This is a genomic window from Flavobacterium weaverense, from assembly GCF_003688495.1.
Classification (GTDB): domain Bacteria; phylum Bacteroidota; class Bacteroidia; order Flavobacteriales; family Flavobacteriaceae; genus Flavobacterium; species Flavobacterium weaverense.
In genome coordinates this window covers 115343-230685 of the sequence record NZ_REFH01000011.1, presented here as the reverse complement: position 1 = coordinate 230685, position 115343 = coordinate 115343, and the positions used below count along the sequence as shown (strand labels likewise).

Genomic DNA, 115343 nt, shown 5'->3' with positions numbered 1-115343 from the left:
AAGTAAATCTGATCTTGTAATACCGGGACCACCTTTACGCGGAATTTTTTCGCCTTCGGCAACGTCAATTACAAATATGGTCACATCTGCAAGGTCTGGAGAAAATGTAGCAGAGAGATTATCGCCACCACTTTCGATTAAAATTAATTCGATATCTGGAAAACGAGATACTAATTCGTCCACCGCTTCAAGGTTCATACTAGCATCTTCGCGTATCGCAGTGTGCGGGCAACCTCCAGTTTCAACACCAATTATTTTTTCTTTAGGTAACAAACTATTTTTGACCATATACTCGGCATCTTCTTTTGTGTAGATGTCGTTCGTGATAACGCCCATGTTGTAATCATTAAGCATTTTACGGCTTAAACGTTCTAATAAAGCCGTTTTACCAGACCCTACTGGACCTGCAACACCTATTTTAACATATTTTCTTGTTTCCATTTTTTTTATTTTTTTATGACATGTATAATCTTGAGTAGAGTCTTTCGTGTTGCATACACCGAATATCAAAAGCGATATTACACAGCCCTACAAGTTCTCTATCAATTGTTATTGTTTCTTTTGCTAATTGTTTAATTAAAGGTTGTAATTCAAAAAGGATATCTTGTCCGTCTAATTGACCAAGCGGAACTAGTTTTACTGAATTGGTAATCATTCCAATCGCTGCGTTGTAATAAAATGCAAATAAGGCTTCGGCCAACGGAATTTCGAGCAATTGTGCATACATCCCAAAAGCAATGCAATAATGTGCAGTCGCTTCTTTTGTATTAATCGCATTTTCATAATCGGTTATAATTTCAAATGCTTTTTGTCTGCGGAAAATTTTAATTAATCGAATCCCTAATTTCTGACTCGCTTCTCTTATTTCTCTTGGACTTTTTAAAGCGCTACATTCCTGATCCAGTTTAATAATTGTTGGTAGATCTCCAGCTGCAGTTGCTTCATAGGCTAATTTCATAAAGCAAGCATCGTTGTATTTTATGTTGTACGTCAACATATTAGTCACAAATAACTTTGCCGAATCTCTACTGTTGACATTCTCATCCTGAATATAGGTTTCTAGTCCATTAGAGTGAGAGTAGCCACCAATAGGTAATGTTGGATCAGCCAAATGCAATAAACTTCCTAAATAGGTGATGGTGTTTTCCATATTATTCATTTGATGAAGCGATATTTAAAATTTTGGTAAACAAAGAACTGCTGCCATGACCATGTGGTGCTACATTTGATTTCAATACATGCAACAACTGAAGCTCTTGTTTCTCCGGTTTATAGCCACTGGCTTCTAACCATCGAAACATGGGCATTTCAAAAGGCATCATAATTTTATCGTCTTGGATAAAAAGAGGTAAATGCTTATTGCCAATTTCGTAGCAGATAGTTCCCATTTCAAGCAGTGATACAGGAATCATTACAATAGCTTCACAAGGTTTGATATGCACTAATACTACTTTTTTGTCATCTTGGTATAAAATGTCATCTTGATGTAAACGCTGTCCTTCCTGAGTAAACTTAATTGCGATTTCCATACCTGAATTAGTATGTCTGCGCTGGATTCTTTTAGTAGCTTCAAACCATTCTATTTCTAGAATATCAACCACAAGACCATCACAAGCGTTTGTCGCTTTGTTTCCTACTATTTGGTGTATAATCATTATATTTTCTTTTTAAGAGAGAAGTTTTTAGACACACCAATACCTAACGTTGACCCATTTACCCCGGCTACAAGCGTACGATCACTTGTTTTGTTAAGGTCGTCTCCTTTAGTTTGTTGAAAAGATAATTCACAAAACTTAGCTTTTAGTGCCCATCCGTTTCCTAGTAAAACGCTCGCAATAGGATATATTCTAGTTAGATAACCGTTATAACCATAACCAGTAGGGAGGTTCATATTGCTATTTCCCCATACATAATGCGCATCTACCTGTGCGATAATTACAAAGTGATCACCTATTTTCCATGAATCACTATAAAAAGGACCTACTTCATATTTAGTGCTAGTCAAGTTGCCTAAACCGTTTTTCTCTTTATCAAAGGCAACATTCATTCCTGCTACGACGTGATCGTTAAAGAAATAGCCAAGTCCAAGTGGGTTTGCACCAAAACTGCTGCCGTTATTATTATTTTCTTTATAGTTTAAGGAACCGTATGCCATTAAGGAGCCTTTTTGAGCATACGTATTAGAAAAAGTTAGGCACATAGTGATAAAAGTTAGCGCTACAATACTTTTTAATTTATTCATAAGTTTTATTTTATATTGTTTTTGAAGAAATTTTTGAATCTCACTAGGACAACCGAAGCTGTCCCGTGAAATTCAAAAATGTTACTCTCTAAAATAAGTAATAAAGTTGAGCTAATGGAAGCGTATCAACTGGCGGACAAGTAATTTTCTCTCCTTCAATCGTTACGGTATAGTTCTCAGGATTAACAATGATTTCTGGCGTAGCATCATTATGAATCATATCTTTTTTACCAATATTTCTACAGTTAGAAACCGCTAAAAGGGTTTTTTCTAAACCGTATTCTGTTGCAATATCATTGTCAATAGCTGCTTGAGACACAAATGTAAAAGCGGTTCTTGTTAAAGCTTTTCCATAACCACCAAACATATTACGCATAATAATAGGCTGCGGAGTAGGAATTGAAGCATTAGCATCTCCCATTTTACTAGCTGCAATAAAACCACCTTTGATAATCATTTCTGGTTTTACACCAAATAAAGCTGGTTTCCAAATCACTAAATCAGCAATTTTTCCTACCTCAATAGATCCAACGTAATTTGAGATTCCGTGGGCAATTGCAGGATTAATCGTGTATTTAGAAATATATCTTTTAGCACGATAATTATCATTTTGATTTGCTTCATCTTCTGCTAAGTGGCCTTTTTGTTTTCTCATTTTATCAGCAGTTTGCCAAGTACGAGTGATTACTTCACCCACACGACCCATCGCTTGAGAATCGGAACTCATTATGCTAAAGACACCCATATCTTGAAGAACATCTTCAGCTGCTATAGTTTCTGGACGAATACGAGAATCAGCAAAAGCAACATCTTCAGGAATTTTTGGACTTAAATGGTGACAAACCATCAACATGTCTAAGTGCTCATCAATAGTATTTGTAGTATATGGACGGGTAGGGTTTGTAGAAGCAGGCAAAACATTTGGATACATTGCTGCTTTGATAATGTCAGGAGCGTGTCCACCACCAGCACCTTCAGTGTGAAACGTATGGATAACACGCCCAGCAATAGCGTTCATAGTATCTTCAAGAAAACCAGCTTCGTTTAAAGTATCCGTATGTATAGCAACTTGCACGTCATATTTGTCTGCAACATTTAGAGATGCATTAATAACCGCTGGAGTTGCGCCCCAATCTTCGTGAATTTTCACTCCTAGAGCACCAGCTTCAATTTGCTCAGCGATAGGTCCTTCCGTAGCTACATTTCCTTTTCCAAAAAAACCCATATTCATAGGGAAAGCTTCTGCTGCTTGCAGCATCGTTTTGATATTGTGTTTTCCTGGCGAAACAGTAGTAGCATTTGTACCATCTGCAGGGCCCGTTCCTCCACCAATCATGGTAGTAACGCCACTATATAAAGCCGTTTCTACTTGTGTAGGACTAATAAAATGTATATGTGTATCAATACCACCAGCTGTAATAATGTAACCATGTCCTCCATGAACTTCAGTAGAAGCCCCTATAATCATTCCTGGTGTGATGTTATCTGTAATATCTGGATTTCCAGCGCGACCAACCCCTATTATTTTACCATCTTTGATACCTATATCTGCTTTTACAATACCCCAGTGATCAATAATAATAGCTCCTGTAATTACAAAATCAAGTACCCCTTCATGGCGTAAAGCTGTTGAAGATTGACACATTCCATCTCTTACTGTTTTTCCTCCACCAAACTTGGCTTCATCACCATAAGAACAAAAATCTTTTTCAATTTCGATGATAATATCAGTGTCACCAAGGCGTACTTTATCGCCAACTGTTGGTCCAAAAATACTTGTATAATTTTTTCTTGTTACTTTTAAGCTCATGATTTAACGTTTTTAAAGTGACCTAATTCTAGTTTTTCTAGCGCTGCTGCCTTATTTTGTGGAGAGTTATCCCCATTAACCAAGTCGTTATGACCAAAAAGGCGTTGTGCACCTGCGAATGTGGTCAATTCTACTTCCTTTTCTTCACCTGGCTCAAAACGAACTGCCGTACTAGCAATGATATTCAATCGCATTCCGAACGCTTTTTCTCTATCTAATGACATTTTTCTGTTTACTTCAAAAAAATGAAAATGAGAACCTACTTGAATAGGGCGATCTCCCGTATTGGTAACTTTTATTTTTATCGTTTCGCGACCTTCATTACAAATGATATCGCTGTCTTTTAAGAATATTTCTCCTGGAATCATACTATTTTTTTAGAAAATTAACGGATTGGATCATGAACGGTTACTAGTTTTGTTCCATCAGGAAATGTCGCTTCGATTTGAATATCGTGGATCATTTCTGGAACACCTGGCATCACATCTTCTCTACGAAGAAGTGTAGCGCCATATTGCATTAATTCGGCTACTGTTTTTCCATCACGAGCACGCTCTAATAATTCGCTGCTAATCAGGGCAATCGATTCTGGATAATTTAATTTTAAGCCACGGGCTTTTCTTTTTTGAGCTAATTCGCCTGCCGTATGCAGCATCAGCTTCTCAATTTCTCTAGGTGTTAAGTGCATAATTTAATAATTTAAGGATGTAATATGTTGTTTAATTTGAACACTAATTTGGGTTGTGTTTACAAGATTTTTTTTATTGATTAAATATTTGATTTACTCCATTTCAGGGCTAATACATATACTGTTGTTTAAATAATTTCCTTTTTAAATACTGACGTTTAATGTTTTACAAAATGAAGTTTGAATTATTTTGATTTGAATTATTTTTTTAAATTGGATTCTGAAATCGAATAATCTGATACTAAGTGCCAAAGACGTTATCCCAGTAAAGGAAAAATTTAGTGTAAATGGGTAACACGAATAGATTTTTATTTTAAAAAAAGCACAGAGAGGGATTTGCATTAGATGCAAAAAGAAATACTAAAAGGGAGTTGCGTTTTTGGATACAATTTCAATTATAATATCGCAATAGTGATTGTACCAGAAAGCAATCATCTTATTGTAGTCGAATATTTTTTATTTGAAAAAAAATGCCTTTAACACAGCCAAATAGTAGTGAAAAAACTAGAAGTGTATTTGTAAATTATGGAAAAGGATGTATCTAGGAATGTTCCTCACGGGAATCATGTTTCCTAACATGAAGTGTTTACTGTCAAGTCTTGCTGCAAGAGTATCCAAAAAGATACTGCTACTTAAGTTTGCATTCAGTAAGAAATTTGACTTTAAATGTATTAAACCTAGTGAGTCCTCTTCTTTTACATTTTCAGTTACTACTGAATCCGTTTCGGTAGAATCAAGAAAGGGACTTATATGCAAAACAGTGTAATAAGTTGTATCTATGTTGACAATTTCACTAGGACTATTTCCATTATTGTTTTTTGCAATACATTGATTAGGATATAAAAATCCCAATACGAGCGCAAATGGTAACATTAAACGGAAAATTATTTTCATTTTTTGGGTCTTGATAAAAGATTCAGCTCTTTTAACGATGTCAAAGTTATAGTAAAGTAAATAAGTCTGATTAGCACAAATCTTGAATTTTCTGTCATAAAACGGTACTTGTTTTTAGCGTAAAAATATAGCTGTTAAAAAAATCTAAAAATAATATAAGCGCGTATGTCATAAAATTTTAACTAAAATGGAACGACTTAAAGGACTGTTATAAAGGTAGTTATTTAGTTAAAAAGAAATTTAAAAATCGAAAAATCTTAGTTTTGTTTGAAAATTTATGAAAGTATTGCAACAAGCTAGGTGTTTTTTACTTTAGTTTTGGCGCCGAATAAATCGAGTATTTTATTTTATAATGAAAATACAATAGAATAACCCGCCTTATAAACATTCTAAAATTTATTAAAAATGAGTTCAATTAACGTTAATTCAGTACTAGCAAGAAATTCGGAAAATGCTCCAAAAAGTATTGGTCCTTATTCACAAACTGTAGCTTTCTCGCATTACAACAATCTTTCCGCTCAACTACCAATTGATGCTAAAACGGGACAATTAGTTTCAGGTGGCATTAAGGAACAAGCCGAGCAATGTTTTAACAATATTAAAGCAATTGTCCAGAGCATTGATCATCAAATGAGTGATGTGGTTCGAATTTCAGTATTCGTAACCAATATCAAAGATGTAGATGCTGTAGATGCTGTTTTTAAAACATTTTTTTCTACGTACGTTCCTACAAGAACTACAGTTGCCGTTGCCGCTTTGCCTATGAATGCATTAGTACAAGTTGAGGCACTTGTCTCGCACGGTGAGGGTACGATTCCTAACGCTCCACAATCAGGAGATCTTATTAAACTCACAAATAATACAGCAAATGCACCCGTGAATACGCTTTCTGCACAGGCTGTAGCTTTTTCTCATTATAACAATCTTTCAGCGCAATTGCCTATCGATCCTAAATCGGGGAGAGTTGTAGCTGGCGGTGTAAAAGAGCAAACAGCACAATGTTTAAAAAATATTAAGTCAATTTTAGAAAGTATTGATGTTCCTTTTGATGATATTGTCAAAATTAATATTTTCCTTAAAAATTTATCTGATATTGAAGCAGTTAATCAAGTATATTCGACATTTTTTCCAGATTCAGCAATCGCTAGAGCCGTAGCTTATGTCCCAGCACGAACAACAATTGCCGCATCAGCTTTGCTAATGGATGCTTTAGTACAAATTGAAGCTGTTGTTTCCCATGGTGATGGAACTCCTCCGCAAGCTGTAGAACACCGACACGGAATTGTAATTTGGGCAAAAAACACTGAAAACGCTCCAAAATGCAATCTATCTACACAAACAGTGGCGTTTTCTCATTACAATCATCTTTCAGCTCAATTACCTTTAAACCTTGATTTAGAATTAGTATCAGGCGGTGCAAAAGAGCAGGCTGAACAGTGCTTGAAAAACATTAAGGCAATCCTCCAGAGTATCGATCATGTAATGGAAGATGTAGTTAAAGTTAATATTTTTCTTAAAGACATTGAAGATATCACTGCGGTAGATGAAGCATACAAAATATTCTTCCCAGAAGGTATTCCTGCAAGAAGAACAGTTGGTGTTTCAGAATTACCTCACGATGCTTTAATTCAAATCGATGTAGTTGTAGCAAATGCAGAAGGAACAGCTCCAAAAGTGTAATAGAGATTTGGCAGAAAATAAAGTACAAACAAAAGTTTTTTGTAAAAAATCAAGAATGAGTTGTAAATCGAACGATTCTGCCACTTTAAAAAATGTCTCAACTAAAAATTGAGACATTTTTTTTGCAAAAAGCGGTTGTCAGAAGTTCCTAAACACTAAGTCTAGGTACAAATATATTTTTTTGCTTAAACATGTAATTTTATGCTTTAAAATCAATCCTTAAATCGTAGATTTTTAGCTATGTAATAGAATATGTAACTCACTGAAAAAAATAATAAGAATGAAATAACTAGAATATAAAATTGAACTAAGAGGGCAAACAAAGACGCTTTTTAGCGAATTAAAATTAGTGGTTTAAATATTCAATGTAAAAGATTATTTTGAATGTCTAATTAAGTGATACTCACTTTTTTTTTGGCGATGGATTCGGTAGTATTGTTTTTTGGGTGAATTTATAAAAAGAACAATATTGATCGATATTAAGAAGAACACTAATTCCAATTTTTTATACAAAGTGTAATATATATCCAATTAGTGAACCGCCAATAACTATAAAAGCACTATTAATTTTTCGGTAATTAAACGTTATAATTAAACTAAGTATTGCAATTAGAATTGTTTTCCAATCTATAATAGTTTCCTTTCCCATTTCTAAACAAATAGAAATAATAATTGCGATTGAAGCAACATTTACTGCGTCTAAAAAGGAAGCAAACACATTAGAATTACGCATTTTTTTTACTAATGGATTTAATAAAGCTACAAAAATAAATGATGGTAAAAATATGGCAATTGTTGAAATTAAAGCTCCAGATAAATCGTTAATCTGATAACCAATAAAAGTTACTGATGAAAAAACTGGTCCTGGTGTAAATTGTCCTACAGCAATTGCATCAATTAATTGTGTCCTTGTCAAAAGTCCTGTAGCAACTAATTCTGCATCAAGAAATGCAAAAAGAACGTAACCGCTTCCGTATAAAATTGCTCCAATTTTTAAAAAAACTAAAAATAAATTGAAGTTGGTTACAGAGATGAGGTTGGTGTTTGAAAATTGAAAAAGAGTTAGAGGAATATAAACGCTTATACTTTTATTTGTATTATTTTTTAAAAAATAAAGAACCAACGCAATTATTCCAGCACCAAACATTAACATTATTTCATTATATTTTAAAAGAGAAAGTAATAGCACTAAAACACCTATAAGTGCTAGTTGAACTGATTTTAATGATTTTTTTGCCAATGGAAAAATGGCAGATAGAATTATAGCTATAATGGCGGGTTTTATACCATATAAAAAAGGTTTTATTTCCGGGATTTGTCCATAATCTTTATACAACCAAGCAAAAAATAAGGTGATTAGTACAGCCGGAAAAATAAAACAAAATCCAGCAACAATTAATCCTTTCCAACCTCCTTTTTCATGACCAATATGAATAGCCATTTCTGTACTATTAGGACCTGGTATCAAATTTGTAGCTCCGATTAAGTCAAGAAAATGTTGTTCAGTAAGCCATTTTTTTTTAACAACTACTTCGTCTTGCATCATTGCTATGTGTGCCGCTGGACCACCAAAACCAATAATACCAAGTTTTAAAAATAATTTTGCAATTTCTTTTAAATTATTCTTTTCTTCCATTGTGATTTAATTTCTTATCAAGCGACCATTTTCCTGCACCTTCAATTAATAGAAAAATACCTCCGAGCAGCATTGCCCAATCTGTTCTACTGCCGTGAAGCATTGCCCATAATCCATCGCTTTTTAAAACAGCGGTTTTTGTTGTTGCGATAGCAACAATCATAATTGTAATTATGGGGATAGTTGCTAAACGAGTAAAAAGTCCAATTAGGATTAATACACCGCAAAAAATTTCAAAAAAACCCACAAAACTTCCTAAAAATTCGGGGAATGGTAAACCAATTTTAACAAACCTTCCTACTCCTAATGTATTAGGAAATAAAAATTTTTGAATTCCTTCTGAAAAAAATACTGTTCCAACCATTAAACGGATTAAAATAGTTGTTTTAGACTCATCTGTAGTCATTGATTTTTTAAGCATAATTAATTTTTTATTTGAAAATCTTGATTGGAGAAAGGTGGCGTCTTAGGAATTATTATCACATTATATTCGTGATTTGTAGCTTGATGACAAGCATTACAAGAGTTAGTGAGACTGATATAGTTTTTTTGAAACATTCCTTTGTTCTTTTTTAAAATAGCATTATTCAAACTATCCATAGCTAAATTTAGCATTCCAATTGATTTGGTTTCAGTTCTGTCAGAACAGTATTTTTGAATTCCTTCCAAATTTTCTTTAATTTCATTCATTTCAAAATCAGCTAATTTCCAATTTTTGTGCTCTCCAGCAAACCATAGTTTAGCGTGATGAATTTGAATATTTCCCATAAATTCGCCAAATCCAGGTTTATAGCTTTCAGAAAGTTTATTCTCCAAACTGTCAATTTGAGTTTGTAAATTTTCAGATTTTTCAGATTTTTGACCACAACCCAACATAGTTAATGTAAGCAGTATAATTACGGTTTTTCGCATCTTTTTTTTTGTAAAAATAAACAACAAACAAATAACTTTGTGGTTTATTTGAAAAATGAATGGTTTTTACTGGATCGTTGAACGAAAAACACTTGGAGGCTTACTCGCGTATCTTTTAAAATATTTTGTAAAATGGGAGTTATCCTTAAAGTCTAAAGAATATGAAATTTCAGTAATTGTTAGGTCGGTATAAAGTAATAGACGTTTAGCTTCACTAATTATAAATTCAGAAATTACCTCAGAGGCTGACTGGTTGTTTTCTCTTCTACAAACGGCATTAAGATTTTGGGGAGTAGTATTAAGCAAATTTGCATAGTAGGCTACTTTATTTACCAATTTTTTCTGTAGACCAAGAAGTTCTCTGAATTGTTCAAAGAGGTTGTCTTTATGGGGTACTATTAAATTTTCTGGTTTTTCTGATTGAAGTAACTTGGCTAATAAAGCTTTTGTTAAACCCTCTATTATTGCATCGTTTTTACTTTCTTGATATTCTCTACATAGAAGTTCAAATAATTGTTCAATAGTCTTTTTTTCATTTGGGTATAGACAAGTGTATGCGCTTATTTTAGAAATTAATTGCTTTATTTCTTTGTCTAAGCTGTTATCAATAAATTCTTTTTTAATGATGATTACAAAACCAGATGGTTCAGATTCAATATTCCAAAAATGGACTTGTTCTTTACGTACAATAAAAATAATTGGAGGTGTTATTGTAAATTCTTGAGTGTCTATAGTATGATTTCCTTTTCCACTTGTAAGATATATAATTTCAAAATAGTTATTGTGTTTGTGAGGCGAAGTTTTGCGTATGTTTTTTCTAAATGGGGAAATTTTAATATTGTCAACTGGTTTTGTTTTATCTTTTATTTCAAGTTTCGAGTTCATTTTATTTTTTATGAATTTACTACTATAAACCTTCCTTATTTTAGGTTTAGTTTTTCAAATTAGATTGGTAATTACTATCCTTAATGATTAATATAAAAAAGTAAAAGTAATATTTTTTATAGCATCGTCTGCAGATTTCGTAGTAGCTTCCATTTGATTGAATATACAATTGTATCTCATTTCTAAAGTTATCGGAAATGCATACTTAATATGATTTTGTCACAATGGTCTAAGAGATCTTATATAATCGAGACTGGTCGTTTGATACTGAATATAAACCATTTGGATAATAGAGAGTTTTGTTTGACTAAATTGTTATTAGTAGCTTAGCACTAGTTTATATTTCATAAGTTAATCTAAGTATTAACGTGCGTCAGAAGTAATTTTATAATGTAAAATTCTATCCTTTTAATAATGAAAAAAAAGCTGTCCAATAATACTGGACAGCTCTTATTATTACTTGAACTGTTGAATTCCTGATTTCAACCATTGTTCGTATTGATCAACATCTGGCATATATCCGACGGCTTTGTTTAAGCTATTTTCATCGGTATCTAATATTATATAATACGGCTGCGCATTTGCTTTATAACGAGTAATTGGATATGCAAATAAAACCTGCAGTATAAGTTAAGCTACATTTTTGTAATTAATTTGATTGTTAAATTCTTCAATAGTTGCATAATTCAAAGCAGAGTGTCTCCTTTTTCTGTTGTACCAAATTTCAATGTATTCAAAGATTTCTAGTTTCATTTGTTCTTTAGAAATCAGTTTGTTCCCATAAATCAATTCGGTTTTCAAAGATTTGAAGAAGCTTTCCGCCACAGCATTATCCCAGCAATTTTCTTTACGACTCATACTGCGGGTTATTTTTTTATAGGAATCAAGAACATTTACAAACTTTTTACTAGCATATTGGACACCTCGGTCAGAATGAAAAATCAAACCTTCATCGATATCTCGGTTTTTAACCGCCATTTTCCATGCTCCAAGCGTAGTTTCTTCTGTACTCATTGCGTCACTCAAACTCCAACCAATAATTTTTCTGTCGTATAAATCCATAATAGTGGTCAGGTATACAAACCCCTCTTTAGTTTGGATATAAGTAATATCCGAAACCCAAACTTTTGAAGGCATTTTTACAATAAACTCTCTATTTAATACATTTTCGACAACTAAATAATTATGATTTGAGTTGGTTGTAACTTTGAACTTTTTGCTTAATTTGCTTCTTAAGCCAAGTTCCTTCATATATTTTGCAACTGTAATTCGTGAAACTTTATAACCTAAATACCGTAATTCCAATGTTATTCTAGGACTTCCATATCTTTGTTTCGCTGCAAAATAAATCAATGTTATCTGTTCTTTTATGATAATTTTTAGTTGTCGTCTTGCTGTAATTACTTGTTTCTTCCATCGGTAATAACTTCCACTACTCACTTGTAGAACTTTGCACATTTTTTCAATCGGAAATACTTGTTCATTGTTTTTAATGAAACTATAAATCATCGACCGCTCTTGGAAAAAATGCCGATTGCTTTTTTTAATATATCACGTTCTAACTCGGCATCTTTGAGTCTTTTCTCCAGTTCGTGGATTTTTTCTTGCTCGGGAGTGAGTTTTAAATTTCCTTTCCCAGGAAAACTTCCTTCTCCAAACTCCTCGTACTCTTTGCGCCATTTATACAACTGTGGAGCTGTGACTCCTAACTCTCTGGCGAGTTCCGATACATTTGTTCTCTCATAACTCAATTGAACGGCTTTTTCTTTAAAAGCTTTGTCATAAATTTTGCGGACTTCTTTCATAGGCTAAAATTAAGATTATTTCTTAACTTTATGTGATGGCTAAGTTAGCATGTCCACTATTTTAAAAAATTACCAATAGCAATTATATCATGCGTTAAGACAAAAAGAGAAACGAGCAAATTGCTTCACAAATTCATTTTATAGGGCAGTTTTAAAATCTTTAAAAATTTATCTGTTTTAATAGTTTTCGCACGCTTACAGCCTATGATAAGTAAAGTTTCATGATAAAACTTTCTTGAACTGTTTTACAACGGGTTTCTTTTAAATAACTGTTAAGTAGCATCGCTTATTAATTCTCAATTATAACAAAATGTTATATGTCACTTACTACTTGACTGTCAATTATTGCTTTTGATGTAAAATAGCCTAACAAAGTATACTCACGAATAGTAGTCAAAAATTTATACAAATGATAAGTTGCTTTTAACTCTTCTGATACATTCTGATTACCTAACATTTCAAAAATTATTTTTTGTTCTTTATGTGAAATATCAAAATAAGTTTTAATCATTAATGAATAATCTTCCCTATTTCCTTCCGTTGAAATCTTATCAGTAATTTTTTCAAATTTTTTTCTAAATTCTTCAATACCCAATCTAATTTCTTTCTGATTTACTTCTCTTAATACATATTTGCACATTTTATCAACGAATTGAGAGACATTGAGCTCTTTAGCTCCTATACTCGATGAAATAGGAAGTATAATATCTACTAATGATTCAACAATGTACATGTCAGCTGCATCAAAGAATTCACCCTTTATTTTTTTTTGATCAGTACTACATGCATTAAAAAGACTCAAAACTGTTGATCCTGAAACTACCAAACCTAATAACAACGCTATGTTCTTGACAGCTATTCTTCTATCCATATTTAAAAATTACTTTTCCTTAATTGCTTAACAGCGTGATCTACTGCTCTTGCCGTTAAAGCCATATAAGTTAAAGAGGGATTTTGAGTCCCTGATGAAGTCATGCAGGCGCCATCCGTTACATAGACATTTTTTACTGCATGAATTTGATTGAATTTATTCAATACAGAAGTACTAGGATTGTACCCCATTCTAGCTGTTCCCATTTCATGTATTGCATGTCCTAAATAGAAATCTGTGTCAAAACCTTTTACGTTTACAAATCCTGCTTCATTTAACATCTGAATGGCTTCTTTTTGTATATCTTTCCGCATTTCGACTTCATTTTCTTTAAAATCAGCATCAAAAGTAACTGTTGGCAGCCCCCATTGATCTTTTTTACTGTAATCAAGCGTCATTTTATTATCATGATACGGTAAACACTCGCCAAATCCAGTAAGTCCAATACTCCATGGTCCAGGTTTTAAAAGACGATCCTTCAATTCTTTTCCATAACTCATTTCTTTTATAGCGTCGCGCCAGTCTTTTCTACTTGCACTTCCTTGAAACGAATAGCCTCTCAAAAAACTCGATCTATTATTCTTTCCTTCTAGATTTGTAAATCGTGGAATATGAAAACTAGCTGGTCGATTATCGATATAAGGTACATTTTCAAAATTAGAGGTTGTGCCCGTAGCACCAACTCTAAATTGATGATCCATTAAATTATGACCTAATTCTCCACTATCATTACCCATTCCATTAGGAAACCTATCTGATTTAGAGTTTAATAATATACTTGTCGTGCCTATTGTAGAAGCACAGCAGAAAATTACTTTGGCGGAAAATATTAGTATTTCATGAGTTTGCTCATCAATGATCTTTACACCTGATGCCTTTTTACTTGAAGCATCATAAAGGATCTCACATACTATAGAGTGAGGTCTTAAAACAAGATTACCTGTCCGATCTGCAGCAGGTAAAGTCGAAGAATTGCTACTAAAATACCCACCTAAAGGGCAGCCACGAGAGCATTTGTTTCTATAAGCGCAATTTATTCTACCAATATGATTTGATTCTCCAGTCAGATTAGCGAATCTACCAATTGTTAAATATCTATTTTTATATTTCTTAGCAATTTGATTTTGAAAATATTTTTCGACTTCATTTAATTCCATTGCCGTTGAAAAGTATCCGTCTGGTAAATGCGGTAATCCCAAATTCTCACCAGAAACTCCAATAAACTTCTCCACTTTTGTGTACCAAGGAGCAATATCTTTATAGCGAATTGGCCAATCAATAGCGACATTTTCTTTTTTATTAGCCTCAAAATCCAAATCACTCATTCTTAAGGCTTGTCTACCCCAAGTAAGTGAGCGGCCCCCAACATGATATCCCCTTATCCAATCAAATCTTTTATTTTCATTATAGGGGTGGTCTATATCGTTAACAAACCAATGTTTTGTGGTTTCTTTAGTGACAAAACCGGTTCGGCTTTGTGTTTTTTGCTTAGCTGTATCATTAGCGGAAGTTTTTCCACGATATTCAAAATCCCAAATATCCTTATTTGCAGTTGGATAATCACCATGGTTAACGATTCTACCTCGTTCCAAAACCAAAGTTTTAAGTCCACTTTCACATAATTCTTTCGCCGCCCAGCCTCCTGAAATTCCCGTACCAATTACAATAGCATCATATATCATTTTCAATTGAAAAATATTTAGTAAACATTAGAAATAAATAAATCTTTCACTTTCGAAATCAGCCTAGCAAATATATTAAAATATCAATAATTTACTAATTAAATTATAATTTTAATAAGACTTTCATTTTTACCAGCTTAAAAATTAAAAATGAGGTGGTTAAAGTCTAAAAATAGCGATATTTATCTCTAAATAGTCTTGGATGCCGTGTATAAACAATAACACCGTAAATATTACTAAAAATAATAGAGTCATCATAAAAAATGACTATAATATAACATAATTACCGTTTTTTAACAATAATTATAAAAATAAATTTTAATTGTATTTGTTGTTATTGTTTTTTTTACTAATATTGCTTAATCGTTAAAGCAAAATGAAAAATAAAACATCTTTAAAAGATATAGCCAATGCTGTTGGTGTTTCAATTACACTGGTTTCTTATGTACTTAATGGAAAGGGAGAAAAAAATAGAGTTTCAAAAAATACTGCTAAAAAAATAATCGACGTAGCTAAGAAACTTAATTATTATCCTAATCTCAGTGCGCGTAGTCTAGTAACAAATAAAACAAGAACAATCGGCTTAATTGTAGCTGATATAGCTAACCCGTTTTTCGGGAGCTTAGCAAGATTTATTGAAGATGCAGCATTCTCTAAGGATTATACAGTTATATTTTGCTCTTCTGATGAAAATGTAAATAAATTTGACAGAATTTTAAATTTTTTAACAACTAGACAGGTCGATGGTTTTATAATTGCAGCTCCTGAAGGCTCTGGCGATTTTATAAAAAAATTAGAACGCTTAAAAATTCCGATGGTTTTAATTGATAGATATTTTAAAGAGTTGAAAACAAATTTTGTAGGTATTGACAATTTTCAATCTTCACTTTTAGCCACTAACCATTTGATAAATAATAATTGTAAAAAAATTGGAACTATTTTATATCTGTCTAAGCTTGATCATTATGGAGATAGATATGATGGTTATGTTGAAGCCTTGAATAGAGCGGGATTGATGAATAAAATAGAGCTTGTTAAAAGAATTAACTATGGAAATTTAAATAGAGAAATGGCATTAGCCATCAAAGAGCTCATTAGTTTAAATGTAGATGCAATTTACTTTCATACAAATATATTAGCACAAGAGGGTTTAAAACAAATGATTATTTTAGATAAAAATATTTTACACAAAATAAAGGTGGTTGCATTTGATCAAAATCCAGCTTTCAATTTTTTAGACACTTTTGTTCCATATGTATTGCAGCCGGTAGCAGAAATGGCTAATCAAGCATTGACCATTCTATGTGACCAAATCGATGAGGGTAAAGATTTTAAACTTTTTAAAACTTGTTTACAAACAGAATTAATCACAAAAAGTGCAGACCAATTTGATATTTAAAACTAATTTTTTTTGCAGCTGCTTAAACCTTTAAGTTATTCCATTATTAGATCTTAAAAATAAAATTAACCAACAAATTATAATAGTATGTATGCGAACAATTTAAAGAAACAAGAAAAGAAATTTTCAAACAAAAAACTATTTAGTTTTTTCCTGTTCAGTTTAACATTCCTTACAGGGGTTCATGCTCAAAACACAATTACTGGAAAGGTAACTGAAGTTTCGAGTGTAATGGGCTTACCTGGTGTAAGTGTTTTGATAAAGGATTCTAAAACAAGCGTTACTACTGATTTTGAGGGGAACTATATCATTCAAGTTCCTTCTACCGAATCAATACTGATTTTTAGTTATATCGGATTTAGAAGTGTGGAAGTTACTGTGGGTAGTCAGACTAAAATCGATGCCGTCTTAAGTGAGGACATAAGCAAATTAGACGAAATCATTGTTGTAGGTTATGGAACACAGAGTAAAAGAAATGTTACTGGTGCAATTTCTTCTGTAAATATGGATGCAGCTAATAAGAATTTACCAAATATTAGTGTGACACAATCATTGACAGGTGTATCCGGCGTGCAATTTATTGGTGATGGACGTCCTGGCCAAGCGGGTAGTATATTAATTAGGGGCCAGAATTCGTTGAGCGGTGATAATGAACCATTAATTGTTTTAGATGGTATTATCTTCAATGGAAATCTTAATGCAATCAATCCTCAGGATATAGAGACTATTGATGTTTTAAAGGATGCTAGCTCTGCTGCCATATACGGATCTCGCGCTGCGAATGGAGTGATTTTAATTACATCCAAAAAAGGAAGTACTTCAAAACCGTCTGTCAACGTAAATGTTTTTACAGGAATCTCTGAGCCCTCTAACGTAATTAAAAATTTAGGTCCTGAAGAATATGTGGAAAGAAAATTGGAATGGAGAAAACAAATGGGTTTAGAGGCCGATAGAAATAAGATAGGACAATATTTATCTGCAACTGAATCTCAGAATTATTTAAATGGAAAGACTACTGATGCTTGGGATTTAATCTTGAAATCAGGTTTTACACGCTCAATTGATTTGAATATTTCTGGTAGAACAGAGTTGGTTAATTATTATCTTTCATCATCCTTTAGTGATGACAAAGGGCTAATTTTAAACGATCAAGAAAAACGTTATACTTTTCGATCTAATTTAGAATTTAAATTAGCTGATTGGATAAAAGTAGGTGTAAATGCCATGTTCTCGCAAAGAGATGGATCAGGTAGGGCAGCTTTATTAAAAAATGCATATTGGGGTAGTCCTTACGGAACATATTTCAATGAGGATGGTTCACCAACTCAATATCCAGTTTTATCCGAGCAAGCCAATGTTAATCCTTTATGGGAATCTAATTTAACTTCTAATGAGGATATTTCTGATAATTTATTTAGTAATTTTTACACAGAATTAAATTCTAAATTATTTGGAGGTACAATTTCCTATAGACTTAATTTCTCCCCTAATCTAAGATGGGATCATGAATATAATTATGTTAGACAAGACTTAAATATTAATTTCAATAATACCAATGCTGAAAAATTTAATAGAAGCAGCTACGATTGGTTGTTCGAAAATATTGTTACTTACAAAAAGAAATTTGGATCTGAACATAATTTTGACTTGACATTGCTTTACAGTCGTACTCACACAGATTATGAAACAACTACTGCACGGGCAGATCAATTAAGTGTTGATGGCCTTGGATATAATAATTTAAGCTTAGGATCCATCCTCACAAACAACTCATACGCAGAAGAAACGGAAGGTATTTCTTATATGAGTCGTTTGAATTATCAGTTTAAAAATCGGTATTTATTTACTCTAACTGCTAGAAGAGATGGTAGCTCTGTCTTCTCAACCAATAATAAATACACCGTTTTTCCATCCGCAGCTTTTGCTTGGATTCTCTCTGATGAGTCCTTTTTTAAAGAAAACTCTACTATTAATCTATTAAAGGTAAGATTATCTTATGGAGCTGTTGGAAACCAAGCAATTTCTCCTTATCAATCTTTAAGCCTTTCTGATACTAAGCGATATGTTTTTGGTGATGGCGGAATTAGCAACATTGGTGTAGTAACATCATCATTAGGTAATAATGATTTGAAATGGGAAACAACTTATACGGCAAATGCCGCTTTGGACTTTAAAATGTTTAATAGTAGAATTGGTGGAACTGTAGAATTATATAATAGTAAGACAGAAGATTTACTCGTGAGAAGAAGTATACCAGTAATGGGCGGTTACAAAAGTATATTAACAAATATCGGAGAAGTAAATAATAAGGGGATAGAAGTATTACTGAATACTACAAATATAAAAACCGATAAATTTGAATGGAGCAGCAGTTTAAATTTCTCATATAATAGTAATAAAATAGTTAAATTATTTGGTACTGATTTGAATAATGATGGTAAAGAGGATGACAGTGTTGCTAATAGTTGGTTCATTGGAAAACCTATTAATTCTTTTTACGATTATAAATTTAATGGTATATATCAAGAGGGTGATCAAGATATTCCTAATGGCTCAAAACCTGGTTTTGTTCGTGTAAAAGATATAAATGGTGATGGTAAAATTACTCCTGATGACAGAACTGTTGTAGGATCTGGAAACAATCCTGAATATGTGTTAGGTCTGAGAAACCAATTCCGCTATGGAAATCTTTCATTATCAATTTTTGTAAACTCTTTATTAGGCTGGGAGGCTCCTTTCAATTTATTTAAACCAGGTTCTGTTGATAGGGCGTTTAACACGCTAGATGCAGGATATTGGACACCTGAAAACCGTTCTAACAGTCGACCGGGTCTTACCTATACAGATCCATTGAAAACAAATTTCTACCAAAGTCGTAATTTTTTCAGAATTAGAGATGTTTCTTTAGGATATGAATTTGATAAGGAATCAATACAGAAAATTAAGCTTTCAAGTCTGAGGTTATCGATAAGTGCCAAAAATCTATACACTTTTACAAATTGGCTAGGATCGGATCCAGAAAATGGCACTGGTAGCAAAACTGACGCAATAGATGATAATAACGCATATCCGATGCCAAGAACAATTGCTTTAGGATTGAACATAGGTTTTTAATCAAAATTAACAAACATTAAAAAATAAAATTATGATAACTTTTAAAGCATATTTTAATTACAGAAGAATTTGGATCATATCACCTTTATTAATCTTAGGCTATTTTTCTTCCTGCTCAGATGATAATTTGTTAGAAGAAACTCCTTTGTCATCAGTAAATGACAAGGCTGTTTTAAGTTCTAAGGCTGGCTTTGAAGCATATATTACGGGACTTTTATATAGCGCAAGAGAAGAAATTATACAAGATGATACAAACTATTATGATACAAATTTTGCAGGTACCGATGTGGCTGATTCACCAGGTTTAGAATTTCAAGCTTATAAAAACTGGTCATCTTATCTGACACCAATCGCAGATCCAATAAAGATCAACTGGGAGTGGGCTTATACAAAAATGATTGCCCAGGCAAATACTATCATTATTTATGCTGAAAAGCCAGAGTTAAAGGGTATATGGAAAAATGAAGAAGAAAAGAACGCAATAATTGCTGAAGCTAGATTTTTTAGGGCTTACACATACAATTTTTTAGCTAATCTTTATGGAGGTGTACCAATTGTCGATAAAGTAGAAAGTAGTCCAAAATTTGACTACGTTAGAGCAAGTAGAGAAGAGGTTTATGAATTTGCTAAAAATGATTTAATATTTGCCTCTAAATGGCTTCCCAAAACTGTAAATAAGACTAACGAAGGTAGAATTGTAAAAGCAGCCGCAGATCATTTGTTAACCGAAGTTTATCTGGGACTTAAGCAATATCAAAATGCTATTAATAGTGCTTCTGATGTTATTGATTCAGGTTTGTATCAATTAATGACTAAGCGCTTTGGGGTGAATATGGGCCAACCTGGTGATGTCTATTCAGATCTTTTTACTACCGGAAATCTAAATAGAAGTTCTGGTAATTTAGAATCTATTTATGTTTGGCAGTTTGAATCATTCACTAAAGGAGGAGGAGGTACAAGAGATGGTAACCGATCTATCCGTAATATGGCTCCTTTTCAGGTTAGAATCAAAGATCCAAATGGTTTAACCCAAATAACAACCAATGAACTAAACCGTGGTGTAGGGAGGATAAGGGGTACTAATTATTTAATATATGACATTTGGAAACAGGCTGGTGCAGATATTAGAAATTCTAAGTATAATTTTAGAAGAGAATTTTTTTATAATAATCCAAGCTCAAAATATTTTGGACAGCCGATTTTACCTGTAAATATTGCTGAAGATTCACTCCGAAATTTATATCCTTATCCGAGAAAAGTAGAAGGTACGCCTTGGGAAGGAAAGAATAATAATGGGATGACAGAAGAAGACGTTTACGTGTTTAGGTTGAGCGAAACCTATCTTTTACGTGCTGAAGCGAATTTTTTAAGTGGAAGTTTTCAAAAAGCAGCTGATGATATTAATTTAATCAGACAACGATCTAATGCATCTCTAATTTCATCTAGCGATGTCTCTTTGGACTACATTTTAGATGAGCGTGCTAGAGAATTAATGTATGAAGAAAGAAGGCGTAAAACATTAACTCGGATGGGTGTTCTAGTTGAGCGTGTTCGCAAATATGGCTTACTAGAAATTACTAGAAGTACAGTTCAAGATCATCATGGACTTTGGCCTATACCTCAAGAAGCTATTGATGCAAATTTTGGAGCAATATTAAAACAGAACCCAGGGTATTAAAATACATTACAACTGTTTATCTATGAAGTGTATTAATAATTGTATTTTTTATTTTTAGATAAAATAAGTAATCCACCTTTTATTTTACCTCTAATTCAGGTTTTTTAAACCAATTTTTTGATTCAAACTTCTAATCACTAATAATTATAATCCTTTCTTAACTTTTGAAGTTTAATAATTAATTAAATAATTTAATTTATGAAAAAAATCTTTTTTAATTTGTTTATGATCATAATATTAATCAATTGTAAAATTGGTTTTGCACAAACAAATGGTTTTTCTATCCAGCATAATGTAGTTTTTTCAGAAAAAGGAAAATATGCTGCGTGGCCAGCCAATCATGGTATTTGGACTTGGAACAATGAAATATTGATTGGCTTTGTCGAGGCCTCATTTAAAGCTTCAAATAAAGGTTTACATACATATGATATATCAACGTCAAGAAATAAATATGCAAGAAGTCTAAATGGAGGAATTACTTGGAAGATTACGGATGCGTTCGATATTGGTCAGAAGGCATGGGGTTACGATAATAATATCTCCAGTAAAAGAGCTGTGAAGCCTACTGTAATGAAAGAAGCGATGAGCGATTTCACTGATCCTAATTTTCTATTAACTTTCCTAAGGCATAATAATAATGAAGGGCCGACTCATTTTTATTATTCCAATGACAAAGGAGAATCTTGGAAAGGTGCTTTTACGTTTCCAGATTTAGGAATTTCAGGAATTGCAAATCGAACGGATTATATTATAGATGATAAAAAGACGATAACACTTTTTGTTACTACAGCTAAATCAAATAGTAAAGAAGGCAGAGTTGCTATGGTTAGAACAATCGATGGTGGAATAAATTGGTCACTGATATCATGGATAACTGAAGAACACGCAGGGTTTGACATAATGCCTTCTTCTTTAAGGCTTTCTAAAGATGAATTGTTTACTACTATTAGAACCCGTACAGAAGATAAAATAGATTTAATATCTAGCTATCGATCTAAGGACAATGGTAAAAGTTGGATAAGACTCAAAGATCCAGTTCCTTATACTGGAAGTGCTGGTTCTCCTCCAGCTTTAGTCAAGCTTAAAGATGGTAGGTTAGCATTAGGTTATATTTATCGAAGTCAATATGGCTCAAGAGTCCATGTAAGATTTAGTAATGATGAAGGTCAAACATGGGAAGATGAAATTACACTTAGAAGTGGTGATGGTGCGAATAGAGATGTGGGTTATCCTAAGATTACACAAAGAGAAGATGGGAAATTGGTAATATTATATTATTGGAATAATGCTTTAATTAATATTGCTGAGCCATATAGGTATATTGCTGCAACAATTTTTGATCCATCAGAATTTAAATGAGATAATTGGGAAGAGTTGAGAACGATGTTGTAGAAATCAATATCAAGTAGAGAAGATTCTATAATTTACTACATTAAATGACAAAAATTTATCAGATAAAGGGTGGAAACTTGATTAAGTTTTATTAGAAGAGCGATTCACTTATTTCTTTTCAAAATTATGTCGAAAAATATGATTGGGACTCTAATTGTAACTATTGCTGGATTTTTATTATTCTTTGGGTAAGTACTTTTGTAATTTGAGTAGGATAAAACTCTACAAAGATTTATTTATCTACTTGAACATCTTATTTACATTTAGCATTGTCTTTATAAGCAGATTTTTAATTTATGTTTTTTAATATAATACAACACATTTTCAAAATGAGTTAATAATTTTTCTTTTGTATTAATAGCTATTTATGATTTACAATATAAACTCAAACAAAACCAATTTAATTGAATTATCTCAGATTAAAGATTTTAACTTAATAATTAAAAGTGAAGGACGGTTAAATCTTGAAGATGAAATTTATTAACGAATATTTTAAAACTAAATTATTAAAAATGAAAAAGATTATTTTAATACTAATTGTAATACTGACAATAAGCGCATGTAAAACGCAAAAAGCTGTCAATACTGACTGGATCGTGCTATTTGACGGAACTACTACTGCAGGATGGCGTGGATATAATGGTAAAACCCTACCGCCAGGATGGGTTATTGAGGATAAAACATTAACTTTTAAAACAGATTTGGGATTAGAACAAGACTATGTTGGAGGTAAAGATATTATTTATGGTGCCGAAGAATTTGACAATTTTGAGTTATACATAGAATGGAAATTACCTAAAGGCGGAAATAGTGGAATATTTTATCATGTGAAAGAGGGTTTTAAAAATCCTCCACAGGTTTCTCCTGAATATCAACTTATTGATGATGAAAATTATGCTAGTATGCATGATTTATCCAAGTATAACAGAAGCTTAGGATATACTGAAAAAGTGAACGAATTAAAACCATTACAGCAAACAGGTTCTGATTATGCAATGCATCCTGCAAATCCTTCACAAAAAGTATTAAACCCTGTAGGAGAGTGGAATTCTTCAAAAATAGTTTTTACTCCTGAAAAAGTAGAACATTGGCTAAATGGGAAACTACTTTTATCTTTTGTGCCTTGGGATGATGCGTGGAATGAAAAAAAGAACTCTGACAAATGGAAAAATAGTCCTGATTATGGAAAGTTTAAAACTGGATTCATAGGTCTTCAAGATCATTCTAGTCCTATTTGGTTTAGAAACATTAAGATTAAAAAACTTTAAAAAGTATAATCATGAAAAAAAGAGATTTTATTAAAATCAGCAGTTTAAGTGCAATAGGATTGATATTGTCACCCTCTGCACTCATTTTTAAGGCAAATGCTAACGGAATAAACGGAAAATATACTACGCTTAAGAGATTGAGAACAGCCCACATAGGTGTAGGTAATATGGGTTTTGAAGATCTAAAAGCAATTTCTTCACATGCAATGGTAGACGTTGTTGCACTTTGTGATGTAGATTCTAATTATCTGGCAAAAGCTAAAGAGTTACATCCTAATGCAAAAGTTTATTCAGATTATAGAAAGATGTATGCAGAAATAGGTAATGATATTGATGCAGTAATAATTTCTACGCCTGACCATACTCATGCTCCAGCTTCTATTATGGCAATGAATATGGACAAACCTGTATTTTGTCAAAAACCTTTAACACATCATGTCATGGAGGCTAGAGCTATGAGTAATTTGGCAAAAGAAAAGAATTTGATCACTCAGATGGGAATACAAGTTCATTCCTTTTACGATTATAAATTAGCCACCTTATTAATTCAATCAGGAATTATCGGTAAGGTTCATACTGTAAGAGCATGGTCTCCAAAAAATTGGGGTTATGATGGTGTGCAACCTATTGGAAGTGATCCTATTCCAGATAGTTTAGATTGGAATTTATGGTTAGGCACATCAACTGAGAGACCCTACAAAAAAGACTATTATCATCCAGGAGATTGGAGAAAAGTATTGGATTATGGGTGTGGAACTTTAGGCGATATGGGTGTTCATATTTTTGACACACCTTATAATGCCTTGGAGCTTGATGTACCGCGAACTATTGTTAATGAATGTAGAAAGCCTAATGGTTTTGGATTTCCAGAACATAACATTGTGACTTATGAATTTCCACAAACAAAGTATACTACTAAAACTTTGAAATGGGTATGGTATGATGGAGCGGGAGCTCCTAAACACCATAAAGATTTACTTTTACCAGGTGGAAAGAAAATGCACCAAAAAGAAGATAAGGGTGTAACTATAGAGGATAAAATGTCACTTAAAACAAAAAGCGTTGATGAAGGTACACTTCCAGAGCAAGGCGCTATGTTTATCGGTGAAAAAGGACGTTTACTTTTACCACATTTTATGCAGTTACCAAGAAAAATTGTGAATAATAAATATGTTGATATATCTGAAGAGATTACTCTTGTAGAAAAAGCTAATAATTTGGGTGTGCCTATTCGTGATTATAAATCTGAAGGTCCAAAGCATTATCATCAATTTGTAGATGCGTGTTTGGGAACAGATGTGTGCAGTGCACCTTTTTCGTATGCTTCCCGATTAACAGAAACTATATTATTAGGTGTTATTGCTGGCCGTTTCCCCAATAGAAAATTACATTGGAATAGTGAAACAGCTAAATTTTTAGAAACTGAAGCTAATAAATATTTAGATGCTGAATATAGATCTTTTTAGGGTTTCCATTCTGCCTAGTGTTATTTATAAATCTTGAGCGGAAAATTGATGTTTTAAAATAGACTTTCTTATACAATTTAATAATTTTTATATGAGCAATACATTTCATTTACCCTTAAAGGGTATAGTTCCACCTATGGTGACTCCTTTAACTTTCGACAGTAAACTAGATTCGAAGGGTTTAAATTCGATTTTAGAACATCTTATAAGAGGGGGTGTTCATGGGATATTTATTTTAGGTACAACTGGAGAATCTGCCAGTTTAAGTGTAGATTTTAAAAATATATTGATTGAGGAATCTCTAAGAATTGTTGATGGTCGCGTTCCTGTTTTAGTTGGAATCACTGATTCTTCAACAGAGACCTCTCGGCATTTAGCAAATGAAGCTAATAAATATGGTGCAAATGCTTTAGTGTCAGCCCCACCCTTTTATTTTAATCTGTCCCAATGTGAATTAATAGATTATTATAACAGTTTAGCGGATAAATTACCGCTGCCTATGTTTCTATATAACATGCCTTCACATACACAAATTTCCTTTGAAGTGGATACTGTTCTTAAATTATCTAAACATCCAAAGATAATTGGTCTTAAAGACAGTTCTGGAAATGCACCATATTTTAAAAAATTATTATACTCTGTTAGGAAAGATTCAAGTTTTATATTATTCACGGGACCTGAAGAGATTTTGGCAGAATCCGTTTTGATGGGTGGAGATGGAGGTGTTCCGGGAGGTGCAAATCTATTTCCAGAGTTGTATGTAGAATTGTATGATGCTGCTATTAAAAAGGATTTTTCGCGTATTATTCCTTTACATAATTTGATTATGGAAATTAGTACAAATTTATATTCTATTGATTCAAATCAATCTAGTTATCTCAAGGGTTTAAAAGCTGCTCTTTCATGTTTAAATATATGTGCTGCTAATTTGGTTTCACCTTTAACTACATTTAAGAATAGTGAAAGGGATTTAATAGCTAAAAGATTAGAAATAATTCAACATAATTTGTCTGAAATAATTTGAAATTAAATCTGATAAATATTAAATAATTTTTTATGGATTTAAATGTTATTGATTTTTATGTTTTTATAGTTTACATGCTCGGAATTGTACTCTTTGGAGTATCTTTTTCACTTAGAAAAAGAACTCCTGAGGAGTATACAACTGGAGGTGGAAGATTGCCAGCTTGGGCTATTGGAATGTCTATTTTTGCAACTTTTGTAAGTAGTATCAGTTTTTTAGCACTACCTGGGAACGCATATCTTTCGAACTGGAATGGTTTTGTATTTAGTTTATCTATACCAATCGCAGCTATTATTGCTGTCATTTATTTTGTGCCCCTCTACAGAAATATGAAAAGCGAATCTGCATATTTTTATTTAGAGCAACGTTTTGGATTATGGGCTAGAATATATGCATCAATATTTTACTTATTAACTCAATTGGCTAGGATGGGTACTATCCTTTATCTATTAGCGCTTCCACTTAATGTGCTTTTCGGTTGGAGCATCCCATTAGTGATCTTGATTACGGGTTTATGCGTAGTTGTATATTCGATGTTTGGCGGTATAGAGGCAGTAGTTTGGACTGATGCAATTCAAGGTATAATCCTTGTAATTGGAGCATTGGTTTGTCTGAGCGTTATATTTTTAAGTATGCCTGATGGGCCACAACAGGTTTTTACAATTGCTAATGAGGCTAATAAATTTAGTTTTGGAAGTTTTGATTTCAATTTTATTGAATCTACTTTCTGGCTTATTTTAATTTATGGGTTATTTATAAATATGCAGAATTTTGGTATCGATCAGAGCTATATTCAGAGATATTTAAGTGCAAAATCATTAAAAGATGCTCAAAAGTCTACACTTTTAGGTAGTTTACTATACATTCCTGTATCACTTCTATTTTTTTTAATAGGAACTGCGCTTTATTCTTACTATACAGCAATGCCCGATTTGCTACCTATGGAACTTCATAAAGCTGAAAATGCAGATAAAGTTTTTCCTTATTTTATTGTAACAGCACTTCCTACTGGATTAACGGGATTACTAATAGCATCAATATTTGCAGCCGGTATGAGTACTATTTCAACAAGTATTAATAGTTCTGCAACAGTAATTCTCTCTGACCATTATAAAAGATATATCCAAAAAGCACCTACACAGAAAACCGCACTGCGCGTCCTTTACATTTCATCATTTATTATGGGTGCTTTGGGAATATTAATTGGGTTAGCTTTAAATGGAGTTGAAAGTGCTCTTGAAGCATGGTGGGCTTTAGCATCAATTTTTAGTGGTGGTATTCTTGGACTATTTTTACTTGGATTTATTTCTCATAAAGTTAAGACCACAGCTGCAGCAATTGGAGTTTTATGTGGATTATTAATAATATCATGGATGAGTCTCTCTCCTTTAATTTTCTATGGCTCATGGATCGGCTATAGCAGTCCATTTCACAAAAATCTTACTATAGTATTAGGTACTGTAACGGTTTTGTTTACAGGATTTATACTTTCTTTTATCTTAGATAAAAAAAATATCAATGATAAGGTTTTGTAGGAATTATGGTTAAAATAGATAGTGGATTGTGATCTAATTTCTTAAATGTGAGTGCCATGAAATGGCAGTCGTTAATATAACCCCAATTGAATTAACTTACAATAAAACTATAAAAATTATATTATATGAATACAAAATATGATTACCCAAAAATAGGTATCCGTCCAATAATTGATGGTAGATTAGGCGGTGTTCGCGAATCTTTGGAAGAAATAACTATGAAACTTGCTCAAGCTGTTGCGGATTTATACACATTAGAATTAAAATATCCAAATGGCGAACCTGTACAATACGTGATTGCTGATACCTGTATAGGTGGTGTAAAAGAGGCTAGCGATTGCGCTAAGAAATTTAGGGCAAATAATGTAGGCATTTCAATTTCTGTAACACCATGTTGGTGCTACGGCACTGAAACAATGGATATGGATCCACATCTTCCAAAGGCAATTTGGGGCTTTAACGGTACAGAAAGGCCTGGTGCGGTTTATCTTGCCGCTACATTAGCAGCCCATAATCAGAAAGGATTACCTGCATTTGGTATATATGGAAGAGACGTTCAAGACTTAGATAATATGACTATATCTGAAGATGTAAAACAAAAACTTTTAGTATTTGCAAAAGCAGGAATGGCAGTAGCTATTATGAGAGATAAATCATATCTTTCTATAGGTAGTGTATCTATGGGAATTGTAGGTTCAAATGTAGATTCAAATTTTTTTCAGGAATATTTAGGAATGCGTAATGAATATGTTGATTCTACTGAAATACTTCGTAGAGTAGAGCAAGATATTTATGACTCTGAGGAATATATTATAGCTTTAAACTGGACAAAAAAATATTGTTATGAAGGAAAAGATTTTAATGAGGAAAGTCTTCAGATTAGTCGTGAGCAAAAGGATAAAGATTGGGAATTTGTAGTTAAGATGACCTTAATAATTCGAGATTTAATGATAGGTAATTCTAAATTAAAAGAGAAAGGTTTTGGAGAAGAATCATATGGACATAATGCACTAATAAGTGGGTTTCAAGGTCAGCGTCAATGGACTGATTTTTTACCTAATGGTGATTTTGCCGAAGCTATTCTTAATTCATCTTTTGATTGGAATGGAAAACGAAACCCTTTTATGGTTGCAACAGAAAATGACTCGCTTAATGCTGTATCGATGTTGTTTAATTATTTATTGACAAATAGTGCACAAATATTTGCTGATGTACGAACCTATTGGAGTCCTGAAGCAGTTGAAAGAGTTACTGGTTGGAAACCAGATGGAGATTCACAATTTGGATTTTTACATTTAAGCAACTCTGGGTCGTGCACTTTGGATGGAACGGGACAACAAGAAAAAGAAGGTGAACCAATAATGAAGCCGTTTTGGGATATAAATGAAGAAGAAGTCATCAAGTGCTTAGAGTCTACCACATGGTATCCAGCAAATCGAGGTTATTTTCGTGGAGGAGGTTATTCTTCGCAGTATTTAACTCGAGGCGGAATGCCTGTTACTATGTGTAGAATTAATATTATTAAAGGGTTAGGTCCTGTCTTGCAAATTGCAGAAGGTAAAACTATTACACTCCCTGAAAATGTACATAAAATATTAGATGAACGTACTGATAAAACGTGGCCTACTACTTGGTTTGTTCCTAAGCTTAATAATACCAAGTCCTTTAGGGATGTTTATGCTGTTATGAGTCACTGGGGTTCTAATCATGGAGCAATTAGTTACGGTCATATAGGTCATGAACTAATTGCATTAGCTTCCATTCTTCGCATTCCTGTTTCTATGCACAATGTTGAAGAAGAGCGAATTTTTCGCCCTTCAGCTTGGAATGGCTTTGGCAATGATAGTGAAGGTTCAGATTATAGAGCTTGTAATACTTACGGGCCTTTATACAAATAATATTGATAACTAATTATTTATTAAAAAATAGCTTCTGGAGCAAAATAAACTTACTAATATGAGCAACAATTGGGTTATAGGAGTGGATTTTGGTACCGCTGCAGTTAGAGGATTATTAATTGATACTAGTGATGGTAAGGAACTATATAGTACAGAAGCATCTTATTCTAGATGGGAAAAAGGTCTTTACTGTGACCCTATAAATAATTCTTATCGTCAACATCCTAGAGATTACATTGAAGCATTAATCTTAATTCTAAGCGAAATTTCAAAATATTGTGGGAAGGAAATGATCTATAATATTAAGGCAATTTCGGTGGACACTACTGGATCCACTCCAGGTCCTGTAGATGAAAGTGGTTTACCATTAGCATTACGAGATGAGTTTGCTAATAATCCTAATGCTATGTTTTATTTATGGAAAGATCATAGTAGTAAAAAGGAATCAGATGAGATTAACATTTTAAATGCTAAAAACAGCCATGATTATTTGAAATATTCAGGAGGTAGTTATTCATCAGAGTGGTTTTGGGCTAAACTGATTCATGCCTTTCGATCCGATGAAAAGGTACGTATGGCAACCGCAAATTGGGTTGAACATTGTGACTGGATTCCCTTCTTATTAACTGGTGGGATAAATCATAAAGAAATAAAAAGAGGGAGTTGCGCAGCGGGTCATAAAGGGTTATGGTCTGAAGATGTTAATCCAAAGAAGCTATTAGAGTTTATGCAGCAAATTGAGCCAAAGCTTAAAAAATTTCAAGATCCACTTTATACTCAAGTGTATCCTGCTACATATGCCGCTGGAAAACTAAATATTGAATGGGCCAATAAATTTGGTTTACATACTGATATTTTAGTTGGAATTGGTTCTTTAGATGCACATGCTGGAGCAATAGGTGGTGAAATATCAAAAAATAAACTGATAAAAGTGATGGGAACATCTACCTGCGATATGATGGTGGCAGTAAATGAGGAACTCAGTAAAATTTTCATTAAGGGTATTAGTGGACAAGCAAATGATTCTATAATTCCTGGTATGATAGGTCTTGAAGCGGGTCAATCAGCATTTGGAGATGCTTTTGATTGGTTTGCAAAAATTATAACTAAGCCTACAAAAGACATTATAAGAAACTGTGATTTTATAAATTCTGATAAAAAAACTAAATTAATTAAAACTATTGAGAATGAAATATTTAAAGAGTTAGAGAAAGGTGTTGCTAAAATTAAGTTAGAGACAAGCTCACCGCAAGCACTTGATTGGCTCAATGGCAGACGCACCCCAGATAATAATCCTGATGTAATGGCATCATTTTTTAACCTTCAGCTTTCAACAGATGTATTCCAATTATATCTGGCATTAATTGAATCTACTTGTTTTGGCGCACGCAGGATAGTGGAAACATTTAATAATCAAGGATTAAAAATTGATGGTGTTATAGGTCTTGGAGGTATTTCTCATAAATCATCTTTTATTATGCAATTTATGGCAGATAGTTTAGGAATCCCTATAAAAATTCACGCATCATTAAATACGTGCGCATTAGGAGCTGCTATGTATGGTGCAGTAGTGGCGGGAATTCATTCTACAGTTGTTGATAGTCAGTTGGCAATGGGTTCTGGCTTTATACACACTTATTATCCGCAAGATACCCGAGCAGCCCTTTTAGAAAAGCGCTACCAAAAGTATTTAATTAGAGGAAGTTTTGAGGAGCAAGCTAATTTGAGTTAAAAAGTAAATTATACTATGATATAAAAATTTATAATATATACTGTTATGTTCTTATAAACATAATAATGATATGCTCTACCATTGTTATTTAATTATCAGTTAACTAAATTTATTATGTTCGGATTTCAAGTTACCACTTTTACATAATCGTTTTTTTAATTTTATAATATTAAGAAAATAAATTTATATGTTTCCTTAAGGTACAAATCTATGCGACTTCATTTATTACTATTCATTTTGCATGTGATCGAATCGACTACAATAGTTACACTGATAAAGATGTTTTAAACTTCACTATAGACCTTTTACATTATAAAAAGGAAAAAGAAATAAAAGCAGATGACAATGATATAGAAATTATCATTGATATCTCTTTAAAATTTTGCAATGACCTACTTCAAATTAACGGTCGTTAAAATGAAATTTGCACTAAATTATTTTCGGTGCGAATTTCAGCAATATATTGACTCAACTCAGTACGTTATTAACGTTCATTTTTCAAAGTTCAGTTTAAATTACTTTTAACGTTAAAATGTACTTTTAATAGTATTTGCTGTATTGAATATTATATAAGTCTCGATTTAATTTTTATTTCAATTTCAGAACTTTTTATTTGAGTTTTATTAATAATATAATGGTTCTTGCTTTAAGAATATTAATATTATATATACCATTTTATTAAATAGTATAATTGTATTTTAAAAGTAATATTCTTTTTAATCAAAAAGAAACGACTGCCCTATTATAAGGCAAAGTTTGATTAGTAAAAAAGTAAATCATTTAGTAAGTACATGAAAAATTAGCTCTTTATAAAGAAGTCTTCATCTGCTCAACAGCTGTCAGTATTTCTTTGGATAGAATTTTTGAGTTAGCTTCAGCGTTCTCATCATCATATCTTAGGTATTTCCAAGTATTTTTAGTGAAACTATCTTTAATTGCGAGTAAGTAAGAACTGCCTTTAATTCTTACTTTATTTGCATCCAATTTTTCAATTATGTTGTCTTTCATTTTTGCGTAAGTCAACATTTCTAGCAAACTAGAATCTGCTGCTTCCATTATCATACTTTGATTGTATTTGCTCAGACAAATTGAGCTTTTTGATAAAGTTTTGACTGGTGTCATCTTAAGATTTAACGGAACTTGTTCATAAATCATTTTTATACCCATACCTGATAACATACCTTTTGCCATTGTACTCATCTGAGCTTTTGGAACTACAGTAAACAGTTGCGGATAGGTCATGTTGAGCACATCATCAATCTTCATTTCAGAAGTGTATTTAATTATCGTTTGAAAATCACGCTTAATAATTTCCTGATCTTGTGCAGAAAGTGTGCTCGCAGAGAAAATTAAAAAAAGAAGGAATAGGTTTTTCATAATTATAATTAATGTTTAAGTCAATATTATTTACTTACTTAATTAAAGCAGAGATGACGCGTGTTTTAAGAAGATAGTTTGATGTTGATCAAATATAATCAACAATTAGCACTTACGGATTAAATAAATCTAAATAGTTTATCAGTTTTAACTCTAAAATTCTATTATTATTTACAATCTTTGATTCTAAATAATAATAGAATTTATGTATGTATTATTAACTCCTCAAGATAGTTACTTTGTAGAATACTTAATTGGCACATTAGTTTTATCCAGTTCAATTTACGAAGCCATGATTTTTGAAGATTTAGATACTGCTCAAAAGTTTAAAGAAATGCTTTTAATTACTTGTGAGCTTCAAACAAGTGTAAGCACATTTATTAGATAAATTATTACTTACTATGGCAATATTCGGTTATGCAAGGGTCTCAACTTTAGATCAAAAATTAGATGCTCAAAATGATGCGCTTAAAAAATATGGCTGTGATAAAATATTTGTAGAGAAGGCTTCTGGCAAAAATTTAGAACGTCCACAATTAACTAAACTTTTGGAAGGGTTAAGAGAGAAAGACATTGTAGTAATATATAAATTGGACAGGCTGGGTAGATCCCTAAAAGATTTGATAGAGATAGTTAATTTATTAGCTTCTAAAAATGTTGATTTTATAAGTATATCAGATGGAATAGACACTTCTACAGCGATAGGAAAGTTAATGTTCCATTTGGTAGGAGCATTTGCAGAATTCGAAAGGAATTTAATCTCTGAAAGGACTATCGCTGGACTTGCAAGCGCTAGAGCTAGAGGTAGAATTGGTGGAAAACCAAAAGGTATGTCAGTTGAATCACAAAAAAAAGCGATACGTGCAAAAGCACTATATGATGAGAAGCAGCTGTTAGTTGAGGAAATTTGTAAAGTGCTTGAGATTAAAAGTAAAACTACCTTTTATAAATATTTGAAATTTGAAACAGCTCGTCTAGAAGAGTTGAAAAAAATCACTTAAATTTCATGGTAGATTATTAAAATTGGTCTATTATCGTATAGATTTTGAATATATTAGCTTTTTAATATTGTACGACTTTAGTCGTACATATACAACAACTATTTGCTGTATATGTATTACTTTGTTAAACATATAAGTAAGTTGTGTGCAAGCTAACCCGAAATCCACAGAAAATCAGTAAAATGAAAGATAAAACGTTTTTAATATTATTGATTGTAAGCATATTATTTAGCTGTGCTCCGTTTTCTAAAAAGGTGGTAATTGATAATCAAATAGTTCTTAAAAAAGAATCGGTTAGTAAGTTAAATGGAACTTATGAAGTTGGAAGTATAAAAGCAATTCGAAAATTTGAAAATTTACAACCTCGCCTAATTGAAAATGATTCATTGAATAGTTTTTCTTTATTTGAAAATTTAAAGGAAACAAACCAAGAATTAAGAGAAGATATAAAGAATAATATTAAGAATTACCAAGTTAAAATCTATATTGAGAATGACAATACGATATCATTTAGTCTGCTGAAAAATGATATAAAAATTGATAGCATTAAAATGAATTACAAAATCCGTAAAGATGGTTTCATATATTTAAAAAATAAAAATTTTAGAACTGAATGGGTTCCAGTACTATGCGGAAACTTTGAAGTTGACAGAACAAAAATTGGAATTAATAATGATGATAATTTAATTATAAGTAATTCATACTTCATTTATGGAGCCATTTTAGTCATAATTGGAGATACGAGAAAATCAAACTTTTCAAGTGAATACAAACGAAAAATATAGCCAGCACACAACCCACGTTTCAAGCAATTGCCGATTTTCGGTAACGGGAAATTGCAGTTTCACGAAGAAAGTTTATCTTGGCAGAGAAAACTCAGTCCGCTTTCATCGGCAACTTCTTGAAGCGCGATAACGTTCGTGCTAAAACACGCCACAGCTCATATACAACAACGTAACCTCCCGCACAGGTTAAAATTAATCATATAATTATTTAAAATACTAAAAAACAATATTGCTAATAACTTCGTATTTTATGTTTAAAGCAGATAATATTATTATAAAAACAGCAAACTCAATTGACTTAGAAGGGATTGTTAAACTTCAATCTGAAAATCAAAAGTCCAAAGGAGGAACTTTATCAAGCGAATTGAATATAAATCAAATTGAAGAAATGATGAAAGATATGCCTCAAATTGTAGCTTATATAAATCAAGAAATAGTTGGTTTTCTTTTAACAACATCACAAGCTGTTCATCAAAAAAGGAATGTTCCAATTGTTGATGAAATGTTTAAGTCTTATCAAGGTAATATTGACTCATATATTTATGGCCCTGTCTGCGTTAGTAAAACACAACGTGGAAAAGGCGTTGCTCAACTTATGTTTAAAGAACTTTTACTTCAAGAACCAAATCGGGAAGGAATTCTATTTATTGAAAGTAACAATGAAGCTTCTTTAAAAGCGCACATAAAAATGGGAATTAAAAAAGTTGGCAATTTTAACTTTAAGAATAAAGACTTTAATGTGTTTACATATTAATTTTCGCCAAGTGCACGTAAAAGTGGCTACACGTATTTTTAATATCTAATTGATATAATTTTAAAAGTTTTTTCTGTATTTTCCAATTTCAGTATTGCAATGTCACCTACTTTTTTATCTATCATAATTTTTGCTACAGGAGAGTTAAATGCTATTTTCCCTTTTGCAATATTTGCCTCATCTACTCCTACAATTTTATAGTTATTAATTTGAGGATCTAAGTCTACGCTAAAGAAGACTTCAGCTCCAAAACAAACCTTGCTTTTTGGCTGCTTTGAAGGAATAACTATTTTAGCTGTTGAAATTCGATTTGAAAGCAGATTTAATTTAGCGTTAATAAAATTAATAGTTATACGCTTTTCATTTTCATCTGGAATAAAAAGATTATCGCGCTCGTATATCATATTATCGCGTTCAAGCAATAACTCTTGATATCCAATGTCTGTTACGTAGTTAACTAAACCTGATGGTAAATCAGCACGTGGTGGAACTATTGATAATTCCTCTTGGTCGCTTTCCCTGACAAATCCTCTACTCATAGCCCTTTATTGATCGCCGTTAGGCAGTTTATAACTAATTTAGTAAATTGAGATGGTTTTAAAAAATTTCACAAGAATCTTATTTTTTTTATAATAAGGGATCTTGAAGCTAACTACTTTGTATAAGATTAATCAAGCCGAAAGATATTAGAATACAGCAGGCAGGTCCTGAAATAATTTTAAATTTTAATTTGCTGCATTCAAGACAAGGTCAAATCACTTTAGCTAGGCGCACATTCTAAATAATACCACTAAACAAGAATTAAATTCTATAGGAAATTACTCTTCTGAAAGCTTCGTTAACTGTTTTATCATAGTATCTGCTTAGAAATTAATTTCAACCCTTTTCAGTCTAATATCAAATGTCTTTAATCACAATTTATATTGTTATACTTTAATAATAAAAATAATCTCATTGCAATGCAATGGTCATGCTTCAGTTGCACATCGTCTAGATTTTTTACTACTAACGATATTATGTTCTATTAGTTAAATAAATAAATATTTAACAAATTATTATTTAAATCAATGTATATCTTTGAGGCCGCTAAAGTGTCTTGTAATTGCAAATTATTTGGTTTTGGCTAATCATATTGTGATTACAAAGATGCTTTTAGCAATATTATTTTAATAAAAAATTTCCAAGTTTATTAATGTCATCTAGTAAAAGTAATTAGGGGATAACTTGTGGCTTTATGATTATTAAAATTTTAGACAAACTTGTAGAAGATATTTTTAACAGCTAACATGTAAATGACAAAAATAAATAAACCAGTATTGAAAGAATTTAAACGCAAGAACAAGGTTGTTGCAATTATGATTACTGCAGTAATAAATGGATTAATTATCGCAATTGCATATTCTTTACTAGGTTACTATTACTTATTTTTAGATGTTTTATTTTTTTGTTTAGCGATGAGCCTGAATATTTTTCTTTTTAAAAGAAATCTCATAAAGGATCCTGGTCTATTTACTACTATAATCTCTACGATTACAATTTCGCTAGGAGTTATGCTACAAGGTTTAAGTGCTGGTGGCCTAATGTTTTTCTTTGTTTTTTATATTGCTTTTGGTTTCATAGTCGATACTTCCAGGCCATACAAAAAGAAGCTTATTTTTTATTATGCTCTTTCCACGGTAGCTTTTATTTTATGCGTCTTATTTGTGCCTTGGATTAGCGAATTTGAAGTTATTTCAGAAAGGCAGTACAAAGTTTTATTCCTAGTTAATTCTTTTTCTACATTACTATTCTCACTTGCTTTTTCTTACCGTGGAATTTCTTTATCAAGGAATAATGTAATTGCAATAATGTCTCAAAAAACTACAGTTGAAGAATTAAATAAAGATTTAATTTTAAATTCAGAAAAATTAAAAAAGCAATCTGAAATTCTTGAAAATGTAAATAGAATGTTGCAAATTCAAACGGATGAGTTACAAGTTCAAAGCGAGAAGTTAAACCTAAAATCGGAGGAATTAAAAATTAAATCTGAAGCTATCTTAGATGTTAATGCTGAATTGAGATTACAAAAGCAGAGAGCAGATGATGCTAATGATGCTAAGGGAGTATTTCTTGCTACAATGAGTCATGAAATAAGGACACCTATGAATGGAATTATAGGCATGAGCAATTTGCTGTCAGAAACTAAGCTTACAGAAGAACAAATTGAATATGTTCAAATAATCAATACTAGTGGAGACGCGTTACTCTCCGTAATCAATGATATTTTAGATTATTCTAAAATTGAGTCAGGCAAGCTTGAAATAGAACACTATGATTTTGATTTAAAGAAGGGGATTGAAGACGTTTTAGATTTATTTGCAATTCAAGCTTTTGAGAAAAATCTTAATTTGGTTTATGATATAGATGCAGATATTAGCAGAGTGATTAAAATAGACGGTTTGAGATTAAGACAAATATTGATCAATTTAATTGGTAATGCCGTAAAATTTACTCACGGGGGAGTAATATTTATAAAAGTTATAGCAGGAAAAAGTTTAAAAGATAACAAAGTTTTATTGTTTGAAATTATTGACAGTGGAATAGGAATTGAAGAACGAGAGATTAAACATCTATTTAATCCATTTCATCAATTAGATTCTTCTACGACTAGAAAATATGGTGGTTCTGGATTAGGTTTAGCAATTAGCAAATCATTGATAAAGCTATTAGGTGGTAAAATAAGTGTAGAAAGTAAAATAAATATTGGTAGTAAGTTTAGCTTTAGTATATTAACGAAGTGTGATAATGTAGTGGAAAATTATGATTATGCTAGTAAGGTAATGCCAAGGCAAGTACTTATTATTAGTGGAAATGAGTTATTGTCAGATACTCTTAAAAAATGGTTAGAAAAAGTAAACATTAAATCTGAGATAATTAAGTTCGCTAATTATGGTATAGATCAATTGATAATTAGTTCTTCAAATGATATAATTTTGATAGATCATGAAATAATTTCAGATATTGAGTATCAATTTTTAAGCAAAATTAGAGAGCAAAATAAAACAATTCCCCTTTTAGTAGCTGCCTACCCACAGACAAATTTTTCAGAAGAAGAAATTTCAACTTTTGCAGCAGTTATATCTAAGCCCATTAAGCAAGACCGACTATATAATTTGCTAAGTTCCTTAATGGAAAACAAAAAGTTGAAACCAAATAAATTTGTACCTTCTTATACCACAGATTTTGCTATTCAATTTCCCCTTAATATATTATTGGTTGAAGACAATTTAATTAATCAGAAGCTTGCATTAAAAGTCTTAAATAAATTAGGATACATGCCAGGCGTAGCACATAATGGTAAAATTGCTTTGGATATGTGTAAACAGCACGAGTACGATGTAATATTGATGGACGTGTTAATGCCTGAAATGGATGGTTTGCAAGCAACAAGGCAAATAAGGAGGTCTCTATTAAAACAACCATACATTGTTGCTTTAACAGCTAATGCAATGCCTGAGGATAAGCAAGAATGTTTAAACTCAGGAATGAATGATTATTTGTCAAAACCATTTAAGGTAGAAGATTTAATCAAAATATTAAGAACCGACATTAAGGGTTCTATTACACAGGATAATTAATTTATTTTACCTAGTTTTTTTGTAGTCCTATAAGATGTCTTTCGTTATTTCGAAAAAATAAATTCTTCTCTTTGCACTGGAGCTTCGCTACAAATTTTATTAAATTCTTCTACCGAAGCAAATTTTAACTGTTCTACAATTTTATATTCATAAAAAACAGTAAAGGAATTCTCTTTAAAGACCCAAGGCTCTAATGATATGATCTTTTCATCTTTATAAAAAACCTGATTTATATCTCCATCGGGACTTTCAGATACTTCCATTTTTCTACCTTCAGGTTGAATTTTATCCAAGCAAATTAGCAAAGAAAATGCATCGCACCATTCAACTAATCTATATAAACGTTCCGAATACTTTTTATCAATGTTAAGGTGCTTTAGTATTTGTTTGCGATTAGTTTCTTGTTCCTTTAGAAATGAATTTAGCTTAGAATCATTTTCCTCATTAATGCCACCAAAAATAAAATTTAAATGCATAGAGGTTAATAGAGCGTTTAACTGGCATTTTGAAGTAGCTAGCTCCATAACGTTTAAATATTGTTTTAGTTCAGTCTTACTTGAATTATCGCTTACTAAAAAATTTCTAGGTGCTCCAGCGTCAGTTAGATTTTTATTTTCTAAAGTTTCTGCAACACCATCATCGTGTTCCGCTATTGCGATAAGTGTTGGAACAATTACATCATTAGGTAATTTAATGTCATATTGGTACGCAATCATAGCAGCTAGGAGTCCATGAGAGCGTTGCGTAATAATTTTCCAACCTTTGTTATGTGATGCTACAATCATACTCGCATGCAATTATTGTTAATTATTAAAATATACTTTCTTAATTTTGTGAACTATATATGAGGAAGGTAAGTTACTACTTATTTCCACAAGAATGTATTAGTAGATAGAAAACTTAAAATTTTCAACAGAATCTAAATTTAATTTAATATGCACAAACTATCGTGTTTTAAGTGCAATATGAAAAGCTCTACATAATTTTGAAAAATATGAGAAGTTTAAATAAAGAGATTTTTAGTATCATAAATATAAATTGAAGTCAACAATTTAAAAGCATCTAGAACATAGGTGAGAGGGGATGCTTTTACAAATGTGTTTGGATGCCAGCAAAAACAAATAAAACGTAAACTAATAATTTCATGCCTCTTACATTTTGGAAGATATTTTGAATGATGAAAAGACTTACAGAAATTGAGCAGACATTTATTTACTCTTTTTATAAACTATTATAGGAATTTAACTTTGAATAATAATTAGTAAGTTCCAACTATTAGCTTTCACTAATATACCAAAGAAAAACAGATTGTAAATTTCTTTATTTCATTAAAAATTTATAACAAACTAAAGTTTTAAAGTTACTCCGTTGATAATATGTTTTTAATAATTTTTTTCATTTTTTACTCTGCGATCTCTTTATATTTTTATTACACTATATTATAAGTTTAATAAAAAAAATGATATTTTAAACAGTAAGTATATCAAACACAAACTTTTTCAAATCTTAAGCAGATAAATAAATATTTTTTAATCGTACCGCTTTAATGCAGTTAATAGATATACGTCATCGTAAAAAAAAAATAATTTGAGGATCCATTTTGATGTTATGAAAGAGGATTTCTGAAAAGTAATTTTTGGACATTTTTTTGCTTACTATATTGACAATTAGTATTTTTAAGTACTAAAATCAATGATTATGTAGCCAATTTTCTAACATAATTCTGTTCATCAGCAAGAACTTTACATTAAATTTATATGATTTAATTTTAGGAAATCATTCAGCGAGTTTAATTTATTAAGTAGTTGAAAAGTTAGAAATATCTAAAATTATATCAAAATATAACGGTGGCGAAAGATCCAATTATTATCCTAAAATGTTACTTAAAATACTATTCTATGTTTATTTAAACAATACTTATTCATGTAGAAAAATAGCCAAAGCTGTAGAGCAAGATATTTATTTTATGTGGCTTTTATGTGGTTTACAACATTATTTCAGAACAGGTAATGATTTTAGAGGGCAAAAGGCAAAAGATAATGTTGAAAAATTATTTAATTATATGGCGGTAATGATGGTTGATGTAGAATTGTTAGTTTGGAGAAGCAATTTATAGATAGGACCAAAATAGAAGCGAATGCACATAAATTCAGTTTTGTTTGGAAAATATGAGTTGAAAAATAAAAAGGATAGACTTCAGTCAAAAATAGATATTGTTTTAGCAGAAATTGGTTAAACAATCGAAACAGACCTTGTACATACCGACAATCACAACCACAAGAAAATTGATAGTCAGAAATTAGAAGAAAACATTCAAGCGATAAATAAAAATTCAAAGACAGAATTTTTAAACAAACAGCAAAAAAAAGTTGTTCAGAAACTAGAAAATGAATAACTCCCAAAATTAGGACTTTTACTTAATGCACACAAAATAGACGTGCTTTATGGATTAATAGATGAACCATTGTTAATGAGTGTAAAACTCTACTTGCTAGAATTGCTAAATGACAGTGAAACAGAAATATATCATTTTGGTTATGCCCCGGATCAAACATCTGACGGGCAAGATGATTTACTATATGAAGGAACGTGGTTTCGAAAAATTGTAAATGAGAAATAAGTAGGCGCTGATATGGATTATGATTCTGAATCGATTAAAAAAGCTTTCTATAATTTGGTTTCAAGTTCCCAGCCAGACTGGTGTTCAATCATGGCTGATGCTGGTGAAGAAATTACTGAAATAACGATAGAATTGCAGTGTAGGGTGGTGTTTTGGTAACTATTAAGTTTACTACACAAGGAAATGCAAACTGGTGTAACAAAGCTTGCTGTAGACATTTTTGCTCATCTTCTGGATGTAAAATAACTGGCATTCTCTTTTTAATTTTGTGTATTTCTGCCATCAATGAATTTGTTTCTGTGGTGATAATTGTGTAAGAATTACGAATTTCGCCTGTAGTAATGTCTTTCCAGTGGGAATAAAGTCATGCAAAAGCAAAGATGTCTTCATTACCAATTCCTATTTCATACTTGACTTTATTTTTTCCTTTGCAAACCAACCACTACCACTCATAAAACCCATTTGCAATAACTAGATATCTTTGGTTGGTAGCATCTCTAAAAGATGGTTTATCGTAAATAGTTTCAATTTTTGCAGTCAAGGTCATCGCATTGATCTGATCGTCTTTTGCCCAAAGAAGTATAATACCCCAGTTATAATGTTCAATTATTACTGGTTTTTCATTGGTAATAACAGGTGTTTTTGGAAAATCAAAACCATTAATGTGTTCGTGAGAATCAAAATCTTTTTTGTCCCTTATCTCTGCATTAAAACGTCCTTCAATTTGCATGGCTATTTTTGACTGTATAGTGTGGAAGCACATTTCTCCAATTTTTTTTGTATTGTACAGTTATTGTTTTTAGTTTATAGGCGTATATTGTTTAGCTAAGATTTTTGGGGAACTGTATCACCTAGAATAAATATTTAACACGTAATAATTTTAAATGTTACAGGAATAATTTTGTTGTAATTTTCATTTGGGTAACGTCATTTTATCAATTGATTTAGGAATTGTTGGTAATTAATTCTGCGAAATGTTTTCAATGATTTTGAAATTAAACTAAAGAAATATTCTTTGTCTTAACTATGATATTCAATTAGTTAAATTAATCTTTTTTACCTCATTCAATTCATTTTTCAATTCCAGACACCTATACTAAAGCTTACATATTTTTTGAGAAGTCCATTTTTAATAATTTTTGTATCAGTATTTTATATTTCGATAGTGCATTAACATCCCAGACTTAAAAGAATGTTTCAAAGCATTGATTTATGTAATGGATAGAAAATAATTTCATTAGTAAAAACCTCTTTCCTATCCAATTTTATTCATCTCTTTATTATCACTTTTATAATGTTTTAGGACGTGAATAATTACTGTTTTATAATATTAATAACAATAGACTCATAAATTATAAAAATTAGCAGGGTAATAATTTTAGCTAAATCTATATTCTAGCTAAATTATTGAAATTGTGAAACTTAAAATTATGTGAAAATTTATTTTATTTTTTGTTTTGATATTTAAAATTAGATTTTACCTTTGTTCTTATTTAAACTAAATAAAAATAACAAAATGAAATTTATTATATTACTATTTACAGTTTTTAGTACTACACTTAGTTTTTCCCAAAATTTAATTGTGAAGGGAACGGTTACAGATGATAAAAACAATCCAATAAAGGGAGCAAATGTTGTTGTGAAAGGGTTACAAAATCAAACATTTACAGATATTAGAGGAGAATATGAGTTAACAATTGAGAACGAAAACAATTCAATTATAGTTTTTAGTCACATTGGTTTTAATACTCAGAGCCTAAAAGTCAACAGAGCAAATAAAACGACAATTATCCTGAATATACGTCTCGAACCAAGCTTTGGTCAATTAGATGAAGTAATTATTTCTTCTAGTAGAAATTCAGAGTATTTATCTGAAATACCAGCTTCAATAACTGTTGTAAGTGCTAAAAAAATAGCACAATTAACTCAAAACACTACAAATATTACTGATGTGCTAGAGGCTACTGTTCCTGGTTTAGCAGTGAGTACAGGAACATTCTCAAATTGGGGACAGACATTAAGGGGTAGGTCGTTACTTACTATGGTCGATGGAATTCCGCAATCTACCCCATTAAGAAATGGGCAGTTAGAAATTAAGTCTTTTCATCCCAATGATTTAAAGAGAGTTGAAGTAATTAAAGGTGCTACTTCGATTTTTGGAAATGGAGGAGATGGAGGTTTTATCAATTATATCACTAAAGTTCCTAACTCTGTAAAAAAATTGGAAGGAACTACTAATATATGGGGGACAAGTAATCTTGCTAAGTCTAAAGATGCTTTAGGGTATGGAATTCATCAATCTTTTACGGGAAGTATAGATAAACTAGGTTATTATGTTAGTGGAAGTTTTGAACAAACTGCTAATAAGTATGACGCAAAGGGGAGACCTTTATTACCTACATACGCATTAGATAATACCAAAATATATAGTGTTTTTGGTAAAATGATATATCAAATTGACACACGTCAAAGTATAACCTTGAATGGTAATATATTTAAATCAGCTCAAAAAAGTCCTTTTATTCCAGTTGCAGGGAGTATAGTTGTGAATAATAAAGAAGGAGATTTTACAGTAAACGCTGGTTATGGTATTGAAGGTTCAATTGCAGGGGAGAAGCCAACGGGAACTAGATTGATAAATTCTCGTTTGCAATATAGATACGATGGTATTTTTAACGGCTCTACTAACTTTGAAACCGATGTGTACTATCAAAATACGGAAAATATATTCTTTTATTCTGATAAGTTTGAAAATGGCGGACAATCTGCTATCAACTCAGAAAAATTTGGAATAAGACCTAATTTTGTTTCTAAAATAAATACAGGAAATGACAAATTAGCGCTGTCAGCTACTTATGGTATTGACTTACTTAGAGACAGAACGAATCAAGGTTTGCTTGATGGAAGATTATGGGTGCCTAATACAGTATTGTGGAGTTCCGCTTACTATGCACAAACCAGCCTGAAAATTGAAAAGGATTGGGTGCTTAAAGCAGGATTTAGATACGACAATATGAATATCGACATCGCAGATTACAGTACGTTACCATATTCTCCTAAAAGTGATGGCAATTTTAGTTCATCAGTATTTGTAACAGGAGGTAAATTAAAGTTTAACAATGCTTCGTATAACTTAGGGGCAAGATATATTGCAATTAAAGAGTTTACACCTTATATAAGTTATTCTCAAGGGTTCTCAGTAGCTGATTTAGGATCTGTATTAAGATCTGCTACTGTTGATAATATAAATAAAATTAAATTGGAGCCATCCGTAACTAATAATTATGAGTTTGGATTTATTTCTAATTTGAGCAGGTTTAGATTAGAAGCTGTTGGTTACTTTAGCACATCTAACTTGGGAACTAGTTTAGTATTAAATAATGAAACTAATAATTTCGTTCCTTCGTCAAAACCACAAAAGATTTTTGGAGGCGAATTCTCTATCGATTACCAGATTATTACGGGCAAGTTATTTGTAGGTACTTCTTATTCTTATGTTGAAGGAGTAAAGTATGATAATAAAACTAAGACTTCATTAAGCTTTCTAGGAGGAGATGTTATCTCTGCCCCTAAGTGGACTGCCTATGCTACATGGGAACCTACTGAAAAAATAAGTACTACAATACGAATGGTAAATTTAGGTGATAGAGATCGATTTGATCCTTTTTTAAATAGTAAAAACGCATGGGAGTTCAATCATACTGAAGTTCCAGTAAAAGGATATACTACTGTTAATCTATCTATTTCTTACCAAATTAATTCGAAAATTACTACTTCATTAGGAATAAACAATCTATTTAATGAGTACTATTTACCAGCAAGATCTCAATGGTCTGCACCATTAAAGACATTTATAACGGCAGGTGAGGGAGCAAATGCTAAATTAAGTTTGGCTTACAGCTTTTAACTAGTAACTCATCTTATTGTAAAATTTTGAGCCCAATGTACTAGCTACATTGGGTTTTATAAAAATTTAAATTTTTGAAAAAAACAATAAAAATCATAAAATTCGTCCATTTATGGTTAGGATTAACTTGTGGACTTTTAGTTTCTATATCGGGAATAACAGGTGCATTGTATGTATGGCAACCTGAAATAATAAGAGCTTTAGACTCTGACCTATTGCTTGTAACTGATGGTAAATTACCTGCAGAAAATGTAATTTTAAGTACCGCTAATAAAATAGTAAAACAGCATAAAAACCCACAATATATGTTCTTGCCGTATAGGGAGCAACAAACCATTTCTGTTATCAATAAAGAAGGAATAACTCAGTATTACCATCCAGAAACAGCAGAATTATTAGGAGCTAAAACAAAAACTATAATTTTTTTCGAAGACCTTTTAAATATACATCGCAGTTTAGGTATTCCAATTATAGGAAAGTATATTGTAGGCACAAGTTCAATTGTTTTTTTCTTGTTTTTGTTGAGTTCAGGAGTTTTTCTTTGGTGGAGGACCTATAGTAATAAATTAAAAAAAGGGCTTTACATAAAATGGAAAGCCAAAAAGAAAAGACTGAATTACGATATTCATAAGACTGTAGGAATATTATTTTTTATTCCTTTAAGTATTATTGCGTTCACAGGAGGCTATTTTACCTATCATCAGTTGTATAAGAGCGGGTTTAGTATTTTGGACACTGCAGATATTACTTCGCCTAAAATAGGAGAAACTTTTACTGTAGATATGGCTTTAGCGGAAACAAGCAGTTCGTACTATTTAAGAGCCGTTTACTTTCCAACCAATGATAGCAATAATTTTAAATATCGTTATGTAAATCACCGAGAAATGACTTCTGGGCTAAGAAAAACAAAAGAGATCACAACCAATGAGAATAATATAATTACTAGTTTTTCTGATCACAATTCAGACTTGCTTAGTGAGAAAATCACTGCACAAATGTATGTGTTTCACTTAGGCGAAATCGCTGGCTTTTTAGGAAGATTTTTAATTTTTTTATGTGGGTTTGTTCCTTTAATTTTATTTATTACGGGACTTAGATTTTATTTTTCAAGTAAGAAATTAAAGAGGTGTTGATTCAATAATAGTTTACTCGTTGTCGAAAACTGAACACTCTGTTTTCTAAGGGGGATGAAAAAGTATTTGAGCGATCTATATATGAGATATCTAAATAATTTTTCCACACCGGGATTAATATCATTAATTAAGTTTTTAGGGGGAAGTTGTAGGTTGCTTCCTCATTCTCCGAATTGTTCTTGGACATTTAAATTATAAACTTTGATAGTTCAGGAATTTCTTGTTGAATCGTAGTAGTGATCTTTATGATGTTTTGTTCTAATTGTTTTTTAGTTTTCATAATGTCATTTGTGTATTATGATTATACTTGTTTAATACATTAAAATTTATGCGGCGCTAAAGTTGATCGTCACTTCAAGTCAGCTACCGTTAAATTTTGTTTTTTTTATTAGTTTATAAATAGGTGTAATTAAATTTTTTCATATTCAGCAAAAATGGTATTCGTATAATATTTGATCATTAAAAGGAATCTTTGGAGAGATTAAAAACCTTACAACATCTATTAAATGTTTATGATACTTAAGGTAACTTTATTATTAAAATTTGTTTATTTGTAATTTATAAAAAAACTCTACCAAGTGAATCTGTCTACAAATTCTTTTAGGTTGCTTTACTAAACGGTAAGCCCATTCTAAATTATTTTTAACCCACCACTTTGGTGCTCTTTGTACTGCTCCGACAAAGACGTCAAAACTTCCACCCAATCCCTGGTATACTGCTTGATGTTCTTTCTGCATTTCGTGCATTAATAATTCTTGTTGAGGGGTACCCATTGCCACAAAAACAACATCAGGTTTCTTTGTTTTTATATCATTAATTAATTTTTTTTTTTCAATTTCACTTTTAACAAAACCATTGCGATAATTAGAAATCGTAATATTTGGATAAACTATATTAAGTTTGGTCACCACTTTCTCAATAATCTCTTGGCTGCTACCAACTAAATAAAAGGTTTTCTCCTTGTGGTATTGGTGAATTATGTCCAGCCACAATTCACAACCTGGAATTTTCACCACGTTTTTCATTTTCATTTTTTTCAATGCCCAAACTGCTCCAATTCCATCGGGATATCCAATATTCTGGTTAATAATCGTTTTCAATTCCTTTTTAGCATTTAGTATTTTTTCGGCATTGATTGCAATAAGCATTTTCTTTTCCTGAAAAGCAAAATCAATTAATTCTTTACGAAAAGTAGGGGCATAGGTTGTAATATCATTTAACTTTTTATAGTTCATGTTTGTTATATTTTATTATAGATAGTTTGTTTTTTAATACCTATTTAATTTGATGAATAGTTTCATGTATGTGTAAAGTCAGGTAAAATGAGATTAATATTTTCCTAGTTGTGGTAATCGAATTGGTTTTTAGTAGGTTTAGTTTGTTATACTATTAGCCAAAGTCCAATGAGTTAAAAAAGCCCCCCGATTACTATAGACAAAATCCCAATTGATATCCAGATGTTATTTTTCACATTATTCATTGTTTTAGGTCTTTGTATCCTCTTAAATTATTTTTAGTAATGTAAGTAGGAAATATATTTGTTTGACTTCTAGTAATTAAATAACCTACAAAGCCTCCTACCGTGTTCAAAATAACATCGTCAATATCGGCCACACCAATATTAAATAGGTACTGAATAAATTCTATAAAAACACTTGTAAAAAGGACTATGGACAAGAATTTTTTTAAGACATATTGTTTATTGAATAGCTGCTTTAGTGCAAATGAGAAGGGCATTAATAGCACAATATTTCCAAATAACTCTATTAAGAAAGAAAGTAACTTAACGGATTCATAACTATCAGGGTCTTTAAAAAAATAAATAACTTTATGAAAAGGGATCCAATTAATTATACCTTTAAAATCAGTATTTATGCGTTCACTTAAAAAAAAAACTATATAGAATAGCACAGTTAAATAAAGCGTAGCGAGATAAAATTTAATTTTTTGGGACATTATAAACAGATATTAAGTAAAATGAAATTATAGTTAAGTATTCAATTGCAGTAAATTGATTTAGAAAGTCAATGCCAGTTATGATCAATTATTTTGCAAAAGGTTGTATTAAAACTAAAGAAGTAGTAATATCTAACTCAATATTTTCAGCAACTTTGCTCGCCATAAATCTTTTTTTAGCATAGCAATGATTAAAGTTTGCTATCTTCCGGGTTAACTGTGAATCAAGAAGATATTTTTCTACTTCAATTGCGAAGTCATTTGGATCAAAACTAGTCACTAAAGCGCCCATCAAATGCTGTTTAAAAAAATCATTCAATCCGCCAAGAGGCCTTGTGATAATTGGCATCCCAAATGCCATTGCTTCTAGCACAGATGTTGGCATTCCTTCACTATAAGAAGGTAAAATATATAATTCAGACTTTTTAAATTCATTAGCGATTTGTTCTCCAAATAGTTCACCTTTAAAAGAAACATTACTTAATTTTAATTGTAATACATATTCTTTTACCTCTTTCATGTCGGTACCATCACCAACAATTACTAAATTTAGCTGTGGAAATTTTTTTTGAATGATAGCAAAAGAATTAAGCACAATAAATATTCCTTTAGTTCTTATTATTCTTGCAAGAAAAAGTATTGAACTTATTTTTCCTGTTCTTGATTCTATCTTGAAATTTGATAAAAGATTATCGCTAACTTTTGTTGTTGTAATTTTTATATTGGTTTTGATTCCTATTTCCAACAATTGTTTTTTGAAACTGGAAGCAAGAACATATATGAGTAAAGATTTGTTATAAGTTAAATTAAAAAGAAAAGAGTTCTTTTTTAATTTAACAGCACAGAGTTCATCCCAACCATGAAAAAAAGTCACTACTTCAACTCTTAGTGTTTTTGCTATTAATAAATATATACCATCTCTAATTAGTTGATATGATCTTAAGGATGGATTAACGATTACTATATCTGGTCTGTTAAAAATAAGTTTAAAAATATAACTAAGAAGATCAAATCCAAAAGTGACTATTGCTGGTAGTTTTTTCCTCTTACCATAGAAATGATATTTAACATCATGTGTCCAGTGTTCATTTAGTCCCAAATAATGATTAGCGACGCCTCCAATTAATTTAAATGATGGGGTAAGAATAATTATTTTTTTTTGTTTCATATTTGATAAGTTAAATAGAGAGCTAGTTTATTTTTCAAAGACGAATATTATTCGCTACCCTTTGAAGGAAGTGTTTTTCTAAATGTCACCCCCAATACCCACATAAAGGATAGAGATATAGCGCCAATCATTGATGAGACAAACGAATAAGTATAATAATCCAATAAAATAATAATAATGATTAATAAACTTGTTAAATAGAGTATTGTATCACGTTTTTTAAATTTTATTATATTTTTTCTTAGTAATGTGACAAATAAGCTGATAAAGAAAAGAGTGTAAAAGACTACTCCAAGGAAGCCTACTTGTAATAGCATTTGCAAAAATCCGGTTCTAGCTCCATAACCTACTCCATATTTACTTTCAGTAATTTCATCTGAGGTTTTACCGTTGGTATATTCATTGTATTCGGATTTTACTAATTGTCCAGCTCCAAAACCAAAAAGCATTTTTTCACTATTCTGAGAAATTAATAAATTAGTCAAGTAAGCAGGTGCTTCAGATCTGCCAATAAACCCTCTTCCTTGTTTTTCACCAGCTGTATATTCCTGAGAATAATTAATAATAAATTCATAATCAAAACTACCCCCAACTTGATTCTCAGGATTTAAGGAAGGCATGATTCTAGCAGAAGTATATACTATTAAAAAAACTAAAAGGAGCGAGGTAGCAATTTTTTTACCGATATTGATAGTGCTTTTTTTTACTTTTAGATTTATTAAATAAATTGCAATAAAATAGATCAAAGGAAAATAGAAGATGGTTGCCCTTTTTCCACCTGTTAGTGAAAAAATAAAAAAGCCGACTATGCCCAATAAATATTTTTTTTCTGATTTGAGCAAATAGCTCACGATGCAATAAGAAGCGCCAAACAATGCGAAAATAATAGTAACACTACCTCCTTGATTTATTATAGTGCCTATAAATTCTTCTGCAATGTTGCCTAGAACAGCAACTTTAATCATTGCAGAAAAAATTTGAGATACAAATAAACAGAAAACTAATTTGGTTAATAAACGTTCCTCTTTTTTAGTAAATAGAGTATTAGTTAAGGCATAAAAGAAAAAAAATATTGGCAAGAAGTCTCGATAAAACAGGATTAGTTGGATGAATTTCAAGCTGTTTAAAAGGTATGAAAAAAGAGCTATAATTATAAATCCTACTACTATTATTATTGACGGAAAATGGAATCTTTTATTCTCAGGAATAATAAAAGTTCTTATAAATATAAAGCCTACTAATGCTTCCATGATTAATCTTGTATAGGTCGTCGAGAATCCAAATAATTCTAATGTTCCGCCTGAAAATGATATGATAAATAAAATACCATATACAAAAACCTTAGAATCCAATGAATTTTTAAAAAACCAATATATAACTGGCAACACTGACAGGTAGCATAGTATGATCTCGGGATGAGAAATGATATTAAAATGGCCTTCTTTCATAAATTAGGATTTTATTATAACACTCTCTTGTAGTCGAGAGTTATTTTTTTTGGATAAAACATTAAAAAACCAATCCAAAATGAAATATCTAATAGACCTTGCAGAATTAATCTTTTGAAAAAATATATTAGTTTATTTTTAGAACCTTTCTCTTTTTTAGTGTGCATAAATACTCTGGACGTGAGAACAATAAAAAATATAGCACCCACCAAGAGTATTCTATATTCGCTAATTATAGATAAAGCAAAAACTAGTAATAAGATAGCACTATATTCTGATCTAATAATTTTTTTTAGCTCTACAGTATTAAGAAAGTACTCCCTAAACATTAGTCCAGGATAAAGTCCATAGCCATTCCATAACATACTCCACATTCTACTTTCATCTCGATAATCGATGGTATGATGTACTGTAATATGATGCGGAAGTCTAATTATTTTTATTTTTTTATTTCCTAATCTCATTGACAAATCAAAATCTTCATTAATTTTAAATTTTGTATTCATACCTTGGACTAGAGACCAAACTTCTCTTTCTATTAAAAATATTCCACCTGTAAATTTTAATTCCATATTAGAATTAGGGAGGTGTTTGTTATAGGTTCTTGGAAAGACACCTAAGAGAACATCATTTGCATCATAAATACAATCGTTTAGATGGCCTGTCAGACATTTACTGATAAGATTTTTTTCACTATCAAGCGCATAATTTAAGAATTGTTGGTCAAGCTCCATGTCGCCGTCTACAAAAAAGAGAATATTACCCGTAGATTCTATGGCTCCAATATTCCTAGCTACTGCAGCATTTTTTTTACCTGTAACTAAATATATTTCTATATTTTTAAAAGCAAGCGCTCTTTTTATACTATCATCCGATGAATAAGAGTCTACATATATGACCTCAAACTGTATGTCTTTATAGTTGTTGATAAGAATCTCAATACTATCCAGGCATTTCGTTAATCTCCAACTTTCATTTTTACCTATTATAATTATACTTATCATACTAAAAAAATATTACTTATTTAAATTTACTCTCAAAAAACTTGTAGACTTCTCTCTCTCTTCTTTGAGAATAGTATTTACTAACGGCCAGTTTATTTGATCGAATATTAATTCATCTGTAATATCATTTAAGTCAGTTATAAGCCTATTCTCCAGCCCAAACAATTTCAGTAGCGAGTAAAATCTAGCGACTCCTCTCTCCTTATTTCCTATTGCAATAAAGGGTTTGTTGAATAATATAGAGAATACACAACCGTGAAAAGAATCAGTTATTACAAACTTTGCGTCCTCAAAGCCTTTTAACCATTTTGTAACACTTGGTAAAATGCAATCTTGAATATTTTTATAACTATCTCTTTTTAATTTGTTTTTAGCCATCACAGTAAACGAAATTAAATCGAGTTTTCCCTCCACTTTCGATATTAAGACATCTTTCTCTTTGGAGCTATCTAGAATGTAAAGCATTAGGGTGCCTAGATTATTAGGTTCATTTTCAGCCTTTATTAATTTAGTGTAAGTGTCTACTTCTATCAGCATCGTTGGATCAATATTATGGACCGCTTCAATGTCAAAATGTTCTTTGCATAACTGAACTCCAGATTTCTCTCTGACCGAAACAGCATCGAATTTATGGATTAGTTTTTTACACAATAGCGTATCTTTGCTATTAAATTCCCATTCTGATACCCCAAATGATGCGGCGTAAGATATTTTTTTTACAACTGATGAATCTTCAACAAAGTCTAAAAAATAATTCAATATGTTTGGAGAATATTTAGGTCTCCATACTTGATCACTCCCAACCAGATAACCGTCGAAATTTAGACTCTTTAGTTTTCGCATTACTTTATCACTATTAATAGGTAAGGTGATAGGATTGATATAAGTTTGCTTAAAATAAGTTGTGTTTTCATTAATAATATTTTCTTCAATTAAACTGGGTTGAAAAATTGAATTCGGACGATTTAAAATTTTTCTTGTAATTAAAAATCTTTTAACGTTTAAAAGAATGGTTCTTACAAGAGATGATTTTTTGTACTCTCTATTTATGATCCATGCATCATGGCCTAAACTTTTAAGTACGGATTGCATGGCGTAGGCCTGTAGAAGGCCACCATAATTATTAAGTAAAGGTTGTGTAAGTATTCCTATTTTCATTTTTTAAGTAATTTAAATTTTTTATTTATCGAAGAAATATTACTTGCTATGAACTCTTTTTCTTCTTTTTTTAGTCCAAAGAAATATATTATGGTTAGTGTTGTTGAAAATAAAATTAGATTAAGGAAAATAAAATTATTGAAGTTGTTTTCCGAGTAATTATTTAATAAAAGCAAAATAGTCAGAGGACCAATTGATATAAAAAAAATTGGTAGAAGGAGATCTTTAGTGAATCTAACTTTCGGAATTTTGAGAATTGGACTAATAATAGCGATTCGGGCAAACAATGAAGTAATGCTTAATGCTATATAAACATAAAAAGTCGTTTGAGGCGGATATCCAAACTTCAAAAAAACGTAGGAAATAGGAACGATTAGTAATAATAAGCCTCCCACCACACTTTGGTATAACTTAATTTTACCTGTAGCTTGTACTCCTGTCATTAAAGTGCCAGAGATTGAATTTATTAAAGTATTAATTATAATTAATCTGCAAAATACAGTAGTATAATCTGGAACTTTACCTAGCCACCAATGAACAATTTGTGGAGTACTTAGAATGAGTGGGAGACTTATTAACAGCATTAAATAATAAGATAGTCTTGCACCGGTAAAAACAAGTTTAATCATGTAATCATAATTTTCCGCCGCATAAGATTTAATGATCTGAGGATTCATAGCGGTTTGAAAATTTATTAGAAAACTGCTCAACGCATAATTTACTTGATAAGCAATACCTTTAGCGGCGTTAACCATTGGTCCAAAAAAGATATTCAATAGTATATCAATTCCTGAATTGAAGCCAACCGAAGCGATATTACCCCATAAGTTCCAGGATGAATAAGATAACAATGTTTTAAAAAGACACTTATCCCAAGTAAATATGTAACAACAGTCTTTAATATTTCTTTTGGTATACTGTCCATAAATAATTCTTATTATAAATGACACGGAGAATATTAAAATTGCATAAAGTTGTAATTTATCATAGCCAAAAGCTTCTAAAATAAATACTGCTATTAACTTTAAAACCACCTCAAAAACACTTATTAATGCAAAAACATTCATTTTTTCATATGTAATGATCGCAGCATTGTATGGTACACTTATTATGTTAACAATAAATGTAAGTATAGAAAACTGATAGACCCAATTAGCTGCAACTAATCTTTCGGAAGGGATTTTCAGACTATTATTTAACACCCATAATCCGATAGTTTCGCTAATAATTAATATTAGTACTGCAATAATTATGTGAATATTGACGCTCATACTAAAGACCATCTTTATTTTTTGGGTGTTTTTAGCTCCTAGTTCATAGGATAAAAACCTTTGTGTTGCGGACGACATTGAAGAGTTTAAGAAAGAAAGGGAAGTAACCACCCCAGCAACTAAATTATAGATACCATAATCTATTACACCTAAAACATTAAGAATAATTCTCGAGGTGTATAATGTGACAAGCATTAATACTATCATTCGTGTAAACAACATGAACGTATTTTTAGCTATTCTTTGATTATTTGTTTTATTCATTCTTTCAGTTTAAAACACTTGTTAAGGGAAATGCAGTTATCAACTCAAAAAAATAATGTAAGTTTTATTACATAATGTTGAGGAACCCTACTAAATTTCGTTTGTGACACCAGTTGTAATGTTTTAATTTCTCGGATTAATCAATGACCTTAAAAATCTCCTTAAGACTTCTCCTTTTTGACAAAGTAATCCTAAATTCATTTTGAGCTACTCCAACAGGTATCATGCATATTATTTTCTCAGATTGTGGAAGAGTGACATAGTTTTGTAATAGTTTTTCATCACGAATAAGTTTGCCCCAATTTGCAGGACAATTTGCAATTTTATAAAAATGTAATGCATATAAGAGATTCATTAAAAAAATCCCTCCATCAATATAAAATTGATTGCGTTCACCGACAGTATAAAAGTAATTTCTATCAGATGTAACAATTAGCAATTGCACTACATTTTCTGAATATCCTGTAAAACCACCTTGAATTTTTAATATTTCGTCAATTTTAGATTTATTTTCTATCAGATATACTTTTGATGCCTGTCTATTACATACTGAAGGAGCATTTGAAGCAAGAGATATTGCTTTCTCAATTAAGTTTCTTTCGATTTTTGCACCGGTATAATTCCTAACACTCTTTCTAGACCAAGAAAAACTCTCAAAATCTTCATTGTTTTTTTTATAGAATTCAGATCTATTATACTCCACTACGCTGTTAAAAAGTGATTTGTTTTTATATCCTATTAACGATTTATAAAAATCATATTGTTCTTGGGTATAAAACTCGCTGATATTTGTTTTTAGATCTTCATGGACTTCATAGTACTGACACATGACCCTATATGCGACCTCTATCTGGCTAGAAGCGATTGTACTAATAATTTGTTTGTCTGAAAGTAAACTATGTAGTTTAATTACTCTGTGTTTAGCAAATTGTGGCTTAATTTTTTTAAATAAAAAGCCTTTTTCTATGCTGTGATACGCTAATATTATTAGAGCCTCTTTGTTCTTAAAATTATTAGCTCTAAAAACCGTAGAATATCTCATAAATAATTTTAAATCTTCTTTGAAGTTTAATAACAATAATCTTAAATTTATAAGGTAATATATATTATGTATCCCTAATATTTTTTTCGAAATCTGTTTTATCATGTGTTTTTGATATTTTATTATTTTAAATCTTGAAGATATAATACATCTCTTTGAATTGACAGATTTGTAAAAACGTAATAAAACTATTTACTCGTTTAATGATCCACAAAAATCCAATATGATTTTGTCGCTAGCAATTTCTAAATTTTTAAATTCTTTGTGATTTACTAGGAAAACAATTATATCAGCAGATGAAGCAGCTTCTATATAATTTGATAGTTTAAAGACTTTATGTTCACTGATATTTGGTTCAACAATGAAATATTCGCCGTTATTATCATTGTGGAGTATTTTTTGAGCAATATATTTCGCTGGAGATTCTCTTAGATCATCAATATTTGGTTTAAAAGCTAAGCCCATTAAAGCAATGCTAGGTTTTTTTCCGTATTTTAACTCATAAGCAAGTTTGGCCGTTTGAACTTTTTCTGCACACCAAAAAGATTTATAATTATTTACCTCTCTGGCAGCACTTATTATTTTTGATTCTAAAGGATAATCAGCAGCAATAAAATAAGGATCAACTGCAATGCAATGTCCTCCAACACCGCAGCCAGGTTGTAAAATAGTTACTCTTGGATGTTTATTCGCTAGATTAATCAATTCCCAAGTGTTAATTCCTGCTTTATCACAAATTAGGGAAAGCTCGTTTGCAAATGCGATTTGAACATCTCGTGATGAGTTCTCAACTAACTTACACATTTCGGCAGTTTTAGCATTAGTGTGATGTAGCTTTCCTTTGACAAACCTTGCGTAGAACTGAGCTGCTATTAGTGTAGATTTTTCATCTATTCCGCCAATAACTCTGTCATTATGTACTAATTCATGCATAACATTCCCTGGTAAAACTCGTTCTGGACAGTAAGCAATGTGTAGTAGATCTTTTAATTCTGGACGTTCACTATAAATTAAATTTTTTATTTTTTCAGTAGTCCCAATTGGTGAAGTTGATTCTATAATAAATAGATCTCCTTCTTTCAATATGGGGATTACTCCCATAGTAGCGGCTTCTACAAATGAAATATCTGGTTCGTTTTTTCCTTTAAAAGGCGTGGGTACAACAATTAAATAGTTCTTTGCAATAATTGGTGTTGTTGCTGCTTTAAGATAACCCATTTTTACAGCATTTGCTACTGCAACATCTAATTCAGGTTCTATAATATGTATTTGACCTTTATTTATTGTATCAACAACGGTTTGGTTAATATCTACTCCGTGAACTTGGATGTTGTTCGACGCTATTAAAGCTGCGGTAGGTAAACCAATATAACCTAAACCTATCATTACTACTTCTGACTGTGTCATTGCTATTTTATCTGTTTTATTTTTCTTTTCTTTTAACACGTTTAGAGTTAATAGTTTTATTCTTATTTACGAAAATGGTTCTCGATGTATTTTTGTCCTATTTCATTATATAATAGATAGTCCTCCAGACGTTTTTTTTTTTTTGATACGTACATATCCATCATCGGCTGATGACTTTATTTAGTTCTGTAGTTCTGAGATGAAATTTACAATACGCTCGCAAGCGTATCCATCACCATAAGGATTATGCAACTGACTCATGCTTTGTAAACGTTCTGGATTGTTTAAAAGACTTAAGGCTTCGGTAACAATCGTTTCTGTGTCAGTGCCTACTAATAGAACCGTCCCTGCTTCAACGGCTTCTGGCCTTTCGGTCGTATCTCTCATTACTAAAACTGGTTTACCTAAACTTAGCGCCTCTTCTTGAACGCCTCCGCTGTCGGTTATAATAAGCTTAGCTCGATTCATCGTCCAAATAAAATCTTGATAGGCTAGTGGGGCTATTAACAAAATATTTGTCACTTCTGATAAAATTAATCGGACAGGTTCTTGTACTTTAGGGTTAAGGTGAACAGGGTAAATAATAAAACGTCCTTTGTTGTCTTTTGCAATTTTTTTTAAGGCGTCGCAAATTCTAATAAAGCCTTCTCCATGATTCTCACGACGGTGACCCGTAACTAAGATGATCTCGCTGTTTCCAATTGTTTTTGAAATAGATTTTATTAATGTGCTGGGATTGTTATTCACTTTATCTACGCTTTGTAACAAGGCGTCAATAACAGTGTTTCCTGTCACTAAAATTCTTTCTTCAGGAATGTTTTCAATACGCAAATTTTCTTTCGATGTACTTGTAGGTGCAAAATGATAATCAGATATACGCCCCGTTATCTGTCGATTCATTTCTTCTGGGAATGGGGAGTTTTTATCGAATGTCCTTAAGCCAGCTTCGACATGACAGACTTTAATTCCGCTATAATATGCAGCAATACTAGCAGCCATTGAGGTAGTAGTGTCTCCATGAACAAATACAAAATCTGGCTTAAAATCATCAAGGACAGGTTTCATATTGGTAATGATTTTTGCTGTTAAATCGAACAGATTTTGATTTGTCTTCATTAGATCTAAATCGTAATCTGGAATTACCTCAAAAAAATCTAAAACCTGGTCCAACATTTCTCTATGTTGAGCCGTGACGCATATTTTTGTCTCGAAAATATTAGTATGTTTCTTAAACTCTTTAATTAGAGGCGCCATTTTTATAGCTTCTGGTCTTGTGCCAAATACAATTAGTATTTTCTTCATTTAAATTGAAAATTAATTTGTGGTTTTAGTAGTGTTTTCTTTTGTTTTTTAACAAAAAAGCGACCCTATTTAGATCATTAAAAATATTCCTTACTACAACTTCACCAGACCTATTATATTAAAGGAAGCTCTGCATTATAAATTGACTTTATTGATAAATCGTAATTAGTACCCCTATCTGATCCATGTTTACGGTAATACATTTAGTTTCCATTTTTTTAATTTCAACTTTTTTATCCTCAAAACCTTGAGGGGTAAGAATGTATTGCAGTGTACAATTTGTAACTTTTATGGCGCGATACTTATTTTATAATCCATAGTGCTATTGAATAAATTCATTATCAGATATTACCTCTGATTTTCCAAAAACTTTATTTAGATTTTCATAATCTACAATTTCCAAAAACATAGGATTTAATTAATAGTAACACCCTTTATTTTCCATGTCAAACCATTTTCTAATTTCAGAGAGCTGAACGCATAAGGTATATAGGATTCAAAATCCATTTTTATAACGATAGTGGCTTTTTTCTCTTGCTGAGGCTTATAATAGGTAGAACAGCAGGGCATTATTAAGTAATTTTTGTAAGCAAAACTATGTTAATGGTTTTCTAACTTCTAAAAACTTTTGCGGCATTAATTAAACGTTGACTTTTGCATTTAATCGGCAGTTTAAGGTTAATAAGTGAAATTTAATTTTCGTTAATACGCTATTGCGTATGTTTACTATTTTTTTTTAACATTTTAAAGCATTTATAAACCTATACATACCACTTATTACTTATAATAATAAAGTGTAATTAAATCAATATAATTTCGCCTTTTAACCCATTTTAAAACATAGAAGTGCTAGAAATTGTAAAGTATTTATCAGAAAATTTTAAGCAAGATTATTGGATTTTAATAACTTTTCTTCTTTCTTTGAGTTCAAGTTTTGTGATATTCCCAGTCATTATATCGTTATGCTATCAAAAGAAATTAATGGTTGATGCAAATGAGAGGAGTTCACATTCGCGAAAAACTCCTACTTTAGGAGGTGTGGGTATTTTTATAGGAGTTACTTTAGCTTTGTCGCTATATGGGTCGATATACCAAAATGAAATATTTCCTGCCTTAATAGGTTCGCTAATCATGTTGTTCTTCTTGGGAATTAAAGACGACATCCTTGTTTTATCAGCTAGAACTAAATTCACAGGCCAATTAATAGCTTCTCTTTTCATAATATTTGTCACGGAGCTTAGAATTGATAGTTTTCATGGAATGTTTACTATAAACTCCATTGGATATCTTTCTTCTGTCTTAGTTACTCTTTTTACTTTTTTAGTAATTATTAATGCCTACAATCTCGTCGATGGGATTGATGGTTTGGCAGGTGTGATTGCGATAATTTTTTCAATTGTTTCAGGGATTATTTTCTATGCGCTTGGGGAAATATACCTAGCTACAGTTTCATTTTCTTTAGTTGCTGCCTTGCTTTCGTTCTTATATTATAATTTTTCTAATAAAAGAAAGATTTTTATGGGAGATACTGGATCGTTGATTGTTGGTTTTCTGATCGCATATCTTAGTATATCCTTATTGTCATTTTCAAATTCCCCTTTCTTTAATGGTTCAGTAATAATCTCTCCTATCATTATAATTTCACTCTTTTTTTATCCTTTACTGGATACACTACGAATTTTCATGATTCGAGTTTTCGTGTTAAAAAAGAGCCCTTTTTTAGCGGATAAAAACCACATTCATCACCGCTTTCTAAGTCTAGGGTTTAACCATTGGCAAATATCTTTATACGTAGGAATGGCTACATTTTTATTGGTTTTCGTGTCCTTTTTAATAACGGATTTATCAGTAAATGTCCAACTATTGATAGTAGTCATTACTGGATTATTTATTTTCATAATCCCCCATATTATATCTATAAAAGAAATGAGAATTCGATTAATTAAGGTGTTTACTTTTTTTATACTTCTGTATATAGGACAAAGTGTTTTTGTTTCCTGTACGACCAAGAAAGATGTTTTGTATTTCCAATCTCCTGATAAAATAGAGTTTATTTCTCATTTGCCTATGGATCAAAAAATTGAGACGAATGACATAATTTCCGTTAGAATTAGTTCACTAGATATAGAATCATCTAGAGTTTATAACGCAGACCTTTTACAGAGTACTACTAGTACCCCTACTACATCTGAAGGTATAAAATTGAAAGGGTTTCTTGTAAATAATGAGGGGAATATTACTTTGCCAGTTTTAGGAGTTATTGCCGTAACTGATAAGTCTACAAGTGATTTAGAGTCATATTTGAGCACTAAATTAATTAATGAGGGGCATTTGAAAAATCCTAATGTAGTTGTTTGGAACTTGAATTCAAAAGTAACAATTTTGGGAGAAGTTAAGGTTCCAGGAACATATTCGTTTTTAGAAAAAAATCTTACGCTTCTGCAGGCCTTAGGTTTGGCTGGTGATTTAACAATAAATGGTAAGCGAAATGATGTACTATTAATCCGCCAAGAAAACGGAGTTAAAAACATCATTCATATTGACCTGACTTCGACTAAATGGTTTGATTCAGAGGCTTATTTTATTAAGCAAAATGATGTCATAATTGTAAACCCAAATTACTCTAAAATTAAATCTGGTGGAATAATAGGGAATACAGGAACAGTAGTTTCTTTAATCTCATTGTTATTAACAACTTATTTACTACTTAAAAAATAATCATGCCAAAAAATAACCTTAATGATCAAACAAACTTTAAATCAGAGCTTTTTAAATATATGTTTTATTGGAAGCTATTCATATTAACAATAATTTTATCTTTTATAGTATGTTTTTTTTATATAAAATATAAGAACCCTGTCTTTCTTACAGTTTCGAAGATAAAAATAGTAGGAGATGATAAAAGTTTAAAACTACCCAGTGATTTTTTATCCTTAATGGGGAGTAATTCAAAGATAAACCTAGAGAATGAAATAGAAGTTTTAAACTCAAAGCGTTTATTTGAGCCTATTATTAGAGAGCTAAATTTAACTACTAGGTATTTTTCTGAGGGAAAATTTAGAAATACGGAGCTGTGGAATACAAGTATAAGAGTAAGTTCTTTGGCTAATAACGATTCTATTTTTGAGACTTTTTCATTTAAGATTACGACTGATATAGATGGATATCTAATTAATACTAATGGAAAGAATATCTTTCTAAAGGGTAATGACGTAAAAGCGATAGTTGAAGGTCATGAACTTTTAATTGAATCGAAACTTGGCTCTGATAGCGGGGCAGAAAGTACTGAATATATTATTGTAATTTCATGTTTTCGAAGTGAACTGGAAAGCTCGATGAAGAAATTAAATGTAGAGGCTGTTGGGAAAGAGAGTGAAGTATTATCTGTTTCTATTAAAGATGTAAATACCAACAAATCGGAAGCATTTATTAATAAAATTATTGAAAATTTTAATCAAGATGGGATTAATGATAAACAATTAGTTTCTAAAAAAACAGTTGAATTTATTGATTCAAGATTTAAATTTTTGACTCACGAACTTGATAGTATTGAAACTCAGAAAAAAGAGTATAAGCGCTCGAATAATTTAACTTTCATAGAAGCTGACACTAAAGTAAATGTGGAAACAAAAGCTTCTTCCAGTGAAGGTGTTTTTAAGGTAGAGACGCAAATTGCCTTGTCTAATTTACTAAAAGATGCATTAAATAGTAAAACTAGGTTTTCTATATTGCCTGCCAATATAGGCTTAGATAATCTGATTTTAAATAGTTTAATTAATGATTTTAACACTTTAGTATTACAAAGGGATAAATTATTAAAAACTGCCGGAGAGGAGAACCCTAGTATGAAATACGTAGAGTCTCAAATTATAACTTTAAAAGATAATATTAATCAATCGATTAAAACTTATAGTCAACAATTAAATGTAGCTCTATTACAAGAAAAAAATAATTACAGGGAATCTAATGGTTTGGTGGCGAATTTACCTATGAATGAAAAGGTTCTTAGAGGAATTGAAAGACAGCAACAAATAAAAGAGAACCTATATTTAATTTTATTACAAAAAAGAGAAGAATCAGCAATTTCTTATGCAGTTACGGCTCCTTCAGTAAAAATAATTGATTATGCTAGTTCAGGTATAAGTCCTATAGCACCAAAAAAGAGTGTTTTATATTTAGCAGCATTAGTGGCAGGCTTATTTATTCCATTTGCTTTTTTGTATATTTATTTTCTTTTTGATACAAGGATTAAATATATAGACCAAATAAAGGTTTTAAGTCCTAAAGTGCCAATTATTGCAGAAATTCCATTTTTCGAAGGATTTAATGTGTTTAAAGATAAGAACGACAGGTCAATTCATGCTGAGGTCTTCAGAACATTAACATCGAATGTTAATTTTTCGCTTCCGTTAAAAAAAGATGATGGGCTAGGAAATGTTGTTTTAGTTACTTCATCGATAATGGGTGAAGGCAAAACTTTTATTGCTAGCAATTTAGCATTAGCACTTTCAAGTTATGATAAAAAGGTTTTATTGGTAGAGGCAGATATGCGAAAACCTAAAATTGGTTATGCTTTACAAATGGAAAGCTCCGAAAAAGGATTATCGAGTTACTTAAGTGATGTGAATATTAACTGGAGAGATTTGATTGTTAAGAAGGGAGTCTCTAGTGCACCTTTAAAGGTACTTTTTGCTGGTATAATCCCTCCTAATCCCTCTTATTTATTTTCAAATGGACGCCTAGATAGTTTAATTGATGAGGCTAAGAGTGAATTTGACTATATTATTGTCGACTCTGCGCCCACAATTTATGTAAATGACACCTTTTTAATTTCACCCTTGGTTGACCTATCGATTTATGTAACACGGTTTAATTATACAGAAAGAGAGCTTTTGAAGTATTCTAAAAAGATAAATAAAGATAGTAAATTACCGAATATGGTTTATGTTTTGAATGGAATACAAAACAAGTCTAATTTTAGATATAAGTATAATTACGGATATGGGTATGGCTATAGTGAAATTGAAAAAGACAGCAGTTTTAAGCAATTTTATAACGATCCGTTAAAATACATAAGTAAATATATTGAAGTTAAATAGCTTTTTTTTGAGCTTCTAATTTAAAGTAAATCTATTTTGGACTTCAAATTCTATATAATAAGGACCATAGAGATTGGTTTTTTTAGATACCTGAATTAATAATTATAAATTATGTAAACGGATTACAGCTATCCAGATAATACGTAATTTTATAGGGATAATATTAATAATTTGCAATAAAAACTTCAGACTTAAAGAGGGTATATTTTCATAAAAAAACAGCTCCAACACTTATTTTGTTGATGGCAAAATGATGAGCTAAATTTATATTTCGTAATAAATGTTTCAAATTTCGCTAGGGAAGTTATTTTTAAATTGTGTTGGTTTAGTCTGGAATAATCTTGTTAAGGAATTCCTTAGTAATGGGTTTTACTTGGAAGAAAGCAACATTTAGTTCTTTACGTGCGCGGGAGATGTCTAAGTCATCTATAGTCGATGAAATTATAAATACTTGACATTTTTTTTTTACAGTGGAAGATAATTTGTTGTATTCGTCCAAAAAATCAAATCCAGACATTAAAGGCATGTATATATCTACAAAAATTATCTGTGGTAATAGTTGGATCTTTTCCTGATGATCCCGTAGGTATTTCAATGCTTCTTTTCCCGAGGAATATTCTAAGACTTTTTTCCCGAAATTATTTTTAATAATTATGCGGGATGAAATATAGAGATCTGTACTGTTGTCATCAATGATCATCACTCTTTCAAATTTTGATTGTAATTGGTCTATCATGATTTTTTTTATTAGTTTAAACGGAAGCGAAAATGGTAACTGCTTTTTCGTTGCATTTTATTTTTTTTAAGATTTAAATGTTACAATAGATACTAGTTTTCAATAATACAGCCCAAATTAATTGAATATGTGTAGTAGACTTTACTTATTAATTATTAGGGTAGTTGACTAAACTAAATATTAATTTTTTATAAGAAAGAATGTAAGCCTTTTATATCTATTACTCCTTAAGTTTTATAAATTTGTTAAAATCTTCTTGTCGTCTTTTAGCGACTGGTAATGTAATTCCATTTGTAAACTCGCAAAAATATCCGTCTTTTTTTGAAATTTTTGTGATTTGGCGAAGATTAATGATATAAGAATGATGAATTCTAAAAAAGTAATTATTGTCAAGTACGGCACTGTACTCTCCTAGATTTCTACTTGACATTATTTTTTTTCCACCTATAAGATAAAAAGTGGTATATCTTCCCTCTGCTTTGCAAAAAATAATTTCTGACATATGAATCAACTCAATTTTATCTAATGATGCAACCGCGACATAGTTATTAGTTTGGTTTTGTGCATTTATAACGTTGATATTGTTTATTTTTTCATCTTGATAACTGTGTTCCATTTTAATTCTTTTTATTACTTTATATAAAGCTAAAATAATGTTGTTGAACTCTATTGGTTTTAAAATAAAATCAATAGCATTATGTTTAAAAGCTTTCACAGCATAATGTTCGTGTTCCGATATAAAGACTAATTTCGGAGTGTTAAACTCTAGTTGATCTAGCATTTCAAAAAAAGAATCATCTTTAAATATTACGTCTAAGAAAATGACATCAGGTTTTTTTAATTTAATCAAATTTATTCCCTCGATTATTGTAGTAGTATACCCAATTATTTTCATAATCATAAAGTTTTCTTCAATAAACTTTTCTAAAAGTCTTAAAGTATCTTTATTTTCGTTTATAACTAAGGCATTTATTTGGATCATATTTTTGCGTTGATTATTTTTTGACTACATACAAGGCTGAAGTCGTAGAAGATTTATTCAATACTACTTAGAAACTCTTTTGTAATAATTTTTACCTGGAAAGCAACTACATTTGAATCATCGTTCGCTCGTTTCATATCATTATCGTCAATAGATGAGGAAACAATATAGACTTTACAATGCTTTTTTAGTACTGATGATAATTTATCATATTCTTCCATAAATTCGAATCCTGACATTATAGGCATATATATGTCTACAAAAATTATTTGAGGTAATTCATTAATATCATTCTGGTTTTCCTTTAAATACTGCAAAGCTTTAATGGGTGATGTGTACTGGTCAATTTCCTGTCCAAAATTATATTTAGTGATAATTCGGGAAGTTAAATAAATGTCAATAGTATTGTCGTCAATAAGCAATACTCTTTTAAATTTTGATTTTAACATATTTTAAAATTTTTAAGATTCATTTTGAAAGTTGTACCAGCTTTTGGCTGCGATAAGATGTTAATGGAGCCTTCTAATTTTTCGATTGTATCTTTTACTATGTATAAGCCAATTCCAGAGCCTTCTGACTTACTAGATATTCTAAAAAACATATCAAATATTTTTTCTTGATGTTGTAACGGAATTCCTATTCCATTATCAGCTATTTCTAATTGCAGCACTTGTTCGTTTACAATAGCTTTCACTTTAATAAACCTTTCTGTACCGCTCATTTTGTGATACTTAATAGCATTTGAAATTAGGTTTTCCACTATCGTATTAAATCGTAACTTATCAGTGCTGAAGGGGGACAGCTCTTGCACGTCAATTTCAAAATGAATACCATTTGCTTGCTTCATATTCTGAAGGCAATCAACAATATTCAAAATGGTTTTTTTGACTGATATGGTCTCAATATCTAGCTCCGTTCTATTATTTTGTGAGTAGCTTAAAATCTTTTTGATAAATTCATCTAATCTTTCAATGCTATTCTTGATCATCTGAATATGTTTTAGAGTAGCAGGATCTTCACTTTCATCTTCGATTATTGAAACAATTCCTTGTACTGAAGTTAAGGGGCTTCGTAAATCATGTGAAATACTGTATACAAAACGGTCTAATTCTTTGTTTGTCTTGAGAAGCTCAATGTTAGTCAGAATTAACTCTTCGGCTCGTTTTTCTTTTTCACAATTTTGATAAGCAAGTTCTTTATTGGCAATATTTAATTCAGCAGCTCTTTTTACTTTCTCTAGGTTTTGAAAAGAGAGCTCCATATTATGTTCTTCTAATGCCTTTTGTATTGCTTTACTTTCAGTGATATCGGTTAGCAAATTTACAGCGCCAGTCACTTTACCTGATTGATCAATATACGGAACGGCATGGGGAAGGACATATCTTCTGTCGCCATTTTCACGTTCGATAATGATTTCCTTTCCGGTCATTGTTTTACCTTCTCTCAACACAACTGCTATTGGGTACATTTCTAAAGGGATTTCTTGACCATCGGTACTTAGAGCCTTCCATGAACCACACCATGAGTCTATTCCTATTTGTGGCTCTCTGCCCCATAAAATAGCCGCTGCCTTATTAAAGAGTGTTATTTTTCCGTCCACATCGCAAGAGTAGGCCGCAACAGGTAATTCTTTTATCAGTTGTCGGTATAGTTTTTCACTTTCTTCAATTTTCATGCGTGACAATAACTGTTCGGTAACATCTATCGCAAATACAAATATACCATCAATTTTTCCGTAGGCATCTCTGTGGGGCTGGTAGATAAAATTCATATATCTGTCGGCAAGTAATCCTTTACCATGAAAGTCTAACTGCACTAACATTTCGTTAGCGATGAACGGTATGCCTGTATTGTAAACGTCGTCTAATAGCTTAATAAAGCCTTGGTTCTTTAGCTCTGGCAATACTTCTATTATTGACTTACCAATAACGTTCTTTTTATTGATGAATTTTAAATACAATGGATTTGTAAGTTCATGTATGTGGTTAGGCCCCTTTAAAATTCCCATACATGCTGGCGACAAATTATACATGTCTAAAAATCTATCCCTTTCTACTTTATAGGCTTTCTTTAATTTTTTTTTCTCCGATATATCCTTGATTGTACAGTAGAGTAATTTCTCATCATCATCCCATTGTACACTCCACAGCATGTTAACAATACTTCCATCTTTATGATTAATTCGGTTTTCGAATATAGTCACAGGGGTGCCATTCGTTATGTCTTCATAAGTATTATTAGTAATTTTATGATCTTCAATATATATAAAATGGATATACTTTTCACCAATTAATTCGTGGGGTTCATATCCCCATAAACTTTTACTAGCAGCGCTTACGTTTACAAACCTTTTCTCTTCATCAATGGAGCATATTAAGTCCAAAGATGAATCCATTATTTTATTGAGGCCATTTAGAGATTCTTGCATCAGGATATTACTTGCGGCTAATTCCTGTTGGTCCTTTTTATATTCTGTTAAATCTTTGATTGTAATGGAAGTCATATCACGGCCCCATACATCTTTAAATACTACTGTGGTTATTTCGCCTGGAAACGACGTACCATCTTTTCGTTTAAAGTTGAGTTCACCTTTTGCAAGTCCTCTGAGATCACGCTCTTCTATAAGTACTGGTAAATAAGGATCGTTAGGATCTACAAGACCTAATCTTCCCGTTTTATAAATTTCCTCTTCAGTCATTTTAAAGATTTGACATGCGGCAGGATTAGCTTCAAGTATTGGGCCATCCTTTAGCGTAAGAAAAATTGCGTCTCGACTGTTCTCGGTTAAGCTACTGTATTTTGCTTTTTCCTTAAGATATTTTTCTTCTTGATTAGAGAAAATATTAAAATTTACAGTCGCAGTTTTGGTTAATGCTTTGGAAATTTTTTGAGTTAAAGAAGATATGTTTTGTCTTAATATAATATCGGAAACCCCTTTTTTTATAAGTTCTATACAGTTTTCTACCTCAATATGATCTGCAATAAGAATTAAAGGAGTTGAAGAATACCAGTTACGACTTATTTTGAGTGCTTCCTTTCCATTATTACCCAATAAAGAATACCCAGAGAATATGATGTCAGGATTGTAATTACTTAGACCATTTTCAAAGTGATTTAATAATTTGATATTTTTAGCTGTATAGTTAAATCCGTCACGATCTAATTCACGGAATATAAAATTTATATCGATAGTAGGGCATTCTAAAATTAATATTTTAGTCATCATATAATTTATGAGTCTTTTGTAAATTGTGATTTTAAATTGAATCTAACAGGAATCTTTTAAATCAATTGGTTTACGTTCAATGTAATTCATTTTATTGTTCCTAGCGTGGGGTATTACTATCTAGAATAGTATGTACATTAATGTAGTGTGTATTAGTAATCAAAATGCCTTATTAAAATTAATTTAAGACGAAGTGAAATTACGTTAAATTTTTAACTCTACTAAGTAAAAAGTAATAACTAGATAGTTTTTAAGGTTAAATGGGTTTAAAGGAGGATATGCGTTAGAAGTTTAATTAAAGATTGAGTGGTTCGTAATTTACAAAAGATCTCTGACTCAAATAAAAATCTATCCTCGAAAGGTACTTCTTTATTATTTTAGAGCTAAGTAAAAGAAAGAAAAAACACTTAAAATAAAAGGTTAAAATGATTATTCTAGGATTTGTCGTATACAATAGTAACATTTATCTATAGAATTTAAAATTAAATAGTTAATCAATATTAAAAATCTTTGCTATCTAAAGTCTGTCACTCTTCAAGCTATTTATTTTAGACTTAGGTTTACTTTTAGTGATATATATGTGGAAGGAATATTAAAAAGGCTATGAGTTTAGGTTGATTATTCAACAATCTACCGTTGGGAATATAAGTTTGCGCTATTTATTACGTCACGGATGAAGAAAAGGAAATGTTGTGTAGGTATGAGCTAGAGAATTGACGAAACTTATAAAAGTGAATGGATTCTGATATTATTTATATAGTGCATTTGATAAATCAAGTAATACATTTGATCTTCTTTTAACCAGATGCTGACAGAGAATAAGTATCCAGCACTTTACAATCAAAGCAATCAATATGAAAAGCAAACTTAAAGTAATAAATATTGATAAAAGTGGCTAAAATTTTGGAGCTATCAGTGTTTATAGAAAACGCTCATCCTTGAAGATCAAGATTTAACATTGTACGTACCTGAACAATATATCTGAGCAGGATCATAGCTTCAGAAAGTTGCGAATACAAAATGCTTTAGATTTTAAAAGTTTTGAATTTGATAGAATAATTCAAAGAGGAATGGCACTTATATTGATTTAGAATCAAATGGTTGGGTCATTGTAGCGGTGTTTATATTATTTTATAAATTGACCGCATTATTTTTATCTTTCTGATCTCTTTTATCTTGCAGATGCAAGACAGCCACTCTAAAAGATTGTATCCTTCTTACATTTAACATAAAAAAAGGGGCTATAAAGCCCCTTCGTCAGTAAATGAATAATAGCTCTCTGGAGTAATGATTAAATGATCTAGTAATTGGATATCAAGAAGCTTACTGGCTGCTTTAACTTTCGCAGTAATTTGCTTGTCAGCTTCTGAGGCGATTAGTTTACCTGAGGGATGGTTGTGAATCATAATGATCCCAGTGGCATTTGCTTTTAGAGCTGCGGCAAATATCAATCTTACATCCACTACGGTTCCAGTGATACCTCCTGATGATATTTCATAAGCACCTAGTACTTTATTACTGTTGTTTAATAGTAAGATTTTAAATTCCTCAAAGAATTCAATTGTATTGGGATTCCAAATCTGTAGTGCAATTTCATACGCAGATTTAGAGGATGTGATTAGAGGACGTTCTGCTGCTTTTACTTTTGATTTGTAATACAGTTGGATTTCTGAAACAGTACCCCAATTTGGATTTTTAGCATGATTTTCCATGATTTCTATAATTAAAGATTAATAATGGAACTCGAAAGGTCATGGGCGAGCGAGTGCAAAAAGCAACGCAATAAAGGGAGGGGAACCCGAGTATTTATGGGGGAATTTTTTGCTAGCGAACTGAAGCCCATTACCTAACTTTGTTATAATATTTGTCGAAGGTTAGTCTCTTAGAATTGGAACTATTTTGCTCAAATGTCTTTAATTTAAATTCCATTTTACGATCAGCTCTGATTGAAAGGTTATTAACAATAACAGTATGGTTTTAATGATATGATCTAAAGGTTAAGTAATAGATGTAGTAATTATTCGTTCTCACAAACAGTATTGGAAATGAAGTGGTCAGTCTCATTATTTTTCATAAAACACCTTTGATAAACTTTATGATTTACTTGCATACACTTTATAAATATCACTAAAACTGGGTATTGCTAAAAACCTTTAATCAACGTTTATTTACAATTGAACTAAGAAAGAAAATAAAGTCTCTTAAAACTTACTGGTTTAACTGAGCTTTATTGGTCAATTATACTATCTTAGAACTCTAAAATAAACATGAAGTAATACGATTAATGGCAGCTGAACAAAAACAAAAATTAGAACAACAACTCTGGAACATTGCAAATACCCTACGTGGCAAAATGGACGCTGATGATTTTAGAGATTACATATTAGGTTTCATTTTCTACAAGTACTTGAGTACTAAAATGGATCTATACGCTAACCAAATACTACAACCAGACGGATTGACTTTTCAAGATGTTATTGGGCATCCTGATGAAGCGCTGTTGATGCAAGAAGTTAAACAGTTAGCTATCGACAAACTTGGCTTCTCATTAGAACCAACAGAGCTGTTTTCGGAATTGGCTAAAAGAGGAAATGCTGGCGGAAAGAACAACTTCATCTTGGGAGATCTAGCCAAAGTACTCACGCACATCGAGCAAAGTACGATGGGATCAGAAAGTGAAGAAGATTTTGGAAACTTGTTTTCTGACTTAGATCTAACTTCTCATAAATTAGGAAAATCAGAGAGTGATAAAAACGAATTAATTGTAAAGGTGCTGACGCATCTTGATGAAATTGATTTCGATTTAGAGAATACAGACAGCGATGTACTTGGTGATGCTTACGAATACCTTATTGGGCAGTTTGCTAGTGGCGCAGGAAAGAAAGCTGGTGAATTTTACACGCCTCAACAAGTAAGCAGCATTTTGGCGCAACTGGTAACCGTAGGCAAAGACAAACTAAAGAGTGTATATGATCCTACTTGCGGGTCTGGTTCGCTATTGTTACGTGTTGCCAAAGAAGTCAAAGACGTTAGTGCTTTTTACGGGCAGGAGATGAACCCTACGACCTACAATCTTTGTCGTATGAACATGATCATGCACGACGTACACTACAAGCGTTTTGACATCAAGAATGAAGACACCTTAGAGCGACCACAACACATTGACCAGCGTTTTGAAGCCATTGTAGCTAATCCTCCTTTCTCGGCTAACTGGAGCGCTAGTCCTTTGTTTATGACAGATGAGCGTTTCTCGGCTTATGGTAAACTAGCACCTAGTAGTAAGGCCGATTTTGCTTTTGTACAACACATGGTGCATCAATTGGCAGATAACGGAACAATGGCGATTGTTTTGCCTCACGGTGTTTTGTTTCGTGGTGGTGCCGAAGGTCACATTCGTAAATACTTAATCGAAGACAAAAACTATCTGGATGCCGTGATTGGTTTGCCAGCGAATATCTTTTACGGAACCTCGATTCCAACTTGTATTTTGGTATTGAAAAAAAAACGCCAAAACCCGAAAGATGTTTTGTTTATTGATGCCAGCCAACATTTTGACAAAGTAAAAACCCAAAATGTACTGTTAGACGAACATATTTCTAAAATTATCTCCACGTACAGCAACCGAACCGAAGAAGACAAATACAGCAAAATTGCGACCCTTGATTTCATTGCTTCACAAGATTACAACTTGAATATTCCTCGTTATGTAGATACTTTTGAAGCCGAAGAAAGCATTGATATTAATGCTATTGCAAAGGAACTTAAAGCCGTTGACCAACATATTAGTGCAACCGATAAAACAATTGCTTCTTTTTGTGCTGAATTGAATATTGTAACTCCTTTTTAATATGGAAAGTCAAATATTATTGTACCAAACGGAAGATGGTGAAACTAAAATTCAAACTCGCCTCGAAAATGAAACGGTTTGGCTTACACAAGCGCAAATGGCAGAACTTTTTAGAAAAGACAGGACTGTAATTACAAAGCACATAAACAATATTTTTTCTGAAAATGAATTGAACGAAAAAAGCAATGTGCAAAATTTGCACATTGCAAATTCTGATAAACCCGTAAAATTTTTCAAGCTCGATGTTATTAAGGATTACTTAACAACTGCGTTTAATAAAAATTAAATATGGCAAAAAACAAAACCATTAATGTACAAGGCTTAGAAATAACAATTCTAAAATTTGAAAATCAAGATTACATTTCTCTAACAAATATGTTAGAGGCTAAAGATGGCGATTTTTTTATTTCAGATTGGTTGCGAAATAGAAATACAGTAGAGTTTTTAGGAATTTGGGAAAGCATATATAATCCTAATTTTAATTATGGCGAATTTGCCATAATTAAAAGTCAAGCAGGTTTAAATAATTATAAATTAAGTGTAAAAGAATGGGTAGCAAAAACCAATGCAATTGGTTTGAAAGCTACAGCAGGAAGGTATGGAGGTACTTATGCGCATAAAGATTTAGCCTTCGAGTTTGGAATGTGGATTAGTGCCGAATTCAAAATTTACCTAATCAAAGAATTCCAAAGACTTAAAGAAGATGAAAACGACCGATTAAATCTTACTTGGAACTTAAATAGAACGCTTTCTAAAATAAATTACCGCATTCATACCGATGCTATAAAACAGACTATTATCCCTGAAAATATCACCAAAGAACAAGCTCATTTTATTTATGCCAACGAAGCCGACGTATTAAATGTAGCCTTGTTTGGTAAAACAGCCAAGCAATGGAGAGCAGAAAATCCAACTGCCGATGGTAACATTAGAGACCAAGCTACTATTGAACAATTATTGGTTTTGGCAAATATAGAAAGTATGAATGCCGAATTTATAAGAATGGAAATTTCTCAAAGCGACCGCCTTTTAAAACTGAATCAAATAGCCATCAACCAACTCCAATCGTTGACCACAAACCCTAACATCCAAAAACTAAATTAACCATGGAAAATCGACAACCACAATTGCGCTTCCCTGAGTTTTCAACTACACTGGATAATTTTAAATTAGATGATGTTGTAACCTTTAAATCAGGAGGTACACCTTCAAAAGAAAATGAGTCATATTGGAATGGCGATATTCCATGGATTAGCGCCACTTCAATGCAGGGCAAATATTATTCGAAATCAGATAGAACTCTTACAGAAGAAGGCTTGAAAAAAGGTTCTAAATTAGCCTTAAAAGGTAGTTTACTCCTTTTAGTTCGAGGAAGTATGCTTTTTAATAAAATTCCAATTGGAATAACACAAAGAGATGTAGCATTTAATCAAGATTTGAAATCACTTATAGTAAACGATAAGTCAAATACTGAATATTTATATCAATGGTTTTCTTCACAAGAAAATTTAATTTTAGATAAAGTTGTGGGAACGGGAATAGGTGCTGGTAAATTAGATACCGAAGATATGAAAAATCTAAAACTAAATCTTCCCTCCCTTCCCGAACAAACCAAAATAGCTACATTCCTAACGGCAGTAGATGAAAAGTTAACTGCCTTAAAACAAAAGAAAACCCTTTTAGAGCAATACAAAAAAGGCGTGATGCAGCAAATTTTCTCGCAAGAACTCCGCTTTAAAGACGATAATGGAAATGATTTTTCGGATTGGGAAAAGAAAAAGTTGGGTGAGATTTCAAGAATTACGACAGGTTCTTCAAATAGGATTGATTCAAATCTAGATGGGGAGTTTACATTTTTTGATAGGTCACAAGATATTAGGTCTAGTAATAGATTTTTATTCGATACAGAAGCCATTATTGTTCCAGGTGAAGGTCAAGAATTCATTCCTAAATATTTTATTGGAAAATTTGATTTGCATCAAAGAACTTATGCAGTAATGAATTTTAAAAATCAAAACGGGAAGTTTCTATTTTATTCAATAAGTTATAATTCTAATCACTTGAATTCTCATGCGGTCGGCTCAACAGTAAAATCTTTAAGATTACCAATGTTTGAAAAGATGCCAGTCAATTTACCTATTCTTGAAGAACAAATCAAAATTGCGAATTTTCTATCGGCAATCGATGAAAAAATCAATCAATGTCAAGGACAAATAGAAAAAACGCAGGTTTGGAAAAAAGGATTGTTACAACAACTGTTTGTGTAATACTAATTGTTAATACGGTTATAAATAATAAACCTATAAGTTGATTAAATGAAAATAGATACTATATTTGTACCGTCATTATTTGCTTTCCGCTACGCTGGAGAAGTAGACAATGAGTATGATCGGCTAATGGATCATTGGACAGATGTTAGCTATCTTAGAAAATATGCAAAAGACAATGCCGTAGCAAACATCAATCAATTTGTAAAAGACAGACTAAAAGATGCGGAACAAATACAAGATGTATTAGAAGAAATCACAATAAATAATCAACCTTTAGAATTTTATTTTAGAACACTTTTTGATACAGAATCAGGGATTAAGATACTTTCTTTACAAAAAGGAAAAATTATAAAAAATGGAATTAGAATCTATGCCATTAAAATTGACACCAATTGTTTTGTCATTACAGGTGGCGCCATAAAGATGACGCAAACTATGCAAGATCATCCTGATTCAAATAATGAATTAACAAAAATTAAGACAGCAAAAGAATATTTACAGCAGCACTCCATATTTGATACTGATTCTTTTTACGAACTTATAAACGAATAAAAATGAGTAATATAGAAAAATTAACCGCATTTGTTTCTTCAAAAAACACCAATACAGTTGCCAAAAATAAAGATAGAATTAAAAATAGAGCGATGTTGAGAGAGTCTCAAAATATTGCTTTAAAAGTTCTGGATCGTTTGGACGATTTACATTGGACTCAAAAAAAATTGGCGGAAAAGTTAGAAGTAAGTCCGCAGCAAGTGACCAAAATAGTAAAAGGCCAAGAAAATCTCACCTTGGAAACTCAAATAAAACTTCAAAACATTTTAAAAATTCCAATTTTAGCCTCGTATTATGATACTATTCAAGAAAAAAATAGCGCGGAAATCGTAAAAACGACAACTGAAAGGTACTTTGCTCCAAAAGCAAAATTTAAACTAGCCGATAAAATTTTGCTGGCTAAAAAAGAATTTAAAATGGAGTACAACCCTATTTCTGAAAAGTATAACTATTTCGAACAAACTGCATAATGGAAAATGAATCTATCGGCTTTGCTTTAGCAGCAATTAAAACGGAACAATTTGCTTTATTTGAAGAGAAATATTCATCAAAAAAGGAATTGAATATTACAACCTCATTAGAATTTAAAATTAATGAGGAGCAAAAGTTAATTGGTGTTTTTGCTACTTTCACTTTTGAACAGTCAAAAAAAACATTTATTAAAATACAAGTAAGCTGTCATTTTAATATTGAACCCAATACTTGGACATCATTTCTAAAAGACAACAATGTGGTTTTTCCTAAAAACTTCATTTGTCATTTAACCATGTTAACTATCGGAACTTCTCGAGGGATTTTACATGCTAAAACAGAAGGTACAGAATTTAATAAATTTATTCTTCCTACTATCAATGTCAACCAGTTGGTTGATAAAGATGCTGAATTTAATCTAAGTACTTAGAAATGGTATTTGAGCAATTATTTATATAAAATTATGGCGCATCAATCCGAAGCACAATTAGAGAACAACTTAATCCAGCAATTAATTGGCTTAGGCTATGCATCTGTAAAAATCCAAGATGGAGATGCTTTGGTGGCAAACCTAAAAAGCCAACTAGAACTTTTTAATAAAACCAGCTTTAGCAATAAAGAGTTTGATGCCGTATTGAATCATCTAGCCAAAGGCAATGTATTCGAAAAAGCCAAAACCCTACGCGATCGTTTTCAATTGTCAAAGGAAGATGGTACTTCCTTTTATGTTCAGTTTTTTAATAGTGAAGATTGGAATGCTAATTTGTATCAGGTAACCAACCAAATTAGTCTGGAAGGAAGCTACAAGAACCGCTTTGATGTCACACTTTTAGTCAATGGTCTGCCTTTGGTGCAAATAGAACTCAAACGTTCGGGTATTGAAATCAAAGAAGCCTTTAACCAAATCAATCGTTATCAACTTCATTCGTTCTGGAGCAATCACGGTTTGTTTCAATACGTGCAATTGTTTGTCATTACTAATGGTGGAAATACCAAATATTTAGCCAACAACAAACTGCAATCAGTCAAACAAACCTTCTTTTGGGCTGATGCCAATAACAAGAACATAACCGAGTTAAAAGACTTTGCTGCTGCATTTTTAAATCCCAATCATTTGGGAAAAATGATAGCGCATTATATCGTAATCAACGAAACCCACAAAGTGATGATGGTGTTGCGTCCATATCAATATTTCGCTACCGAAGCTATTATTCAGCAAGTCAAACAGTCGAACGACAACGCTTACATTTGGCACACTACAGGATCAGGTAAAACCTTAACTTCTTTCAAAGCCAGTCAGATTGTAATGGATATGCCCGAGGTTCACAAAGTCGTTTTTGTAGTCGATCGAAAAGATTTGGATTACCAAACCATGAATGAGTTCAACGCCTTCAAGAAAGACAGTGTTGATGTAACTGACAATACGCAATCTTTAGTACGACAACTGACGGATAATACCAAACTAGTCTTAACTACGATCCAGAAATTAAACAATGCCGTTTCAGATCGATTCAAACACAGTATTGAACCATTGCGTCATAAGAAGATCGTCTTTATTTTTGATGAATGCCATCGCTCTCAATTTGGGGAAACCCATGAACGCATTACCAAGTTTTTTGATAAAAGTCAATTAATCGGGTTTACTGGAACTCCAATTTTTGCCGAAAACGCTTCCAAAAACGACAAGGGAAAACGAACCACCAAAGATCTATTTGGTAACTGCCTGCATAAATATGTGATTACCGATGCCATTAAGGATGAAAATGTTTTGCGTTTTGGAATCGAATACGTGGGAAAATACAAAAACAAGAGTAATTCCTTTATTGATATTGAAGTCGAAGAAATAGACAAGCAGGAAGTACTGGATTCGCCCAAACGTATTGATAAAATTGTCGATTACATTATTGTTTATCACGGTCAGAAAACATTTAACAAACAGTATTCGGCACTTTTGACGGTGAGTAGTATAGACAATGCCGTGCAGTATTATGATCTGTTCCAGCAGAAGAAAGAAGCGGGAGAACACGATTTACGTATTGCGACTATTTTTACCTATGGTACTAATGAAGATTCACCTAATGCAAAAGACGACCTTCCCTCTGATGAAGAATACGATTTTGATATGGCTGCCGAACCACAAAGCAGTTACTCATCAAGTCACAGCAGAGACAAACTGGAAACCTATATCGGTCATTACAACAAAATGTATAACGGTAGTTTTACAACCAAAGATCCTAAATTATTTGAATCCTATTTTAAAGATATTTCCAAGCGATTAAAAGACCGTGAGAAAGAAAACTTCAATGACGAAAAAGACCGTTTAGATATTGTCATTGTCGTGAATATGATGCTTACTGGTTTTGATGCTAAGAAAGTAAATACCTTGTATGTAGATAAAAATCTAAAACAACACGGCTTAATTCAGGCGTTTTCAAGAACAAACAGAATACTAGGAGAACAGAAGTCGCAAGGGAACATTTTATCCTTTAGAAACCTCAAAAAAGCCACAGATGACGCTATTACATTGTTTTCTAATAAAGATGCAATAGAAGTAGTTACAATTCCTGATTACGAGAAAATTGCAGAGAAATTTGATGAGGCCTTAAGGTTCTTACGTGAGATTACACCAACCTATCAAAGCGTAAATGATTTAGAAGATGAAAATGCCGAAGCACTATTTGTTCAGGCGTTCCGTAAATTGATGCGTACCATGAACGTGCTGCAATCCTACACTGATTTTGATTGGGATGATTTACTCATTGATGAACAAGAATTTGAGGATTATAAAAGCAAGTACTTAGACTTGTACGAAAAAGTAAAGCGAGACATCCAAGTAGAGAAAATATCTATTTTGGACGATATAGATTTTGAGTTGGAGTTAATTCATAGAGATAAAATTGGCGTTGCTTATATTTTGAAACTATTGGCACAAATGAAAGGAAAAAACACTCCTGATGCGAAAGCCCAACGAAAAGCCATTATCGACCTATTAGGTGGAGACATCAAACTAAGAAGCAAACGCGAGCTAATCCAGAAATTCATAGACGAAAACATGCCTTTCATAAAAGACGGTGATGACATCGAAGAAGAATTTGAAAAATACTGGCAAGAGCAAAAAGTACTAGCATTAGGTAAACTCTGCGAAGAAGAACACCTAGACAAAGCCCAATTCAAAGCCTTAATCGATGCCTACATTTATAGCGGTAGAGAGCCCATAAAAGATGAGGTTTTTCAATGCCTGGACAATAGGCCAAGTATATTGCAAGCTAGAGTCATAGGCGATCGCATTATCGCCAAAATGAAAGAGTTTGTGGAGGTTTTTGAGAAGGGGATGGTGGCTTAATCTGCGTAGGATTATAAATATAAAATATTTTTATTTGTAATAATTTAATTATAGATTAGCAAGAGTAAAAATATGACGTTTGTCAGACAAACTTATCCAATTTGGGAGTGCTATGTCTGAATTTGTAAGACCTATGTACAATTTAGAAGCAAGATGAAATCAAAAATATGGCAATAGACTACGAGAAACGATTACAGAATCTTAGTGCAAGAAGATTTGATGATGAACTGAACGAATCGATTTTGACAAAATCTTTCAGTTCAAACACTATTCCAAAGAATATTAAATACTTAATGGAATCAATGGTCAGAATTGACAAAAAATATAATGATAAAACTATTGAAGCTGCAAATAGAGTTCAAAAACATTTAGAAAATGGTTATGATTTACATTTTTCTAGAGCATACAGAACTCAAGGCTCAGTAACTACTTCGACAAATATTAAAGTTCATAGTGATTTTGATTTGCTTACAATTGTCGATAGGTATCATTTTACGGGAATAGGAGTTCCAAACAACAATCCATATACTGATTCAAAACCAAATTCAGATATTAAAAGTCTAAGAACTCAATCTGAAAAAATAATGGAAGAAATCTATGATGAAGTGGATAAGACAGGAAAAAAGAACATTTCTATTTTCAACAAATCTCTAAATAGAAAAGTTGACATTGTTTTTTGCTTTTGGTACAACTCGAAAAAATATGAGGAAACGTCTAGCGAATATTATAGAGGAATTTACCTCTTTGATTTCACAAAAGACGAGAAAATTTTAGACTATCCTTTTGCACATATTAGTCAAGTTAATACAAAGGGAGATAAAACAAATGATGGTTCAAGAAAAGGAATTAGACTTTTAAAAACTTTAAAAGCAGATGCAAATATAGAGTTAAGCAGTTTTCATTTAACAACAATAGTTCATTCAATTGGTGATAATGAACTATACTATTATCGGGGCAAAGAAATAAATATAGCTAAATCAATAAGCAAACAATTAGAGAAATTAATTAACGACGGAGAATATCGTAGAAGTATCGAGAGTCCAAATGGAAGTGAAAAGCCATTAAAAGACGATACTGTTGACGGAATGAAAAAGATAAAAGCTGATCTGGATGAGTTGATTGGAGATGTTCACAAAGAACTTTATTTAGGCTATTTTGAAAAAGGGGAATTAATATATTCATAATGAGAAAAAAAAGAATTTTTATAGGTTCCTCATCTGAAGAGCTTAGTCTTGCAAATGCGGCTAAATCAATACTCGAAAGAGATTTTGAAGTAACAATTTGGAATGATAGTGTTTGGGATACTTCTGTATTCAAGATAAATAATAATTTCTTAAATGATTTACTTAGAGCTTCCTTACAATTTGATTTTGGTTTGTTAATTGGAACAACCGATGATGAAGTTAAGTATCGAGGAGATTCAGTAATGCAACCTAGAGATAATGTGCTTTTTGAGTTAGGTCTTTTTATTGGTCGCTTAGGTTTGTCAAAATGTGCTTTTGTTATCGATAAGGAATTAAAAGTCTTATCCGATATCACAGGTATTTCACTTGCTCGATTTGAAAAATCGGATGCTCCAAGCTTTGTTTCGGCTATTATTCTAGTAAGTGAACTTTTTAGAAATCAAATCGACTCCGACATAAATTTCTTTCCTTCTTCAACACTAGCTTCTGGCTACTTTGAGAATTTATTGTTACCAACCTGTAAATTTTTGATAGAAAACGACGGTTTTGAAGTGGATGGTGTTAAATACAAAGACTGCAAAATTCAAGTCATAATACCAAGTAGACTTAATCCAGATGTTAATCTTCAATTTGAGCAACTGAAAAGAGGATTTAACTCTAAAAATGTATCATTTAACTATGCTGGTCGACCTAGATTTATAAGTCTGGAAACGGAAATTAAAGATGATAAGTTAGTTTTCATTGATTTTCCAACTACATTATCAGGTATAAACTATGCTATTTCAAATCTTTTGCCTAATGATTTTAATTCAATGAGTTCAGACTATGAAGCGATAATAAGTAGAGAAATTGAAAGGTTCATATACACAATCAAACAACTAGCATTAAGAAATAGTTTTGATACGTTAATTGAAATAAAAAGAGAACAATAAATCCAGCTGCGAACAGTCACTACAACCTATTTGAGCATTTGGCTTAATTTCAGTTGGTTTTGTATTTGGGATAATTAGGTAAATATGAAAGTTGGGTTTAATGGAGTCCCAAACCCGCTGTGATATCAGAACGTTATAAGCAAACGCCCAAAAATTGTCTTAAAAAAACTACTATGGAAAAATATGATTTTAATGGTTTTACATATATAAAAGACTATAATATTTCTGGTTTTTCAATTGAACATAATAAAGAAAAACCTGAAAATATTTTTAAATTTTACTCACTCAATAAGTTTGGTGTGGATGCTTTAATTAAAGGATATTTTTACGCGTCGCATCCTATCGAATTAAATGATTCATTAGACAGTAGTCGGTTTTTAATGTACACTTCAAAAAAACTTGAATTTGATTTTTATGAAAGATTAATTGACGATGCATTGACCAAAGATGAATTAGTAGAGTTATATGATAAAGACATAAACAATGAAAATTTATGTGCTTGGTATATAACTACACATTATGATATAACTACAAATCTTTTTGGTATAATATCTACTACAGCAAAAGAGAACAATGTTTTGATGTGGCCCCATTATACTCAAGAATTGGGCTTTCAAATAAAATTCAATACTCAAAAATTAGAAAATAGTATAAAAAGCAAACTAAAAGCAGAAGAGGAATATTTAGGACTTTATCCTATAAACTATTGTGAAAGATTATTACCAATAGACATAAGTCCTTTTGACCATATGTTTGTTCCTTTAGCATACTCAACAAATGTAAAACTGAATAAATGGAGTTACGAAGATGAATGGCGATTCCTTGTTGGAAAACAAAATATGGGAGTACCGTATAGTAAAGCTGGACTTAATCAAAATCAAGATTATTTTGTCAATACAGAAAACAGGTATGCTTTTTATAATAAGGAATTGATTGAAGAAATTACTGTCGCTCATAATTTTTTTAATGCTCGCCATTTTAAAATAGAATGGTTAGATTCAAAAAATATTCAAGTAAAACCAATCAATGAAAAATCAAATTGGGAATACCAAAGTCAAATAGATTTTTTAAATTATGTAGTAGAAAAATTAAGTGATAGATTTTATCATTCAGGAACTAAATACGAAATTGACTCTGATGGCGAAACAATTCTCGTACGAACGAAAGAACAAATGCAAATAAGAAAAGAAGTAGACGGAGTATTTATTTTATCAAGAACAGATAATTACAAAATCTTTATGGAATAAATACTCGCTGATAACAGCAATTTTGAGTTAGTTGGAGTTTAGTGGAATTACCGTTTCGCATTAAGTTTTTGTTAAACCGAACATTGAGCGGTTGCGAACCAAGCACTATATATAATCAGCAAAACGTTTTAATCAAATATTTTTGAACGATAACATATACTTTAAATAAAAATACTAAATTTCAAAAAAAATAAATGGAAAATAATTTAGATCATGATAATTATACAGAAGAAGAGTTAAAAGGATTAATAACTGGTGTTGAAGATGAAGAGGTTGAAGAAATACAACCTTTCGATCCAGAAAAAATTTCTATTGATACAAAGCCTGTTACAATGGATACATGTTTACGAAGATTAGAACAAAATACAATTATATTAAATCCAGATTTCCAACGCAATGAAGTATGGACTCATGAAAAGAAATGCCGCCTTATTGAATCTTTAATTCTTAAAATACCCTTACCGATGTTTTATGTTTCTTCGGATGAGGACGGTAATTTTTATGTAGTTGACGGATTACAAAGATTAAGCACAATTAGAAGTTTTGTTTTAGGTGACGAGTATTTAAAAACAAAAGATGCTTCATTGAAAGGTAATGGCTTCAGGTTGGGTAGTCTTGAATTTTGGGGTTTGCAATACAATAAATTAAATTTTAAGGAATTACCAATTAATATTCAAAATAGAATCCAAGAAACTGGCTTTACTTTTACTATTATTAATCCAGGAACACCTGAGGAAGTAAAAAGAAACATATTTAAGCGTATTAATACCGGTGGAGAACCGTTGACACTTCAAGAAATTCGACATGCATTATATATCGGTCAATCAACGAAATTATTACTAAAATTATCATTAAAGAAAGAGTTTTTAGATGCAACCGATTATTCTGTTAAATCAAATAGAATGATGGATCGGGAAATAATTTTGAGATGTCTGTCTTTTACAATCCGATCTTTTCAGAAATATCCGAGAGATAATGATATGGATGGTTTCTTAAGTGATACTATGAGAATTATTAATTTGGTTCATAATGACAAGCTGATTTCTAATTCTGACAAAAGTTTTCTCGATAAGGCAAATGATTATGACCCAATTGTAAATAAACTTGAACAACTTGAAATGCGTTTTACCGTTGCTATGAAAAGAGCCAAGGATATTTTTGGCGAACATGCTTTTAGAAAAAGTTACCCTGGAAAAAGAAGAACTCCAATTAATAAAGGTCTCTTTGAAGTTTGGGGTAATTTATTAGGTAGGTTAAGTGAAAAAGAATTTGATAACCTCAAAATAAATAAGAAAAAATTTATTAATTCTCATACAGAATTACTAAACGATGAAAATTTCATTATTGTGATTTCGCGAGATAGTCAGAAATTTAGTAGTGTTAAAACTAGATATGAAAAATTAAACGATTTATTAAACCAATTTATTTATGATTAGCACACTAAACCTGTCAGGATTTAAATCCTTTTTAGAAAATGAAATCGAATTTAATAATCTTACTATACTGACAGGAGTAAACAGTAGTGGAAAAAGTTCTGTTTTACAAGCTTTATTAATACTCCAAAATGCATTCAACAACCATTCTGATATTTTACTTGAAGATCATGGTAGTTTAAAAGATATTAAGAATCCTTATCAAAAGGAAAATATTGTTTTTACGGTTACTGATAGAGATAATCACGAGTCGGAATTAGAATTGGTGGATGATTTTCTGACTGGAAATAATTTCAAACTTTTTAAAGATCACTTGAATTTTCCTGAGATAATTTATATTTCAGCAAACAGAGTAGGTCCACGAAATACTGTTCCTATTTATAATAATTTATCCCTAGTAAATAAAATTGGAAAAAACGGAGAAAATCTTTTTCAGTTTATAAGATGTTACGAGTCACATACTCTTAATTCCTCTCTAATTCACCCTAATTCCGAAGGCAATACTGTTGAATTTAATATTCGAGGTTGGCTTAGCGTTATCTCGCCAAACGTAAAATTCACCTATAATATTGATGAAATAAGTGATACATCTTATGGAATGTTTAATGGTTATCGATCAACTAATGTTGGTTTTGGTTTGAGTTATTCTTTATCTGTTATTTCAGCATTACTTATTAGCACGTTAATACCAAATTCATTATTAATTATTGAAAATCCTGAAGCTCATTTACACCCAAAAGGACAAATTGAAATTGCTCGTTTAATTGCATTGTGTTCTAATTTGGGAACACAAATAATAATAGAAACTCATAGTGACCATGTTTTTGATAGCATTAGAGTTGCATGTAAAGAAATCCCTGGATATAATGAAAAAGTACAAATTCATTGGTTTGAACTAAATGAGTTTGGCAATACAAAAGTTATTTCTCCTACTATAGATGATGATGGACGACTTGACGATTGGCCAAAAGGCTTGTTTGATCAATTTGAAATAAATGCATCAAAACTTTTGTAAAAATGAGACACTTTTATTTTAACGAATGTTTTCCAAAAACATTTACAGATGATGAAACAGTTAAATGTTTTCAAAAAACAATTAAGGAGTATACTATTCTGAAGAATAAATTTGGCGAAAAGTTAACAGGAATTTTAACCGATCGATCTCCTGACAAGATAGCCGTATCTATCGCTTTGAACCTTACCCAAGCAATTAATTTACTTGAAAGAAATTACAAAATTATTGCACTTACGAATTTTAATAAATATCCGATTGATTATTTTTTTGATATTGAGCAAAATCTAGAATTACTTGAAAAAAAATTCATAATTAAGGTTGGTGACGATTCATTTGATGCACTTAATCCACAAATTTCATTTTTAAATAATGGAATTTTGTTTTCGCTTGGATTGCATGATGATATTCGAAAAAATGAAATCGATATTAATCACTCAACTGGTGAAAGTTCCCTGATCAAGAATCAATTTGGTACAAGTGAAAATACTACTTTACTTATTGCCATTATAGATGATGAATTAACACAAAGTCTTGACGGATTTGCAAAATTTATAAACTTATTTCATAGTCCAAAGTTCTTTAAGAGTTTAAAATCCGAATTTGAAAGGTTACCATTGAACTGTCAAAATTCAATTATTGCAGACTTTTCTAGAGCAATAGATCGGAACCTTGATACAAGATTTTCAGCTGATGGTGACTTAATAAAAGATGTAACTCCTGATAAGGAAAAATCGATTAAGGTTTATGAACTTCGCGTTTTTGACCCTATTGCAATCCGAATATACTTTTATGAAAATGGTAATGAAATTTATCTCGCTAAAATAAAGAGAAAACCTCCCAAGAAGTCACAGTCTAATGACATTAAATCATCAAAATCACTTATCAAAGAACTTATGAAGGTTAGTTGATAATTATATTTCCATATAACATTGATTTTGATGATGCAAAGTTTTAGTAGGTTTACCTTTTCGCATCAAGTTTTCGTCAAGCCGAAAATTGAGAGATTACGAATTTCCACCGATCTTAAATTGACAGAGCTTATGCGGTAAAAAAACAACTTAATACACCGCATTTTTGCGGTTTATAAATATTTTTTACACCGCAAAATAACTTTCGTACGGTAATTAAACACTATATTTACCGCAAAAATGCGGTAGTATGTATATTTATCAAAAGAAAGAGTGGCCAAATTTTACTTGGGATGCAGCTATTATTACGCCATTATTAGGTAAAGTAAGGCATCAACAGGGCATTATACTGGGTGTCATGCAAGGGCTAGGTTTTCGGTTACAAGAAGAGACAGTGCTTCAAACACTGACTCTAGATGTAATTAAGTCTAGCGAGATTGAAGGGGAACAACTCAATCATGATCAAGTACGATCATCAATAGCAAAACGACTAGGCATTGAGATAGCCGCAGCTGTACCAGCTGATCGTAATGTAGATGGTGTTGTAGTAATGTTACTAGATACCACACAACGCTACGAAGAACTGCTAGACGAGGAGCGTTTATTTGGGTGGCATGCAGCGCTGTTCCCAACAGGTAGAAGCGGAATGTATAAAATCAAAACTGCGGACTGGCGCGATGGTGTGATGCAAGTAACTTCGGGTGCTATGGGGAGAGAAATAATTCATTTTGAAGCACCAGTAGCGGATAAAGTACCCCATGAAATGGATGTCTTTTTTAATTGGTTTAATTCCGATCAATCGCTTGATCCTGTATTGAAAGCGGCTTTTGCTCATTTGTGGTTTGTTACCATACATCCTTTTGACGACGGAAACGGTCGTGTCACCCGAGCGCTTACTGATATGCAGTTAGCACGAGCAGATCAGAGTAAAAAACGATTTTACTCCATGTCAGCACAAATTCAAATTGAGCGGAAAACATATTATAGTATTTTAGAAAAAACGCAAAAAGGGGATCTTGATATAACAGATTGGTTAGACTGGTTTTTGAACTGTTTGTTCCGTTCTATGAAGCAAACAGACCAAACTATTGCCATGGCTTTAAAACGTGCTCAATTTTGGGAAATTAATCATAATATTGATTTTAATCATCGCCAACAGAAGGTTACTCAAATGTTACTTGATACTTTTTTTGGAAAACTAACCGTTTCTAAATACGCAAAGATAACTGGCGTTTCTACTGATACTGCGTTAAGGGATTTGCAAGATTTAATATCTAAAGGGATTTTAGTGCAAGAAGGGGCTGGTAGAGGTACTAGTTATAAATTAATTGACTTAGTATAAATATTTGTTATTAAGTGGATTATATAATTATAAACTTGATGCTTTTTGAGTATAATTTTTGCAGGATATAAAATATTGATCGATATAAATGTCAAGTTTTTTGAGTAAAAAACTTGACATTTTAAATTCGATTATTGCATGGTTTTATTTTAGAAATATTTTGAATTTTCAAATACATCATCAATAATTTTGTCAAGCTTTTTGTTTGGTAGCTTGTTTAAATAAGCCTGAGTGGTTCTAATATCGGTATGACCTAACATTTCACTAATAGCATCGATAGGAATGTTTTCAAACTTCAAAAACGTGGAAAATGTATGGCGAGCAGTATAAAAAGTGATGTGTTTGCTAATTTTTAAAATTGCCATCATTTCTTTCATAGCTGGATTTATTTGTCCAAGTAATTTATGACTTCAGTTTTTAATTTTTTTTATGGTCATGTTTTCATCTAGTAAAAGAGGAAATAGATAAGAATTCATGGATTTTTTGTTGTATACTTTTAATATCTCGAGCGAGTGATCACGCAGCTTAAAATCTAAATGTACTCCGGTTTTAGTTCTTAAATAGGATAGTCTTTCATCGTATAAATTTGAATTGTTTAATTTTAATAAGTAAATAAAATTCATTCCCCTACAGTAGAAACTGAATAGATACATATCTTTTGCAAATTAATGTTTTCTCATTGAGCTGCAATCTTTCTTTGGCGTAATAGTCAATACAATCGGCTACTTCTTCAACACCAAGTAAGCCAGTCCAGGATCATTCAGCAGACGCTCCATCTCAGAATGAATAATGTCTTGAACCTCCTGTTTAATTTGAAGATAATTACGCTGCACCGTGGCATTGTCTAACTTTCGAATAATTGGAATTTCTTTATAACTATCCTGTTCTTTTTTGAGTGCTTGATGGTCATTTAGAATTTCGCAATGAAATGTTTTTAGTTCTATTTTACAGTCAGGATCATCAGCTACCATACCAACAAACTCACCAGAACTGAGAGAAGAAATATTGGAAGGAGGAACAGCAGACTCTAATTGTTTAGACCGGCTTATAGAGGTATCGCCACTATTAATAGAAAGACTTTCTCTGTCTTGCATAATTTTCCCAAATCGCTCCGAAAGTTGTTTGGCAGTATCACCAGTAACCTGACCGCTAACAATATTTCCGGTGATATTCATAATCACATCAGCCTGTTCGCGGCCATACTCTTTACGAAGCTGACTGAAGTCTTGAATCCCCAAACAAGTAGCTACTTTATTAGATCGTGCAGTAGCAATAAGGCTATCCATATTATTGAGATAGATTGTTGGAAATTCATCAAATATCAAACTGCTTTTCTGTTTGCCTTTTTGATTTACTTGCTTGATCAGCCTACTTACATAGAGTGATAAAACAGCACCATATATTTGTATTTTTTGAGGGTTATTTCCCATACAAACAATCTTTGGCTCTTCTGGATTATTGATATCTAAAGTAAAATCATTTCCAGATAAAACATAATACAGTTGGGGAGAGGAGAGGCGTGCCATTGCTACCTTGGCGGAAGCGATCTGACCTTCTAATTGTTCCATAACATCGTTGAGGTAGGCATTGACAAAAGGATTTATTAATACTTCGACTTCCTTCTCCGTACGCAATAGGGTAAAGAGACTGTCATAGTCCGCTTGCATGAGTTCAATCACATGCGGTAGCGTACAGAATTGTCCCTCCTTGTATTTTTTTAAATACCAGATAATAGCGGTTAGAAAATTGATAGGAGATTCCACGAAGAAATCGCCCTGACGTTTGATCCATTCTCGGTTGAGTCCCATAAGGATGGTGCGGGCTGATTCGGCTGCATCTGTAATGTCCGTCATAGCTGAAGGGTCTAAAGGATTACATCGATGGGTTCGGGTTAAGTCATCAAAATTGATGATGTAAAATTTAGGAGGTATAGGATATTCGTGTTTGTGATTCAGCCAGGTATTATAAGCTATTCTGGAAAGATCATCGAATTTGAAATCATAGACGAACATGGTAAATCCTTTTCGAATATGTTGGGTGATCACATGCCGAATTACAAAATACGATTTTCCGGATCCTGGAGACCCTAAAACCATCAAAGCCCGGAAAGGATTGATAATATTAATCCAACTGTTTCGTACCTTATCTTTCAAATGATAACGCGCTGGAAGATTGATCGAGAATTCATTTTCGAGTAGGCGTTCTTCCTGCGGAAAAGTCTCATTTTCTTTGTTGAAAATATCTTTGCTGTTGAGTCTGTTTTTAATGATTCGAGAAAGTATAGTACCTCCAGAAAGTATCAATAGAAAACCAATCGAAGAAATCGAAATATACAAAATCGTTACTTCCGTAATCTTGATTTTTAGCAGTAAGCAAAGCGAACTTAAAAAATAGATTAACAGTCCAGTACTAATGTAAGCAAAAGCTGTTTTATGATTTAGTTTCTCTTGCTTCCTGCCTTTGGCACCCAATAAAGAAATGAGAAGAAATCCTAAGGCAAATAACTTTGACTTATGAAAATTACTAAACAAACCAGCCTTGTAAATAGTACCTAAAATCTGGTCGCTAAATGGACTATTGAATCCCCAGAATTTAAAAGAGGAATAGCAATAATAGTAAAAGTGCAATCCTAAAAGCAGGATGCTGATAAGCCGAGTCATATCTAATATTTTTCTCAAGGCTTGGTCGTTTTCTCCAGTTTGCATAGCCATAACTTAATAGTTTATTGATTGTCAGATTGTCCTTTTCTTTTCTTCTTTTTTCGCTTTCCTTTTAACTGCTTCGGTAAATAATCCGATGCTTGTTCTGGCTGTAGTAAGTGATCGAATACTTTTCCTAAATCGCTAATTGGGAGTACCGTCGAAGTCTCTTTTAAAATAGAATCTTGAGAATCCCATTGACGCTGACCCTCCCCAGAATTTTTAGTATTAAGAGTTGTTTTGTTTAGACCAGCAGATTCTGATTCGCAACGCTCTTGAATTGCTTTAGCACTGTATTGTTTTCCTAAAGCGCTACCATTAAAAACACACTTAGTTCTATGGTCAACATAGGTTATCCCAAATACTAAACCATCTGCATTCTGACGAAGGACAGCCTTGATACCTTCTTTTTCCAATCTTTCTAATAGTTCTGGAAGCCTTACCGGTTTATTCCCCAGTAATAGAAGATCTACCGTGTTTTTCACCCTTAGTTTATGAGGCTTTCGCCGCTGTTCGTTCTGAATGAATTTCTCTTCTAGAAATTTAAGCGTTGGCTTACTATAAAAGTCACTCGCTTTGATGGGAACTCCAACCTTATTTCCATTTTGATCTAGAATCCGATATAGTAATCCCTTGTTGACAAACACCCTAGAATTTTCGCTGCCTCGATCAGCCAGTATATTGTATTGTTGCAAGACTGCATTAAGTTCTGGAAGGCTCGTGTATTTATATTGGTTTAACACTACAACGAGCACATTAGTAATAGCTCTTTTAGTGGGAGTACGACCGTATAACACTTTAATAGCTGCCACTGGTTTGAGTTCATAATCTTGTTTTCTTTTATGACGTTCAGCGGGAACTAAACCAAAGGAAATTTCTATTTCTTTTCTGGCTATTTCAGACTGGTTTTGACCAATGTTTTGGGTATCAATTCTGCTTCCATCTTCCCTCACTTTTATGGAGACGATGTGAAGGTGAGGATGTCCCGCATCATGATGCTGATAGATCAAATAAGGTTGTTGGCCAAAGCCAATTTTCTCCATATAAGTATGCGCAATAGCCATTAGTTTTTCTTTAGATAAAGATGTTTCTGAAGGGTCAAAATTTAAAGAAATATGTACGCTATTTCGTGTCACATTTTCGTTTAAGGCAGTTTGTTTTAACATCCGATTCAGTTTCATATCTATTGCCAAATTAGCATCATCAATTGGGTAATTTCCTGCTCCCATAAATACCGCAACTCCTTCTTTGACTTTGTTTTCATTGTAGTTCAGAATACGATGAATAGAGTGACCTGTTTTGATTACCGTAACCATATTTCTGCAAATTTTTGGATGGATTTTTTAACTTCATCAATCTTATTAAAAAGAATTTTACTTTCCAGTTCATAGCGAATCAACCAACTTTTAAACTCAGGAATCTGCTGTAGAATATGAAGCTTTTTTACAGCCTGATTAAAGTTATTACCTATTGCATTTAGCTCGTTACGAAGCTGAATCATTTGCAACATAAATTCATCCAACGAAGCGTCTCTGTAGGTAGTTACAATAGGCTTATTAAAAAGACTTCTGCGTACATAATCACTTAACTTTCTACAGGTACTGGCTTTCCATTTTCGCTCTATTTTTGCATACTCGGCAGCTGTTAAACGCAGCCCAATTATGCGTGTTCGGTTTGAATTTCCTTTTTTCATCATCTCTAATTTTACTCATTAATTCAATATTTTTAACTTGTCCTTGCGGAACTGCAATACTTCATTTTAGTGTGTTTAGGCCTATTTTTGATTTTCAGTTTCAATGCCCACGAGTCCCGAGTGATAGGCAGCCAGACTCGGTTGTTTAACAACCGGACATCTGGCCGATTGCAGGAACGTGGCAATCTTTTAGCTACTTGTAATGGCCTTCGATCATTAAAGTTGTTTTTAGGGGATTGCATGCGGTAGTACTAATTCCTTATGAGAAGTGGGATAGTAGCTAACTGTTTTTATGCCTCAAATTATTCTTTTTTGACTTTCCAAAATTCACTGACCAATCGTTGAGGTCTTTATAATTTCGATAAAGGGTACTTTCATCTTTGTATTTAGTACTCAGAGAAAGTGCACGCTTGGTATAGGATTGACCTGTTTCGTCCCGGTCAAAATATAGCCGAATGGATTCATGGTTTTCCATAAAAGGACGTGCTCTTTCGAAAAAAGAAACAGAGTTAAGAATGACAAAATCCTGACTATTTTTAGGAAGGTTTTTGGTCATCGCTTTAAAGGATAAATAGTCAAAAAAGCCTTCAAAAACGACTACCTCATTACTGCCGTTTTCGAAGGTGGTTATTCCTTTTGGTGAAGCTGTTGTTTTGAAATAGGGATTGCGAATTTCATAGCCTCCCAAATCATTTTTAAAACCAATTCCATAGTAGGTATTATCATTTAAACTATAGTGAACTTCCTTGCAAAACTGTTGTGCAATTTCAACTGGTATAGTACGCTGTTCGAGATAGCGTAATAGCGAATATGAAGTCAGTGTATTTACTTCCACAATCTTAATTTTAGGTTCTTGCTGGCCACTATTTTCTAAAGAGGAAATTAGTGGCTGTTGAAGAGAAAGATTTCCACTTAGGTTGCGCAGTAATTCAGGAATGCTACACTTGTAATATTCGATACCAAAATCAATCAAGTTTCCACCTTTGCCAAGGCCGTGGTCATACCAACGATTTAATCTGCGATTGATTTTAAAAGAAGCTTCTTTTTCATCTCTAAATGGCGAAAGGTACGAGTAGTCATTGTACCTAATTTTTTCAGGTTCAAAACCCAAGGACTTTAAGTAATTAACTAGATCTATTGTTTTGGCTTGCTCTATTGAAAAGCTATTGTTGCTGAAATTCATAACATACATTTTATCAGGTTCATAATTCAGATTCCGCTTACTAAAGTAAAAAAGCTAAATCCCTTGACCAATCCTCATCATATTTTGACTGGGATAAATTGAAGTAAGCTTCTTATTTTTGGAGTACTGAATTATTAATTTAAAACGAGAAGATTATGCTAACAACAAATGAGGTAGCCCAGGTTTTTGATACGATCCTTAGTATCCCTGGCATGAATGAGCTGGTGAAGATTGATTTGAAAATCTCCCGTAAAAATGTATTGTTATTAAACCATGTTATCGAACGTGGATTATTAGCTAAAGTAGATGATAAAGCATCAAACTTATTGACCAGTGTTCCAGAAGACAATTTGGAAGAGTTGCGGTCGTTAGGAGGGGAGTGCTTATTAAAAGCTGGACTGATAGAACTAAGTGAAAAGCTAACTGCGTTGAGTGGTACCACGAAGTAGAATGTATTATTAAATAAAAACTAATAGAATGTCAAATAAGCTGATACTGCGTATTTGGCATTCGTTGGTTTTAATCAGCTGCGTTTCTAACAATAATAGCTCTTTTTGTTCTTTTACTAAAATTGGCTTGATTTTCAAATATTTTGGCTTGATTTTCAAAGCATGTTTCCAAAAAAAGGAATGTAATTTTGGTAAGTATTTAATAATGATTGTTTTAAATAAGCGTCAAGACTTTGAAACTTTAAAATATTTATCCAGAGGAACTTGAAAGTGGTGAACATTTAAACTTCATTCGGTTTAACCCAAAAAAGAACAGCAATGAAATTAAGCGCACCAATAAAGAATGGAACCATTGAGATAATTTGTCTGTTGTACTTACTGCTATTTGTGTATGCTGCAGTGAGTAAATTATTGGATTTTGAGAACTTGCAGGTGCAGCTGGGGCAATCGCCATTGTTGAGTGCTTTTGCAGGATGGGTGTCTTGGGGAGTTCCAATTGTGGAACTAATCATAGCCTTACTTTTACTTGTTCGAAGATTTCGTCTTGTGGGTCTTTTTGCTGCTTTTAGCTTGATGGTTATGTTTACGACCTATATCATTATTATTTTAAATTTTAGTTCATTTGTTCCCTGTTCCTGTGGTGGTATTTTAGAGAAGATGGGTTGGATGGAGCATCTTATATTTAATATTGTTTTTGTACTGTTGGCGGCAGTGGGCATCTTGTTGCTGGCTGGTGGAGTTTCTAAGGAACGCCGAATTTTAAAGCCCGCTACTCTTGCCACTATTTTTTCGGTATTACTACTTTTTAGTATTGGCATCATAGTGCTGTTGTTTATGCTGTCAGAAGAAATCATTCATAACCGTAATAATTTTGTCAGACGTTTTCCTAAACACCCTACAGTCTTACAAAATAGTATGGAACTTCCATTTGATACCTATTATATTGCTGGATATGATCAAGAGTTTATTTATCTAGGAAATCGCTCGGCCCCACTACTAGTTACAATAATTGATACTGCTCTTCAATCAAGTCGTGAAATAAGGATTAACCTTCCACAAAATGAGTTTCCCTTTATTACACCAAAATTAAAAGTAGTACCGCCAAATTTCTATTTTACTGATGGAACAGTTCCCTGTATTTATAGCGGAAGTATGAAAACTTGGAAAGCAGAGTTAAGACTTTATAAGAACACTTATTTTTCCATTTTTGAGCCAATCTCAATTGAAAAAGCTGCAATAAGGGCAATCGGTATTAATAGCAAAGAGCGAGTAATTGGAACAATAAATTTGGCTAATAAGAATAAACTAAAACTGAATGATAATCTGTTACAAAAACAGATTGATGGTTTTTTTGATACTGATGGGATGCTTCTTTATAATAGGCAGCTCGACACCTTGCTGTACACTTATTATTATCGGAATACTTTCTTAAAAATCCATCCCTCTTTAACTTCTTATAGTGTGGGTAATACCATTGATACGATTTCACAAGCTCAAGTGAAAATTGCTACAATCGAATCTAAAGGAATTACTACCCTTGCGCAACCGCCTTTACAAGTCAATAAAAATACGGCGACATACGGTCATTATTTATTTGTGGATGCGGCATTGATTGGAAAATTTGAGCCCAAAGAATTATGGCAGAAAGCATCAATCATTGATGTTTATGATCTTAGTAAAAACAAATATATTTTCAGTTTCTATATTTATAACAAAGACGACCAAAAGATGACAGAATTCATTGTAATCAATGATTTGATTATATCACTTTTTGGAAAACATTTGAAAGTCGAAAAGCTAAATACAACTTATTATATTCCGTGGAGCAATTAATGCAGTGGCGGTTCAATAGTTGTTTAAAATATACTGCGCAGTATCAGGGGAAGATCGAAAACCTGTAAAAGAGTAGATCAATAATCTTTAAATATATTATTATGAAAAAGACAATTTTAAAACCAGTTCTTTCTTTTTCGGCTGTTGCATTTTCGGTGTTTGCCGCCTTTGCTTTCAGTCCTACGCCACAGAGAGCGACTCTTGTGGATGTTTGGGGTTCAGATCCAAGCAATAATTGTGAGACTACAACTACCAAATGTACCACTGTAAGCGGAACGCCTGTGTGTACCAATCTTATTGATGGAAAGCAATTGTTTGATATGAATGCCAATCAAACCGACTGTAACATTGAGTTGTACAGAAAATAGAAGCTGTGCTAGCAGTTTTTAAATGACAATGCCGGAATCACTAAGTTGATTTCCGGCATTGTTCATTTTAATTAAGGCATCCCATTGGTAAGTGCAGACTTCTTTCCTTTTAAATAGTAATCGAACCAATTCTTAGTCTTTTTAGTTAAATCCTTCTGGAGATCGGAGGTGTGGATAATATGCGATTCATTGTCATATACTAGAAAAATGTTCTTTTTTCCTAATCTTCGCAACGCCATATGAAGCTCCGCACTTTGCTTCCAGAGCACATTAAAATCTTTACGCCCCGCCCAAGTAAATAAAGGTGTAGTTATTCTATTGGCATGATTCAGAGGAGAGTTTTCTTCATAGGATTCCCAATTGTCAAAAGGGGTATAGCCCATGCGGCCTTGGTGCGACTCATATCGCCAAGCATTGGATCGAGAAGCAACAGAATCGTATGCAAAATAGCCTGCAATAAGATTCATAATCCCAGATCCTGCAACAGCTGCAGCAAATGTATTACTCTGTGAAATTGCAAAAGCAACTTCATAACCTCCATAGGAGTGACCAATAATACCTATACTATCTTCAAGTACACTATTTTGTTTTTTTATCTCATTAACAGCAGATTCAATGCAATCGGCAGATGATAGGCCTGGTGATCCTATTTTAAAACTAATATCGGGGAGTAATACCATGTATCCATCAAGAAAATAATTGGAAGGAGTAAACCCCATTGCACTATATTCTGTGGGCGGATAATAGTCGTGAAATTTATACGATACCTTTTCGTAGACCAGCACTATTAATGGATATTTTTTACCTACGATATAGTCTGCCGGTTTATATAAAATTCCCTTTAGATTCTCTCCATTTTTATTTTGATATTTGACTATTTCGGCAGTTCCCCACTGGTAGTTTTTGGTGTGCTCATTGGATTGAAACAATACTTTAGATTGTGCCATTTCAGGGCTTTTTATCATCAATCTTGGTGGGATTGTTGCGGACTGTTCTATAAAAATATAGCTTTCACTGTTGGCTGCTTTGCGCAATCTACTATTTCCACTTTTGCGATAAACTAATTGTTTTAATTCAAGCTTAGGAAACCATTTAAAATAGCCACTTTCCATATTCTCAGCCAAGGCTTCTAATACTAAACCTTTAGATAGCTCAAAGCCTTGTGAAGGAAGATCTTCCTTATTTCGTGTTGGGCTTTCGCTATAAATTGTAGTGTCGATCCGATACCTCACCTTATCATTTTTTCCATTGGTTAATCTTTCATTCTTTTTTCCATCTGGGGAAAATAACCAAACATCAGTTGAATCGTATATAATTAATGATTTCTCATCGTGAGACCAGCCAGGGCTATCGTATGGCAACTTTACACCAGGATACTGATCACTAGAGTCTATTAACTGTAGTCCTAACCCTTTGGTTATATTGCGGTGAATGTTCTTTGATATATCGTACACCCACCAGTTTTCATCCTTAAAGTAATGAATGTAGCTTCCTTTAGGAGAACCTCCCATCATTCCTGGGGCTGTGGAATATTTTTCTAGGAACAAGTGAGTATTACCAGTGAATAAATCTCTTATGTAAAAATCTGCCGGAGAATAATGCTCGTATTGAGGTTCGTATTTCAATGAATTAAATACGAGAGCTGATTTTCGGTTGGCTGTAAATAAAATGTTGGGGTACTCTTTTGTTCCTACACTCATTAGTTTTCCCGACTTAGGTGTCCACATCCAGAGTTTTGGAATCTTTTTCTTATTGCCCAAGTATTTGTTTAGTGTGTATTCAAAGGGCGATTGAGAATTCCATATTTCATATGGTTGCTGTTTAGACTCCTGCTCGCCTCCGGTGGTTGAAATAAAGATGGTTTTCCCGTCTTCTGAAAATGTTAGAGCAGGAACTCCTCGTCTTAACGTTATGCGCTGCGAGTTTAAGGAATCTACGTCAGATGATTGAAGCACTTTGATTTTATCGTCAGCTCTGTTATACCAATATACTTTGTGATCCGGAGGTTTTATTCTATCATCTGGTAATTCTTGAAAAAAAGATAAAATTTTGCTGTTGCTACTCCAGTACAATTTTTTATAGCCATTGCTAGCTTCTTTCGTTACTGTTTTTAGCGAAAAATTTAGTGCAGGATCAATAATAGCTACCTCTTGAGACCTTAAAACCGCTATAGTTCCGTCATTCGCAATAGTAAAATCGCGGACATCCGTAAAAGATTGTTCTGTATTCGTATCGTACTGATAAATGAGAAGATCCGCTGAATTCCCATTTTCACGAAGAACTAGCCAGTAATTCCCTGATGAATAAAATTCATGGCTTCTTGTATTAGCGTAGGTTTTCAGGCTTCCAGACTCTAAATCTAATAAGGACAATCTTTTTTGCGTATCCATGGATGCAAACCACTTACTGTCCGCACTAAAAACGGGTGCACTGCCTGATGGGAAAGCTATTTTTTTACCAGATTTACAATGCTGTACAAAAAGAGTGTCAGCACCGTAATCGTAGTTTAAATTATAACTTAACCAATTGCCGTTTGGCGAAATTTCGGCGTTTTGCAGTGAACTCCATTTATGGTAGTCCTCTACTTTTACAGCACGTTTTTGAGACTGGCTATAACTCAATATCGTTGCAAAGAGTAGAGGAAAGAGAATTTTGAAAATTGAGACTTTCATTTTAGTATCCTGGATTTTGCGGTAGAAGATTCTTGTTTAATAATAGTTCTGATTGTGGTATAGGGAGCAGAAGCTGGCTGTTTTTCCATTCTGACTTTAGTGGTTCCAACACTTCTTGCGCTTGCTTGGTGCGCTTTAGATCAAACCATCGGTGTCCCTGTTCTGTAAATAACTCACTACGTCTTTCTATAGCAACTGCGTTCAGTAGACTTTCAACGGTGCTGGCGCTTGTATTTAACAGACCAGCACGATTTCTTATTTTGTTGAAATCCCCCTGTGAACCAGGAATGTTATTTAGATGTGCTAAAGCTTCGGCGCGAATTAAGTACTGTTCAGCGAGACGAAATAGGATGGTATATTCCTGTGGTGGAGTAGAGCCCAATGTCTTTTTATATTTATAAGCGTAAGGCCAACTTTCATTTGCACTTGTAACGGTACGTATCCATTGACTCCTTCTCTGATCACCTGGCTCAAATGAGGCCACAAACTGTGGGGAGAGAGCGGGTTTTGTTGGTGGGCCTTTTGAGAATACAAATGTTCTCGCATCTTTCGTATTCGCTCCAATAAAACCTGGATGTAATGCCCAGATTATTGCTTTTGATTCCCGGAGGAACTCTAGTGCTGGATTAGCAACCCACACGTATGTTGGATTTTCTATTACTGCCGTTGCTTTCACAGCGGCATTAGTCCAATCTTTCTTATATAAGTACACACGGGCTAACATTGCAGTAGCGACTGTCTTATTCGCTCTAACTCTTTCCGATGTAGGGTAATCTTGTGGCAGTAATTTTTCAGCCTGAATCAAATCTTCAATAATATGCTGCCATACTTTTTCTTGAGACAACTTTTGAATTTGTGTGTTTTTTAGATAATCGGTTGTTGTAATATAAGGAATATCACCAAAAACATTAACCAGATTAAAATGAATAAAGGCTCTTAGAAATAAAGCCTCTCCAGTAAGTCGCTCCTTATCAACAAGATCAATCGCTGTTGATTTTTTTAGACCTTCCAGAAGTAGGTTTGTTGCATAAATTTCAGAATAGCTAGCATTCCATAAGGATAGAACTAAACTATTTGATGATAAAATCGTATGGTTATTAAACTGCTTGATTTCTTCACTTGAACCAAAAAACTGCATTTCATCAGAATAATTGCTCATTAAACTAGAGAGACCTGAAAAAGAACCATTGACCATTCCTTCTTCTCGTATGCGAGCATATATGTCTATCATTGCTCCTTCTGCTGTAGCGGCATTCTCAAAGACGGCAGCAGTTGTGAGTTGTGATTGCGGTGTATCTACTTCAGTAAAGCTTTCACAAGCAGTGCAAATAAGGAAACTGATAATTGACACAATAAATAATTTAGATTTTGTAGTTTTCATCTTTTAAAATTTAGAATTAGAAGGCTAGGCGAAATCCTAGTGTAAACTGACGTAAAGGAGGTAATGAAGTGACCGATTGATTTTCAGGATCGGCACCTTTAAATTTCGTAAATGTTAAGAAATTTTGACCTTGTGCATATACAGTAGCAGAAACTGTTTTAGACCAAGGCGAAGGAATACGGTAAGACAAGCTTACTGTCTTTAAGCGTATAAATGAGGCGTCACTGAATGCTGCATTACTATCAAGGAAATTATATGCGGCTTGTACTAAGGTGCTATTTGCTCCAGTAGAATATTGTTGTGCTATTGCAGTTGAATTATCCTGAGGAAAATGGCTTACGATTTCTACTGGCTGATTTACAAATGTTCCAGCCAATGTTGAGGTATATCGATAATTGCGTCCTTGTTGACTTACAAATTGGAAAAGAAAATCGAAGCTCCAGTTACGAAGCGAGAGCTGATTAGAAAAACCACCATAGAACTGCGGAGAAGTATCAGCTATTTTCTGACGGTCTGCTTCAAAAGTTATTTGCCCGTCGTTATTATAGTCCCGAAAGGTGTAAGCTCCACTTACAGGGTCTATACCCGTGTAGTCAAATACTTTTCGTATGGAGAGCGACTCTCCAATCACCAAGCTGTTTGCGTAGGTCGATGCGTCTAAGTTAGGAAATGCAACTAATTTGTTTTTTGGCAGCGTTACATTTAGAGAGCTTATCCAAGAGAATTTATTGTTTTTTAGGTTTACGGTACGTAATTCCACTTCCAAACCGGTGTTCTGTACTGTGGCAGCAAGATTAGATTGTATCGATGAAAAACCTGTTGTGCCAGGTAGAGGAATACCAACCAACTGATTGGACGAGCGATTTTTAAACCAAGTGCTCGTGAGGAAAATGTTATCGCGCAAGAAACCCAACTCTAAACTAACCTCAAACTTTTTATTGGTCTCCCATCCAAAGTCGGGGTTGTAAAGTCGAGAAGGAGCTAAGCCTGCTATGCCATTATATAGATAATTAGATACTTCGTAGGTATCAAGGTACTGGTAATCCCCAATTTGGTCACTTCCAGAAGTCCCATAACTACTACGCAGTTTTCCAAAACTCAATATATTTTTGTTCTTTTTCAAGAACAATTCGTTTGAAAATATCCAAGCAGCACCAATCGCTCCAAAATTAGCAAAACGTTTTCCTGCCCCAAATCGGCTAGAACCATCGCGTCTGCCTGTTAAATTCAGTATATAGCGCTCATTCCACTTAAGGTTGACTCGTGCGAAGGCTGCATTGTATCGATATTCAATTCTTTCGTGATTGATTATCGATAATGTTGAAGCTGCATTCAAATTATTTATCAGCGCATCACTAGTAAACCCAGATCCCACTTGTGCTAGTCTACTCGTTTCTTGATTTTGAAATGTTGTACCAATCAGAAAATCCAAATCCAGTAAACCATAAATGCCCTTGTAATTAAGTTGAGGTTCAATAATCCAAGAACTTCCTGTTCCGCTGCCGATATAAAGTGATGCTTCATGAGTGCTAGTGTCAAATGGATTATAGCTGGTTAAAGGGTTCGTGATTGTTTGCATTAAGCTAGTTTCGGTATAACCAAAGCTTGTTTTTGCCTGTAGCCCTGTTAGAATTTCATAGGAAAGGAGTGCGTTTGCCACTATGCTCTTATTAGTGATTTTGTATTTGCTCTCGAGAAAAGCCAAAGGGTTATTGAAAGTACCGTCTTCCCAGTTTAGTTTTCCTTTACTATCATAAAGATCTGGGGCATTTGGGGCTAAAGTGTAAGCGCGTGATGTTAGATCACGACCAGGAAGATTATTGGAGTCAGAGGTGTAATTAGTTGAAAAGTTGAGGCTAAAACGTTGATCGACTGAAGTATGATTTAAATTACTATGAAAGGCCCCTTTACCATAATGCGAATCGCCAGGAAAAACGGTGGTTTCTCTTCTGAAGGTTCCACTAAGGAGGTATTGGGTAGTTGCGGTACCACCAGAAAATGATGCTTGTAAGTTATTGATTTGAGCAGTACCTCCTATGAGATTTTTAGCCCAGTTAGTTTCACGGTTTTGACTCCAAGTTCCATTTATGTCAAAGGCATCAGCTGGGTACTGACTTATGCCATCATTTGCAAATGCCTCCTTCCGCATTGCTAAATACTGCTTTGTATTCATGACATTTAAAGTACGACTAACTTTCCCTATACTCGTAAAAGAGTTAAGTTCGAAGCGAGTTGCTCCAATAATCCCTTTTTTAGTAGTGATCAAGACAACTCCGTTCGACCCTCTTGAACCATAGATAGCGGTTGCATCAGCATCTTTTAGTACTTCTATGTTTTGAATATCAGCAGGATTTAAATTATTTAAAGGGTTGGCGAGTCCCTTTATAGCACTGGCACCTATAATGGGATCAGCGAGTGATTGCGATGCAAATGGTACTCCATCAACAATATAAAGCGGCTCATTTCCCTCAGAACGAATACTATTTATCCCTCTAATTTGAATATTGAAACCTCCTCCTGGAGCACCAGTTTCCTGCGTAATATTGACACCAGTCATTCGACCTTGCATGGCAGCCAATGGACTATTAACTGGTTGCGTTTCAATATCTTTTGCCGTGATTTTTGCGATACTTCCCGTGCGCTCTTTTTCTTTGACCGAATAATAACCAGCATTGACACGAACTTCTTGAAGAGCGGTAGCATCTTCCTTTAGTTGGATATTAACTATTTTTTGCGAACTAATAACTACTTCAACGGTTTTGAACCCCATGAATGAAAAGACAAGAACATCAGTAGGAGAGGCAGTGATAGAATACTGACCAGTGTAATCTGAGATAGTGGTAGTGGATCTTCCTTTAACGGTAATAGTAACTCCAGGCATGGGGCCAATACCATCTGTAATAGTACCAGTAATTGGTGCTGGCTCTTGTTGTAACGTTGAATAGGTTACGCTATTGCTGGCGGTGATAGAAGGGGAGTACAAGTAAATTCCTAAAATAAAGGAATACCCTATTGTCCTTATACCCTTGATTAATGAATAATTTTTCATAATTTTGGTTATTGGTTAGATGAAACGAGCGTTTTATGCTACTATGACTCTCTATTTAGTTTGCCGACAGAGGTAGAGAGTCTTTTTTTAATTAATGCGCCGCGAAGGCACAAAGGTTTTTAGTTTTTTATTCAATCATAGGCTGTATTCATTTTTTTGTTAAAGATTTCTAGTTGTTCTTCCTAGTTAAAAAGCTCAATAGTATTTTGTTAATTTCAAAGTGAAAACGTTTTTTGTAACTTTATTAATCTTGCATTTAAAAGATTTTGCCAATCTTTACAATAGGTTTATTTAGGGTTGCCCGAAGCCAAAAATCCAAAGACATATTATTACTATTAATGCCAGTACTAGAGCAGTAGTTATTTGTTTATAATATTTCATATTGTTGGTTATTAGTTAGACATTATTTCCCGTGACTTTTTGTAACTATTGCTAAATTTCAGAATAATAAGAGAATTAGTACTTGAGAAATTATGCTAATAATTTTTAAAAATCTTAAACAACCTGCATCACTTGATTACTAACTCAAATTAAATTATGTCCATTGTATTCAAAGGATTTTTGGATGCAGGTGCTTGATTTACCAAATTTTAAATTCATGACTTTTGTCTTACAATTGATTGTAAGGATAATAACAAGCCTTTAGCCAACACTATTTTAATAAATAGACATTATGCCTTTCGGCTAGAAAGACTGCTTTTGCTCCCCGTCCCGAAACATATTCTGAAAACTTAAGACTACCATTTGGAAAATAGAAATAAAGACAATACTTTTAAAGTGCGAGTTTGAAAGATTAAAGTTTTAAATCTAAGTGCCTAGTGTACGCGAGGTTTACGTTGTGCTATAGGTTGGGATTATGATAGCTCATAAATCTCATTTTATTGCTGCTTAGGATTTCAGGTATCAGTACATAATAATACTGATGATTGAAGCTACTCTTACATGAGTACATCCTGAGCTAACACGTCTTTGTTTCGGTAAGGTTCGGCTAAAGGCAAGCTACATATTAGTAGATAATTAAGGTGGGATGCAGGTAGTAATACATAAAAAATTCGTTCTCATAATTTATAGGTTTATGGTTATGAAACGATGTATTTCGGGTATGAAGAGTGCTTGCAGAAAAAGCAAGGAGCGGCCTCACACTTTAGAGTCAAGGGCGACCAAACCCATCTTTAAAATCTTTTGATTAAAAAGTTACTATCTAAAGCTTACGTGAGAACCGCTCGCATGCCGTTTGCAAAAGTAAGAAACTTTATGACATGGAGCGACTTCACGATACTCTCGATAGTAAAATTGGTCGTTTTGACTCGAGATAACATCGTTTTAATTATGCCGAAAAGGCTAATTATCAATTCGCTAATACAAATATATGAAAATATTTCAACCATGCAAATAAGTTTTAAAATAAATACTAAATAACATTAAAAAAGTTAATTGCAATGACTCAAAAGTTTATAGAAGAGGAAAATAAAGCCTCATTATATCGAATCAACCTTGGTGTAAAACTTAAGGAAATTAGGCTTAAAAAAGGTTTTTCAATTAAAGATATAATTGATATGACGAGCATATCAAAAAGTAGTGTTTTAAAAATTGAAAAGGGAGAAGCAAAAGATATTGATAATTATGTTGAATATGCAAAAGCTGTGGAGTATCCTTTTGAAACTTTATTAGATTTTAAAATCAAATTAGAACCTTTGAATCAGTTATCTGCTTTGCGTAAACAAGCTACCAAATTAACAGCGAAAATTCGTAAGAACATTGTAAATACTTCTTTTTTAGAGGCTGGAAAAACAATAGCTGAAATAAGAGATGAACTGATCAGAAGAAATGAAATTAGTAGCACAGTCAAATCAATCGAGATTGCTGGAGTTATGAGGAATCTCGTCGATGACTGCATTATAAGAAAGGAAAAAAAAGGAAGTAAGAATCTTTATTTGAAGGTTTAAGAGGGAGCTTTTATAATTTAGCGATTTATTGATAGCGGGAGAAACTGATAGAGAAATTGGAAAGATAACATTAGCTGTAAATTATAGATTCCATTATTAAGCCATAAAATTATTAATATACAAAAGCAAGGTGGGGCTAAACTTTATAATGCCAAATGTTATTATTTGTATATAATTTCTTTTTTTCCTTTTGATTTCTTTAATGAAAATCGTGTTGGGATAAAATCATTTACATCGGGTAAAACTAAATTATCACTAAAAAAAAGAAGTTCTTTTCCCTCTCTTGATTCAAATGCTGAATGATTAAAACTGTATTTTTTCTTTGTTTTGTTTACATACAAATTTTCTATAAATTCATGTTCATCATATGAGACTATCCATTTTGAATCCTTTATTTTCAATATTCTATCACTAACAGATATATGATTCAAATCATTGTAATGATTCATGTATAACGAATCTGCCTTTAAATAATATGGAGGATCAAAATAAAAAATTGTATTGAGTTTGCAGGAGAATTCTATCTGGTCTACTAAATCTATAGCATCTAAATTATAAAGAGTTATATTTTTTGAAAAAGACGATATCAATCTAATTCTATTTATAATCTCATCCTTATTGAACCTGCAATCCATCTTGTAATTCCCGTCTTGATTTTTACCTCCAATCACTCCTGCTTTTAAAATTCCAGACCTGTTTGTTCTATTTAAGAAAAGTGTGGAAAACCCTAGACTTAATAAGTCAATATTTTCTTTGTCTTTCTGAATTGCTTTTTGTAAATCCCAGTTTGCTATACTCATTTCTGATTTTAAAATCATTTCACATAATCTTTCAGTTTCATTAAGAACAGAGTGCCAAAAAGCAAATAAAGATCTGTCTTTATCGTTTATGGTAATCTCTTTCACAAAACCTTCAATTAATAAAAACATTGCTACTGATGCTCCCCCTGCATAAGGCTCTACATAATGAGAATGAATATTATTATCAATACATATTTTAGCAATAAATGAAGATAATTTATTTTTTCCTCCAGGATAGCGTAAAGGTGAATAAAACATATATTTATGATATATTGGTTAAATCTATTGAACTTAAAAAAACATTTTCATCAGCTAATAAAAAATCTAAAATTGGTATTAACTCTGCACAATAATTAGTAGCGTTGGTAGGTATTCCAACTGCATTATAGTTGTGAATTATTTGTTGTAATTGATCCATTTTAAAATTTTCGAATGTTCTTTTCATTCCTTGGTTTTTAATTAATTTTATGAAATTTTTGTGCAACTCATCAAAATTAGTTGAAGGATAAGGTATATTTTTTTTATCTCGATATGCTGACTGAAAGTGATTTGATTTTGGTAATTTATTTTTAGAACTATAGTGTGTGTGTTCAACAATGTATTTTAAAGTACATTCATAAACAATCCTTACCAAGGCAAGTTTTGCAATAGGATTCTGAATTGCAGGAAGTCCATAGCATTCAGATATTCTATTTCTAACTCCTGCTGGTATTTTTTTTCGCACTATAGTGGGCTTAGTTTTGGTACTTCCTCTTTTTCCTGAATTTTTAACAGCACTTAAAGAATTATTATTTTTGTCCTCATTTGTGGTTGACCCATTATTATAACTTTTTTCAATATCTGTTTTGTCTTCATAATTTTCGTTGGAGTTTACATTTTCGTTTTCCGTAGCGCATTTCCCAGCAGTATGCTTAATAGATTCGCCAGTAGAAATTAGATCAGAATTATCAGATTTAGCCACTTCTATATCTTGTTTGTCTTCATCTGATTCTATAAAAAAGTAGTCAAATCCATAAGGTTTAAGTCTACTCATAAAGTCTTCTTTCTCTCCATCTATTGTGTCTGTTTTTATTTCATAGCCTAAATCGGATTCTAATAAGTTAATCAGTGAGAGAATATATGATTTAAATTTCGTTTCATCATGAATCGAAATTTCAAAACTTGGTTTGGCTTTAAATTTATATCCGCACTTGTCAGAATACTTAAAAAGTCTTTCAAAAATAATAGTTCTTCCTCCTGTTCTTCCTCTCCCTCTAGTTAATAGCTTTTTTAAACTATCTTCACCATATATGACTGCTGCTTTGTAAAAACTTGCAAGTTTTATTAATTGTCCTGGTTGAGAATCTAATTCGCTCATTAATTTGAGGTCTGTTCCAGATTTAAACAGTTTGTAAACCTCTATTGCCTGAGCTATTCTTTCCCAACTTCTAAAAGTATTATTAGCGTGTTCTAAAAAAATTCTTTTATTAAGATCTTCTTCATCATCATATACAATAATTGGTACTTCTTCAATAATCGTTTTGGGTAAATCAATAGCGAACTTTCCAGGAAGTTGTAAAGCTTTTACTGCAGCACATCTTCTGTTTCCATCTTTTACAATATACTCATGTCCTTTTTTTAAAACCCAAAGTGGTCTATCTGAATAAAATTCATCTGCAGCTATTATAGACTTAGCTACTTCAATTCCAGCCTCATTATCTAATAAATACTGAATGAGATTATCCTCTGATCCATTTCCGACATATAGCTCTGCAAATCTTGGATTGTTAATGTCCAAGGTGAGTTCTTCTACATTCTTATATTCTATATCTCTTGTTGCTTTCATGTATTTATTAGTATTTATTAACTTGGATTAAAATAAGTAAATTAAATCTTATTTAATGATTTTACAAAAAATATATATACCTTTCGTAATTAAAGTCCCTTCGAGCGGCATATACTGTTAATAATCTATACTTGCGAAAATTGATCAATGCTTCATAAGAGTTGGTATTAGGTTTATTGCAATCGGAGTGCAATCGAAGGTTGGAAACCTATCCCTAACCGCCGGATATGTTAGTTCTTAATCAAGTTGTGGACACGGAATTACATTTCGTGTCCACAACTAAACGCATAAAAAATGCCCTAATATACATTAGAGCATCTTTAATCTTTTACTTGATTACATTTCTACGAAAGAAAGAGGCTTGACCAAGTCTATATTTGGTAAATTTACAAATAAATATCGAACGTGCAACACATATGAAAAAAGAATTACGTTACAAGTATTTTTCGAGGCCAAGATATAATAGGTATTTGGCTGCAACAGCAAATAACAATGATAGAGCAAAAAGGCTATATAATGCAAATATAAGGTTAGCACAAGCATTTCATCCTATTCTAAGTCAGTTCGAAGTAATTTTAAGAAACAGTCTCTGCTTAAAAATGGCAACTCATTTTGCAGATCCTGATTGGATAATAAATCAAAAATCCGGATTTATGAGTCATCATTCTTTAAATAGTTCATATTATTATTTGAAAACATCTATACGAAAGACAGAAAACAAATTAAATAGGCGCGCTATACCAATTACGAATGGTAAAATAATTTCAGACCAAACTTTTGGGTTTTGGATTGCTTTTTTTCTGCCACATCATTACGCGTTAGTTAGCGGACAGCCTATACATATTTTCCCATATAAACCAGCTACTGAAGATAGAGCAAGTATATATTCAAAGTTAGATGATTTAAGAAGTTTTCGAAATCGAGTGAATCACTGTGAACCAATCTGTTTTCAAACGCATAATATTGATTGTTCTGAAGCAATTCAAATAAGGACGAAACTTTACAATCTTGTTGAATGGATAAATCCTGATTTAATTCCATTTTTGAAATCTATTGATAATACGCAAAGTAAAATAGATCAAATTATGAATATATAGAGGGGAGGTAACGACTAAGCCTTCGTTGGGCTTGAAAAGCCAACAATAAAGCAACGGTAGAACTGAACCGGTCATAAATCCATTGCTATAGAGTTATCGTAAATTTATAAGTGTCCCAAGTAGTCGGGATCAAGAGGCTGGATTGCATCCTTTTTCACGACATTCATATTAAAGAACAGTAGCGCTAAATTTTGAGAAAAACTTTGGTTTCGATGCTCGGGCGTCACACTATTTTGATGGTTTGAACTGAAAAATCTAAAGATGCGAATGATACAGCTTCTACAAAAGCATCTGTAAATCGAATAGGATTTTCTTGTGAAATACTGTCTTCTAATCCCGAAGTGCCGGGAGAAAAGACCTCCTGATTGCGCGGTATTCCTGTGATATGTTACATCATTTAATATACAACTATTCTTCCTTTTACTAAAATAATTTGACTATTTTTGAAAGAATTAAACGGAAGTTTTTTCATAGACTGACGTTGTGTATAACTAAAAAAAATAAATGTGTAAATTGATTCTAAATAATTATTTTCATTCATTATTTCCTATTCAAAAAGAAATTGTTGAAAAAATCACAGAATCATTTTGTGATTTTACATTAAATAAAAACACCATTTTAATTAACAAAGATACAATCAGCATTAAAACATATTTTTTACAAAAAGGATATGTACGTTCCTATATTTTAAATGAAAATAATGAAGAAGTCACAACAAATATTTATTCAGCACCTTGTTTTGTAAACGACTTTTTATCATTTTTCAAAAAGCAACCAACAAAAGAAATTTATAAAACTATAACAGATTGTTATTTTTGGGAAACAGATTTAGAAAATGTACAAGCAAATTTTCATAATATCGCAGAATTCAGAGAGTTTAGTAGGCTTTTATTTGTTATAAATTATTCTAAACTAAACGATAGGTTAATTGAAATGGTAAGTCAAAAAGCAGAAACAAGATATTTAAATCTTTTAAATCATCAGCCTCATATATTTCAACAGGTTTCTCTTAAAATTATAGCATCTTATTTGGGAGTTACAGATAGCACATTGAGTAGGATTAGAAAAGAAATTAGCAAAATATGATTTCTTGTCATTTATCAAGTTCTTATTCCTTAGCTCATTTGTATTTTTGTAAAAAATAAAAATGAATAAAAAAAATATCATGATTGTTGGTCTAGGTGGAGTTGGTGGTTATTTTGGCTTTAAAATTAACCAAATCAATGAAATAGATAAACAAAACCACATATCGTTTATTGCAAGGAATGATACCTATAAAATAGTCCTAGAACAAGGATTAACACTACTTTCAGAAGAACATAAAAATAGCGTTACTAAACCCGATACTATTTATCAAAATATTTCAGATGTTAAAAACCCTGATTTAATATTTATTTGCGTAAAAGAATATGATTTAGAGAATGTGTGCACCCAATTAACCAAAATTATCACAAAAAATACAGTTTTATTTCCGATGATGAATGGAGCAGATATTTATGATAGAATTCGTGAAATAATACCTAACAACACCATTTTACCTTCTTGTGTTTATGTAGCATCGCACATAAAAGAAAAAGGAATTGTTGAACATAAAGGAAAACCAGGAAAACTAATTTTTGGTAAAGATCCAAAACATAATTCTGAAAATATTAATTGGATAATTGATTTAATAGATAAAAGCAAAATTAGTTTTGAATTTAAAGAAAACTCTTTAGTTGATATCTGGACAAAATTTATTTTTATAGCAAGTTTTGGTTTAGTTACTGCAAAATATAATTCTTCTATAGGAGCAGTTTGCTCAAATGAATCTCAAAGAAAAGAAGCAATAAAAATAATGGAAGAAATAAAATCAATTGCTGATAAAAAAGGTATTTATTTACAAGATGATATTATTTCTAAAACATTTGAAAAAGCAAGCACATTTCCTATAGGAACCCCAACTTCTTTGCAGCTTGATGTAAACTCTGGTAAAGAAAACAATGAATTAGAATTATTTGCAGGTGCAATTATTAAATTTGGAAAAGAAATGAATATTGGAACAATTTTTACTGAATGTTTGTATCAAGAAATTAAAGCTACACAAAACAACTAAAGCTTTGTTGGGCTTAAAAAGCGAATAATGAAGCCAGGGTTGAACGGAACCGATTACATGCCGTCAACACTATGGAGTTATCGTAAAATGAGTAGAGAGATTATAAGAGGCTAAAACGCCTCTTTTTTTTTGTAGTATAAACAGAATGGTTTTTATAGTGATTTCCTTCACTTTAAGCTTCGGGATTGGGCATAAAACCCCTTACCCATAAAGTTAGCTCTTACAGGGATTTGAACTTTGGCTACTGCCAAGATACCAAGCAGGCGGACCACGCTGATGAAAAAGCTATCCGATGTAAACTGCCTTTTTAACAGCAAGGACATTTGGGCAAAAAAGGTTTTTTCTCTACCTTTTCTAGCACTTTTACGTGTAGTTGTTCTTGTAAAATCTCTAGTTTCTCCCGTTTCCAAGTGCTACTCAAATAGCGATATTGTCGGATTTTACAAAACGTTAAGGCAAAATATGCAACGTAAACCTTCGGATAAATTCTGCGTGAGTAAGTGTCATTTTTTTTTTGAATCCGTTTTGATGGTAATCTTTGTAGCAAAAAGTTACGTTTTGATCGTCTAAACTTTGGATTTGGTTGTTGCTAACGGCTATTTTATGGGTATATCTTCCTAAGCATTCCACCACTGATTTTGGACTTCCAAGTGGCTGGCGCGAGCTTGATTGCTGAGTAACGCTATTACGAACGTGCCCCGCGTAAAGAAAAACATAGGTAGAAAAATTTAATATAATATTATTTAGATTTTAAAAAATAATACGAAAAAAGGGTATGGTTTATATTGTGCGCACGAGCGGGATGCTTTCAATAGCAGGGGATTTGCAAATATTGTAATTTAATGAATGTCAACATTTGTATTTTGTCTTGCAGTGCTAAATCAACGCAAGCAGTACTGAATTTTATTTGTTCCAAACATTCAATAAAACTAAGAATCCAATTAACATCGTCAAACTAATCTGGAACTTTTATGCCATGAAAAAGTAACATACTTTTAATATGTGTCTTGGTTTGTTGCAGTTTTTTGGTAATTTGGGCTCTATGGCTTGCCAATGTCAGAAACGGTTTCTGCTCTTTCCAGAGAATATATAATGCTTTAAGGACAAGTACTTTTAATTGGTTCAACAAATTTTTAAACCCAAAGCTTCTGTTTTTTGATACTTTTCCTTATCGTGTGTCTTTGTATCGGCAGGTTTAACTACCAAAATAACCCTATCAAAGTTTAAAAAATTAGATGCTGTCTACAATCCACAAAAAAACAGTTTCATGGACTAAATTTACTTCGTGATCAGGAAATGTCTTCTCAACATACTGCCACAAATTTTCAGCAACAAAAGACATTAAATAGCAATAGCGGAACTAACGTCTTCTAAAGCATCTTCTTTTTAGCAAAAAATACTCTTCTCCAATTTACCCCAACCGCACTAAAAGCCAAGAATTTACAGTTGTTATAAGAAATAAAACAAAACAAAATTATTGCTTTCAATATTTTTTTTCTATTTTTGTATCAATCATTACAAAAAAAACATGAAAGGACGTCCAAACATATTTAAAGACAATGAGATCATTTTAAAAGCCCAAGAGATATTTTGGAAAAAAGGATACAGTGCCACATCTTTATTTGACCTTAGTAAAGCCACAGGTGCCGGAGCGGGAACCTTATATAATAAATTTAAGGGCGGAAAAAAAGAACTATTTAAAAAATCACTTCAACAACGAAAAGAAGATTTAAATAAATTTAAAGTAAAACTAGAGAATAGTGATAATCCAATTATACTTATTAAAGAATTTTTCATTTCTGTAGCAACTGAGTCACGAGAGCATCATTTGAGAGGATGTATTGTCGCCAATACAATAGTTGAAATGACTTTTGTAGATGATGATCTAGAAAATGAAGCTATTGAAATTTTAAAAGAAACAGAAAAATTATACACCAAAACTATTCTTAAAGAGCAAAAAAAAGGAAATTTGAAGTCAGAAATTCCTGCTGGTGTCTTAGGAAAATATTTAATTACTGTTTGGTGTGGCATCAATTCGCTACGGAGAATTTATCCAGAAAAGGAAATTTTAAGGATCCAAATTGAACTACAACTAAAAATAATCAATTGATTTTTTTTTTTTTTGGTTATTTATTTAATGAACATTACAATTAACAAATATGGATTTAAAATTAAAAGGAAAAAGCGCTTTTATTAGCGGTTCAACTCAAGGAATTGGTTTCGCTATTGCTCAACAGTTATTAGCGGAAGGAGTTAGCGTGACTATTAACGGAAGACAAAAGTTAAAGACAGAACAAGCAAAGGATAAATTACAAAATCAATTTCCTGATGCGGATATTTCGGCAATATTTGCTGATTTCACAAACAAAGATGACATTGAAAATCTACTTCAAAAATTAACAGATATAGATATATTGATAAACAATGTAGGAATCTTTGAAATTGAAGAATTTCAAAATATTCAAGACAAGGATTGGTACAAATATTTTGAGATAAATGTAATGAGTTCTGTTCGACTGTCTCGACACTTCTTGCCAGGAATGCAAAATAGAAATTGGGGACGTATTATTTTTATTAGTAGCGAATCTGGTGTAAATGTACCTGAAAATATGATTCATTACGGAATGACAAAAGCAGCTATTTCTGCAATAGCAAACGGAATATCTAAATTGACTAAAGGCACAGAGATTACAGTCAATACAATTTTGGCAGGACCAACATATTCTGATGGCGTTTCAAAAGTGGTTGAACAAATTGCAGGAGCTCAAAATATTGAAATTGAACAGATGAAAAATGCAATTATTCAGCAATCTAATCCACACTTATTAATCCAACGATTTATTGCACCTAATGAAATTGCAAATCTAGCATCGTACTTATCGAGTCCTTTATCTATCGCTACTAACGGAGCTTCTTTAAGAGCAGATTCAGGGGCTTTAAAAATAATTTAAGTATCAATGGTAGGGTAGCATTTAGGTGCTGGCTGGGCTTGAAAAGCCATCACCTAAGTGACAGCGAACGGCTGAACTAAAGAACCCTGTTGGAAATTCGCTAAAAATATTGATTTTGTCATTAGTTACTTTGAGCCAACAAATCACAAAAAAAAGTTGGGAATCTAATGTCTCAGGGAACACAAAACATTGTTAAGTCTTGCGAACAAAACGAAATAAAACAATTTGTATAACTGAGTGGATTTGTGCAATCGGATAGTGAAAATTTGTCAATATTGAATAGATTAGCAATTAAATTATTGCGTATTTATTACAAGCAATCGTATGAAGATAATGTAATTGCTGAGTCCTCAATTCAGAAAAGTAAATTGGATTATTATTAGGGCAGTTGCATTAACTTCTAAAATTCCAAAAAATGAATACAGAGCGGGTTTTGACATTAAAGCTAGTCCCTTTGATGCATTAACCTATGGTGATTGTGCTAAATGTTTATTAGTTGCAATAGATGATACTAAATGGACAATCGCAATTGTTTATTTTAAAAAAAAATAATAAAAAATGATATATGTTTTCAAAACAACAGTAACTTCTGAGATTCAAATACAAAACCTCAAAAAACATTTTGACAAGATACTGCAAAATGCGAAATGGAATTTTGACCTTGAAGACTGCGACAATATTTTAAGAATAGACAGCCAAACAGATATTAGAAAAATTATAATTAAGGAACTTAATAGCAATGGGGTATTCTGCGAAGAATTACAGTAAAATGAAACTTATAAAACTAACAATAATAATTTTATTTACAATAATTCTTACATTTTTAACTATATTAACAGTTTATATTATGTTCAATTCAAAATTTGGCAGAGCGCCAAAAGGAGAGAGATTAGAAAAAATAAAACAATCCCCAAATTTTAGAGGAGGCAGTTTTAAAAATATCTCTTCCACACCATTTGTAACTGAAGGTTATTCAATGGCAAGTGTTGCTTATGATTTCATTTTTACAAAATTTCCAAGAACCGAGCCATCAGACACAATTCCAGCGATAAAAAACAATTTGAAAAATTTACCAATTACTGAAAATGTTCTAATTTGGTTTGGGCATTCATCTTATTACATTCAGTTAAGTGGTAAACGATTTCTAATTGACCCAGTTTTTAGCGGTAATGCTTCGCCAATGCCAAACTCAAACAAATCATTTAAGGGTACAGACATTTATTCAGCAGATGATATTCCAGAAATTGACTACTTAATTATCACTCACGACCATTATGACCATTTAGATTATGAAACAATTTTAAAATTAAAACCGAAAATAAAGAATATCGTTTGTGGCCTGGGAGTTGGAGAACATTTTGAATATTGGAATTTTGACACTTCAAAAATTATTGAAAAAGAGTGGAATGAAGAAATACAAATAGCCGATAATTTTACTTTACATACAGCAACTGCGCGCCATTTTTCAGGTCGTTTATTTTCAAGAAATAATACACTTTGGATGTCTTATATTTTACAAGTAGAAGATTTTAAAATATACATAGGTGGCGATAGTGGGTACGATAGTCATTTTGCAGAATTAGGTAAAAAATTTAATGGTTTTGATTTAGTAATACTTGAAAATGGACAGTACAATAAGGCGTGGCACGAAATTCATATGTTGCCCGAAGAAGTTTTGAAAGCAGCACAGGACCTGAAAGCAAAACGAATATTTCCAGTACACTCTTCTAAATTCAAATTGGCATTTCATCCTTGGGACGAGCCGCTAATAAATATTAGTGAACTAAATAAAAAAAAATATCATTTACAATTAACAACACCTATAATTGGAGAAATAGTTAATCTTTACGACAACAATCAAGTATTTTCGCAATGGTGGATAGACGTAAAGTA

The 115343-nt window shown here is 32.1% G+C and carries 90 protein-coding genes and 2 pseudogenes (2 of these 92 running past the window's edge); 47 read left to right on the top strand and 45 right to left on the bottom strand.

Annotation, left to right across the window (positions count from 1 at the left end; genetic code table 11):
• The 8 genes from ureG to BC961_RS13115 all read right to left on the bottom strand — a co-directional run.
• Positions 1-441 carry the 5' portion of an urease accessory protein UreG gene (gene ureG, locus BC961_RS13150; protein ID WP_121926312.1) on the bottom strand. The gene continues 198 nt to the left of window position 1, outside the view, so 441 of the gene's 639 nt are visible here — the first part of the coding sequence; the start codon lies at positions 439-441; its stop codon lies beyond the left edge, outside the window.
• A 13-nt stretch (positions 442-454) separates the two neighbouring features.
• Complete coding sequence (locus tag BC961_RS13145; protein ID WP_394345450.1) at positions 455-1159, bottom strand: urease accessory protein UreF; 705 nt, start codon at positions 1157-1159, stop codon at positions 455-457.
• On the bottom strand, positions 1152-1655 hold the full coding sequence (gene ureE, locus BC961_RS13140) for an urease accessory protein UreE (protein WP_121926311.1): 504 nt from the start codon (positions 1653-1655) through the stop codon (positions 1152-1154). Before ureE ends, BC961_RS13145 begins: the two co-directional genes overlap by 8 nt.
• Complete coding sequence (locus BC961_RS13135; RefSeq protein WP_121926310.1) at positions 1655-2242, bottom strand: hypothetical protein; 588 nt, start codon at positions 2240-2242, stop codon at positions 1655-1657. Before BC961_RS13135 ends, ureE begins: the two co-directional genes overlap by 1 nt.
• Before the next feature lie 88 nt (positions 2243-2330).
• A complete protein-coding gene (gene ureC / locus BC961_RS13130; RefSeq protein WP_121926309.1) occupies positions 2331-4052 on the bottom strand; it encodes an urease subunit alpha in 1722 nt (573 codons plus the stop codon).
• A complete protein-coding gene (gene ureB, locus BC961_RS13125) occupies positions 4049-4420 on the bottom strand; it encodes an urease subunit beta (protein ID WP_121926308.1) in 372 nt (123 codons plus the stop codon). The genes ureC and ureB overlap by 4 nt, the downstream gene beginning before the upstream one ends.
• Before the next feature lie 17 nt (positions 4421-4437).
• Complete coding sequence (gene ureA, locus BC961_RS13120) at positions 4438-4740, bottom strand: urease subunit gamma (protein WP_121926307.1); 303 nt, start codon at positions 4738-4740, stop codon at positions 4438-4440.
• 504 nt (positions 4741-5244) lie between these two features.
• Complete coding sequence (locus tag BC961_RS13115; RefSeq protein WP_121926306.1) at positions 5245-5634, bottom strand: hypothetical protein; 390 nt, start codon at positions 5632-5634, stop codon at positions 5245-5247.
• Between the two features lie 405 nt (positions 5635-6039).
• Between BC961_RS13115 and BC961_RS13110 the strand changes: the two genes are divergently transcribed.
• Positions 6040-7314 (top strand): RidA family protein, encoded by a 1275-nt coding sequence (locus BC961_RS13110; RefSeq protein ID WP_121926305.1) that lies wholly within the window; start codon positions 6040-6042, stop codon positions 7312-7314.
• Between the two features lie 505 nt (positions 7315-7819).
• On the opposite strand, the gene chrA is transcribed toward BC961_RS13110, so the two are convergent.
• The 7 genes from chrA to BC961_RS13075 form a co-directional block, all read right to left on the bottom strand.
• A complete protein-coding gene (gene chrA, locus BC961_RS13105; protein WP_121926304.1) occupies positions 7820-8950 on the bottom strand; it encodes a chromate efflux transporter in 1131 nt (376 codons plus the stop codon).
• On the bottom strand, positions 8934-9371 hold the full coding sequence (locus BC961_RS13100; RefSeq protein ID WP_121926303.1) for a DoxX family protein: 438 nt from the start codon (positions 9369-9371) through the stop codon (positions 8934-8936). Before BC961_RS13100 ends, chrA begins: the two co-directional genes overlap by 17 nt.
• Positions 9372-9373: 2 nt before the next feature.
• Positions 9374-9862: a hypothetical protein gene (locus BC961_RS13095; RefSeq protein ID WP_121926302.1), complete on the bottom strand. Its 489-nt coding sequence runs from the start codon at positions 9860-9862 to the stop codon at positions 9374-9376.
• 66 nt (positions 9863-9928) lie between these two features.
• On the bottom strand, positions 9929-10747 hold the full coding sequence (locus tag BC961_RS13090; RefSeq protein WP_121926301.1) for a helix-turn-helix domain-containing protein: 819 nt from the start codon (positions 10745-10747) through the stop codon (positions 9929-9931).
• 630 nt (positions 10748-11377) lie between these two features.
• A protein-coding gene (locus BC961_RS13085; RefSeq protein ID WP_245980937.1) for an IS3 family transposase occupies positions 11378-12552 on the bottom strand; the annotation gives its coding sequence in 2 pieces (ribosomal slippage) (positions 11378-12285 and positions 12285-12552; 1176 coding nt in all).
• 313 nt (positions 12553-12865) lie between these two features.
• Positions 12866-13423: a gluconate 2-dehydrogenase subunit 3 family protein gene (locus BC961_RS13080; RefSeq protein ID WP_121926300.1), complete on the bottom strand. Its 558-nt coding sequence runs from the start codon at positions 13421-13423 to the stop codon at positions 12866-12868.
• A 2-nt stretch (positions 13424-13425) separates the two neighbouring features.
• A complete protein-coding gene (locus BC961_RS13075) occupies positions 13426-15105 on the bottom strand; it encodes a GMC oxidoreductase (RefSeq protein WP_121926299.1) in 1680 nt (559 codons plus the stop codon).
• Positions 15106-15481: 376 nt separating this feature from the next.
• On the opposite strand from BC961_RS13075, the gene BC961_RS13070 reads away from it, so the two are divergent.
• From BC961_RS13070 to BC961_RS13025, 10 genes are all read left to right on the top strand, one after another.
• Positions 15482-16504, top strand: coding sequence for a LacI family DNA-binding transcriptional regulator (locus tag BC961_RS13070; protein WP_121926298.1), 1023 nt, complete (start codon positions 15482-15484; stop codon positions 16502-16504).
• 87 nt (positions 16505-16591) lie between these two features.
• Positions 16592-19618 carry a SusC/RagA family TonB-linked outer membrane protein gene (locus BC961_RS13065; protein ID WP_121926297.1) on the top strand — a complete coding sequence of 1009 codons (3027 nt, stop codon included), beginning with the start codon at positions 16592-16594 and terminating at the stop codon, positions 19616-19618.
• Positions 19619-19649: 31 nt separating this feature from the next.
• Positions 19650-21296, top strand: coding sequence for a RagB/SusD family nutrient uptake outer membrane protein (locus tag BC961_RS13060; RefSeq protein ID WP_121926296.1), 1647 nt, complete (start codon positions 19650-19652; stop codon positions 21294-21296).
• A 198-nt stretch (positions 21297-21494) separates the two neighbouring features.
• Positions 21495-22655 (top strand): sialidase family protein, encoded by a 1161-nt coding sequence (locus BC961_RS13055; protein WP_121926295.1) that lies wholly within the window; start codon positions 21495-21497, stop codon positions 22653-22655.
• A 545-nt stretch (positions 22656-23200) separates the two neighbouring features.
• Entirely contained in the window at positions 23201-23956 is a 756-nt protein-coding gene (locus BC961_RS13050; RefSeq protein ID WP_121926339.1) for a 3-keto-disaccharide hydrolase, read from the top strand.
• 11 nt (positions 23957-23967) lie between these two features.
• Positions 23968-25422 (top strand): Gfo/Idh/MocA family protein, encoded by a 1455-nt coding sequence (locus BC961_RS13045; RefSeq protein ID WP_121926294.1) that lies wholly within the window; start codon positions 23968-23970, stop codon positions 25420-25422.
• A 91-nt stretch (positions 25423-25513) separates the two neighbouring features.
• Positions 25514-26446, top strand: a complete 933-nt coding sequence (locus BC961_RS13040) for a dihydrodipicolinate synthase family protein (protein ID WP_121926293.1) — start codon at positions 25514-25516, stop codon at positions 26444-26446.
• A 32-nt stretch (positions 26447-26478) separates the two neighbouring features.
• Complete coding sequence (locus tag BC961_RS13035; protein WP_121926292.1) at positions 26479-27981, top strand: sodium:solute symporter; 1503 nt, start codon at positions 26479-26481, stop codon at positions 27979-27981.
• Positions 27982-28106: 125 nt separating this feature from the next.
• On the top strand, positions 28107-29879 hold the full coding sequence (locus tag BC961_RS13030; RefSeq protein WP_121926291.1) for an L-fucose isomerase: 1773 nt from the start codon (positions 28107-28109) through the stop codon (positions 29877-29879).
• Positions 29880-29937: 58 nt separating this feature from the next.
• Positions 29938-31611 (top strand): ribulokinase, encoded by a 1674-nt coding sequence (locus tag BC961_RS13025; protein WP_121926290.1) that lies wholly within the window; start codon positions 29938-29940, stop codon positions 31609-31611.
• Positions 31612-32418: 807 nt separating this feature from the next.
• On the opposite strand, the gene BC961_RS13020 is transcribed toward BC961_RS13025, so the two are convergent.
• Positions 32419-32988, bottom strand: coding sequence for a hypothetical protein (locus BC961_RS13020; protein ID WP_121926289.1), 570 nt, complete (start codon positions 32986-32988; stop codon positions 32419-32421).
• Positions 32989-33193: 205 nt separating this feature from the next.
• On the opposite strand from BC961_RS13020, the gene BC961_RS13015 reads away from it, so the two are divergent.
• The 4 genes from BC961_RS13015 (at position 33194) to BC961_RS13000 (ending at position 35528) form a co-directional block, all read left to right on the top strand.
• Positions 33194-33376 (top strand): hypothetical protein, encoded by a 183-nt coding sequence (locus BC961_RS13015; RefSeq protein ID WP_121926288.1) that lies wholly within the window; start codon positions 33194-33196, stop codon positions 33374-33376.
• A gap of 13 nt (positions 33377-33389) precedes the next feature.
• Positions 33390-33989, top strand: a complete 600-nt coding sequence (locus BC961_RS13010) for a recombinase family protein (RefSeq protein WP_121926287.1) — start codon at positions 33390-33392, stop codon at positions 33987-33989.
• Between the two features lie 182 nt (positions 33990-34171).
• Positions 34172-34774 carry an outer membrane protein assembly factor BamD gene (locus BC961_RS13005; protein WP_147440545.1) on the top strand — a complete coding sequence of 201 codons (603 nt, stop codon included), beginning with the start codon at positions 34172-34174 and terminating at the stop codon, positions 34772-34774.
• A gap of 250 nt (positions 34775-35024) precedes the next feature.
• Positions 35025-35528 carry a GNAT family N-acetyltransferase gene (locus BC961_RS13000; protein WP_211331324.1) on the top strand — a complete coding sequence of 168 codons (504 nt, stop codon included), beginning with the start codon at positions 35025-35027 and terminating at the stop codon, positions 35526-35528.
• A gap of 38 nt (positions 35529-35566) precedes the next feature.
• Here the strand turns inward: BC961_RS13000 and BC961_RS12995 are convergent, their stop codons facing one another.
• Positions 35567-36067, bottom strand: coding sequence for a GreA/GreB family elongation factor (locus BC961_RS12995; RefSeq protein WP_121926285.1), 501 nt, complete (start codon positions 36065-36067; stop codon positions 35567-35569).
• A 753-nt stretch (positions 36068-36820) separates the two neighbouring features.
• Here BC961_RS12995 and BC961_RS12990 point away from each other — a divergent pair.
• Positions 36821-39145: a response regulator gene (locus BC961_RS12990; protein ID WP_121926284.1), complete on the top strand. Its 2325-nt coding sequence runs from the start codon at positions 36821-36823 to the stop codon at positions 39143-39145.
• Between the two features lie 44 nt (positions 39146-39189).
• Here BC961_RS12990 and BC961_RS12985 read toward each other — a convergent pair whose 3' ends face one another.
• Complete coding sequence (locus BC961_RS12985; protein WP_121926283.1) at positions 39190-39930, bottom strand: DUF3891 family protein; 741 nt, start codon at positions 39928-39930, stop codon at positions 39190-39192.
• 1034 nt (positions 39931-40964) lie between these two features.
• Between BC961_RS12985 and BC961_RS12980 the strand changes: the two genes are divergently transcribed.
• Both BC961_RS12980 and BC961_RS14745 read left to right on the top strand, forming a co-directional pair.
• A complete protein-coding gene (locus BC961_RS12980; RefSeq protein WP_317126976.1) occupies positions 40965-41261 on the top strand; it encodes a transposase in 297 nt (98 codons plus the stop codon).
• A gap of 354 nt (positions 41262-41615) precedes the next feature.
• The gene (locus BC961_RS14745) at positions 41616-41765 is read left to right on the top strand and encodes a hypothetical protein (RefSeq protein WP_170151319.1); all 150 of its coding nucleotides are present in this window, start codon (positions 41616-41618) and stop codon (positions 41763-41765) included.
• Positions 41766-41877: 112 nt separating this feature from the next.
• Here the strand turns inward: BC961_RS14745 and BC961_RS14870 are convergent.
• A pseudogene (locus BC961_RS14870) lies at positions 41878-42528 on the bottom strand (SOS response-associated peptidase).
• Positions 42529-43281: 753 nt separating this feature from the next.
• On the opposite strand from BC961_RS14870, the gene BC961_RS12970 reads away from it, so the two are divergent.
• Together BC961_RS12970 and BC961_RS12965 are read left to right on the top strand one after the other, a co-directional pair.
• Positions 43282-45672, top strand: a complete 2391-nt coding sequence (locus BC961_RS12970) for a TonB-dependent receptor (protein WP_121926281.1) — start codon at positions 43282-43284, stop codon at positions 45670-45672.
• Between the two features lie 74 nt (positions 45673-45746).
• Entirely contained in the window at positions 45747-46805 is a 1059-nt protein-coding gene (locus BC961_RS12965; RefSeq protein WP_121926280.1) for a PepSY-associated TM helix domain-containing protein, read from the top strand.
• A gap of 536 nt (positions 46806-47341) precedes the next feature.
• Here BC961_RS12965 and BC961_RS12960 read toward each other — a convergent pair.
• The 10 genes from BC961_RS12960 to wecB all read right to left on the bottom strand — a co-directional run bounded on the left by BC961_RS12960 (position 47342) and on the right by wecB (position 58825).
• Positions 47342-48040, bottom strand: a complete 699-nt coding sequence (locus tag BC961_RS12960) for a WecB/TagA/CpsF family glycosyltransferase (RefSeq protein ID WP_121926279.1) — start codon at positions 48038-48040, stop codon at positions 47342-47344.
• Positions 48041-48281: 241 nt separating this feature from the next.
• Entirely contained in the window at positions 48282-48761 is a 480-nt protein-coding gene (locus BC961_RS12955) for a VanZ family protein (RefSeq protein ID WP_121926278.1), read from the bottom strand.
• A gap of 88 nt (positions 48762-48849) precedes the next feature.
• The gene (locus BC961_RS12950; RefSeq protein WP_121926277.1) at positions 48850-49929 is read right to left on the bottom strand and encodes a glycosyltransferase family 4 protein; all 1080 of its coding nucleotides are present in this window, start codon (positions 49927-49929) and stop codon (positions 48850-48852) included.
• A 47-nt stretch (positions 49930-49976) separates the two neighbouring features.
• Entirely contained in the window at positions 49977-51377 is a 1401-nt protein-coding gene (locus BC961_RS12945; protein WP_170151318.1) for a hypothetical protein, read from the bottom strand.
• A gap of 14 nt (positions 51378-51391) precedes the next feature.
• Positions 51392-52381 carry a glycosyltransferase family 2 protein gene (locus BC961_RS12940; protein ID WP_121926275.1) on the bottom strand — a complete coding sequence of 330 codons (990 nt, stop codon included), beginning with the start codon at positions 52379-52381 and terminating at the stop codon, positions 51392-51394.
• Between the two features lie 12 nt (positions 52382-52393).
• The gene (locus BC961_RS12935; protein WP_121926274.1) at positions 52394-53539 is read right to left on the bottom strand and encodes a polysaccharide pyruvyl transferase family protein; all 1146 of its coding nucleotides are present in this window, start codon (positions 53537-53539) and stop codon (positions 52394-52396) included.
• Entirely contained in the window at positions 53536-55074 is a 1539-nt protein-coding gene (locus BC961_RS12930; RefSeq protein WP_211331322.1) for an MATE family efflux transporter, read from the bottom strand. Before BC961_RS12930 ends, BC961_RS12935 begins: the two co-directional genes overlap by 4 nt.
• 136 nt (positions 55075-55210) lie before the next feature.
• The gene (locus BC961_RS12925) at positions 55211-56221 is read right to left on the bottom strand and encodes a nitroreductase family protein (RefSeq protein WP_121926273.1); all 1011 of its coding nucleotides are present in this window, start codon (positions 56219-56221) and stop codon (positions 55211-55213) included.
• An 87-nt stretch (positions 56222-56308) separates the two neighbouring features.
• Positions 56309-57523 carry a UDP-N-acetyl-D-mannosamine dehydrogenase gene (wecC, locus tag BC961_RS12920; RefSeq protein ID WP_121926336.1) on the bottom strand — a complete coding sequence of 405 codons (1215 nt, stop codon included), beginning with the start codon at positions 57521-57523 and terminating at the stop codon, positions 56309-56311.
• Positions 57524-57703: 180 nt separating this feature from the next.
• Entirely contained in the window at positions 57704-58825 is a 1122-nt protein-coding gene (gene wecB, locus BC961_RS12915) for a non-hydrolyzing UDP-N-acetylglucosamine 2-epimerase (protein ID WP_121926272.1), read from the bottom strand.
• Positions 58826-59671: 846 nt separating this feature from the next.
• Here wecB and BC961_RS12910 point away from each other — a divergent pair.
• Both BC961_RS12910 and BC961_RS12905 read left to right on the top strand, forming a co-directional pair.
• Positions 59672-61543 (top strand): polysaccharide biosynthesis/export family protein, encoded by a 1872-nt coding sequence (locus BC961_RS12910; protein WP_121926271.1) that lies wholly within the window; start codon positions 59672-59674, stop codon positions 61541-61543.
• 2 nt (positions 61544-61545) lie between these two features.
• Positions 61546-63924: a GumC family protein gene (locus tag BC961_RS12905; RefSeq protein WP_121926270.1), complete on the top strand. Its 2379-nt coding sequence runs from the start codon at positions 61546-61548 to the stop codon at positions 63922-63924.
• A 325-nt stretch (positions 63925-64249) separates the two neighbouring features.
• Here the strand turns inward: BC961_RS12905 and BC961_RS12900 are convergent, their stop codons facing one another.
• The 5 genes from BC961_RS12900 to BC961_RS12880 all read right to left on the bottom strand — a co-directional run bounded on the left by BC961_RS12900 (position 64250) and on the right by BC961_RS12880 (position 70580).
• Positions 64250-64660 carry a response regulator gene (locus tag BC961_RS12900; RefSeq protein WP_121926269.1) on the bottom strand — a complete coding sequence of 137 codons (411 nt, stop codon included), beginning with the start codon at positions 64658-64660 and terminating at the stop codon, positions 64250-64252.
• A 220-nt stretch (positions 64661-64880) separates the two neighbouring features.
• The gene (locus BC961_RS12895) at positions 64881-65642 is read right to left on the bottom strand and encodes a LytR/AlgR family response regulator transcription factor (RefSeq protein ID WP_121926268.1); all 762 of its coding nucleotides are present in this window, start codon (positions 65640-65642) and stop codon (positions 64881-64883) included.
• A gap of 53 nt (positions 65643-65695) precedes the next feature.
• On the bottom strand, positions 65696-66091 hold the full coding sequence (locus BC961_RS12890) for a response regulator (RefSeq protein ID WP_121926267.1): 396 nt from the start codon (positions 66089-66091) through the stop codon (positions 65696-65698).
• Complete coding sequence (locus BC961_RS12885; protein WP_121926266.1) at positions 66085-68868, bottom strand: PAS domain S-box protein; 2784 nt, start codon at positions 68866-68868, stop codon at positions 66085-66087. Before BC961_RS12885 ends, BC961_RS12890 begins: the two co-directional genes overlap by 7 nt.
• Positions 68869-70109: 1241 nt before the next feature.
• Positions 70110-70580 carry a JAB domain-containing protein gene (locus BC961_RS12880; protein WP_121926265.1) on the bottom strand — a complete coding sequence of 157 codons (471 nt, stop codon included), beginning with the start codon at positions 70578-70580 and terminating at the stop codon, positions 70110-70112.
• A 572-nt stretch (positions 70581-71152) separates the two neighbouring features.
• On the opposite strand from BC961_RS12880, the gene BC961_RS12875 reads away from it, so the two are divergent.
• The 15 genes from BC961_RS12875 (at position 71153) to BC961_RS12805 (ending at position 87412) form a co-directional block, all read left to right on the top strand.
• The gene (locus tag BC961_RS12875) at positions 71153-72715 is read left to right on the top strand and encodes a type I restriction-modification system subunit M (RefSeq protein ID WP_121926264.1); all 1563 of its coding nucleotides are present in this window, start codon (positions 71153-71155) and stop codon (positions 72713-72715) included.
• Between the two features lies 1 nt (position 72716).
• A complete protein-coding gene (locus BC961_RS12870) occupies positions 72717-73001 on the top strand; it encodes a virulence protein (RefSeq protein ID WP_121926263.1) in 285 nt (94 codons plus the stop codon).
• 2 nt (positions 73002-73003) lie between these two features.
• A complete protein-coding gene (locus tag BC961_RS12865; protein WP_121926262.1) occupies positions 73004-73819 on the top strand; it encodes a KilA-N domain-containing protein in 816 nt (271 codons plus the stop codon).
• A 2-nt stretch (positions 73820-73821) separates the two neighbouring features.
• A complete protein-coding gene (locus tag BC961_RS12860; RefSeq protein ID WP_121926261.1) occupies positions 73822-74982 on the top strand; it encodes a restriction endonuclease subunit S in 1161 nt (386 codons plus the stop codon).
• A gap of 48 nt (positions 74983-75030) precedes the next feature.
• A complete protein-coding gene (locus tag BC961_RS12855) occupies positions 75031-75537 on the top strand; it encodes a hypothetical protein (RefSeq protein WP_121926260.1) in 507 nt (168 codons plus the stop codon).
• 2 nt (positions 75538-75539) lie between these two features.
• Entirely contained in the window at positions 75540-76007 is a 468-nt protein-coding gene (locus BC961_RS12850) for a helix-turn-helix transcriptional regulator (protein ID WP_121926259.1), read from the top strand.
• Complete coding sequence (locus BC961_RS12845; RefSeq protein WP_121926258.1) at positions 76007-76438, top strand: hypothetical protein; 432 nt, start codon at positions 76007-76009, stop codon at positions 76436-76438. The genes BC961_RS12850 and BC961_RS12845 overlap by 1 nt, the downstream gene beginning before the upstream one ends.
• 33 nt (positions 76439-76471) lie before the next feature.
• On the top strand, positions 76472-79351 hold the full coding sequence (locus BC961_RS12840) for a type I restriction endonuclease subunit R (protein WP_121926257.1): 2880 nt from the start codon (positions 76472-76474) through the stop codon (positions 79349-79351).
• Between the two features lie 167 nt (positions 79352-79518).
• The gene (locus BC961_RS12835; protein ID WP_121926256.1) at positions 79519-80535 is read left to right on the top strand and encodes a hypothetical protein; all 1017 of its coding nucleotides are present in this window, start codon (positions 79519-79521) and stop codon (positions 80533-80535) included.
• The gene (gene cap12 / locus BC961_RS12830) at positions 80535-81467 is read left to right on the top strand and encodes a CBASS system CD-NTase-associated NAD(+) hydrolase Cap12 (protein ID WP_121926255.1); all 933 of its coding nucleotides are present in this window, start codon (positions 80535-80537) and stop codon (positions 81465-81467) included. The genes BC961_RS12835 and cap12 overlap by 1 nt, the downstream gene beginning before the upstream one ends.
• A gap of 173 nt (positions 81468-81640) precedes the next feature.
• Complete coding sequence (locus BC961_RS12825; RefSeq protein WP_121926254.1) at positions 81641-82714, top strand: DUF2971 domain-containing protein; 1074 nt, start codon at positions 81641-81643, stop codon at positions 82712-82714.
• Between the two features lie 194 nt (positions 82715-82908).
• On the top strand, positions 82909-84150 hold the full coding sequence (locus tag BC961_RS12820) for a DUF262 domain-containing protein (RefSeq protein ID WP_121926253.1): 1242 nt from the start codon (positions 82909-82911) through the stop codon (positions 84148-84150).
• Positions 84143-85162 carry an AAA family ATPase gene (locus BC961_RS12815; protein WP_121926252.1) on the top strand — a complete coding sequence of 340 codons (1020 nt, stop codon included), beginning with the start codon at positions 84143-84145 and terminating at the stop codon, positions 85160-85162. Before BC961_RS12820 ends, BC961_RS12815 begins: the two co-directional genes overlap by 8 nt.
• Positions 85163-85164: 2 nt before the next feature.
• Entirely contained in the window at positions 85165-86070 is a 906-nt protein-coding gene (locus tag BC961_RS12810; RefSeq protein WP_121926251.1) for a hypothetical protein, read from the top strand.
• 250 nt (positions 86071-86320) lie between these two features.
• Positions 86321-87412 (top strand): Fic family protein, encoded by a 1092-nt coding sequence (locus tag BC961_RS12805; protein WP_121926250.1) that lies wholly within the window; start codon positions 86321-86323, stop codon positions 87410-87412.
• Between the two features lie 149 nt (positions 87413-87561).
• On the opposite strand, the gene BC961_RS12800 is transcribed toward BC961_RS12805, so the two are convergent.
• The 5 genes from BC961_RS12800 to BC961_RS12780 all read right to left on the bottom strand — a co-directional run bounded on the left by BC961_RS12800 (position 87562) and on the right by BC961_RS12780 (position 92987).
• A complete protein-coding gene (locus BC961_RS12800; RefSeq protein WP_394345452.1) occupies positions 87562-87801 on the bottom strand; it encodes a tyrosine-type recombinase/integrase in 240 nt (79 codons plus the stop codon).
• A gap of 333 nt (positions 87802-88134) precedes the next feature.
• Positions 88135-90117 carry a conjugal transfer protein MobC gene (gene mobC, locus BC961_RS12795; RefSeq protein ID WP_121926335.1) on the bottom strand — a complete coding sequence of 661 codons (1983 nt, stop codon included), beginning with the start codon at positions 90115-90117 and terminating at the stop codon, positions 88135-88137.
• Positions 90118-90134: 17 nt separating this feature from the next.
• On the bottom strand, positions 90135-91427 hold the full coding sequence (locus BC961_RS12790) for a relaxase/mobilization nuclease domain-containing protein (RefSeq protein WP_121926248.1): 1293 nt from the start codon (positions 91425-91427) through the stop codon (positions 90135-90137).
• Positions 91415-91807, bottom strand: a complete 393-nt coding sequence (locus BC961_RS12785; protein WP_121926247.1) for a plasmid mobilization protein — start codon at positions 91805-91807, stop codon at positions 91415-91417. Before BC961_RS12785 ends, BC961_RS12790 begins: the two co-directional genes overlap by 13 nt.
• A gap of 277 nt (positions 91808-92084) precedes the next feature.
• On the bottom strand, positions 92085-92987 hold the full coding sequence (locus tag BC961_RS12780) for a toprim domain-containing protein (RefSeq protein ID WP_121926334.1): 903 nt from the start codon (positions 92985-92987) through the stop codon (positions 92085-92087).
• Positions 92988-93142: 155 nt separating this feature from the next.
• On the opposite strand from BC961_RS12780, the gene BC961_RS12775 reads away from it, so the two are divergent.
• The 3 genes from BC961_RS12775 to BC961_RS12765 all read left to right on the top strand — a co-directional run bounded on the left by BC961_RS12775 (position 93143) and on the right by BC961_RS12765 (position 95637).
• Positions 93143-93436, top strand: coding sequence for a hypothetical protein (locus BC961_RS12775; RefSeq protein WP_121926246.1), 294 nt, complete (start codon positions 93143-93145; stop codon positions 93434-93436).
• Positions 93437-93754: 318 nt separating this feature from the next.
• Positions 93755-95269 carry a MauE/DoxX family redox-associated membrane protein gene (locus BC961_RS12770; RefSeq protein WP_121926245.1) on the top strand — a complete coding sequence of 505 codons (1515 nt, stop codon included), beginning with the start codon at positions 93755-93757 and terminating at the stop codon, positions 95267-95269.
• A gap of 101 nt (positions 95270-95370) precedes the next feature.
• On the top strand, positions 95371-95637 hold the full coding sequence (locus BC961_RS12765; RefSeq protein WP_121926244.1) for a DUF6520 family protein: 267 nt from the start codon (positions 95371-95373) through the stop codon (positions 95635-95637).
• A gap of 71 nt (positions 95638-95708) precedes the next feature.
• On the opposite strand, the gene BC961_RS12760 is transcribed toward BC961_RS12765, so the two are convergent.
• From BC961_RS12760 to BC961_RS12750, 3 genes are read right to left on the bottom strand one after another with little or no spacing between them, the layout of a single operon-like run.
• The gene (locus BC961_RS12760; protein ID WP_121926243.1) at positions 95709-98309 is read right to left on the bottom strand and encodes an alpha/beta hydrolase family protein; all 2601 of its coding nucleotides are present in this window, start codon (positions 98307-98309) and stop codon (positions 95709-95711) included.
• A 1-nt stretch (position 98310) separates the two neighbouring features.
• Positions 98311-99690, bottom strand: coding sequence for a RagB/SusD family nutrient uptake outer membrane protein (locus BC961_RS12755; protein ID WP_121926242.1), 1380 nt, complete (start codon positions 99688-99690; stop codon positions 98311-98313).
• 16 nt (positions 99691-99706) lie between these two features.
• A complete protein-coding gene (locus BC961_RS12750) occupies positions 99707-102739 on the bottom strand; it encodes a SusC/RagA family TonB-linked outer membrane protein (RefSeq protein WP_121926241.1) in 3033 nt (1010 codons plus the stop codon).
• A 1439-nt stretch (positions 102740-104178) separates the two neighbouring features.
• On the opposite strand from BC961_RS12750, the gene BC961_RS12745 reads away from it, so the two are divergent.
• Entirely contained in the window at positions 104179-104685 is a 507-nt protein-coding gene (locus BC961_RS12745; RefSeq protein ID WP_121926240.1) for a helix-turn-helix domain-containing protein, read from the top strand.
• A 161-nt stretch (positions 104686-104846) separates the two neighbouring features.
• Here BC961_RS12745 and BC961_RS12740 read toward each other — a convergent pair whose 3' ends face one another.
• On the bottom strand, positions 104847-105743 hold the full coding sequence (locus tag BC961_RS12740; RefSeq protein ID WP_121926239.1) for a DNA adenine methylase: 897 nt from the start codon (positions 105741-105743) through the stop codon (positions 104847-104849).
• Positions 105744-105747: 4 nt separating this feature from the next.
• The gene (locus tag BC961_RS12735; RefSeq protein WP_121926238.1) at positions 105748-107310 is read right to left on the bottom strand and encodes a hypothetical protein; all 1563 of its coding nucleotides are present in this window, start codon (positions 107308-107310) and stop codon (positions 105748-105750) included.
• 416 nt (positions 107311-107726) lie between these two features.
• On the opposite strand from BC961_RS12735, the gene BC961_RS12730 reads away from it, so the two are divergent.
• The 3 genes from BC961_RS12730 to BC961_RS12720 all read left to right on the top strand — a co-directional run bounded on the left by BC961_RS12730 (position 107727) and on the right by BC961_RS12720 (position 110499).
• Positions 107727-108407 (top strand): hypothetical protein, encoded by a 681-nt coding sequence (locus tag BC961_RS12730; RefSeq protein ID WP_121926237.1) that lies wholly within the window; start codon positions 107727-107729, stop codon positions 108405-108407.
• A 504-nt stretch (positions 108408-108911) separates the two neighbouring features.
• Entirely contained in the window at positions 108912-109493 is a 582-nt protein-coding gene (locus BC961_RS12725; RefSeq protein WP_121926236.1) for a Crp/Fnr family transcriptional regulator, read from the top strand.
• A gap of 61 nt (positions 109494-109554) precedes the next feature.
• Positions 109555-110499 (top strand): ketopantoate reductase family protein, encoded by a 945-nt coding sequence (locus BC961_RS12720; protein WP_121926235.1) that lies wholly within the window; start codon positions 109555-109557, stop codon positions 110497-110499.
• Between the two features lie 213 nt (positions 110500-110712).
• Here the strand turns inward: BC961_RS12720 and BC961_RS14990 are convergent.
• Positions 110713-111162 (bottom strand): annotated as a pseudogene (locus BC961_RS14990) (transposase); the annotation flags it as partial.
• 865 nt (positions 111163-112027) lie between these two features.
• Here BC961_RS14990 and BC961_RS12710 point away from each other — a divergent pair.
• The 3 genes from BC961_RS12710 to BC961_RS12690 form a co-directional block, all read left to right on the top strand.
• On the top strand, positions 112028-112609 hold the full coding sequence (locus BC961_RS12710; protein ID WP_121926234.1) for a TetR/AcrR family transcriptional regulator: 582 nt from the start codon (positions 112028-112030) through the stop codon (positions 112607-112609).
• Positions 112610-112658: 49 nt separating this feature from the next.
• Positions 112659-113450: an SDR family NAD(P)-dependent oxidoreductase gene (locus BC961_RS12705; RefSeq protein ID WP_121926233.1), complete on the top strand. Its 792-nt coding sequence runs from the start codon at positions 112659-112661 to the stop codon at positions 113448-113450.
• Between the two features lie 847 nt (positions 113451-114297).
• Positions 114298-115343, top strand: partial view of an MBL fold metallo-hydrolase gene (locus BC961_RS12690; RefSeq protein ID WP_245980936.1) — the 5' portion only. Its footprint extends 1 nt past the window's final position; the window shows 1046 of its 1047 coding nt (coding positions 1-1046); it begins with the start codon at positions 114298-114300; the stop codon is cut by the window's right edge — 2 of its three bases fall inside, at positions 115342-115343.

What these genes read in the sequence shown, in the direction of transcription:
- BC961_RS13145 (WP_394345450.1), bottom strand. Translation starts at nt 1,159, where the DNA reads ATGAATAATATGGAAAACACCATCACCTATTTAGGAAGTTTATTGCAT.
- ureE (WP_121926311.1), bottom strand. Translation starts at nt 1,655, where the DNA reads ATGATTATACACCAAATAGTAGGAAACAAAGCGACAAACGCTTGTGAT.
- BC961_RS13135 (WP_121926310.1), bottom strand. Translation starts at nt 2,242, where the DNA reads ATGAATAAATTAAAAAGTATTGTAGCGCTAACTTTTATCACTATGTGC.
- ureC (WP_121926309.1), bottom strand. Translation starts at nt 4,052, where the DNA reads ATGAGCTTAAAAGTAACAAGAAAAAATTATACAAGTATTTTTGGACCA.
- ureB (WP_121926308.1), bottom strand. Translation starts at nt 4,420, where the DNA reads ATGATTCCAGGAGAAATATTCTTAAAAGACAGCGATATCATTTGTAAT.
- ureA (WP_121926307.1), bottom strand. Translation starts at nt 4,740, where the DNA reads ATGCACTTAACACCTAGAGAAATTGAGAAGCTGATGCTGCATACGGCA.
- BC961_RS13115 (WP_121926306.1), bottom strand. Translation starts at nt 5,634, where the DNA reads ATGAAAATAATTTTCCGTTTAATGTTACCATTTGCGCTCGTATTGGGA.
- BC961_RS13110 (WP_121926305.1), top strand. Translation starts at nt 6,040, where the DNA reads ATGAGTTCAATTAACGTTAATTCAGTACTAGCAAGAAATTCGGAAAAT.
- chrA (WP_121926304.1), bottom strand. Translation starts at nt 8,950, where the DNA reads ATGGAAGAAAAGAATAATTTAAAAGAAATTGCAAAATTATTTTTAAAA.
- BC961_RS13100 (WP_121926303.1), bottom strand. Translation starts at nt 9,371, where the DNA reads ATGCTTAAAAAATCAATGACTACAGATGAGTCTAAAACAACTATTTTA.
- BC961_RS13095 (WP_121926302.1), bottom strand. Translation starts at nt 9,862, where the DNA reads ATGCGAAAAACCGTAATTATACTGCTTACATTAACTATGTTGGGTTGT.
- BC961_RS13090 (WP_121926301.1), bottom strand. Translation starts at nt 10,747, where the DNA reads ATGAACTCGAAACTTGAAATAAAAGATAAAACAAAACCAGTTGACAAT.
- BC961_RS13080 (WP_121926300.1), bottom strand. Translation starts at nt 13,423, where the DNA reads ATGGATAGAAGAATAGCTGTCAAGAACATAGCGTTGTTATTAGGTTTG.
- BC961_RS13075 (WP_121926299.1), bottom strand. Translation starts at nt 15,105, where the DNA reads ATGATATATGATGCTATTGTAATTGGTACGGGAATTTCAGGAGGCTGG.
- BC961_RS13070 (WP_121926298.1), top strand. Translation starts at nt 15,482, where the DNA reads ATGAAAAATAAAACATCTTTAAAAGATATAGCCAATGCTGTTGGTGTT.
- BC961_RS13065 (WP_121926297.1), top strand. Translation starts at nt 16,592, where the DNA reads ATGTATGCGAACAATTTAAAGAAACAAGAAAAGAAATTTTCAAACAAA.
- BC961_RS13060 (WP_121926296.1), top strand. Translation starts at nt 19,650, where the DNA reads ATGATAACTTTTAAAGCATATTTTAATTACAGAAGAATTTGGATCATA.
- BC961_RS13055 (WP_121926295.1), top strand. Translation starts at nt 21,495, where the DNA reads ATGAAAAAAATCTTTTTTAATTTGTTTATGATCATAATATTAATCAAT.
- BC961_RS13050 (WP_121926339.1), top strand. Translation starts at nt 23,201, where the DNA reads ATGAAAAAGATTATTTTAATACTAATTGTAATACTGACAATAAGCGCA.
- BC961_RS13045 (WP_121926294.1), top strand. Translation starts at nt 23,968, where the DNA reads ATGAAAAAAAGAGATTTTATTAAAATCAGCAGTTTAAGTGCAATAGGA.
- BC961_RS13040 (WP_121926293.1), top strand. Translation starts at nt 25,514, where the DNA reads ATGAGCAATACATTTCATTTACCCTTAAAGGGTATAGTTCCACCTATG.
- BC961_RS13035 (WP_121926292.1), top strand. Translation starts at nt 26,479, where the DNA reads ATGGATTTAAATGTTATTGATTTTTATGTTTTTATAGTTTACATGCTC.
- BC961_RS13030 (WP_121926291.1), top strand. Translation starts at nt 28,107, where the DNA reads ATGAATACAAAATATGATTACCCAAAAATAGGTATCCGTCCAATAATT.
- BC961_RS13025 (WP_121926290.1), top strand. Translation starts at nt 29,938, where the DNA reads ATGAGCAACAATTGGGTTATAGGAGTGGATTTTGGTACCGCTGCAGTT.
- BC961_RS13020 (WP_121926289.1), bottom strand. Translation starts at nt 32,988, where the DNA reads ATGAAAAACCTATTCCTTCTTTTTTTAATTTTCTCTGCGAGCACACTT.
- BC961_RS13015 (WP_121926288.1), top strand. Translation starts at nt 33,194, where the DNA reads ATGTATGTATTATTAACTCCTCAAGATAGTTACTTTGTAGAATACTTA.
- BC961_RS13010 (WP_121926287.1), top strand. Translation starts at nt 33,390, where the DNA reads ATGGCAATATTCGGTTATGCAAGGGTCTCAACTTTAGATCAAAAATTA.
- BC961_RS13005 (WP_147440545.1), top strand. Translation starts at nt 34,172, where the DNA reads ATGAAAGATAAAACGTTTTTAATATTATTGATTGTAAGCATATTATTT.
- BC961_RS13000 (WP_211331324.1), top strand. Translation starts at nt 35,025, where the DNA reads ATGTTTAAAGCAGATAATATTATTATAAAAACAGCAAACTCAATTGAC.
- BC961_RS12995 (WP_121926285.1), bottom strand. Translation starts at nt 36,067, where the DNA reads ATGAGTAGAGGATTTGTCAGGGAAAGCGACCAAGAGGAATTATCAATA.
- BC961_RS12990 (WP_121926284.1), top strand. Translation starts at nt 36,821, where the DNA reads ATGACAAAAATAAATAAACCAGTATTGAAAGAATTTAAACGCAAGAAC.
- BC961_RS12985 (WP_121926283.1), bottom strand. Translation starts at nt 39,930, where the DNA reads ATGATTGTAGCATCACATAACAAAGGTTGGAAAATTATTACGCAACGC.
- BC961_RS14745 (WP_170151319.1), top strand. Translation starts at nt 41,616, where the DNA reads ATGAGTGTAAAACTCTACTTGCTAGAATTGCTAAATGACAGTGAAACA.
- BC961_RS12970 (WP_121926281.1), top strand. Translation starts at nt 43,282, where the DNA reads ATGAAATTTATTATATTACTATTTACAGTTTTTAGTACTACACTTAGT.
- BC961_RS12960 (WP_121926279.1), bottom strand. Translation starts at nt 48,040, where the DNA reads ATGAACTATAAAAAGTTAAATGATATTACAACCTATGCCCCTACTTTT.
- BC961_RS12955 (WP_121926278.1), bottom strand. Translation starts at nt 48,761, where the DNA reads ATGTCCCAAAAAATTAAATTTTATCTCGCTACGCTTTATTTAACTGTG.
- BC961_RS12950 (WP_121926277.1), bottom strand. Translation starts at nt 49,929, where the DNA reads ATGAAACAAAAAAAAATAATTATTCTTACCCCATCATTTAAATTAATT.
- BC961_RS12945 (WP_170151318.1), bottom strand. Translation starts at nt 51,377, where the DNA reads ATGAAAGAAGGCCATTTTAATATCATTTCTCATCCCGAGATCATACTA.
- BC961_RS12940 (WP_121926275.1), bottom strand. Translation starts at nt 52,381, where the DNA reads ATGATAAGTATAATTATAATAGGTAAAAATGAAAGTTGGAGATTAACG.
- BC961_RS12935 (WP_121926274.1), bottom strand. Translation starts at nt 53,539, where the DNA reads ATGAAAATAGGAATACTTACACAACCTTTACTTAATAATTATGGTGGC.
- BC961_RS12930 (WP_211331322.1), bottom strand. Translation starts at nt 55,074, where the DNA reads ATGAATAAAACAAATAATCAAAGAATAGCTAAAAATACGTTCATGTTG.
- BC961_RS12925 (WP_121926273.1), bottom strand. Translation starts at nt 56,221, where the DNA reads ATGATAAAACAGATTTCGAAAAAAATATTAGGGATACATAATATATAT.
- wecC (WP_121926336.1), bottom strand. Translation starts at nt 57,523, where the DNA reads ATGACACAGTCAGAAGTAGTAATGATAGGTTTAGGTTATATTGGTTTA.
- wecB (WP_121926272.1), bottom strand. Translation starts at nt 58,825, where the DNA reads ATGAAGAAAATACTAATTGTATTTGGCACAAGACCAGAAGCTATAAAA.
- BC961_RS12905 (WP_121926270.1), top strand. Translation starts at nt 61,546, where the DNA reads ATGCCAAAAAATAACCTTAATGATCAAACAAACTTTAAATCAGAGCTT.
- BC961_RS12900 (WP_121926269.1), bottom strand. Translation starts at nt 64,660, where the DNA reads ATGATAGACCAATTACAATCAAAATTTGAAAGAGTGATGATCATTGAT.
- BC961_RS12895 (WP_121926268.1), bottom strand. Translation starts at nt 65,642, where the DNA reads ATGATCCAAATAAATGCCTTAGTTATAAACGAAAATAAAGATACTTTA.
- BC961_RS12890 (WP_121926267.1), bottom strand. Translation starts at nt 66,091, where the DNA reads ATGTTAAAATCAAAATTTAAAAGAGTATTGCTTATTGACGACAATACT.
- BC961_RS12885 (WP_121926266.1), bottom strand. Translation starts at nt 68,868, where the DNA reads ATGATGACTAAAATATTAATTTTAGAATGCCCTACTATCGATATAAAT.
- BC961_RS12880 (WP_121926265.1), bottom strand. Translation starts at nt 70,580, where the DNA reads ATGGAAAATCATGCTAAAAATCCAAATTGGGGTACTGTTTCAGAAATC.
- BC961_RS12875 (WP_121926264.1), top strand. Translation starts at nt 71,153, where the DNA reads ATGGCAGCTGAACAAAAACAAAAATTAGAACAACAACTCTGGAACATT.
- BC961_RS12870 (WP_121926263.1), top strand. Translation starts at nt 72,717, where the DNA reads ATGGAAAGTCAAATATTATTGTACCAAACGGAAGATGGTGAAACTAAA.
- BC961_RS12865 (WP_121926262.1), top strand. Translation starts at nt 73,004, where the DNA reads ATGGCAAAAAACAAAACCATTAATGTACAAGGCTTAGAAATAACAATT.
- BC961_RS12860 (WP_121926261.1), top strand. Translation starts at nt 73,822, where the DNA reads ATGGAAAATCGACAACCACAATTGCGCTTCCCTGAGTTTTCAACTACA.
- BC961_RS12855 (WP_121926260.1), top strand. Translation starts at nt 75,031, where the DNA reads ATGAAAATAGATACTATATTTGTACCGTCATTATTTGCTTTCCGCTAC.
- BC961_RS12850 (WP_121926259.1), top strand. Translation starts at nt 75,540, where the DNA reads ATGAGTAATATAGAAAAATTAACCGCATTTGTTTCTTCAAAAAACACC.
- BC961_RS12845 (WP_121926258.1), top strand. Translation starts at nt 76,007, where the DNA reads ATGGAAAATGAATCTATCGGCTTTGCTTTAGCAGCAATTAAAACGGAA.
- BC961_RS12840 (WP_121926257.1), top strand. Translation starts at nt 76,472, where the DNA reads ATGGCGCATCAATCCGAAGCACAATTAGAGAACAACTTAATCCAGCAA.
- BC961_RS12835 (WP_121926256.1), top strand. Translation starts at nt 79,519, where the DNA reads ATGGCAATAGACTACGAGAAACGATTACAGAATCTTAGTGCAAGAAGA.
- cap12 (WP_121926255.1), top strand. Translation starts at nt 80,535, where the DNA reads ATGAGAAAAAAAAGAATTTTTATAGGTTCCTCATCTGAAGAGCTTAGT.
- BC961_RS12825 (WP_121926254.1), top strand. Translation starts at nt 81,641, where the DNA reads ATGGAAAAATATGATTTTAATGGTTTTACATATATAAAAGACTATAAT.
- BC961_RS12820 (WP_121926253.1), top strand. Translation starts at nt 82,909, where the DNA reads ATGGAAAATAATTTAGATCATGATAATTATACAGAAGAAGAGTTAAAA.
- BC961_RS12815 (WP_121926252.1), top strand. Translation starts at nt 84,143, where the DNA reads ATGATTAGCACACTAAACCTGTCAGGATTTAAATCCTTTTTAGAAAAT.
- BC961_RS12810 (WP_121926251.1), top strand. Translation starts at nt 85,165, where the DNA reads ATGAGACACTTTTATTTTAACGAATGTTTTCCAAAAACATTTACAGAT.
- BC961_RS12805 (WP_121926250.1), top strand. Translation starts at nt 86,321, where the DNA reads ATGTATATTTATCAAAAGAAAGAGTGGCCAAATTTTACTTGGGATGCA.
- mobC (WP_121926335.1), bottom strand. Translation starts at nt 90,117, where the DNA reads ATGCAAACTGGAGAAAACGACCAAGCCTTGAGAAAAATATTAGATATG.
- BC961_RS12790 (WP_121926248.1), bottom strand. Translation starts at nt 91,427, where the DNA reads ATGGTTACGGTAATCAAAACAGGTCACTCTATTCATCGTATTCTGAAC.
- BC961_RS12785 (WP_121926247.1), bottom strand. Translation starts at nt 91,807, where the DNA reads ATGATGAAAAAAGGAAATTCAAACCGAACACGCATAATTGGGCTGCGT.
- BC961_RS12780 (WP_121926334.1), bottom strand. Translation starts at nt 92,987, where the DNA reads ATGAATTTCAGCAACAATAGCTTTTCAATAGAGCAAGCCAAAACAATA.
- BC961_RS12775 (WP_121926246.1), top strand. Translation starts at nt 93,143, where the DNA reads ATGCTAACAACAAATGAGGTAGCCCAGGTTTTTGATACGATCCTTAGT.
- BC961_RS12770 (WP_121926245.1), top strand. Translation starts at nt 93,755, where the DNA reads ATGAAATTAAGCGCACCAATAAAGAATGGAACCATTGAGATAATTTGT.
- BC961_RS12765 (WP_121926244.1), top strand. Translation starts at nt 95,371, where the DNA reads ATGAAAAAGACAATTTTAAAACCAGTTCTTTCTTTTTCGGCTGTTGCA.
- BC961_RS12760 (WP_121926243.1), bottom strand. Translation starts at nt 98,309, where the DNA reads ATGAAAGTCTCAATTTTCAAAATTCTCTTTCCTCTACTCTTTGCAACG.
- BC961_RS12755 (WP_121926242.1), bottom strand. Translation starts at nt 99,690, where the DNA reads ATGAAAACTACAAAATCTAAATTATTTATTGTGTCAATTATCAGTTTC.
- BC961_RS12750 (WP_121926241.1), bottom strand. Translation starts at nt 102,739, where the DNA reads ATGAAAAATTATTCATTAATCAAGGGTATAAGGACAATAGGGTATTCC.
- BC961_RS12745 (WP_121926240.1), top strand. Translation starts at nt 104,179, where the DNA reads ATGACTCAAAAGTTTATAGAAGAGGAAAATAAAGCCTCATTATATCGA.
- BC961_RS12740 (WP_121926239.1), bottom strand. Translation starts at nt 105,743, where the DNA reads ATGTTTTATTCACCTTTACGCTATCCTGGAGGAAAAAATAAATTATCT.
- BC961_RS12735 (WP_121926238.1), bottom strand. Translation starts at nt 107,310, where the DNA reads ATGAAAGCAACAAGAGATATAGAATATAAGAATGTAGAAGAACTCACC.
- BC961_RS12730 (WP_121926237.1), top strand. Translation starts at nt 107,727, where the DNA reads ATGAAAAAAGAATTACGTTACAAGTATTTTTCGAGGCCAAGATATAAT.
- BC961_RS12725 (WP_121926236.1), top strand. Translation starts at nt 108,912, where the DNA reads ATGTGTAAATTGATTCTAAATAATTATTTTCATTCATTATTTCCTATT.
- BC961_RS12720 (WP_121926235.1), top strand. Translation starts at nt 109,555, where the DNA reads ATGAATAAAAAAAATATCATGATTGTTGGTCTAGGTGGAGTTGGTGGT.
- BC961_RS12710 (WP_121926234.1), top strand. Translation starts at nt 112,028, where the DNA reads ATGAAAGGACGTCCAAACATATTTAAAGACAATGAGATCATTTTAAAA.
- BC961_RS12705 (WP_121926233.1), top strand. Translation starts at nt 112,659, where the DNA reads ATGGATTTAAAATTAAAAGGAAAAAGCGCTTTTATTAGCGGTTCAACT.